General features: G+C 66.6%; 111 protein-coding genes, 4 tRNA genes and 1 pseudogene (1 of these 116 cut by a window edge). 59 read left to right on the top strand and 57 right to left on the bottom strand.

All coding sequences use genetic code 11. From position 1 onward, the window contains the following. The 6 genes from ACWPMX_RS00580 to ACWPMX_RS00555 all read right to left on the bottom strand — a co-directional run. Positions 1-225 carry the 5' portion of an NnrU family protein gene (locus ACWPMX_RS00580; RefSeq protein ID WP_455698109.1) on the bottom strand. The gene continues 453 nt to the left of window position 1, outside the view, so only the first 225 of its 678 coding nucleotides appear in the window; the start codon lies at positions 223-225; the stop codon falls past the left edge of the window. A 63-nt stretch (positions 226-288) separates the two neighbouring features. Beyond that, positions 289-1107, bottom strand: coding sequence for an MlaA family lipoprotein (locus ACWPMX_RS00575; protein WP_455698108.1), 819 nt, complete (start codon positions 1105-1107; stop codon positions 289-291). A gap of 193 nt (positions 1108-1300) precedes the next feature. Continuing rightward, positions 1301-1825: an FKBP-type peptidyl-prolyl cis-trans isomerase gene (locus ACWPMX_RS00570; RefSeq protein WP_455698107.1), complete on the bottom strand. Its 525-nt coding sequence runs from the start codon at positions 1823-1825 to the stop codon at positions 1301-1303. After that, on the bottom strand, positions 1822-3207 hold the full coding sequence (locus ACWPMX_RS00565; protein WP_455698106.1) for an amidohydrolase family protein: 1386 nt from the start codon (positions 3205-3207) through the stop codon (positions 1822-1824). The genes ACWPMX_RS00570 and ACWPMX_RS00565 overlap by 4 nt, the downstream gene beginning before the upstream one ends. Further along, on the bottom strand, positions 3204-4568 hold the full coding sequence (locus ACWPMX_RS00560) for an amidohydrolase (RefSeq protein WP_455698105.1): 1365 nt from the start codon (positions 4566-4568) through the stop codon (positions 3204-3206). Before ACWPMX_RS00560 ends, ACWPMX_RS00565 begins: the two co-directional genes overlap by 4 nt. Positions 4569-4629: 61 nt before the next feature. Then, on the bottom strand, positions 4630-6246 hold the full coding sequence (locus ACWPMX_RS00555; RefSeq protein ID WP_455698104.1) for a peptide MFS transporter: 1617 nt from the start codon (positions 6244-6246) through the stop codon (positions 4630-4632). Between the two features lie 206 nt (positions 6247-6452). Between ACWPMX_RS00555 and ACWPMX_RS00550 the strand changes: the two genes are divergently transcribed. The 11 genes from ACWPMX_RS00550 to ACWPMX_RS00500 all read left to right on the top strand — a co-directional run bounded on the left by ACWPMX_RS00550 (position 6453) and on the right by ACWPMX_RS00500 (position 18855). Next, complete coding sequence (locus ACWPMX_RS00550; RefSeq protein WP_455698103.1) at positions 6453-6794, top strand: GntR family transcriptional regulator; 342 nt, start codon at positions 6453-6455, stop codon at positions 6792-6794. 116 nt (positions 6795-6910) lie between these two features. Further along, entirely contained in the window at positions 6911-7192 is a 282-nt protein-coding gene (locus ACWPMX_RS00545) for an integration host factor subunit beta (protein WP_455698102.1), read from the top strand. Between the two features lie 112 nt (positions 7193-7304). Beyond that, positions 7305-7389, top strand: a tRNA-Leu gene (locus tag ACWPMX_RS00540). Positions 7390-7543: 154 nt separating this feature from the next. Further along, positions 7544-8194 carry a PilZ domain-containing protein gene (locus ACWPMX_RS00535; protein ID WP_455698101.1) on the top strand — a complete coding sequence of 217 codons (651 nt, stop codon included), beginning with the start codon at positions 7544-7546 and terminating at the stop codon, positions 8192-8194. A gap of 92 nt (positions 8195-8286) precedes the next feature. Then, the gene (locus ACWPMX_RS00530) at positions 8287-9864 is read left to right on the top strand and encodes an NAD(P)/FAD-dependent oxidoreductase (RefSeq protein WP_455698100.1); all 1578 of its coding nucleotides are present in this window, start codon (positions 8287-8289) and stop codon (positions 9862-9864) included. Between the two features lie 94 nt (positions 9865-9958). Next, on the top strand, positions 9959-10384 hold the full coding sequence (locus ACWPMX_RS00525) for a GtrA family protein (RefSeq protein ID WP_455698099.1): 426 nt from the start codon (positions 9959-9961) through the stop codon (positions 10382-10384). Next, positions 10381-12162: a hypothetical protein gene (locus ACWPMX_RS00520; RefSeq protein WP_455698098.1), complete on the top strand. Its 1782-nt coding sequence runs from the start codon at positions 10381-10383 to the stop codon at positions 12160-12162. Before ACWPMX_RS00525 ends, ACWPMX_RS00520 begins: the two co-directional genes overlap by 4 nt. A 194-nt stretch (positions 12163-12356) precedes the next feature. Then, complete coding sequence (locus ACWPMX_RS00515) at positions 12357-13559, top strand: efflux RND transporter periplasmic adaptor subunit (protein ID WP_455698097.1); 1203 nt, start codon at positions 12357-12359, stop codon at positions 13557-13559. A gap of 15 nt (positions 13560-13574) precedes the next feature. After that, entirely contained in the window at positions 13575-17033 is a 3459-nt protein-coding gene (locus ACWPMX_RS00510) for an efflux RND transporter permease subunit (protein WP_455698096.1), read from the top strand. Positions 17034-17110: 77 nt separating this feature from the next. Continuing rightward, positions 17111-18322 (top strand): DUF445 domain-containing protein, encoded by a 1212-nt coding sequence (locus ACWPMX_RS00505; protein WP_455700706.1) that lies wholly within the window; start codon positions 17111-17113, stop codon positions 18320-18322. Then, positions 18319-18855, top strand: a complete 537-nt coding sequence (locus tag ACWPMX_RS00500; RefSeq protein WP_455698095.1) for a GNAT family N-acetyltransferase — start codon at positions 18319-18321, stop codon at positions 18853-18855. Before ACWPMX_RS00505 ends, ACWPMX_RS00500 begins: the two co-directional genes overlap by 4 nt. A 78-nt stretch (positions 18856-18933) precedes the next feature. On the opposite strand, the gene ACWPMX_RS00495 is transcribed toward ACWPMX_RS00500, so the two are convergent. The 3 genes from ACWPMX_RS00495 to sucC all read right to left on the bottom strand — a co-directional run bounded on the left by ACWPMX_RS00495 (position 18934) and on the right by sucC (position 21903). Next, the gene (locus tag ACWPMX_RS00495; RefSeq protein WP_455698094.1) at positions 18934-19863 is read right to left on the bottom strand and encodes an electron transfer flavoprotein subunit alpha/FixB family protein; all 930 of its coding nucleotides are present in this window, start codon (positions 19861-19863) and stop codon (positions 18934-18936) included. Positions 19864-19887: 24 nt separating this feature from the next. Continuing rightward, on the bottom strand, positions 19888-20640 hold the full coding sequence (locus tag ACWPMX_RS00490; RefSeq protein ID WP_455698093.1) for an electron transfer flavoprotein subunit beta/FixA family protein: 753 nt from the start codon (positions 20638-20640) through the stop codon (positions 19888-19890). A gap of 66 nt (positions 20641-20706) precedes the next feature. Continuing rightward, on the bottom strand, positions 20707-21903 hold the full coding sequence (gene sucC, locus ACWPMX_RS00485; protein WP_455698092.1) for an ADP-forming succinate--CoA ligase subunit beta: 1197 nt from the start codon (positions 21901-21903) through the stop codon (positions 20707-20709). Positions 21904-22014: 111 nt separating this feature from the next. Between sucC and ACWPMX_RS00480 the strand changes: the two genes are divergently transcribed. Next, positions 22015-22794, top strand: coding sequence for a 3'(2'),5'-bisphosphate nucleotidase CysQ (locus tag ACWPMX_RS00480; protein ID WP_455698091.1), 780 nt, complete (start codon positions 22015-22017; stop codon positions 22792-22794). Here the strand turns inward: ACWPMX_RS00480 and ACWPMX_RS00475 are convergent. From ACWPMX_RS00475 to ACWPMX_RS00465, 3 genes are all read right to left on the bottom strand, one after another. Beyond that, positions 22791-23165, bottom strand: coding sequence for an ammonium transporter (locus ACWPMX_RS00475; RefSeq protein WP_455698090.1), 375 nt, complete (start codon positions 23163-23165; stop codon positions 22791-22793). The genes ACWPMX_RS00480 and ACWPMX_RS00475 overlap by 4 nt on opposite strands. Then, positions 23162-23470 (bottom strand): autorepressor SdpR family transcription factor, encoded by a 309-nt coding sequence (locus ACWPMX_RS00470; protein ID WP_455698089.1) that lies wholly within the window; start codon positions 23468-23470, stop codon positions 23162-23164. The genes ACWPMX_RS00475 and ACWPMX_RS00470 overlap by 4 nt, the downstream gene beginning before the upstream one ends. 124 nt (positions 23471-23594) lie before the next feature. Continuing rightward, positions 23595-24281, bottom strand: coding sequence for an OmpA family protein (locus ACWPMX_RS00465; protein ID WP_455698088.1), 687 nt, complete (start codon positions 24279-24281; stop codon positions 23595-23597). Between the two features lie 178 nt (positions 24282-24459). Here ACWPMX_RS00465 and ACWPMX_RS00460 point away from each other — a divergent pair, with 178 nt between their 5' ends. Continuing rightward, positions 24460-25752, top strand: coding sequence for a hemolysin family protein (locus ACWPMX_RS00460; RefSeq protein WP_455698087.1), 1293 nt, complete (start codon positions 24460-24462; stop codon positions 25750-25752). 299 nt (positions 25753-26051) lie between these two features. Here the strand turns inward: ACWPMX_RS00460 and ACWPMX_RS00455 are convergent, their stop codons facing one another. From ACWPMX_RS00455 to ACWPMX_RS00415, 9 genes are read right to left on the bottom strand one after another with little or no spacing between them, the layout of a single operon-like run. Beyond that, positions 26052-26453, bottom strand: coding sequence for a DUF3035 domain-containing protein (locus ACWPMX_RS00455; protein WP_455698086.1), 402 nt, complete (start codon positions 26451-26453; stop codon positions 26052-26054). Between the two features lie 5 nt (positions 26454-26458). Beyond that, entirely contained in the window at positions 26459-26995 is a 537-nt protein-coding gene (lspA, locus tag ACWPMX_RS00450) for a signal peptidase II (RefSeq protein WP_455698085.1), read from the bottom strand. Next, on the bottom strand, positions 26992-30048 hold the full coding sequence (ileS, locus tag ACWPMX_RS00445; RefSeq protein WP_455698084.1) for an isoleucine--tRNA ligase: 3057 nt from the start codon (positions 30046-30048) through the stop codon (positions 26992-26994). Before ileS ends, lspA begins: the two co-directional genes overlap by 4 nt. Before the next feature lie 48 nt (positions 30049-30096). Continuing rightward, positions 30097-31023 (bottom strand): bifunctional riboflavin kinase/FAD synthetase, encoded by a 927-nt coding sequence (locus tag ACWPMX_RS00440; protein ID WP_455698083.1) that lies wholly within the window; start codon positions 31021-31023, stop codon positions 30097-30099. After that, on the bottom strand, positions 31020-31505 hold the full coding sequence (locus tag ACWPMX_RS00435; RefSeq protein WP_455698082.1) for a dihydrofolate reductase: 486 nt from the start codon (positions 31503-31505) through the stop codon (positions 31020-31022). The genes ACWPMX_RS00440 and ACWPMX_RS00435 overlap by 4 nt, the downstream gene beginning before the upstream one ends. Beyond that, positions 31490-32545: a 5-(carboxyamino)imidazole ribonucleotide synthase gene (locus ACWPMX_RS00430; protein ID WP_455698081.1), complete on the bottom strand. Its 1056-nt coding sequence runs from the start codon at positions 32543-32545 to the stop codon at positions 31490-31492. The genes ACWPMX_RS00435 and ACWPMX_RS00430 overlap by 16 nt, the downstream gene beginning before the upstream one ends. Next, positions 32545-33024, bottom strand: coding sequence for a 5-(carboxyamino)imidazole ribonucleotide mutase (gene purE / locus ACWPMX_RS00425; RefSeq protein ID WP_455698080.1), 480 nt, complete (start codon positions 33022-33024; stop codon positions 32545-32547). The genes ACWPMX_RS00430 and purE overlap by 1 nt, the downstream gene beginning before the upstream one ends. A 4-nt stretch (positions 33025-33028) precedes the next feature. Next, a complete protein-coding gene (gpmA, locus tag ACWPMX_RS00420; RefSeq protein ID WP_455698079.1) occupies positions 33029-33715 on the bottom strand; it encodes a 2,3-diphosphoglycerate-dependent phosphoglycerate mutase in 687 nt (228 codons plus the stop codon). 35 nt (positions 33716-33750) lie between these two features. Then, positions 33751-33921, bottom strand: coding sequence for a hypothetical protein (locus tag ACWPMX_RS00415; protein WP_455698078.1), 171 nt, complete (start codon positions 33919-33921; stop codon positions 33751-33753). 118 nt (positions 33922-34039) lie between these two features. Between ACWPMX_RS00415 and ACWPMX_RS00410 the strand changes: the two genes are divergently transcribed. The 3 genes from ACWPMX_RS00410 (at position 34040) to ACWPMX_RS00400 (ending at position 36236) form a co-directional block, all read left to right on the top strand. Further along, positions 34040-34114, top strand: a tRNA-Thr gene (locus tag ACWPMX_RS00410). Positions 34115-34239: 125 nt separating this feature from the next. After that, on the top strand, positions 34240-34725 hold the full coding sequence (locus ACWPMX_RS00405; protein WP_455698077.1) for a PH domain-containing protein: 486 nt from the start codon (positions 34240-34242) through the stop codon (positions 34723-34725). Next, the gene (locus tag ACWPMX_RS00400) at positions 34722-36236 is read left to right on the top strand and encodes a PH domain-containing protein (protein WP_455698076.1); all 1515 of its coding nucleotides are present in this window, start codon (positions 34722-34724) and stop codon (positions 36234-36236) included. Before ACWPMX_RS00405 ends, ACWPMX_RS00400 begins: the two co-directional genes overlap by 4 nt. Here ACWPMX_RS00400 and ACWPMX_RS00395 read toward each other — a convergent pair. After that, positions 36223-36531 carry a GNAT family N-acetyltransferase gene (locus ACWPMX_RS00395; protein WP_455698075.1) on the bottom strand — a complete coding sequence of 103 codons (309 nt, stop codon included), beginning with the start codon at positions 36529-36531 and terminating at the stop codon, positions 36223-36225. The two genes, ACWPMX_RS00400 and ACWPMX_RS00395, sit on opposite strands and share 14 nt — an antisense overlap. 54 nt (positions 36532-36585) lie before the next feature. Here ACWPMX_RS00395 and ACWPMX_RS00390 point away from each other — a divergent pair, with 54 nt between their 5' ends. Both ACWPMX_RS00390 and ACWPMX_RS00385 read left to right on the top strand, forming a co-directional pair. Then, positions 36586-37593, top strand: coding sequence for a threonine aldolase family protein (locus ACWPMX_RS00390; protein ID WP_455698074.1), 1008 nt, complete (start codon positions 36586-36588; stop codon positions 37591-37593). Next, positions 37590-38567 carry a DMT family transporter gene (locus ACWPMX_RS00385; RefSeq protein ID WP_455698073.1) on the top strand — a complete coding sequence of 326 codons (978 nt, stop codon included), beginning with the start codon at positions 37590-37592 and terminating at the stop codon, positions 38565-38567. The genes ACWPMX_RS00390 and ACWPMX_RS00385 overlap by 4 nt, the downstream gene beginning before the upstream one ends. Here the strand turns inward: ACWPMX_RS00385 and ACWPMX_RS00380 are convergent. Both ACWPMX_RS00380 and ACWPMX_RS00375 read right to left on the bottom strand, forming a co-directional pair. Continuing rightward, positions 38525-39304 (bottom strand): SDR family NAD(P)-dependent oxidoreductase, encoded by a 780-nt coding sequence (locus ACWPMX_RS00380; protein ID WP_455698072.1) that lies wholly within the window; start codon positions 39302-39304, stop codon positions 38525-38527. The genes ACWPMX_RS00385 and ACWPMX_RS00380 overlap by 43 nt on opposite strands. Beyond that, the gene (locus tag ACWPMX_RS00375) at positions 39301-40557 is read right to left on the bottom strand and encodes a M48 family metallopeptidase (protein WP_455698071.1); all 1257 of its coding nucleotides are present in this window, start codon (positions 40555-40557) and stop codon (positions 39301-39303) included. Before ACWPMX_RS00375 ends, ACWPMX_RS00380 begins: the two co-directional genes overlap by 4 nt. Before the next feature lie 147 nt (positions 40558-40704). On the opposite strand from ACWPMX_RS00375, the gene pepN reads away from it, so the two are divergent. The 6 genes from pepN (at position 40705) to ACWPMX_RS00345 (ending at position 47721) form a co-directional block, all read left to right on the top strand. Then, positions 40705-43371 carry an aminopeptidase N gene (pepN, locus tag ACWPMX_RS00370; RefSeq protein WP_455698070.1) on the top strand — a complete coding sequence of 889 codons (2667 nt, stop codon included), beginning with the start codon at positions 40705-40707 and terminating at the stop codon, positions 43369-43371. A 43-nt stretch (positions 43372-43414) separates the two neighbouring features. Then, a complete protein-coding gene (gene pgeF, locus ACWPMX_RS00365) occupies positions 43415-44128 on the top strand; it encodes a peptidoglycan editing factor PgeF (protein ID WP_455700705.1) in 714 nt (237 codons plus the stop codon). Positions 44129-44346: 218 nt separating this feature from the next. Then, positions 44347-44919 carry a ubiquinol-cytochrome c reductase iron-sulfur subunit gene (gene petA, locus ACWPMX_RS00360; RefSeq protein ID WP_455698069.1) on the top strand — a complete coding sequence of 191 codons (573 nt, stop codon included), beginning with the start codon at positions 44347-44349 and terminating at the stop codon, positions 44917-44919. Between the two features lie 17 nt (positions 44920-44936). Next, the gene (locus tag ACWPMX_RS00355) at positions 44937-46256 is read left to right on the top strand and encodes a cytochrome b (RefSeq protein ID WP_455698068.1); all 1320 of its coding nucleotides are present in this window, start codon (positions 44937-44939) and stop codon (positions 46254-46256) included. 30 nt (positions 46257-46286) lie between these two features. Continuing rightward, on the top strand, positions 46287-47168 hold the full coding sequence (locus ACWPMX_RS00350; RefSeq protein WP_455698067.1) for a cytochrome c1: 882 nt from the start codon (positions 46287-46289) through the stop codon (positions 47166-47168). A gap of 16 nt (positions 47169-47184) precedes the next feature. After that, positions 47185-47721: an adenine phosphoribosyltransferase gene (locus ACWPMX_RS00345; RefSeq protein ID WP_455698066.1), complete on the top strand. Its 537-nt coding sequence runs from the start codon at positions 47185-47187 to the stop codon at positions 47719-47721. A 35-nt stretch (positions 47722-47756) separates the two neighbouring features. On the opposite strand, the gene ACWPMX_RS00340 is transcribed toward ACWPMX_RS00345, so the two are convergent. Together ACWPMX_RS00340 and ACWPMX_RS00335 are read right to left on the bottom strand one after the other, a co-directional pair. Then, positions 47757-47830, bottom strand: a tRNA-Gly gene (locus ACWPMX_RS00340). A gap of 69 nt (positions 47831-47899) precedes the next feature. Beyond that, a complete protein-coding gene (locus ACWPMX_RS00335) occupies positions 47900-48340 on the bottom strand; it encodes a nuclear transport factor 2 family protein (protein WP_455698065.1) in 441 nt (146 codons plus the stop codon). Between the two features lie 51 nt (positions 48341-48391). Between ACWPMX_RS00335 and ACWPMX_RS00330 the strand changes: the two genes are divergently transcribed. Then, on the top strand, positions 48392-48829 hold the full coding sequence (locus ACWPMX_RS00330; RefSeq protein WP_455698064.1) for an RrF2 family transcriptional regulator: 438 nt from the start codon (positions 48392-48394) through the stop codon (positions 48827-48829). A gap of 115 nt (positions 48830-48944) precedes the next feature. After that, positions 48945-51419 carry a TonB-dependent receptor gene (locus ACWPMX_RS00325; protein ID WP_455698063.1) on the top strand — a complete coding sequence of 825 codons (2475 nt, stop codon included), beginning with the start codon at positions 48945-48947 and terminating at the stop codon, positions 51417-51419. On the opposite strand, the gene panC is transcribed toward ACWPMX_RS00325, so the two are convergent. Beyond that, positions 51416-52270 (bottom strand): pantoate--beta-alanine ligase, encoded by an 855-nt coding sequence (gene panC, locus ACWPMX_RS00320; RefSeq protein ID WP_455698062.1) that lies wholly within the window; start codon positions 52268-52270, stop codon positions 51416-51418. The two genes, ACWPMX_RS00325 and panC, sit on opposite strands and share 4 nt — an antisense overlap. Before the next feature lie 70 nt (positions 52271-52340). Here panC and ACWPMX_RS00315 point away from each other — a divergent pair, with 70 nt between their 5' ends. Genes ACWPMX_RS00315 through pgmG form a run of 3 tightly spaced genes read left to right on the top strand, consistent with a single transcriptional unit; the run spans position 52341 to position 54878 of the window. Continuing rightward, the gene (locus ACWPMX_RS00315) at positions 52341-53150 is read left to right on the top strand and encodes a division plane positioning ATPase MipZ (RefSeq protein ID WP_455698061.1); all 810 of its coding nucleotides are present in this window, start codon (positions 52341-52343) and stop codon (positions 53148-53150) included. A 22-nt stretch (positions 53151-53172) separates the two neighbouring features. After that, positions 53173-53463 carry a DnaJ domain-containing protein gene (locus tag ACWPMX_RS00310; protein WP_455698060.1) on the top strand — a complete coding sequence of 97 codons (291 nt, stop codon included), beginning with the start codon at positions 53173-53175 and terminating at the stop codon, positions 53461-53463. An 11-nt stretch (positions 53464-53474) separates the two neighbouring features. Further along, positions 53475-54878 carry a phosphoglucomutase/phosphomannomutase PgmG gene (gene pgmG / locus ACWPMX_RS00305; RefSeq protein WP_455698059.1) on the top strand — a complete coding sequence of 468 codons (1404 nt, stop codon included), beginning with the start codon at positions 53475-53477 and terminating at the stop codon, positions 54876-54878. A 48-nt stretch (positions 54879-54926) separates the two neighbouring features. On the opposite strand, the gene ACWPMX_RS00300 is transcribed toward pgmG, so the two are convergent. Continuing rightward, positions 54927-55754, bottom strand: coding sequence for a BON domain-containing protein (locus tag ACWPMX_RS00300; RefSeq protein ID WP_455698058.1), 828 nt, complete (start codon positions 55752-55754; stop codon positions 54927-54929). Positions 55755-56005: 251 nt separating this feature from the next. Between ACWPMX_RS00300 and ACWPMX_RS00295 the strand changes: the two genes are divergently transcribed. Then, entirely contained in the window at positions 56006-58486 is a 2481-nt protein-coding gene (locus ACWPMX_RS00295; protein WP_455698057.1) for a ligase-associated DNA damage response DEXH box helicase, read from the top strand. Here the strand turns inward: ACWPMX_RS00295 and ACWPMX_RS00290 are convergent. From ACWPMX_RS00290 to ACWPMX_RS00265, 6 genes are all read right to left on the bottom strand, one after another. Then, positions 58483-58923, bottom strand: a complete 441-nt coding sequence (locus ACWPMX_RS00290) for an ExbD/TolR family protein (protein ID WP_455700704.1) — start codon at positions 58921-58923, stop codon at positions 58483-58485. The genes ACWPMX_RS00295 and ACWPMX_RS00290 overlap by 4 nt on opposite strands. A 64-nt stretch (positions 58924-58987) precedes the next feature. Continuing rightward, positions 58988-59383, bottom strand: a complete 396-nt coding sequence (locus tag ACWPMX_RS00285) for a GNAT family N-acetyltransferase (RefSeq protein ID WP_455698056.1) — start codon at positions 59381-59383, stop codon at positions 58988-58990. A gap of 153 nt (positions 59384-59536) precedes the next feature. Beyond that, positions 59537-59977 (bottom strand): ExbD/TolR family protein, encoded by a 441-nt coding sequence (locus ACWPMX_RS00280; protein WP_455698055.1) that lies wholly within the window; start codon positions 59975-59977, stop codon positions 59537-59539. 45 nt (positions 59978-60022) lie between these two features. Next, positions 60023-60556, bottom strand: a complete 534-nt coding sequence (locus ACWPMX_RS00275; RefSeq protein ID WP_455698054.1) for an ExbD/TolR family protein — start codon at positions 60554-60556, stop codon at positions 60023-60025. Positions 60557-60630: 74 nt separating this feature from the next. Continuing rightward, positions 60631-61425: a MotA/TolQ/ExbB proton channel family protein gene (locus ACWPMX_RS00270; RefSeq protein WP_455698053.1), complete on the bottom strand. Its 795-nt coding sequence runs from the start codon at positions 61423-61425 to the stop codon at positions 60631-60633. Between the two features lie 49 nt (positions 61426-61474). Further along, positions 61475-62140: an energy transducer TonB gene (locus tag ACWPMX_RS00265; protein WP_455698052.1), complete on the bottom strand. Its 666-nt coding sequence runs from the start codon at positions 62138-62140 to the stop codon at positions 61475-61477. 343 nt (positions 62141-62483) lie between these two features. On the opposite strand from ACWPMX_RS00265, the gene ACWPMX_RS00260 reads away from it, so the two are divergent. Both ACWPMX_RS00260 and ACWPMX_RS00255 read left to right on the top strand, forming a co-directional pair. Then, on the top strand, positions 62484-63341 hold the full coding sequence (locus ACWPMX_RS00260) for a hypothetical protein (protein WP_455698051.1): 858 nt from the start codon (positions 62484-62486) through the stop codon (positions 63339-63341). 69 nt (positions 63342-63410) lie between these two features. Then, complete coding sequence (locus tag ACWPMX_RS00255) at positions 63411-64724, top strand: homoserine dehydrogenase (protein ID WP_455698050.1); 1314 nt, start codon at positions 63411-63413, stop codon at positions 64722-64724. On the opposite strand, the gene ACWPMX_RS00250 is transcribed toward ACWPMX_RS00255, so the two are convergent. After that, a complete protein-coding gene (locus tag ACWPMX_RS00250; RefSeq protein WP_455698049.1) occupies positions 64708-65229 on the bottom strand; it encodes a hypothetical protein in 522 nt (173 codons plus the stop codon). The two genes, ACWPMX_RS00255 and ACWPMX_RS00250, sit on opposite strands and share 17 nt — an antisense overlap. Positions 65230-65285: 56 nt before the next feature. Here ACWPMX_RS00250 and glpX point away from each other — a divergent pair, with 56 nt between their 5' ends. The 4 genes from glpX to ACWPMX_RS00230 all read left to right on the top strand — a co-directional run bounded on the left by glpX (position 65286) and on the right by ACWPMX_RS00230 (position 68912). Next, positions 65286-66269, top strand: a complete 984-nt coding sequence (gene glpX / locus ACWPMX_RS00245; protein ID WP_455698048.1) for a class II fructose-bisphosphatase — start codon at positions 65286-65288, stop codon at positions 66267-66269. A gap of 283 nt (positions 66270-66552) precedes the next feature. Further along, the gene (locus tag ACWPMX_RS00240) at positions 66553-67458 is read left to right on the top strand and encodes a hypothetical protein (RefSeq protein WP_455698047.1); all 906 of its coding nucleotides are present in this window, start codon (positions 66553-66555) and stop codon (positions 67456-67458) included. Between the two features lie 99 nt (positions 67459-67557). After that, complete coding sequence (locus tag ACWPMX_RS00235; RefSeq protein ID WP_455698046.1) at positions 67558-68493, top strand: ribose-phosphate pyrophosphokinase; 936 nt, start codon at positions 67558-67560, stop codon at positions 68491-68493. Then, positions 68493-68912: a cupin domain-containing protein gene (locus tag ACWPMX_RS00230; RefSeq protein ID WP_455698045.1), complete on the top strand. Its 420-nt coding sequence runs from the start codon at positions 68493-68495 to the stop codon at positions 68910-68912. Before ACWPMX_RS00235 ends, ACWPMX_RS00230 begins: the two co-directional genes overlap by 1 nt. 1 nt (position 68913) lies before the next feature. On the opposite strand, the gene ACWPMX_RS00225 is transcribed toward ACWPMX_RS00230, so the two are convergent. After that, positions 68914-69855 carry a helix-turn-helix domain-containing protein gene (locus ACWPMX_RS00225; protein WP_455698044.1) on the bottom strand — a complete coding sequence of 314 codons (942 nt, stop codon included), beginning with the start codon at positions 69853-69855 and terminating at the stop codon, positions 68914-68916. Positions 69856-69969: 114 nt separating this feature from the next. Between ACWPMX_RS00225 and ACWPMX_RS00220 the strand changes: the two genes are divergently transcribed. The 13 genes from ACWPMX_RS00220 to ACWPMX_RS00160 all read left to right on the top strand — a co-directional run bounded on the left by ACWPMX_RS00220 (position 69970) and on the right by ACWPMX_RS00160 (position 83763). Further along, positions 69970-70752: an inositol monophosphatase family protein gene (locus ACWPMX_RS00220; protein WP_455698043.1), complete on the top strand. Its 783-nt coding sequence runs from the start codon at positions 69970-69972 to the stop codon at positions 70750-70752. Between the two features lie 48 nt (positions 70753-70800). Then, entirely contained in the window at positions 70801-72795 is a 1995-nt protein-coding gene (locus ACWPMX_RS00215; protein ID WP_455698042.1) for a sulfatase-like hydrolase/transferase, read from the top strand. 31 nt (positions 72796-72826) lie between these two features. After that, entirely contained in the window at positions 72827-73222 is a 396-nt protein-coding gene (locus tag ACWPMX_RS00210) for a gamma-glutamylcyclotransferase family protein (RefSeq protein ID WP_455698041.1), read from the top strand. Positions 73223-73371: 149 nt separating this feature from the next. Then, the gene (gene rpmI / locus ACWPMX_RS00205; protein WP_455698040.1) at positions 73372-73575 is read left to right on the top strand and encodes a 50S ribosomal protein L35; all 204 of its coding nucleotides are present in this window, start codon (positions 73372-73374) and stop codon (positions 73573-73575) included. A gap of 14 nt (positions 73576-73589) precedes the next feature. Further along, positions 73590-73949: a 50S ribosomal protein L20 gene (gene rplT, locus ACWPMX_RS00200; protein ID WP_455698039.1), complete on the top strand. Its 360-nt coding sequence runs from the start codon at positions 73590-73592 to the stop codon at positions 73947-73949. Positions 73950-74121: 172 nt separating this feature from the next. Beyond that, complete coding sequence (locus ACWPMX_RS00195; RefSeq protein ID WP_455698038.1) at positions 74122-75006, top strand: helix-turn-helix domain-containing protein; 885 nt, start codon at positions 74122-74124, stop codon at positions 75004-75006. 118 nt (positions 75007-75124) lie between these two features. Beyond that, entirely contained in the window at positions 75125-76021 is an 897-nt protein-coding gene (locus tag ACWPMX_RS00190; RefSeq protein ID WP_455698037.1) for a helix-turn-helix domain-containing protein, read from the top strand. Positions 76022-76094: 73 nt separating this feature from the next. Continuing rightward, positions 76095-76991 carry a helix-turn-helix domain-containing protein gene (locus ACWPMX_RS00185; protein ID WP_455698036.1) on the top strand — a complete coding sequence of 299 codons (897 nt, stop codon included), beginning with the start codon at positions 76095-76097 and terminating at the stop codon, positions 76989-76991. A 62-nt stretch (positions 76992-77053) separates the two neighbouring features. Beyond that, positions 77054-78169 (top strand): phenylalanine--tRNA ligase subunit alpha, encoded by a 1116-nt coding sequence (pheS, locus tag ACWPMX_RS00180; RefSeq protein ID WP_455698035.1) that lies wholly within the window; start codon positions 77054-77056, stop codon positions 78167-78169. Then, positions 78166-80556 (top strand): phenylalanine--tRNA ligase subunit beta, encoded by a 2391-nt coding sequence (pheT, locus tag ACWPMX_RS00175; RefSeq protein ID WP_455698034.1) that lies wholly within the window; start codon positions 78166-78168, stop codon positions 80554-80556. The genes pheS and pheT overlap by 4 nt, the downstream gene beginning before the upstream one ends. After that, positions 80553-81446, top strand: coding sequence for an aldose 1-epimerase family protein (locus ACWPMX_RS00170; RefSeq protein ID WP_455698033.1), 894 nt, complete (start codon positions 80553-80555; stop codon positions 81444-81446). Before pheT ends, ACWPMX_RS00170 begins: the two co-directional genes overlap by 4 nt. Continuing rightward, positions 81443-82186: an SDR family NAD(P)-dependent oxidoreductase gene (locus ACWPMX_RS00165; protein WP_455698032.1), complete on the top strand. Its 744-nt coding sequence runs from the start codon at positions 81443-81445 to the stop codon at positions 82184-82186. The genes ACWPMX_RS00170 and ACWPMX_RS00165 overlap by 4 nt, the downstream gene beginning before the upstream one ends. Before the next feature lie 41 nt (positions 82187-82227). Beyond that, complete coding sequence (locus ACWPMX_RS00160; RefSeq protein WP_455698031.1) at positions 82228-83763, top strand: peptide chain release factor 3; 1536 nt, start codon at positions 82228-82230, stop codon at positions 83761-83763. Here the strand turns inward: ACWPMX_RS00160 and ACWPMX_RS00155 are convergent. The 6 genes from ACWPMX_RS00155 to ACWPMX_RS00130 all read right to left on the bottom strand — a co-directional run bounded on the left by ACWPMX_RS00155 (position 83760) and on the right by ACWPMX_RS00130 (position 89409). Next, a complete protein-coding gene (locus ACWPMX_RS00155) occupies positions 83760-85133 on the bottom strand; it encodes a sensor histidine kinase (RefSeq protein WP_455698030.1) in 1374 nt (457 codons plus the stop codon). The genes ACWPMX_RS00160 and ACWPMX_RS00155 overlap by 4 nt on opposite strands. Next, a complete protein-coding gene (locus tag ACWPMX_RS00150; RefSeq protein ID WP_455698029.1) occupies positions 85130-85864 on the bottom strand; it encodes a response regulator in 735 nt (244 codons plus the stop codon). The genes ACWPMX_RS00155 and ACWPMX_RS00150 overlap by 4 nt, the downstream gene beginning before the upstream one ends. An 82-nt stretch (positions 85865-85946) precedes the next feature. Then, positions 85947-86576, bottom strand: a complete 630-nt coding sequence (locus ACWPMX_RS00145) for a hypothetical protein (protein WP_455698028.1) — start codon at positions 86574-86576, stop codon at positions 85947-85949. A 198-nt stretch (positions 86577-86774) separates the two neighbouring features. After that, entirely contained in the window at positions 86775-87170 is a 396-nt protein-coding gene (locus ACWPMX_RS00140; protein ID WP_455698027.1) for a cupin domain-containing protein, read from the bottom strand. After that, entirely contained in the window at positions 87167-87544 is a 378-nt protein-coding gene (locus ACWPMX_RS00135; protein ID WP_455698026.1) for a VOC family protein, read from the bottom strand. Before ACWPMX_RS00135 ends, ACWPMX_RS00140 begins: the two co-directional genes overlap by 4 nt. Positions 87545-87603: 59 nt before the next feature. Continuing rightward, positions 87604-89409, bottom strand: a complete 1806-nt coding sequence (locus ACWPMX_RS00130) for an aminopeptidase P family protein (RefSeq protein ID WP_455698025.1) — start codon at positions 89407-89409, stop codon at positions 87604-87606. Positions 89410-89446: 37 nt separating this feature from the next. On the opposite strand from ACWPMX_RS00130, the gene ACWPMX_RS00125 reads away from it, so the two are divergent. From ACWPMX_RS00125 to ACWPMX_RS00115, 3 genes are all read left to right on the top strand, one after another. After that, positions 89447-91513 (top strand): S9 family peptidase, encoded by a 2067-nt coding sequence (locus ACWPMX_RS00125; RefSeq protein ID WP_455698024.1) that lies wholly within the window; start codon positions 89447-89449, stop codon positions 91511-91513. Then, the gene (locus ACWPMX_RS00120) at positions 91510-91902 is read left to right on the top strand and encodes an acyl-CoA thioesterase (protein ID WP_455698023.1); all 393 of its coding nucleotides are present in this window, start codon (positions 91510-91512) and stop codon (positions 91900-91902) included. The genes ACWPMX_RS00125 and ACWPMX_RS00120 overlap by 4 nt, the downstream gene beginning before the upstream one ends. 97 nt (positions 91903-91999) lie before the next feature. Continuing rightward, a tRNA-Leu gene (locus tag ACWPMX_RS00115) sits at positions 92000-92086 on the top strand. Positions 92087-92274: 188 nt separating this feature from the next. On the opposite strand, the gene ACWPMX_RS00110 is transcribed toward ACWPMX_RS00115, so the two are convergent. Genes ACWPMX_RS00110 through ACWPMX_RS00100 form a run of 3 tightly spaced genes read right to left on the bottom strand, consistent with a single transcriptional unit; the run spans position 92275 to position 94721 of the window. Then, positions 92275-93954: a recombinase family protein gene (locus ACWPMX_RS00110; protein WP_455698022.1), complete on the bottom strand. Its 1680-nt coding sequence runs from the start codon at positions 93952-93954 to the stop codon at positions 92275-92277. Continuing rightward, positions 93947-94399, bottom strand: a complete 453-nt coding sequence (locus tag ACWPMX_RS00105; protein WP_455700703.1) for a DUF2924 domain-containing protein — start codon at positions 94397-94399, stop codon at positions 93947-93949. Before ACWPMX_RS00105 ends, ACWPMX_RS00110 begins: the two co-directional genes overlap by 8 nt. Position 94400: 1 nt before the next feature. After that, positions 94401-94721 carry a DUF3489 domain-containing protein gene (locus tag ACWPMX_RS00100; RefSeq protein WP_455698021.1) on the bottom strand — a complete coding sequence of 107 codons (321 nt, stop codon included), beginning with the start codon at positions 94719-94721 and terminating at the stop codon, positions 94401-94403. 344 nt (positions 94722-95065) lie between these two features. On the opposite strand from ACWPMX_RS00100, the gene ACWPMX_RS00095 reads away from it, so the two are divergent. The 4 genes from ACWPMX_RS00095 (at position 95066) to ACWPMX_RS00080 (ending at position 99817) form a co-directional block, all read left to right on the top strand. Then, entirely contained in the window at positions 95066-95848 is a 783-nt protein-coding gene (locus ACWPMX_RS00095; RefSeq protein ID WP_455698020.1) for a hypothetical protein, read from the top strand. Between the two features lie 58 nt (positions 95849-95906). Next, positions 95907-96434 carry a hypothetical protein gene (locus ACWPMX_RS00090; RefSeq protein WP_455698019.1) on the top strand — a complete coding sequence of 176 codons (528 nt, stop codon included), beginning with the start codon at positions 95907-95909 and terminating at the stop codon, positions 96432-96434. A 72-nt stretch (positions 96435-96506) separates the two neighbouring features. Then, positions 96507-97643 carry a hypothetical protein gene (locus ACWPMX_RS00085; RefSeq protein WP_455698018.1) on the top strand — a complete coding sequence of 379 codons (1137 nt, stop codon included), beginning with the start codon at positions 96507-96509 and terminating at the stop codon, positions 97641-97643. Between the two features lie 5 nt (positions 97644-97648). After that, entirely contained in the window at positions 97649-99817 is a 2169-nt protein-coding gene (locus ACWPMX_RS00080; protein WP_455698017.1) for a hypothetical protein, read from the top strand. Between the two features lie 184 nt (positions 99818-100001). Here ACWPMX_RS00080 and ACWPMX_RS00075 read toward each other — a convergent pair whose 3' ends face one another. Beyond that, positions 100002-100715 (bottom strand): thermonuclease family protein, encoded by a 714-nt coding sequence (locus tag ACWPMX_RS00075; RefSeq protein WP_455698016.1) that lies wholly within the window; start codon positions 100713-100715, stop codon positions 100002-100004. Between the two features lie 151 nt (positions 100716-100866). On the opposite strand from ACWPMX_RS00075, the gene ACWPMX_RS00070 reads away from it, so the two are divergent. Next, positions 100867-101310, top strand: coding sequence for a hypothetical protein (locus tag ACWPMX_RS00070; RefSeq protein WP_455698015.1), 444 nt, complete (start codon positions 100867-100869; stop codon positions 101308-101310). Positions 101311-101348: 38 nt separating this feature from the next. Here the strand turns inward: ACWPMX_RS00070 and ACWPMX_RS00065 are convergent, their stop codons facing one another. Further along, positions 101349-102002: a hypothetical protein gene (locus tag ACWPMX_RS00065; protein ID WP_455698014.1), complete on the bottom strand. Its 654-nt coding sequence runs from the start codon at positions 102000-102002 to the stop codon at positions 101349-101351. Between the two features lie 516 nt (positions 102003-102518). On the opposite strand from ACWPMX_RS00065, the gene ACWPMX_RS00060 reads away from it, so the two are divergent. Next, positions 102519-103184, top strand: coding sequence for an outer membrane protein (locus ACWPMX_RS00060; RefSeq protein WP_455698013.1), 666 nt, complete (start codon positions 102519-102521; stop codon positions 103182-103184). A 43-nt stretch (positions 103185-103227) separates the two neighbouring features. On the opposite strand, the gene ACWPMX_RS00055 is transcribed toward ACWPMX_RS00060, so the two are convergent. Further along, a complete protein-coding gene (locus ACWPMX_RS00055) occupies positions 103228-103422 on the bottom strand; it encodes a hypothetical protein (protein WP_455698012.1) in 195 nt (64 codons plus the stop codon). A gap of 238 nt (positions 103423-103660) precedes the next feature. Further along, entirely contained in the window at positions 103661-105283 is a 1623-nt protein-coding gene (locus ACWPMX_RS00050) for a putative bifunctional diguanylate cyclase/phosphodiesterase (protein WP_455698011.1), read from the bottom strand. 398 nt (positions 105284-105681) lie between these two features. Here ACWPMX_RS00050 and ACWPMX_RS00045 point away from each other — a divergent pair, with 398 nt between their 5' ends. Next, positions 105682-106128 carry a hypothetical protein gene (locus ACWPMX_RS00045; protein ID WP_455698010.1) on the top strand — a complete coding sequence of 149 codons (447 nt, stop codon included), beginning with the start codon at positions 105682-105684 and terminating at the stop codon, positions 106126-106128. Here ACWPMX_RS00045 and ACWPMX_RS00040 read toward each other — a convergent pair. From ACWPMX_RS00040 to ACWPMX_RS00005, 8 genes and pseudogenes are all read right to left on the bottom strand, one after another. Beyond that, positions 106121-106756, bottom strand: a complete 636-nt coding sequence (locus ACWPMX_RS00040; protein ID WP_455698009.1) for a response regulator transcription factor — start codon at positions 106754-106756, stop codon at positions 106121-106123. The two genes, ACWPMX_RS00045 and ACWPMX_RS00040, sit on opposite strands and share 8 nt — an antisense overlap. A 58-nt stretch (positions 106757-106814) precedes the next feature. Beyond that, positions 106815-107012, bottom strand: a complete 198-nt coding sequence (locus ACWPMX_RS00035) for a hypothetical protein (RefSeq protein WP_455698008.1) — start codon at positions 107010-107012, stop codon at positions 106815-106817. Further along, positions 107012-107431, bottom strand: coding sequence for a MarR family winged helix-turn-helix transcriptional regulator (locus tag ACWPMX_RS00030; protein WP_455698007.1), 420 nt, complete (start codon positions 107429-107431; stop codon positions 107012-107014). Before ACWPMX_RS00030 ends, ACWPMX_RS00035 begins: the two co-directional genes overlap by 1 nt. Then, the gene (locus ACWPMX_RS00025) at positions 107428-107712 is read right to left on the bottom strand and encodes a JAB domain-containing protein (RefSeq protein WP_455700702.1); all 285 of its coding nucleotides are present in this window, start codon (positions 107710-107712) and stop codon (positions 107428-107430) included. The genes ACWPMX_RS00030 and ACWPMX_RS00025 overlap by 4 nt, the downstream gene beginning before the upstream one ends. 32 nt (positions 107713-107744) lie before the next feature. Beyond that, positions 107745-108263, bottom strand: a complete 519-nt coding sequence (locus ACWPMX_RS00020; RefSeq protein WP_455700802.1) for a hypothetical protein — start codon at positions 108261-108263, stop codon at positions 107745-107747. A 13-nt stretch (positions 108264-108276) separates the two neighbouring features. Further along, positions 108277-108600, bottom strand: coding sequence for a hypothetical protein (locus ACWPMX_RS00015; protein ID WP_455698006.1), 324 nt, complete (start codon positions 108598-108600; stop codon positions 108277-108279). 56 nt (positions 108601-108656) lie between these two features. After that, complete coding sequence (locus ACWPMX_RS00010; protein ID WP_455698005.1) at positions 108657-109166, bottom strand: response regulator transcription factor; 510 nt, start codon at positions 109164-109166, stop codon at positions 108657-108659. An 837-nt stretch (positions 109167-110003) separates the two neighbouring features. Continuing rightward, positions 110004-112318 (bottom strand): annotated as a pseudogene (locus ACWPMX_RS00005) (hypothetical protein); the annotation flags it as partial.

Here is a 112318-nt window from a genome sequence, read left to right as displayed (position 1 = left end):
GATCCAGCCCGCCTCGCCCGAACCCGTCATGTCGACCTGCGGCGCGGCGCGGAAAGCGAGGATCATCCAGCCAAGTGTCGCGAACGCGACGATCGAATAGAGGATCAAGAAGCCGCCCTCGCCCAAACGCGCCACGACTGTCGCGCGGAGCGGGTGCGACAAGGCAAAATGCGTGCCGACGAAGGCGAGACTGGCGGCGAGTAGCGATGCGAGCGCAGGGTCCATGATCTTCCTCCCTCAAGCGGACGATCAATTAAGTATCATATTGCAACTAAATGCAACCCGGTCTTACCTTCGGGCGGGATCGGGTACCTCGACCGGCTCCGGAATGCCGTTGCCGGGCGCCTTGAGCGCGGCGATCTCGGCTTCGCGGCGCCGCATGTACACGTCGCGCATCGCCGCATAAGGATCGTTCGAGGCCCGGATGCGCTGGATTTCCTCGTCCAGTGCGAGCCGCTGGTCGAGCGACGTGACGACATACGAACTCGCCGCATATTCGAAGCGGTTGAACGGCTTGCCGACGACGTTTGGCAGCACCATCGTATCGGCCGCACCGCCCAGCATATCGCGCAAGGTCGTCGCCCCAAGCAGGGGAACGACCAGGAAGGGTCCTGGGCCGACGCCGTAATAGGCAAGCGTATTGGCGAAGCCATTGTTGCGCCGGGGCAGGTGGAACGGCTTCTTCTTGGCGACGTCGACGAGGCCTGCGACGCCCACGGTCGAGTTGATCACGAATCGGCCGAGCGTTCGCGCGGCGCGCTTGGGGCGAAGCTGCAGCACGTCGTTGAGAAAGACCACTGGCTCGCGCAGGTTGGCGAAGAAGTTGCTCAAGCCCTTGCGAACCGGCTTGGGCAGGCCTTTGGAGTACACGTTCGCAACGGGGGCAACGAGAGCCTCGTCGACCGCAGTTACCGCCTCGTAGCTCTGGGCGTTGATTTCGGCCAGCGGATCGGCCTTGATCGCCTGCCGCCCGGTGACGATGATCTCGCCTTCGACCGGAACATCGACCGTCGGATCGGCTGGCGACGCAGCCACCGGATCGGTAAGGGTACACGGCGTGCCGAGCGGCGCTTCGCCGGGCAAAACGACCTCGCGCGGATCGCACAATGCCGCCGCATCCTGCGCGGACGCCGGCAGCGCGGGCGCAGCCAGTGTGAGTATGACAGCAATCAGGGAAGCGAGGCGCAGGTTACGGGCTCCGGGCAGGACGAAGCGCCGAAAAGACGCTGCGTGCCTCCGGTTGTCAATCGCAACTTCCGCAACATTCAGCGACTTGGCCGAGCCTGCGCCGTGCTCCGTCTCAATTACCGCTCGATTCGCCGATGCCGATCAGGCGCACGGTGAACAGCAGGGTCGCTCCGCCCGGGATCGGCCCCTTGCCCTTCATCCCGTATGCAAGCGGCGCCGGGGTGGCGATCTCGATCGTGTCGCCCACGCCCATTTGCGGGATCGCGAGCTGCCATGCCGGAATGAGGCGACCGAGCGGGAAGGTGGCGGGCTCGCCCCCTTCCGAACTGTCGAACACGCCGCCATCGACGAAGCTGCCTGTGTAATGCACCGTCACGACATCGTCGCGCCTCGGATGGGCGCCGGTTCCGTTACCCGCGGTGCGGCGCCACAGCAGCCCGCCCTCGAGCGACTGCCAACCCGGCTCCGCCGCGCGGGACGAGAGCGCCGATTGCTGCGCGCTGACCCACGCCATGTCCTGGCTGCGGTCGGGCGGTCCTTCGACCGGCCCCTGCGCCAGCGCCGCCGCCCCCACGATCATCGCCGTGCCAAGGGCAAGTGTCGCAGCGCTTTCGCTGCCGAGCCGGAGGTGCCTCACCAGTCGTAGCCCTTTGGCTGGTCGCTTTCGTCAAGGTCGCGATACCGATCGCGCAGGCGCGTCTGGTGATCGGCGCGGGGCTGTTCGATCCCGTCGATGAACACGCGTTCGGCCGCGCTCGACACTTCGAGCGGATCGCCGTCCCAGACCACAAGGTCGCCTGCAGCACCCGCCGCGAGCACGCCAGCCCGGCCGCCCATGCCGGCGATGTCCGCCGGTATCGACGATATCGCGGCGAACGCTTGCCCCCAGGTCAGCCCGCTCGCGCGCGGCACCTTGGTCAGCGCGACGAGGTTGCCCGCGAACTGGGTCAGGTTGCGCGGCTGGTCGCCTGTTGTCCCGGCCAGCCCGCCGAGCGCGACCTTTACCCCGGCGGCGACCATGCGGCCGACATTGCTCTGGGTCGCGGCGAGCTGCTCGAACTTGGACGGCAGGTCGTCGATCGGATCGGCGATCACAGGCACGCCCGCCGCCGCGATGTCGCTCGCGGCGAGCCATCCCTCGCTCACCCCGACGAGCACCAGCTTGAGTCGGGGAAACTCGCTGCGCAGCGCGAGGACCGCGCGGATATCAGACGCCCGCTCGACACCGACGTAGAGAGGCTGTGTGCCGTTCACCACCGGCACCAGCGCGGCGGCATCGAACCGGGTGAGGAGCACGTCCTCGCGCGCCGTGCCGTTGTCGACGAGGCGCGGATCTACCGGAATGTCGTCGCCGGTCCGCACCGGAGCGGCCGAGCCACCACCGGTCAACCGCGCGTCGCTGCCGTACTGGCGCGCTTCGCGCAGCGCGTTGCGCAGGAGGGCGTGGGCGCTCACCCGGCTGCCGCCGGCAACTCGCGCGCCGAATTCGCCGAGGACGACGAACTGGAACGCGCGCGGACGCACCACCATGCGAGGATCGGCGCCGAGGTCCACCACCGCGCCCTGCCCGCCGAAGATCGAGTTCGCCGGCGTGCCGAACACGCTCGCCCGGGTAATCCCCCCGTTGCGCGCGACCGAAACATGCTGCGAGGACGGGTTGAGCGCCGGGGTCACGTCGAGCGCGGCGCCGAACGGCGAGTTGCGCGCTGCGGTATCGTTCGATTCCTGCACCCCGCCCGCGTCGAACAGGCCGAGGGAAGTCATCGCCGCGAACACCCCGGGGGTGACCCACTTGCCGGTCCCGTCGACTGCCTCGACGCCAGCAGGCACGGCGACGTCGCGGCCCGCCGCGACCACTTTGCCGCCGCGCACCACGACGGTGGCGCCGGGCACCGGGTCGCTGCCGTCGCCGGTCGCGACCGTGGCGTTGGTGATCGCGAAGTCCTGTGCCGCAACGGGCGCGGCGAGCGCGAGCAGGGCCGCGCCGATCAGGAAGCGATTGAAGGAGGAGCCGCTCATTTCACGTCTCCTTCGCCGGGCTGGCCAAGCTCGAAGTCGGTTACCGGTCGGCGCTTGGGATCGTTGGCGTCGTACATCAGCGCTCCGTCGATCCAGACCTTCTCAGGCCGCGAATAGACCGAGAGCGGGTTGCCGTTCCACAGCACCACATCGGCCATCTTGCCCGTCTCGAGGCTCCCGGTCTGGTCGGCGATGCCCATCGCGGTCGCGGCGTTGAGGGTGAGCCAGCGGATCACGGTCGCGTCGGGAATCGCGATGCCCGCCCGCCGTCCGGCGGCCTGCGCCTTCGCGGCTTCCTGGTTCAGGCGCTGGATGCCGTTCTCGTCGTCCGAATGGATGACCACGCAGGCGCCCGCGTTGTGGATGAAGGCGGCGTTCTCGGGAATGCCGTCGTAGCTTTCCATCTTGAAGCCGTACCAGTCGGCCCAGACCGCCGAGCAGACGTTATTCTCGCGCAGCAGGTCGGCGATCTTGTAGCTTTCGACCGCGTGGTGGAATGCGGCGACCTTGTAGCCCATCTCTTTGGCCATATCGAGGACGAGAGCCATCTCGTCGGCACGGTAGCAGTGGTTCTGGATCAGGATCTCGCCCGCCATCACGCCCTTGAGCGTTTCGGTCGCAAGGTTCCGCTTCTTGCCGTCATCGGCCTTGGCAGTGAGCCAGGTCTGGCGATTGACCGCAAGGTTGCCCATCCGGGTCGACGGCATCCGGCCCTTGGCGCCGTAGACCCGCTTGGGGTTCTCGCCGCAGGCCATCTTCATGCTGTAGGGCGCGCCGGGAAACTTCATCCCCTGCATCGTGCGCGCAGGCACGTTCTTGAGCGTGACCGAGCGGCCGCCCATCAGGTTTGCCGAGCCCGGCAGTATCTGCAACGCGGTGACCCCGCCATTCGCCAGCGCGCGGCTGAAGCCGGGGTCCTGCGGCCAGACCGAATGCTCGGCCCAGACCTCGGGCGTCGTCGGCGCGGTCGCCTCGTTGCCGTCCGAATGCGCATCGACCGACGGCGTGGGGTAGTCGCCGAGGTGCGAGTGGATGTCGATGATCCCGGGGGTGACGTACTTGCCCGCTCCGTCGATCCGCACATAGCCCGCCGGGATCGCAAGATCCGCCCCGCCCACGCCGACGACCTTGCCGCCGTCGAACAGCACGGTGCCGCCTTCGATCATCCCGCCCTTGCCGTCATAGACGGTCGCTCCGACCAGAGCGGTCGGGGTGCCCGGGTATGCCTTGTAGGTCGACGGATACGGGTTCTTGTCGAAATCCGCAGCGCTGGCACTCTTGGCGTCGGCATCTCCGGTCGTCGCGCAAGCAGAAAGCGCCATCGCGGCAGCCGCCACGACGAGTGTGGTCCTGAAATTCATGAGGTCCCCCAAAGCAAAAAGGGGCGCCTGCCGTATCGGCGGGCGCCCCTTTGTCAGTTGGTCAGTTGCGCGTCGCCGGATGAACCCCGGCGGCCTGCGGCTCGCCCAGTTCCTCGTCGCCGGCGACAGCGTGGTCCTCGAGAGTATCGAGGTGCATCCACTTCTTCACCAGCGGGGCGATGACGAGCACCACGACTGCCGCACCGATGGAGATCCAGCCGAACAGCTCGTAGATGTCGAGCAGGCCCTGCTTCGACATTTCGCCGCCGTGGCCGCCGGTCGCTTCGCCGATCTTACCCGCGACGAAGTTACCGACCGCGGTCATGTAGAACCACGCGCCCATAATGAGCGAGGCGAGGAACGACGGAGCGAGCCGGTTCATCGCCGACAGGCCCACTGGGCTGAGGCACAGCTCGCCGGTGGTGGCGAGGAGGTAGTAGAGGAAGACGAAGATCACCGGCGTCATCGCCGCGACCCCGAACGCTTCCGAGCCCCACACGAGGATCAGGTTCGCCAGGCCCATCTGCGCCAGCGCGAGACCGAACTTGGCCGGAGCCGACGGCTCCTTGCCCTTGCGGCCGAGCCATTGCCACACGCCCGCGAACAGCGGGGCGAGGATGATGATGTAGATCGGATTGATCGACTGGAAGATCGATGCCGGCACGCCGCCGCGATCGACGAACTTGTCGGTGAACAGGCTCATCGAGCCGCCCGCCTGCTCGAACAGGCCCCAGAACAGCGGGTTGAGGCTGATCAGGAACAGGATCGCAAACATGCGCTCGCGCGGTTCCTTGGGCAGCTTGAAGCTTTCGTAGAGCACGTAGCCGAGCAGCGCGACGCCCGAGATGATCAGCAGCGTCTGGATCACGTCCTGATACTGGACAAGCGCCCAGATCACCGCGACCGCGGCAAAGCCGAGGCCATAGAGAGTGAATTCGAAGCCCTTCGAGATCGCCTTGGGCGCTTCGCCCGCGCCGTTGAGCGCGCTCTTGCCGAGCACGAAGACGACGAGGCCGACGAGCATGCCAATGCCGGCGAGGCCGAAGCCGTAGCCCCAGCCGATCGTTTCGCCGAGGTAGCCGACGAGGATCGTGCCGACCGCGGCGCCGAGGTTAATACCCATGTAGAAGATGGTGTAGGCACCGTCGCGGCGGATGTCGGTAAGCTTGTATAGCTGCCCGACCATCACCGAGATGTTCGCCTTGAGGAAGCCCGAGCCGACGATGATGAAAGCGAGCGCGGCCCAGAACACGTTGATCGTGGGATCGCTCTGCCCGCCGACACCCTCAACAGCCATCAGGCTGTGGCCTGCGGCGAGCAGCAGCCCGCCGAACAGCACCGCCTTGCGCTGTCCGAGATAACGGTCGGCGAGGTAGCCACCGAGGAGCGGGGTGATGTAGACGAGGCTGGTGTACGCCCCGTAGATCAGCGTCGACTTGCCGTCGCTGAACAGCCAGTGCTTGGTCAGGTAGAAGATCAGCAGCGCGCGCATGCCGTAGTAGGAGAACCGCTCCCACATCTCGGCGAAGAACAACATGTAGAGGCCCTTGGGATGGCCGGCGAATTCGGGTTCCTTCTGGATCGCGATCTTGGCGCCCACCATCAGGAACACGGCGAGCACGACCACGGCGATCGCCGCGATCCAGTCCGCCTCCTGCCACAAACCCATATCCTTCATGCTGCTTCCCTCATCTCTCGTTGCGTTTTGCGGCCGTCCCCCGGCCGAAGTGCGCGCACCCTAGCGGGCGAAACGCGCATGTGAAGGGCTAGTTTCAGCCGCAACCGCCTGAACCCCGCATGACAACGCCGTCGAAGGCGCTCGGGAACGGACCTTGACGCGACACGCTGTATTATGGCACTGATGCACCTGCAGAGGACAGTTTGATGAACCAGCAGAGCCAGCCCGTCTATCTCCGCCTGCGCGACCTGATCGCGGCGGCGATCATCGAAGGGCGCTATCCGGAAGGGGCGATGCTGCCGTCGGTCCGCGCCTTCGCTGCCGAGCAGGGCGCGAACCCGCTTACCGTCGCCAAGGCCTACCAGTTGTTCCAGAGCGAAGGTCTGGTCGAGGTCCAGCGCGGGGTCGGAATGTACGTCGCCGCGGGTGCTTCCGAACGCCTTCGCAAAACCGAACGCACCCGCTTCGTCGAAGAGGAGTGGCCCGAAATCGCCGCGCGCATGGAGCGGCTGGGGATCGATCCGGTCGACCTGCTCCAACCAGCCTGAACCCCTTGCGCGATAAGGGAGATTGCGCTTTCCCGGTTGCTCTGGCAGATTGCGTTCCGGACGACGGGACTGGTCGCTAACCGGAACACAACAGGGCGCGATCGGAGGGCACAAAAGTGATCAGATCGGAATTGCTGCAGGCAATCGCAAAGGAAAATCCCGACTTGCGCGCCGAAGAGGTCGAGCAGGTCGTCGACATCTTCTTCGACGAGATTGCCAAGCGCCTCGCCGAAGGCGGGCGGGTGGAACTGCGCGGATTTGGTGCGTTCTCCACGCGCGACCGTGCCGAGCGCAAGGGCCGCAACCCGCGCACGGGCGAAGCGGTCGATGTGCCGGCCAAGAAAGTCCCCTACTTCAAGCCCGGCAAGGAAATGCGCCGCACGCTCAACGACGCGTAACGCGCGCCCATCACCGGACCGTCGGGTCTCCCGTGATCGGGAGAATCCCGTGCAATATTTTCACCGCCGACAAATTGCCCGTATCCCGTCGGCACGCTAGACGACCGCCTGCGCGGGTGTGGCGGAATGGTAGACGCCGGGGACTTAAAATCCCCTGACCTTTGGTCGTGTGGGTTCGAGTCCCACCACCCGCACCAGCCCGGGCCAGTCGCTTCGCCAGGCCCCTGTTGCGTTGTTAACCTTCCCCCATAACTCCGCAATCATCCCTACCGCGGCATTTGCAAGGCGGAGACCGTTGCAAGTCATTGACGGGCTCCGCGGCAGGGGTGCCGTGACTTTTGGGGTTCGCGAATGCAGCAGGGTCGTATCGAGCTGCCGGACGAAGCTGTCGCAGGAGCGGGCGAGGATCGCAGCGCGCCGCGTTTCACGCTGTTGATCCGGGTCGCCAAGCTGGTGTCGCCGCGGGGCGAGTTCATCGCCGTCATCCGCGACGTGTCCGACAGCGGTATCAGCCTGCGCATGTTCCACCCCCTGCCCGCCGAAGGGCCTTTCACCCTCGAACTGCAGACCGGCGAGCGCCACGCGATCGAACCGGTATGGAGCCGGGGCAACGAGGCGGGGTTCCGGTTTTCCGGCAATGTCGACATCGTCCGCCTCATTGCCGAGGCAGGCCGCTATCCCAAGCGACAGCTCCGCCTCGAGATCGGGTTCGAAATCGAACTCGCCCTGCTCGGCCGCCGCGTTCCCGCGACCGTCTCCAACATCTCCCAGCAAGGCGCCCGGATCGCCTGCGACGAGCGCCTGGCGATCGCCCAGCCCTTGCGGATCGTGTCCGAATTCCTGCCCGAGGTGCGCGCCAAGGTGCGCTGGCGAAAGGACGCGACGTACGGGCTCGTGTTCGACGACACGTTCTCGCTCAACGAACTCGCCGTCTTCGCTGCCGGCGCGCAGGACCCTGTGCTTCTCGCTGAAACGCATGGTGGCGCGGCCTTGCGTCGATGAAGCATCGCCGCCTTCGGAGTTATTCGCGGATGCTGTTTACCTACCGGTAACCAATTTCCTTCACTCCCCGGTCAATCGCATTGGGGGGCCTTGTGACACCTGTCTCGAATGAACTGACCGTCGACGTTGCCATCATCGGCGCAGGGCCGGCCGGCCTGACCGCCGGGTATCTGCTGACCAAGGCCGGCAAGACCGTCGCAATCATCGAAAAGGACGCGACCTATGTCGGCGGCATCAGCCGCACGGTCGAACACGAAGGCTACCGTTTCGACATCGGCGGGCACCGCTTCTTCTCGAAGAGCCAGCAGGTCGTCGACCTGTGGAACGAGATCCTGCCCGACGATTTCATCCAGCGTCCGCGGATGAGCCGCATCTATTACGAGGGCAAGTTCTACAGCTATCCGCTGCGCGCCTTCGAAGCGCTGTGGAACCTCGGCATCCTGCGCTCGACGGCATGCATGGTCAGCTACGGCTGGTCCAAGCTTTTCCCGATCAGGACCGTCCGCAGCTTCGAGGACTGGACCAGCAACCAGTTCGGCAAGAAGCTCTACGGCATCTTCTTCAAGACCTACACAGAGAAGGTGTGGGGCATGCCCTGCAACGAGATGAGCGCCGACTGGGCCGCCCAGCGCATCAAGGGCCTTTCGCTCTGGGGCGCGGTGACCGACGGGCTCAAGCGTTCGCTCGGCCTCAACAAGCGGCCCAACGACGGGCAGGCGGTCAAGACCCTGCTCGAGACTTTCCGCTATCCGCGTCAGGGCCCCGGCATGATGTGGGACGCCGCGCGCGACAAGATCGTGGCGACCGGCAAGGGCCGTGTCCTGATGGGCCACTCCATGAAGCAGCTCGCATCGGACGGAAGCGATGGCTGGCGCCTGTCGGCCGAAGGACCCGATGGCGAAGTCGTGATCAGGGCGGCCCATGCGATCAGCAGCGCGCCGATGCGCGAACTGGCCGCGCGCATGCACCCGCTGCCCGACACCACGCTCAATGCCGCCCAGCTCAAGTACCGCGACTTCCTGACCGTCGCGCTCAAGGTCGAGGGCGAGGACCTGTTCCCCGACAACTGGATCTACATTCACGACAGCAAGGTGAAGGTCGGCCGCGTGCAGAACTTCCGCAGCTGGTCGCCCGAGATGGTGCCCGATCCGGACATGGCCTGCGTCGGTCTCGAATACTTCTGCTTCGAGGGCGACGGGCTGTGGTCGATGGCGGACGACGACCTCGTCAAGCTCGCCACCGACGAAATGCGCATCCTCGGCCTCGTCGACCCGGCGAAGGTCAGGGGCGGTGCGGTGGTGCGGCAGGAAAAGGCCTACCCGGTCTACGACGAAACCTACGCTGCCAATGTCGCCGCGATGCGCTTCGAACTCGAGGACAAGCACACGACGCTTCACCTCGTGGGCCGCAACGGCATGCACCGCTATAACAACCAGGATCACGCGATGATGACCGCGATGCTGACGGTCGAGAACATCCTCGCCGGGGCCCGCGTCTACGACACCTGGTGCGTCAACGAGGACGCCGAATATCACGAGGCGGGCGATGAGGGCGCCGAACGCGCGCTTCCGGCCCGCGAGACGGTTCCGGTCAGCGAAGACCAGGCGGCTGCGCTTGCCTCGGTCCGCGAAGTGCCGGAACGCATCAAGTCGGAGCGCAAGGTCGCCTGAGGGGGCACAGGAACGGCGTTGGTCAATCCTTAACCAGAATGGCCGAGACTATGGCCGCTCTAATGCCGCACGATACGGGAATTGGGGGCAAACCGTGGTTGCAACACTCTTGAAGTTCGCCGACATCCGGCTGGTGCGGTATGGCCTCGCCAGCGTCGGTGCGCTTGCGATCGACGTAGGTAGCTTCCTCGCCGCGCTCGCAGCGGGGGTGGCCCCGGTTGCGGCATCCGCACTCGGCTATTCGATCGGGATCATGACCCACTGGCTTCTTTCGAGCCGTGCGGTGTTCGCCGACAGCGTCGCCGAACGCGGACCGGATCGCACCCGCCAGAAGGCACTTTTCGTAGGTTCGGCGCTGATCGGTCTTGCACTGACCACAGCCATCGTCGGCGTCGCCGACGCCGGGGGACTCGACCCCCGCCTCGCCAAACTGGCCGCGATCGTCGTCAGCTTCGCCGCGACGTGGATGCTGCGCAACCGCGTGGTGTTCCGCCGTGCGCCGACCGGAGCGGCGGCGTGAGCATCTTCGTGGAGCGGCGACGGCCGGCATTCACGCCGGACATGCTGGCGCGCGTCGGCCTCGCGTGGGCGATGATCGCGGCGCTTCTGCTCGTCACCAGCCTCCCCGCGATTCTCGCCTACCAGTTTCCCGACCCCGACGACACGCTGCGGCTGATCCAGGTGCGCGATTTCCTGGCCGGTCAGGGCTGGTTCGACGTGACGCAATACCGGATCGATGCCGCCAACGGCGGCGTGGCAATGCACTGGTCGCGCCTGGTCGACCTGCCGATTGCCGCGATCATCCTCGGCTTGCGCGGCCTGATCGGCCAGCCGGCTGCCGAATACGTCACCCTCATCGCGGTTCCGCTCCTGACGTTCGGCGTCGCCCTGCTGCTGGCAGGCCGCATTGCCTGGCGCCTGCTCGGCGATGAGGCGGCCGGGTTCGCCTGCCTTGTGATGGCGATGTCGGTTCCGGTGATCGAGCAATTGCGGCCGATGCGGATCGACCACCATGGCTGGCAGATCGTCTGCGCCCTTGCGGTGATGAATGCGCTGATGTCGCGCAGTGCCTGGCTCGGCGGGTGGGTCGCCGGGCTCGTCATGGCGATCTGGCTGTCGATCTCACTCGAGGGACTGCCGCTCGCCGCCGCCATCTGCGGAGTGACCGCGCTGCGCTGGCTGCGCGACCGGCACGACTGCGGCTGGTTCGTCGGCACGATGCAGGGTCTCGCGGTCGGCTCGGCTGCGCTGTTCGCCGCCACCCGCGGGTTTGGCGACCTCGCCCAGCATTGCGATGCCGTCAGCCCGGTCCACATCGCCACCTTCGCGGTCGGCGCGGTCGCGGCCACCGGCCTCGCCCGGCTCGAGCCCTTGCCCCGCTTCGCCCAGATCGCCGGCTTCGCGCTGATCGCGGCGCTCGGTGCGTTGACGCTCCAGTCCTTCGCACCGGCGTGCAGCGGTAGCCCGTTCGCCAACCTCGATCCGCTCGTCCGAACCTACTGGTATTCGGGCGTGGCCGAGGGACTGCCGGTGTGGCGCCAGAGCTGGACCACCGCGATGCAGATGGTGATTCCGCCGCTAGTTGCGCTGGTCGCGTGTCTCCAGCTCGCCGGACGCAGCGCCGACTGGTTGCGCCGCTGGTGGCAGGATTACGCGATGATCCTCGCGGCAGGATTCGTGATCTCGCTGTTCGTCGCCCGCGCGGGTGCGGTGGTCGGCGCGCTGTCCGCCGTCCCGCTCGGCTGGCTGGTCCGCGAATGGTTGCGTAAAGCGCGCAACGTGCGCCGACCCTCCAAGCGCGTCATGATCCTCGGTGCCATTGTCCTGCTGCTGATGCCGAGCGCACCGATCACGATCGGCGGCAAGCTCGCTCCCTCGGCCGCGATGGCTGCGGTTGGTCCGGGCGTGTCCAGTGCGCGCTGCGATGTCCAGGACCAAGCGGCGCGGCTTAACGCCCTCCCGAGGGGGACGATCTTCGCTCCGCTCGACATCGGCCCGTCGATCCTTCTCGAATCGCACCATTCGGTCGTCGCCACCAGCCATCACCGGGCCGAAGACGCGATGCACGACGTCATTGCCGCGTTTCTCGCGGCCCCCGCCGATGCCAGGCCGACGATCGCTCGCCACGATGCGGATTACATCGTGATGTGCACCGACCTCGTCGAGTCGGAACTCTACGCGAACGCCGCGCCCTCGGGCTTGGCGCGGCAGTTGCTGGACGGTTCTGCCCCGGACTGGCTCGAGCCCGTAGACCTCGGCGGTTCGGACCAGTTCCGGGTCTGGCGCGTGCGGCGATAAGCCGAACGCCTCAGGCGGCCGATGCGATCGGCCCCGTCAGTGTGCAACTGCACAACACCGGTCGGGCGATACAAGTCGCCGGTCGAACGCAAGATTGCCCTTCCCCGACCCCCGGTCTATGCCGCCCCAAAGGTCCGCTTGCGCGCGGTGCCTTATGCATATAACACAGCCGCAAGGTCGGCAGGGCTATACGAATGAATTACGAAACCACCGTCGAGGCCGATGCGACTGGCGCGCGTCCCGCCGACATGTTGATGTCGGACGAGACCGTCATCGTCGAAGATGAAACGCCGCGCCGGCGGCGCTGGGCGCTGTGGGCGATCGCGGTTGCCATCGTGCTGGCGGTGGGCTTCTTCCTACTCGGCGGCGGCGGCGAAAAGGCCGATCCGTTCGCCCCGCCACCCGACGGGCAAGTGCCGCTCGTCAGCGTCGTCACACCTGGGCGTGCGACAATAGCGGGGACGATCGAGGCGACGGGTACGCTGTTCGCGCGCCGCGAATTGCCGGTGGGTTCGGTCGGCGAAGGCGGCCGGGTCGTCTCGGTGCCGGTCGACGAAGGCGACTGGGTCCGTCAGGGCCAGGTCCTCGTGTCGATCGACCGCTCGGTGCAGAATCAGCAGATCGAGGGCGCACGTGCGCAGATCGGCGTGGCGACGGCAGACCTCAACCTGGCGCAGGCGAACCTCGACCGCGCGCTCAAGCTGGTCGACCGCGGGTTCATCTCCAAGGCCGACGTCGATCGGCTCACTGCGACCCGCGATGCCGCGCGCGCGCGCGTCGGCGTGTCCCGCGCAACGCTCGGTGAACTGCAGGCACGGACCGCACGCCTCAATATTTACGCCCCCGCCTCGGGCCTCGTCCTGACCCGGGCTGTCGAGCCCGGCCAGACCGTCGGTGCCGGCGGCACGCCGCTGTTCACGATCGCCCAGGGTGGCGAGATGGAACTGCGCGCGCTGCTGAGCGAAGAGAACCTCGCGAAGACGAACGTCGGCGCGCCAGCCACGGTGACGCCGGTTTCCAGCGAGAAGAGCTTCACCGGCCAGGTGTGGCAGATCAGCCCGACGATCGACCAGCAGAACCGGCAGGGCGAAGCCCGCGTGGCGCTTGCCTATGCGCCCGAGCTGCGGCCCGGCGGGTTCGCTTCGGTCACGCTCAACAGCGGGACGATAGTGGCGCCGCAACTGCCCGAATCGGCGATCCAGAACGGCGAGGCGGGCCGCTTCGTTTACGTCGTCGGCAAGGACAATCGCGTTCGCCGCCAGCCGGTCCGCACGGGCCTCGTCACCTCGAGTGGGATCGCCATCGTCGAGGGTCTCTCGGGCAACGAACGCGTGGTCCTTCGCGCCGGTGGCTTCCTTGCCGACGGTGACAAGGTCAGACCGCAGCAAGCCAAGTAGGCGGCGGGCAGAGACATGGACCTTCGCAACATCTCGGCCTGGTCGATCCGCAACCCGGTCATTCCGATCGTGTTGTTCCTCGGCCTGTGCATCGCCGGCATCGTCTCGTTCGCGCGCATGGACGTGAACCAGATGCCCGACGTGGAATTTCCAGGCGTCATCGTCGCCATTTCGCAGCCCGGTGCCGCGCCGAGCGAGATCGAGACGCAGATCACGCAGAAGGTGGAAGCCGCGATCCGCTCGATCAGCGGCGTCGAGGAGATTTCTTCGACGGCTTCGGAAGGCAGTTCCCAGACGGTCGTCTCGTTCGTTCTCGGCACCGACGTCAACGAAGCCGTGAGCGAGGTCAAGAACGCCGTCGACCAGACGCGCAGCGACCTCCCCGAAGGTATCCAGGAACCGCGGATCGCCAAGATCACCTCGGTCGGCCCGACAGGCGGCGCGCTCGCCTTTTTCGCCGTTACCGCCGACGACATGACGATCGAGCAGCTAAGCTGGTTCATCGACGACACCGTGGCGAAGCGCCTCCTTTCGATCGAGGGCATGGCTTCGGTCAGCCGCAACGGCGGCGTCGACCGCGAGATCAGCGTCATCCTCGACCCGGCGCGCATGCAGTCGCTCGGCGTGACCGCGCGCGACATCAATAACGTGCTGCGCCAGACGAACACCGACGCGGCGGGCGGCCAGGCCGAAATCGCCGGCTCGCGCCAGTCGGTGCGCGTGCTTGGCAATGCCGAAACCGCATTCGATCTGGGCAACAGCCAGATCAACCTGGGCGGTGGGCGAACGGTCAAGCTGTCCGACGTCGCCACCGTGCGCGATGGCTATTCGGAAAAGACGCGAACGGCGAAGCTGAAGGGGCGCGAAGTCGTCAACTTCGGTTTTCAGCGCGCGCGCGGTGCCTCCGACGTGACCGTTTACGACGAGGCGCTGAAAGAGCTGGAGGAGATCAAGGCCGAAAACCCCGGCATCCACTTCACCCGCCTCTACACCGAAGTGCCGTACATCAAGTCGCAATACACTTCGTCGATGGAAGCGCTGATCGAAGGCGCGGTGCTGGCGATCGTGGTCGTGTTCCTGTTCCTGCGCGACTGGCGCGCGACGTTGATTTCGGCGATCGCGATCCCGCTGTCGGCGATTCCCACCTTCTGGTTCATGGACATGCTTGGCTTCACGCTGAACATGCTGTCGCTGCTGGCGCTCAGTCTCGTGGCCGGCGTGCTGGTCGACGATGCGATCGTGGAGATCGAGAATATCGTCCGGCACATGCGGATGGGCAAGAGCGCCTATCAGGCATCGATCGACGCCGCGGACGAGATCGGTCTGGCAGTGGTCGCCACGACGTTCTCGATCGTCGCGGTGTTCCTGCCGGTCGGCCTCATGCCGGGCATTTCGGGGCAGTTCTTCAAAGCGTTCGGCCTCACGGTGGTGGCTGCCGTCCTCATGAGCCTCGCGGTGGCGCGCATGATCACGCCGATGATCGCGGCCTATTTCCTGAAGGCTCACGGCGAGGCGGAGCACGGCGAGGGCCGGGCGATGGACGTCTATATGAAGGTCCTGACCTGGACGCTGGACACCCGGCGTAGCCAGGAACTGCGCGCCCGGATCGAACGGCAGCCCCGCCAGTGGTGGTATCCGGCAGTCGCGATCCTTCCGATACTGCTCGTGCTGGGCGCGGGGATCGGCGTCGGTGTCGTGGCAGGGCAGCTTATGGCGACGATCGTGCCGACCATCGTGGCCGTGCTGATCGCCCCCTTCATCGCCTTCGGTGCCGCATGGCTCGCTGGAAACCTGCTGCGCGCGCTCGTCGGATCGATCGGCCATTTCGGCGCCTGGTATCGCACGCTGGCCGACCGCTTCGGTGCGCGCATGCGCGACCACCGTTTCTTTGCCTTCCTGCTAGGCGTTTATGCGCTGATCGTGACGTTCGGCCTCCTCGCCACCTTGCCGCAGCAATTCCAGCCCGACGAGAACCGCGATACGAGCCGGGTCTCGATCGAGATGGTCCCAGGCACGACTCTGCGCCAGACCGAAGCGAAGGCGGCGGAAGTCGCGGCGCTGCTCGAACGGCAACCCGAAGTCGTTCGCGTCATGCAGAACATCCGCGAAGGCGGTGCCACCCTGTTCGCGGCGTTGAAGCCTGCCGACGAACGCGAGCTGACCAACACCGAATTCGAGCGCCGCCTGACGGCCGACCTCCAGAAGTTCCCCGATGCGCGAGTGAATTTCCAGGCCGGCGGCGGCGGGGGCGGCGGCGGATCCGGTCGTGCCATCTCGGTCATGCTGTCGGGCAGCAATTCGGAACTGCTCAACCAGACGGCCCAGACACTCGTCGAGCAGATGAGCGGAGTTCCGGGTGTTCTGGCGCCGCGCATTGCCGCCGATCTGCAGCGACCCGAACTCGTCATCGTGCCGCGCCTCGACCTCGCCGCCCAGCTCGGCGTGACCACCGCCGCGCTCAGCTCGGCGATCCGCGTGGCCACCCTCGGCGAAATCAACCAGAACGCGGCCAAGTTCTCGCTGTCCGACCGTCAGGTCCCCATCCGGGTGCGATTGTCCCAGGACTCCCGCCGCGACCTGTCGACGATCGAAAACTTGCCCGTGCCCACCACCACCGGCGGTGCGGTTCCGCTCAGCCGGGTAGCCGAGATCACCTTCGGTGCAGGACCGACGCAAATCCAGCGCTTCAACCAGTCGCGCCGTGTCTTCGTCGGTGCCGATCTTGGCCCGGGGGTCGTGAAGGGCCCAGCGATGCAGGCGATCCAGCAGCTGCCGATCATGCAGAACTTGCCGCAGGGTGTGTCCAACGCCCCGGTCGGCGAAGACAAGTTCCAGGCCGAGATGATCGACAGTTTCGGAACGGCCGTTTTTAGCGGTATCCTGCTCGTGTTCGCGGTGCTGGTCCTGCTCTACAAGCGCTTCGTCTCGCCGCTGGTCAACATGACCTCGCTTTTGCTGGCGCCGCTGGGCGGATTGCTCGCGCTCATCATCGCCGGTCTCGTCAGCAAGGGCGCGCCGACGCCGATCTCGATGCCGGTCTATATCGGCCTGCTGATGCTGCTCGGCATCGTGGCCAAGAACTCGATCCTGTTGATCGACTTCGCGATCGACGAGATGGACAAGGGCGTGGCCAAGTATGAAGCCATCATGGATGCCGGGCACAAGCGTGCCCAGCCGATCGTCATGACCACGGTCGCGATGACTGCCGGCATGGTGCCGACCGCACTGTCCCTGTCGGGCGACGGCGCGTGGCGCGCGCCGATGGGCGTGACCGTGATCGGCGGGCTGATTCTTTCGACCTTGCTCACCCTCGTGCTTATCCCCGCCGGGTTCAGCCTCGCCGACGGGTTCGAGAAGCGTGTCGGCCCGTGGCTGCGCACCCGCTTCCTGACGTACAAGCCGGGTGACGAGGACTTGGTCCACATTCCCGAACATGGCCCCCGCGGCCGCGCCGAAGGCCTGCCCGCCGAGTGACGGGAGAAACCCCCACGCTTCCGGCGCGTTCGGGACGCATGGGGGCCATCCGCACACAACCCGACCGCGCGCGCACCATGCGCCGCACCGCCACCGGACTGCTGGTGGCGATGGCCGGGTTGTATGTGCTGACCGGGCAGTACCTCGGCCTGCATCCATCGGTGGGCTATGTCCGCGCCTTTGCCGAGGCAGCGATGGTCGGCGGACTTGCCGACTGGTTCGCGGTCACCGCGCTGTTCCGCCGCCCGCTCGGCCTGCCGATCCCGCACACCGCGATCATCCCCGAGAACAAGGATCGCATCGCCGATACCATGGCGGCGTTCCTGCAGGATAACTTCCTCACCCCCGCGGTCGTCGCGCGGCGGATGCAGGACATGAACCTCGCCAAAGCGGTGGGAGACTACCTCGCGGCGCCGTCGGGCGGCGAGACCGGAGCGCGGCTGCGCGCGGGCGCGGGCGAACTCATCGCCGAATTCCTTGAATCGCTCGATCCCGAACGGCTCGGTACGCAGGTTCGCGGCGGCCTCAAGAACCTCGCCGCGCGGGTCGAGGTCGCCCCCCTGCTCGGCCAGTTGCTCACCGCCGCGATCGCCGATCGCCGCCACCTGCCGCTGATCGATTCGGCGATCCGTTGGGCCGGCCTGACGATCGAGGCGAACGAAAACATGATCCGGTCGATGATCCACGACAAGGCCAACGGTCTCGTTAGGTGGACCGGCCTCGACGAGAAGCTCGCGAATTCCGTGCTCGACGGTCTCTACAAGCTGTTGGCCGAGGTGCTGGTCGATCCCGATCATCCCTTGCGCGGCAAGCTCGACGAAGGACTGGCCCAGTTCGCGCATGACCTGCTTCACGACGAGGAGACCCGCGCCAGGATCGAGCGGGTGAAGAACGAACTGCTCGACAACCCGGTCGTCGGCAAGTGGTGGCTCGGCGTGTGGGAGCGCATCCGTACCGCCCTGATCAAGACCGCGCGCGAGCCCGGCGGCGGCATTGGCGGGCAACTCTCCGAGAGCCTCGCCGAGATGGGCAAGGTCCTGCAGCAGGACGCGCGGATGCAGCTCCAGGTCAATCGCCTCGCCCGGCGCACCGCCGTGGGCGTGGCGACGCGTTACGGCGGGCAGATCGTGCGCCTCGTGTCCGAAACCGTCCGCCGCTGGGACGCGCGCACGGTGACCGACCGGATCGAGAGCGCGGTCGGCCGCGACCTCCAGTTCATCCGCATGAACGGCACCCTCGTCGGCGGCCTCGTCGGCGTTACGATCCACGCCGTCGACGCCCTGCTGTGAGCGATTCAGACCCGTTTCTCGTGACCGAGCGACTCGAGCTGTGGCGGCCCGCCATCGCCGACGAGCCGCAGATGTTCGCGATCATCCAGGAGCCGGAAACCCATCGCTTCCTGGGGCCGATGTCCAGCCGCGCCGATCACTTCATTCGCTTCCAGCGCGGCGCGGGGAGCTGGTTCCTGCACGGTTACGGCAGCTTCATGGTGCGCTGGAAGGGGCAGTCCGCGGTGATCGGCAACTGCGGCGTATTCCACTCCTATCGCGGCCTCGGTGAGGATTTCGATGACCGTCCGGAGGCGGGGTGGATCCTGGGGTCGGCGACGGTCGGCATGGGCGTGGCGCGCGAAGCGATGGAGGCCGCGCTTGCATGGTTCGATCGCGAACATGGCCCGCGCGAGGTCGTCTGCATGATCGAACCGCGCAATGCGCCGTCGATCGCGCTCGCGGGCAAGCTGGGGTTCGCCCCCACGCGCCTGACGGAAATGCCCGACGGGGCGGAGGTACGGCTCTTCAGCCGGCCTTCAGCCCACGCCTGACAGCAGGAGTCCAGTCATTCCGTCGCAGCGTTGCCGCCCGCCCATGGACCTTGCGCTCGTCCACCGGGGCGGCGGCGCTCAGAGCTTCTCGGTGAGCTCTGGTACCAGCTTGAACAGGTCGCCCACCAGGCCGATGTCGGCGACCTGGAAGATCGGGGCGTCCTCGTCCTTGTTGATGGCGATGATGGTCTTGGAATCCTTCATGCCCGCAAGGTGCTGGATCGCGCCCGAGATGCCGACCGCGATGTAGACTTCGGGAGCCACGATCTTGCCGGTCTGGCCGACCTGGAAGTCGTTGGGGACGTAGCCCGCATCGACCGCCGCACGGCTCGCGCCGACGCCTGCGCCCAGCTTGTCGGCCAGCGGGAAGATCACGTCCTTGAACGTGTCCGCGTCCTTGAGCGCGCGGCCGCCCGACACGATCACCTTGGCGCTGGTCAGCTCGGGCCGTTCGCTCTTGGCGAGTTCGCTGCCGACGAAGCTGCTGGTGCCCGCGTCGCCCTTGCCGGAAACCGCCTCGACGGTGCCCGAGCCGCCTTCGCTCGCCGCCTTGTCGAACGCGGTGCCACGCACGGTAATGACGAGCTTGGGGTCGGAGCTCTCGACCGTGGCGATCGCATTGCCGGCGTAGATCGGACGCGTGAACGTCTTGTCGCCCTCGATCCCGATGATCTCGGAGATCTGCATCACGTCGAGCAGCGCCGCGACGCGCGGGGCGATGTTCTTGCCGGTGGTGGTGGCGGGTGCGAGGAACGCATCGTGCGTCTCCATCAGGCCCGCGACGAGCGGCGCGACGTTCTCGGGCAGCTGGTGCTCGTAGGCGGCATCGTCGGCGAGGTGGACCTTGCCCACGCCCGCGATCTTCGCGGCGGCATCTGCCACGCCCGCGCAGCCCTTGCCGGCGACGAGCAGGTGCACTTCGCCGAGCTTCGCGGCGGCGGTGACGACCGCCAGTGTGGCGTCCTTCACCGAAGCGTTGTCGTGTTCGACCAGAACGAGAGTCTTCATTGCGTCTATTCCTTCCGTTCCGGCTCAGGCGATGCCAAGCGCTTTGAGCTTGGCGACCAGTTCGTCGACGTCGGCGACCTTCACGCCCGCGCTGCGCACCGGCGGTTCGGATACCTTCACGGTCTTGAGCCGCGGGGTCACGTCGACGCCGTAATCGGCGGGGGTCTTCGCATCGAGCGGCTTCGACTTCGCCTTCATGATATTGGGCAGCGAGGCGTAGCGCGGCTCGTTGAGGCGCAGGTCGGTGGTGACGATCGCGGGCATCGCAAGCGACACCGTCTCGAGACCGCCGTCGATCTCGCGCTTCACGACGACCTTGTCGCCTTCGACCGAGACGGTGTTGGCGAAGGTGCCCTGCGGACGGTCCATCAGCGCGGCGAGCATCTGGCCAGTCTGGTTCGAATCGTCGTCGATCGCCTGCTTACCGAGGATCACGAGGCCAGGGGCCTCGGCATCGGCGATGCCCTTGAGAATCTTGGCGACCGCCAGCGGCTCGACCTCGACGCCGTCGTCGACCGCGACGTGGATCGCGCGGTCCGCGCCCATCGCCAGCGCGGTGCGCAGCGTCTCGGTGGCCTTGGCCGGTCCGACCGACACCGCGACGACCTCGGTCGCGGCGCCCTTCTCCTTCAGGCGGAGCGCTTCCTCGACCGCGATCTCGTCGAACGGGTTCATGCTCATCTTGACGTTGGAGAGATCGACCCCGCTGCCGTCGGCCTTCACCCGCGGCTTCACGTTGTAGTCGATCACCCGCTTCACGGGGACGAGGATCTTCATGGCATCCATTCCTTCGTTGCCGACGCTTACGCGGCGCCGCTTATCGAGACTTTACGTTAACGTCAATCACGCCGCCTTCTTGACCTCGGCGACGATCTTGCGCGCCGCGTCGCCCAGGTCGTCGGCGGCAACGATCGGCAGGCCGCTGTTGGCCAGGATGTCCTTGCCCTGCTGCACGTTGGTGCCTTCGAGGCGCACGACCAGCGGAACCGACAGGTTCACATCCTTCGCCGCGGCGACGATGCCGTCGGCGATGATGTCGCACTTCATGATCCCGCCGAAGATATTGACGAGGATGCCCTCGACCGCCGGGTCCTTGAGGATTATCTTGAACGCCGCGGTGACCTTTTCCTTCGAGGCGCCGCCACCGACGTCGAGGAAGTTGGCCGGGAACGCGCCATTGAGCTTGATGATGTCCATCGTCGCCATGGCGAGGCCCGCACCGTTGACCATGCAGCCGATGTTGCCGTCGAGCTTGATGTAGGCGAGGTCGTACTTCGACGCCTCGATCTCGGCCGGGTCTTCCTCGGTCTCGTCGCGCAACGCCATCACGTCGGGGTGGCGGTAGAGCGCGTTAGAATCGAAGCTCATCTTCGCGTCGAGGATCACCAGCTTGCCGTCCGATTCGGCGAGCGGGTTGATCTCGAGCATCTCGCAATCGAGCGCCATGAACGCGGCGTAAAGCTGGCCGCCGAGCTTCTGGGCCTGCTTGTTGAGGTCACCCGTCAGCTTGAGGCCGAAGGCGAGCGCGCGGCCGTGGTGGGGCATAAAGCCTTCGGCGGGGTCGATTACGATCGTGGTGATCTTCTCGGGCGTCTCGTGCGCGACGTCCTCGATGCTCATCCCGCCTTCGGTCGAGGCGATCATCGCGACGCGGCCGGTGGCGCGATCGACGACCAGCGAGAGGTAGTATTCCTTGCCGATATCGACACCGTCGGTGACGTAGAGGCGGTTGACCTGCTTGCCCGCATCGCCCGTCTGGATCGTCACCAGCGTGTTGCCGAGCATGTCCTTGGCGTTCGCCTCGACATCCTCGATCGACTTGGCAAGGCGCACGCCGCCCTTGGCATCGGCGCCCAGTTCCTTGAACTTGCCCTTGCCGCGACCGCCCGCGTGGATCTGCGCCTTGACCACCCACAGTGGCCCGGGAAGCTGCTTCGCGGCCGAGACCGCTTCTTCGACGCTCAGCGCCGGGATGCCGGCGGGGATCGGAAGACCGTACTTGGCGAGGAGGTCCTTGGCTTGGTATTCGTGGATGTTCATCGCGGGGTGCAGCTTTCCTGATACGGGGGAGTTGGAGCGGGCCTAAGCATGGTTCGCTGCGCTTGAAAAGACCGTGCGCGCCCGGCAATGCCGCAAGATGTTCTGTGCCGCATGATAGACGCCGCTCGCCTCGAGGAACTGGTTCGCGAAGCGGGCCGCATCGCCCACGGCATGTGGCCCGGCGCGGGGCACACGCTCGAGGCGTGGGAAAAGAGTCCCAACAACCCGGTCTGCGCGGCGGATATCGCGGTCGACGCCTTCCTCAAGCGCGAACTGGGGATGCTGCTCCCGGCCGCCGGCTGGCTGAGCGAGGAGACCGCGGACGATTTCACCCGGCTCGGCCGGCACCTCATATGGCTGGTCGATCCGGTCGACGGCACCCGCGATTTCATCCGCGGGCGCACCGGCTGGGCGGTATCGGTCGCGCTCATCAGCGGCGGACGACCGCTCATGGGCTTCCTCGCGGCTCCGGCTCGGGGTGAATTTTGGAGCGCGATCGCGGGACAGGGCGCATGGCGCAACGGCGAGCGGCTGGTCGCATCGCAGCGGAGGGAGTTCCCCGGTGCCCGCGTGCCGACCGACGCCTTGCCCAAGGAGGACCGCGACCTCGCCATCGTCGACAAGCCCAACTCGATCGCCCTGCGCGCGGCGATGGTCGCGGCGAACAAGGCGGATCTCCTCGCCACGCTGCGCTGGGGTTGGGAATGGGACATCGGCGCCGCCGCGTTGATCGCCCGCGAGGCCGGGGCCGAAACGACCGACGCCTTCGGCCGCCCCCTCGTATACAACAAGCGCGACCCGCGCGCGTTCGGCCTGCTCATCAGCGCGCCCGGCATCCACGTTGCGGCGGTCGAGCGCCTGGCCGACCGGGCGCAGGAAATCGCAGGCTAGGTCGAAGGCAAGCCGCGCCGCGTGGCCAGGCAATAGCCTATCATTATTGCCATTCCCGCTGCGATCGCGGCAGTGCCGCCAACGATCGCGACATCGAGATCGGCGAAGGCGTAGAACGCAGCGTTTACAAGACCGCTGATCGCCATGGCCCAGCCACCCACACGCGCTATCCGGCGCGCAGCGGTGTCGGGCAGGAATGCCTTGGGCATCCGGTTACCATACCACGCCACCATCAGTCCGATCGCAGCGAGCACTATACGGGTCGACGTCTCTGTTGCGATCGCTCCGGCACTCTGCGCACCACTGGCGATCAGTGCCAAGCCGATAATGCCAGCACCCCAGACAAGGCTGCTTCGAATTTCGGTGTTCATTCGCTTTTCTCCGCAAGTGTCGCAGCGTCCTGCGGGGAACCGCCGGGTTCACCGCCGAAAGTCTGGACGAAGCCCAGCAAGGCATCCTCCAGAACCGACAGTTTGAGATGATAGATCATCGACTTGCCGTCCCGCTCGACATGCACCAGGTCGGCATCGCGCAGGACTGCAAAATGCGCCGACATCGTCGGCTTCGACACGTCGAAATGCGCGCTGATTTCACCTGCGGATAGAGGACCTCGCCGCAGCAATTGCAAAACCTGACGCCGGTTCGGATCGGACAGGGCCTTGAAGACAGTCGACATAATTAGACATTTAGCTAATTATCGAATTGAGTCAAGTCCTGTTGGTATTTGCCCGATTGCGAACGAAAAGGCCGGCCCCATCGCTGGAGCCGGCCTTCCGTGTGCGACCACAAGGGATAACGGATCAGTTGCCTGCGGCGTTGGCTTCCTGCTGGCTCACCGGGATGATCTTGATCTCGACGCGGCGGTTCATCGGTTCGTTGACGTTGTCGCCGGTCGCAACCTTGAGCTGCGTTTCGCCGAAGCCCATCCAGCGGATGCGCGCCGAGCTTACGCCGCGGCCGATCAGGTAGTTCGAGACCGACTGGGCGCGCTGTTCCGACAGGCGCTGGTTCGACGCAGCCGAGCCGACGGTGTCGGTGTGGCCGTATACGTCGATCAGGCTGTTCGGGTACTGCTGCAGGCTACCGGCCACGCGGTCGAGCAGGGTGCGGAAGCCCGGGCTGATCGTCGAACTGCCGGTGGCGAAGGTCACGCCGTCGGGCAGGTTGACGAGGATCGCCTGACCACCGTCGGTCTCGGAGACGTCGACGCCCGAACCCGCGGTCTGCTCTTTCAGCTCCTTGATCTGCTGGTCCATCCGGTAGCCGACGTAGCCGCCGAGGGCACCGCCCGCGACCGCTCCCGCGATGCGCGCCGTACGTCCGCCGATGAGGCCGCCGAGCAGAGTGCCTGCCAGCGCGCCGCCGACGCCGCCGATCGCGGTGCGCGAAATCTTGCGCTCGCCGGTGTTGGGATCGGTCACACAGGCCGAAACCGTGACGAGCGACAGGCAGGCGAGGCCTGCGGTGACTTTGCGCGAAAACTGCATGGGTGTTCCCCTTTTCCTTGTTTCATCATTGGCCTGCCGCCAGGCGGCACGCGTGTGAGGACGGACGCGCCCAACCCGCGCCTCGCTGCCCTCAACGGCTTGCCGCCGCCCCCGTTCCCGCTCGATTGGCAGAGGATGGCGCTGGCACCGGCGGGCAAATGTGCTAGCGCTATCCGTCGTGACCCCCTTTCCCTGGACCGACCTCCTCATCATCGCCGGCTTGCTGCTGCTCAATGGTGCCTTCGCCATGAGCGAGCTGGCGATCGTTTCGGCCAAGCCCGCGCGCCTCAAGGCAGCCGCCGATCGCGGCAGCGGCGCGGCGAAGACCGCGATCGCGCTGGCGCACGATCCCGGCAAGTTCCTGTCGACCGTGCAGATCGGCATCACCCTCGTCGGCATCATCGCGGGTGCGTATTCGGGCTCGAGCCTCGGCGGCCCGGTCGGCGAGCGGCTACAGGCGCTCGGCGTTCCCGCGGAATACGCGCCCGAGGTGGGCTTCGCGGTTGTGATCGCGGTGACGACCTACTTCAGCGTCGTGGTGGGCGAACTGGTGCCCAAGCAGGTCGCCTTGCGCGCGGCGGTCCCGATCGCGCTCGTCGCGGCGCGGCCGATGGCGATGCTCGCCAGGATCGCGGCGCCGGTCGTGTGGCTGCTCGACACGTCGTCGGGCCTGCTGATCCGCCTGCTCGGCGTGGGCAAGGGCAACCAGTCGCACGTGACGGCCGAAGAGCTGCAGATGATCTTCACCGAGGCGACGCATTCGGGGATCATCGAGCACGGGCAGAGCGAGATTCTCGCCGGTGTGGTGCGCCTCGCCGATCGCCCGGTGCGCGAACTGATGACCCCGCGGACCGAGCTCGACTGGCTCGACCTCGGCGCGCCCGAAGTCGACCTGCGTGCGCGAATCGACGCGAGCCCGCACTCGCTGCTGCCGGTCGCCGAAGGCTCGCCCGACAAGGTGCTCGGCGTGGTCAAGGTGCGCGAAGTGCTCGGCGTGCTGCTCGCCGGGCAGCCGGTCGACCTCGCCGCGCTGATGAAGAAGCCCGAGGTGATCCCCGACCAGCTCGACGCGATGGATGCGCTGCGCACCCTGCAGCAGGCCGAAGTCGCGATGGCGATGGTCCACGACGAATACGGCCACCTCGAAGGGATCGTCACGCCGGTCGACCTGCTCACCGCGATCGTCGGCAACTTCGCGTCCGACAGCGACCTTGGCGAAGCGCCCACGATCATCGAGCGCGACGACGGATCGCTGCTCATCTCGGGCGCGCTTCCGGTCGACCAGATGGCCGAGCGCCTGTGCATCGACCTGCCCGAAGACCGCGAATTCGCGACCGTCGCGGGCTATGTCCTGTGGAGCCTCAAGAAACTGCCCGACGAAGGGGAACACTTCGCCGACCAGGGCTGGCGGATCGAGGTCGTCGACATGGACGGGCGCAAGATCGACAAGGTTCTGGCTTTACGGCTTTAGTTTTTCGAAGGCGCCTCCGCGCCTTCGTCCTCGGTGCTATTCGCTGCCCCCGGGTCAAGCCCGGGGTTCGCGGCACCTGCGGGCGGCCGGTCGGCCTTGCGGCTCGCTGGTCGCGAGCCGTGCTCTAGCGCCACCAATGTCGGGTCAGGCTTCGCGAGAGCACGGGCTACGACCAGTAGCCCGCAAGCGCGAACGCGCGCCCGCAGGTGCCCTGTAGCGAAGCGAAAGGATCAGCGCCGAGGACCGGACGCGCGGAGGCGCGTTCGGAAAACAAAAAAGCGAGGCTGCGAGACCCGGCTTCAGCCGGGGATCACGGCCGAAGCACCCTGCCCGTCGCCTTCGGGCGCGGCGATGATGTCGCGGGTGACGCGGCCCTTGGCGACCGTGTTGGTCTGCGGATCGCCCACTGCGGTGCGGATGCCGGGTTCGGCGACGCCGGCGCGGTCGAGCGCGCTGGTTTCCACTGCGCTACGGGCGGCGGGGCCACCGAACAGCACGTCGAGCGCCTGTTCCGACGCGGTGCCCTCGGACGGGCGCGGCGCGCCGGGCGCGGGCGGGGTCAGGCTGAAGTCGGGCGGCACGACCAGCGGCGCCTGGCGCTGTACGGCGAACTCGTCCGGCCGCTCGCGGTTGAGGATTCCACCGCCGCCGCACGCGGCGAGCATCGAGCAGGAAAAGGCGACGAGAACGATCTTGCGCATGGGTATCAAAACTCTGTTGCGGTGTCCGGGGCCGGATCGGCCGGTTCACTGGCGGGGGCCTTTTCGCGCACGAAGAGCGATCGGGCAAGGATGATCAGCACGCCGATGGTGATAGCGGCATCGGCGATGTTGAAGATGAGGAACGGGCGGAACGCGCCGATGTGGAGGTCGAGGAAGTCGACCACATAGCCGAACTCCCAGCGGTCCTTGATATTGCCGAGCGCGCCGCCGAGGATCATCGCCAGCGGCACGATGTCTGCAAGCTTCCGCTCGCGCACCATCCACACCGTCACCACCACCGCGATCAGCGAGGTCAGGCCCACCAGCGCCCAGCGCATTTCCTGGCTGGTCGCGGTGAACATGCCGAGCGACACTCCGTAGTTGTGGGTCAGCGTGAACTGGAAGAACGGCAGCAGGTAGTGCGACTGGCCGAGATCGAGCCGCAGCACGTTCAGAACATAGCTCTTGGTCGCCTGGTCGGCGACGAACAGCAGCACCGCGAAGGCGAGGCCGATCAGCCGGTTTCGGGTCAGCGAGCTCACGCGAGTACCTCCTCACAGCGACCGCACAGGTCGCCGTCCTCGTCCACCTCGGGCAGCAGCCGCCAACAGCGGCCGCACTTGTGGTCTTCGGTGCGGGAGGCTTTTGTCACGACGACTCCAGGCTTAGGCCCTACGCCTGTCATAGCCATGAACGTCCCGCTCTCGACAAGGTTATCGAGATCACCAAACTCGTAATCCCGGTTTATTGTAGTTACTTCGGAAACGAGGAAAATTTCCTTTAGATCAATAGATTGCAAAGCAATCGCAAAATCGTGGCCGAATACCGTTAGCTCGACCTTCGCCTCCATGAATGATCGAATGATCTTTTCTGATTTGAGGCGTTCACAGACCGAATTCACGATATCGCGCGTCTGGCGGATGAGACGCCAATCCGTGTATATCCCTTTCACCGTCGCCAACTCAGGCCACTCGAGCAGGTGCACACTTCCGCCGTCGGGGAAACGCGTCGCCCAAACTTCCTCGGCGGTGAACACCAGCACCGGGGCCGCCCAGCGGACCAGCGCGTGGAACAGCGTGTCGAACACCGTGCGCACCGCGCGGCGCTTGATGCTGCCGGGGGCGTCGCAATAGAGCGAATCCTTGCGGATATCGAAGTAGAACGCCGACAGGTCCTCGTTGCAGAAGTCGATCAGCGTGCGGACGTAGGTGTTGAAGTCGTAGGTCTCGACCGCCGTGCGCAGCGTCGCATCGACATCGCCCAGAAGCGCGAGCACGTACTGCTCGAGCTCGGGCATGTCGGCCACCGGCAGCCGCTCGGCCTCGTCCCACCCGTCGAGCGCGCCGAGCAGGTAGCGGAAGGTGTTGCGCAGCTTGCGGTACTGGTCGGCGACGCCATTGAGGATCTCGTCGCCGATGCGGTGATCCTCGGTGAAATCGACCGAGAGCGCCCACAGCCGGATGATGTCCGCGCCGTAGGCTTCCATCACCTTCACGGGATCGACCGTGTTGCCGAGCGACTTCGACATCTTCATGCCCTTGGCGTCCATCGTGAAGCCGTGGGTGAGGATGCGGTCGTAGGGCGCGCGGCCGCGGGTGGCGCACGATTCGAGCAGCGAGGACTGGAACCAGCCGCGGTGCTGGTCCGACCCTTCGACGTAAATGTCCGCCGGCCACTTGAGGTCGGGCCAGCGCGCATCGTCTTCCAGCACATAGGCGTGGCTGCAGCCCGAATCGAACCACACGTCGAGAATGTCGGAGACCGGCTCCCAGTCGGCGGCATCGTACTTGCCCTCGAGGAAGCGGTGCGCGGTGTCGGGGGTCCAGGCGTCCATCCCCTCGGCGCGCACGGCGGCCACGATCGCGGCGTTGACCTCCGGGTCGTTCAGGTAGTCGCCGGACTGGCGATTGACGAACAGCGTGATCGGCACGCCCCACGCGCGCTGGCGGCTGAGAACCCAGTCGGGGCGGCCGGAAACCATCGCACCGATGCGGTTGCGGCCCTTTTCGGGGGTGAACTGCACGCGCTCGATCTCGGCGAGGGCGATCTCTCGCAACGTCTCGCCGTCGCCCTGCGCAGCGCGGATGCTCGCTTCCTCTGCGCAGCGCGGCACATCGCGGTCGATCCTTTTGTCCATCGGCACGAACCACTGCGGGGTGCAGCGAAAGATCACCTTGGCTTTCGAGCGCCACGAGTGCGGGTAGCTGTGCTTGTAATCCGCGCTCGCCGCGAGCAGCGCGCCCGCCTCGCGCAGGTCCGAGCAGATCGGCCCATCGGGCGCGTTGAACTTGGGGTTGATGACGCTGCCCTGCCCGCCGAGCCAGCCCCAGTCCTCGCGGTACTTGCCGTCGCCCTCGACTGCGAACTTCGGATTGATCCCGTGCGTCTTGCACAGCTCGAAATCGTCCTCGCCGTGATCGGGCGCCATGTGGACGAGCCCGGTGCCGGTGTCGGTGGTGACGAAGTCGCCCGGCAGGAACGGCCGCGGCTCGGCGAAGAACCCGCCGAGGTGGTGCATCGGGTGCCGCGCGACGGTGCCGGCGAGGTCGGAGCCCGGAATTGAAGCGTCCAAGTCAGAGTATGGATCGATATATTCTTGAACACCGATTTCGATACCGCCGAAATCAAGCGCTTTCGCAGCCTTTCTGACTCGATCAGCGAACGATGTTTGCAATTCCTTCGCGACGAGAAATTTAGCGATCCGGTTGACGTTAAAAGGATAGCCTGCCGACGTGAGGACCTCGTTGACGCGCCGATCTCCGCCCTCATCAAGGCCTACAGTGTCAGCCGTGACGGAAAGCAGCACATACTCAACCTCAGGCCCATAAGCCAAAGCCTGGTTCACCGGGATCGTCCACGGCGTGGTGGTCCAGATCACCGCATGGGCGCCGACCAGTTCGGGGATCGGGCTCTGGACGATCTCGAAGGCCACGTCGATCTGGGTCGAGGTGATGTCCTCGTATTCGACCTCGGCTTCGGCCAGCGCGGTCTTTTCGACAGGCGACCACATCACCGGCTTGGCGCCGCGATAGAGTTGGCCGCTTTCCGCGAACTTGAGCAGTTCGGCGACGATCGTCGCCTCGCTCTCGGGCTGCATGGTGAGGTAGGGATTGTCCCAGTCGGCCATCACGCCGAGGCGCTTCAGCTGCCCGCGCTGCACGTCGACCCAGTGCTGCGCATAGGCGCGGCACTCGGCGCGGAATTCGAGCAGCGGAACCTCGTCCTTGTCGCGCTTCGCCTTGCGGTACTGTTCCTCGACCTTCCACTCGATCGGCAGCCCGTGGCAGTCCCACCCGGGCACATAGGGCGCGTCCTTGCCGAGCAGGTTCTGCGTGCGGCAGACCATGTCCTTGATCGTGTGGTTCAGCGCGTGGCCCACGTGCATGTCGCCGTTCGCGTAGGGCGGGCCATCGTGGAAGATGAATTTCTCGCGGCCCCGCCGCGCATCGCGCAGGCGATCGTAGAGCCTTTCGGCCTCCCAGCGCGCGGCAATGCCCGGCTCCTTCTGCGGCAGGCCGGCCTTCATGGGAAAGTCGGTCTTCGGCAGAAAGACGGTGTCGCGGTAGTCGCGCTTGCTATCGGCAGTGTCGCTCATGGCGAGAGGGCCGCTAGCGGAAGGCGAGCGTGTAGGAAAGTTTTTGGTTCACGCCAGCAACTCCCGCGCCAGGTCGCAGTCCTTCGCCATCTGCGCCTGCAGCGCGTCGAGGCTGTCGAACTTCGCCTCGGGCCGCAGGAAGTGGTGGAACGCGACCTCGATCTCCTGCCCGTAGAGGTTGCCATCGAAGTCGAAGAAATAGGGCTCGAGCAGCTCCTTGGGAGGATCGAACGTCGGCCGCACACCCAGGTTTGCCGCGCCCTTGAGCTGCTGACCGGTCGCCAGCACCGTGCCGGTCACCGCATAGATGCCGTAGCGCGGGCGCAGGTAGTTCTCGAGCGGCAGGTTGGCGGTCGGATAGCCGATCGTGCGGCCGACCTTGTCGCCATGCTGGACGATACCGCGAATCGCGAAGGGGCGCGTCATCAGCCGCGTCGCGGTGTCGCAATCGCCCGCCTGCAGTGCCTCGCGGATGCGGCTGGACGAGACCGGCGCGCCGCCCTCCAGCACCGGGGCTATCGCGCGGGCAGCGATCCCCACCTCGGCGCCGAGAGCGTCGAGAACCGTGCGGTTGCCGCCGCGACCCTTGCCGAAGGTGAAATCCTCGCCCGTCACCACCCCTGCAGCACCGATCCGCTCGCCCACCAGGCCGCGCACGAACTCCTCCGCAGTGGTGTCGGCCAGCGCGCGGTCGAAGTGCAGCACCAGCATCGCCGTCGCCCCGGCGGCTACGAGGAGTTCGTGCCGCTGCTCCAGCGTGGTCAGCCGGAACGGCGGCACATCGGGCTTGAACAGCCGCACCGGATGCGGGTCGAACGTCGCGACGATGGCAGGCCGGCCGTCTTCGCGCGCCCAGCGGATCGCCTCGCCGACCACCGCCTGGTGGCCGAGATGGAACCCGTCGAAATTGCCGAGCGCGACGATCGCCCCGCGCAGCGAATCGGGCACCCGCTCGCGGTGGTCGAGCCACCTCACGCCGCGCGCTCCAGCGTGACGAAGGAATAGGCGGGGGTATTGCCGTCGGCAGGGTGATCCTCGCGGGCAATCTCGCGCCATTCGGGGCCGAAGGGCGGCATGTGGGTATCGCCGTCGACATCGGCGTGGACCTCGGTCAGCTCGATCCGCGTCGTGTGGGGGAGCATCAGGCGGTAGACCTCCGCCCCGCCGACGATCGAAACCTCGCCCGCTGCAGCCAGATCGAGCGCTTCATTCGCATCGTGCGCGACCTCGGCGCCCTGCGCCGACCAGTCGGTGCGGCGGGTCAGCACGATGTGGCGGCGGTCCGGCAGCAGTCCCGGCAAGCTCTCGAACGTCCTGCGCCCCATGATCATCGGCTTGCCGAGGGTCAGCGCCTTGAACCGGCGCAGGTCTGCCGGAAGCCGCCAGGGCAAGCCCCCGTCGTGGCCGATCGTGCCGTTCGCCGCGCGGGCGAGCACCGCCGTTACGATGCGTGCCATGTGCGCGTCACGTGGCCCATCTTGCGCCCTTCGCGCGCCTCCGCCTTGCCGTAGAGGTGGAGGTGCGCGGCGGGATCGGCGAGCCGGTCGCAGGCCTGCGAGACGTCGCTGATGAGGTTGTCCATCTCGACCCGCGCGGCAATCGTCGCGGTGTCGCCCAGCGGCAGCCCGGCGATCGCGCGGACGTGGTTTTCGAACTGGCTCGTCGCCGCGCCCTCGATCGTCCAGTGGCCCGAGTTGTGGACCCGCGGGGCCATTTCGTTGAACACCGGACCGGTCGCGGTGGCGAAGAACTCGAGCGTCAGCACCCCGACATAGCCGAGCGCGTCGGCGACCTTGCGGGCCAGCGCGCGGGCCGGTTCGACCTGCTCTGCCACCGCCCCGCACGGCGGCCACACCGTATGCGACAGGATACCGCCGACGTGGCGGTTCTCGGTCGAATCCCAGAACCGCACATCGCCCGCCGCCGAGCGAACGAGGATGACCGAGAACTCGGCGGCGAAGGTGACGAACCCCTCGTAGACGCACGGCGCCTGCGGCAGCCGGATCGCTTCGGCGTCGCGCACGCTGTCGAGCCGCCACTGGCCCTTGCCGTCGTACCCGTCGCGCGCGGTCTTGAGGATCCCCGGCGCCCCGATGCGATCGACTGCACGGGTGAATTCATCGGCCGAGGTCACCGGCGCGAACGGGGCGGGCGTGCCGCCCAGGTCCTCGACGAAGCGTTTCTCGCGCAGCCGGTCCTGCGCGATCTCGAGCGCGCGCAGGTTCGGGGCGATACGGTCGCCGAGGAACTGCAGCGGTGCGGTGGGTACGTTCTCCCACTCGAAGGTGATCGCGTTGCAGGCGTCGGCAAAGCGGGCGAGCGCCGCTCCGTCGGTGAACGGCGCGACCGTCGTTTCGGCTGAAACCTCGCTCGCCACGCTGTCGCGTTCGGGAGTGTAGATGTGGCAGCGCAGGCCAAGCTGCGCGGCGGACATCGCAAGCATCCGGCCGAGCTGGCCGCCGCCCAGGATGCCGATCGTCCCCCCCGGCTTGAGCATCAGCCCTGCGGCACCTCGTTCACCGCGGCGGTGCGGGCCGCGCGCCAGTCCTGCAGGCGGCGCGACAGGTCTTCATCGCCCACCGCGAGGATTGCCGCCGCGAGCAGGCCCGCGTTGGTCGCCCCCGCCTCGCCGATCGCGAGCGTGCCAACCGGCACCCCGGCGGGCATCTGGACGATCGAGAGCAGGCTATCCATGCCTTTCAGCGCCTTCGACTTCACCGGCACGCCGAGCACGGGCAAGTGGGTGAGCGCGGCAATCATGCCGGGGAGGTGCGCCGCTCCCCCTGCGCCCGCGACGATTACCTTGAAACCTTCGCCCGCCGCACCCTTGCCGAAGTCGTGCAGCCGGTCGGGCGTGCGGTGCGCCGAGACGATCCGCGCCTCGTGGCTGACGCCCAGTTCGCCGAGCACCTCGGCGGCGCACTTCATCGTGTCCCAGTCGGACTGGCTGCCCATCACGATCGCGACGTCTGCCATGATCCTAGATGTCCTTGAGGTAACGCCGTTCGCCGGCGGTCATCGACGCATCGAATTCGTAGACGATCGGCTGACCGGTGGGAATCTCGAGGTTCGTGATTTCGTCGTCCGAGATGCCCGACAGGTGCTTCACCAGCGCGCGCAAGGAATTGCCATGCGCGGCGACGATCACCGTCTCGCCCGCCGCCAACTGCGGCACGATCGCGCTTTCCCAATAGGGCAGGACGCGCTCGATGGTGAGCTTGAGGCTCTCGGTGTTCGGGATCGCGATCCCAGCGTAGCGCGGGTCCTGCGAGAGGTCGAACTCGCTGCCCGCGTCCATGTCCGGCGGCGGTACATCGAAGCTGCGGCGCCAGACCTTTACCTGATCGTCGCCGTGGCGCGCCGCGGTCTCCGCCTTGTCGAGCCCGGTCAGCCCGCCGTAGTGCCGCTCGTTGAGCCGCCAGTCCTTCGTCTCCGGAATCCACAGCCGCCCGCACGCCTCGAGTGCAAGGTGCAGGGTCTTGATCGCGCGGGTCTGGAGCGAGGTGAACGCGACCGTGGGCAGTACGCCCCTTGCGGCGAGCAACTCGCCGGCTGCAGACGCTTCGGCCACGCCCTTTTCGGTCAGGTCGACGTCCCACCAGCCGGTGAAGCGGTTTTCCAGGTTCCACTGGCTCTGGCCGTGGCGGATGAGGATCAGGGTCGACACTTGGCGGCTCCGGTTCGCATCGGGAGCACCCGCCCCTAGCCGCGCTCTCCTTCGTTTGAAAGGCCGTCTTCGCGCAACTCTTCCTTCGCACCGCCCAAGGTGCCCGCGCCCATCGCCCGCGACTGCGCCTTGCGGCGATGCAGGTTGGCACGCAGTTGTGCGGCGAGGCGTTCCTCGCGGGTCGGCTTGTCGGCACTTCCGGTCATGACCGATCGCTTGCTACGGTCCGCAATGCTTGACAAGGGAGTGCCGCACTGTAAGGCGCGCCCGCTCCCCCGATCACCGGCCCGTTCCGGCCGCATCTGGGCAGCTTTCGATGGTAACGCTGCTGTAGCTCAGTGGTAGAGCACACCCTTGGTAAGGGTGAGGCCGAGAGTTCAATCCTCTCCAGCAGCACCATCGGTTTCTTGTCGCCCTACCGCTTCGCTACTTGAGGGCTGGGGCTCCATCCAGTCACCGCGAATCGCACTTGCCAGCGCGCACCGTGTTAGCCATCTAAGGCACCGGGCGATGGGGGCGTGTCGATGAACGAAATCCAGAACGAAGTCGAAGACGCGGGATTGACCCCGCTCGATCCGAATCACGTGAAGCTGCTGCGGACGCAGGCGGCGATCATCGCGCTGCCCTGCATCGTCGGCTCGTTCGTGCTCGAGGTGGCAGACCTGCTGCCGACCGGCCTGTTCGTTGCGCCCGTATTGGCGCTCGCCGCGTGGTTCGTGATCCGCACGCCTCTGCGCCGTCACGCAGCGCGCGGGTACGACCTGGGCGCCGACCGGTTGCGCGTGGTCCGCGGACTGTGGTTCCGGTCCGACACCGTGGTGCCGTTCGGCCGGGTGCAGCACATCGACGTGACGCAAGGTCCGCTCGAACGCGCGTTCGGACTCGCAACGCTCATCATCCACACTGCCGGATCGCACAATGCGAGCGTATCGCTGCCGGGTCTCGCTCCCGCCAATGCCGACGCCATGCGCGAGGCGATTCGCGCGCACATCAAGCGCGAAACCCCGTGACCGAAACCGGCAAAAGCGCCGCGGGGACGCCCCAGCGGACCGCGCCACTCGGCATGGCCGTGAGCGCGGTGACCGACATCCGCAAGGCCGTGCTGCCCGCGATCGCCGGCGGATACGGGCTGCGCGAGCAGTTTTCGAGCGTTGGATTCGTCGCAGGCATAGCGACCCTCGCGATCGCGATCAGCGCGATCGGCGGGATCGTCCGCTGGCTACGACTGACCTACACCGTAGGGCCGGACGACATCCGGCTCGACACGGGCTTCGTCAGCCGTTCGGCCCGCTCGGTCCCCTACGACCGTATCCATGACGTGAGCATGGAGCAGCCGCCGGTCGCACGCCTGCTCGGCCTTGCGCGGGTTACCTTCGAAACGGGCGCGGGCGGCAAAGACGAGCTGTCGCTCGCGTGGCTCCCGCTGTCCGAAGGCGAGCGCTTGCGCGAACTCGTGCGCGAGCGCCGTGAAGAAGCGCTTCCCGTCAGTGGCGAGAGTGCGGCAACCACGGTCGAACCGGCCGGCGAAATCCTGTTCGCGATGGGCCCGCGCCGCCTGTTCACATTCGGCCTGTTCGAATTCTCGCTCGCCGCCTTCGCCGTTGCGCTCGGCGCGGCGCAGCAGTTCGACCAGTTCTTGCCCTTCGACCTGTGGGACTGGGACGGATGGCAGGACCGGCTCAACGCGCCGGGGCACTGGCTCGCCGCGCTAGGTCCGCTGGCCCAGGCGGTCGCGGTCTGCATCGCGCTTGCGATCCTTGCGGTGGTCGGATTCGTAACCGGCTTCGCGCGGACCTTCGCTCGCGAATGGGGCTTCACGCTTACCCGCACCGCCAAGGGCTTTCGCCGCCAGCGGGGCCTGTTCACCCGCACCGACGTCGTCATGCCCGCGCACCGGGTGCAGGCAGTCGAGTTGCGCACTCGCTGGTTTCGCCGCCGGTTCGGCTGGCACGCACTCAAGTTCGTCAGCCTGGCACAGGACGCCGGATCGGGCAGCCACGTCGTCGCTCCGTTCGCGCAGCTTGGCGAGATCGCGCCGATCGCCGGGGCCTCTGGGTTCGCGCTGCCTGGCCCGCAGACCGATTGGCGACTGCCGGCCAAACGCGCCTTCATCGATACGGCCGTGGCCCGGGGCCTGTTCCCGCTGGCCGCATCGATCGGGCTGCTGTTCTCGCCCGAGCCTCTCGCTGCGCTCATCCCGCTCGCCTTCGTGCCCTTCATCGCGCTGCGGCAAGCTTTCCTGTGGCGCCGCGCGCGCCATGCGATCGACGAACGGCAAATATACTCTCGCCACGGCTGGCTGGCCCCGCGCGTCGACGTAGCGAACCGGGTCAAACTGCAGTCGGTCGAAATCACGCAGGGCCCGCTCGCCCGGCGCGGCGGCTATGCGACGCTGCACCTCGGGCTTGCGGGAGGGACGATGGCGTTCGGCGCGGTGCCGATCGCGGAGGCAAAACGAATTCGCGCCGCGATCCTCGACAGCATCGCGGGCGTCGATTTCTCAGCGCTCAACTCGGCGTAGCGGCGAGCAGGTCGGCCCATTCGGGGTGGCGGCGGAACTGTGCATCGACGTAGGAGCACTGCGGCACGATGGTAAAGCCCTGCTCGCGCGCATCGCGGACCAGTGCATCGACCAGCGCGGCAGCGACGCCCTGACCGCCGATCTCGGGCGGAACGAGCGTATGATCGGCAACGCGGGCGTCGCCTCGGGCACGCCAGGTCAGTCGCCCCACTTCGTTGCTGCCGGGCACGATCGCGCGGTACTCCCCGTGTGCCTCGTTGCCTTCGTGGGTGATTTCGATGCCGTGGATCGCCATGGGGCCAGTCTCCTTCTTCCCGCCGAACGCGCGCGCCGCTAGGGGCGTTCCGCAATGAGCACCACGCGCCAATTCCTGTCCGACAACGCCGCCCCCGTCCACCCGCGAGTGTGGGCGGCGATGCAGGCCGCTGACGAGGCCGACGCGCCCTACGACAACGACACGCTCTCGCGCCGCCTCGATGCGGAATTCTCCGCGCTGTTCGGGTGCGAGGTCGGGGTGGTCTGGGTCGCCACCGGGACTGCCGCCAATTGCCTCGCGCTCGCGACGATGTGCGAACCGCACGGCGGGGTCGTCTGCCACCGCGAGGCGCACATCGAGATGGACGAAGGCGGGGCGCCCGGCTTCTTCCTCCACGGCGCCAAGCTGCTGCTGGCCGATGGCGACGGCGCGAAGGTGACGCCCGACGCGGTGCGCGCGGTGATCGACCCGATCCGGCCCGATGTGCACTGGGTCCAGCCGCACGCTCTGTCGGTGACACAGGCCAGCGAATACGGTCGGGTCTATCGGCCCGAAGAGCTGGCGGCGCTGGGCGACCTGGCGAAAGAGCGCGGGCTCGGATTCCACGTCGACGGTGCGCGCTTCGCCAACGCGGTCGCGTTCCTCGGCTGCACGCCCGCCGAGGCCGCCGGGCCGTGCGACGCGCTGTCGTTCGGCTGCATCAAGAACGGCGCAATGAGCGCCGAAGCGATCGTGTTCTTCGATCCCGAGCGCGCGGCGCTCGCCCGGTGGCGGCGCAAGCGCGGCGGCCACCTGCAATCGAAGGGCCGCTACCTCGCAGCGCAGCTTCTCGCGATGCTCGACGGCGACCTGTGGCTCGCCAATGCCCGCGCCGCGAACGCCGCCGCGGCCGAGATCGCGGGTGCCTGCGGCGACCGCCTGCAGCACGTGGTCGAGGCGAACGAGCTGTTCGTCACCGTCTCCCCCGCCGAGCGCGAAACGCTGCGCGCGCAAGGCTTCGGGTTCTACGACTGGGGTGCGGACGGCGCCAGGTTCGTGACCGCGTGGAACACCCGCGAGGACGCGGCGAGCGCGCTGGCGCAGGCGATCGCCGCGCTGTGAACGAGAGTCCCTCCCCGCACCCACCACCGCACGCACTACTGCGCCCGCGGATCGTCATTCCCTTCGTACTCGTTGCGCTGATCTGGGGATCGACGTGGTACGTCATCCGCGGCCAGATCGACGGCGTCCCGGCGCAGTGGTCGATCGCCTACCGCTTCGCGCTGGCGGCGCCCGCGATGTTCGCGCTGGCGCTGATCATGCGGATGCCGCTGGCGATGCCGCGCGCCGCGCATGGTCTGGCGCTGGCGATGGGGCTGTTCCAGTTCTGCGGCAACTACTCGTTCGTCTATGCGAGCGAGGCGCACCTGACCTCGGGGATCGTCGCGCTGCTGATCGGCATGATGTTCGTGCCCAACGCCCTCCTCGCCCGCGCGCTTCTCGGACAGCAGGTCACGCGCCGATTCCTGGTCGGCAGCGCGGTTGCGCTGGCGGGTATCGGATTGCTGCTGGTCAACGAGGCGCGGATCGCGCCGCTCGAGGGTAAGGTCGGCTGGGGCGCGGCACTGGCGCTGTGCGGGATGATGGCGGCATCGATCGCCAACGTGATCCAGGCTGGACCGGCGGGGAAGTCGGTCTCGCTGGTGACACTGCTTTCGTGGTCGATCCTCTACGGTGCGGCGATCGACGTGGGCATCGCCGCAGCGTTCGCGGGTCCGCCGCCGGTGCCATCTGATCCGGCATACTGGCTGGGAACCGCCTGGCTTGCGATCGTAGGCACCGTCGTGACGTTCCCGTTCTACTACCAGCTCGTGCGCGAGCTCGGCGCAGGCCGCGCGGCCTACAACGGGGTGCTCGTGGTCGTGATCGCGATGATCATCTCGACCCTGCTCGAGGGCTATCGCTGGTCGGCGCTCGCGGTCGGCGGCGCGCTACTGGCGACACTCGGAATGATCATTGCGCTCCGCGCCCGGCAGGTCGCGGCAGGCGGGATTCAGGCCTCGAGCGACAGCAGCGAGCGCAGTCCTTCGCGATAACTCGGGTAGCGCGGCGTCCAGCCCAGCACCCGCTTCGCCTTGCCGTTCGCCACCCGGCGATTCTCGGCGTAAAACCCGCGTGCCATCGGCGACAGGCCCGCTTCGTCGATCGATTGCAGCGGCGGGGGCGCGACGCCGAGCAGGCGGCAGGCCTCCTCGGTCACCGCGTTGGCGCTCGCGGGCTGATCGTCGGCGAGATTGTAGGCACCTGGCGGCGCATCCAGCGCGGCAACCACGCCGACCGCGATATCCTCCACATGAACCCGGCTGAAGACCTGACCGGGCAGATCGATGCGGTGCGCCTTGCCCTCGCGGATGCGATCGAACGGCGAGCGCCCCGGGCCGTAGATGCCCGGCAAGCGGAACACCCGCGCGCCAAGCGCCAGCCAGCGGGCATCCGCATAGGATCGCGCCGTCCGGCGCCCGGTTCCGGTGGGCGCGCTCTCGTCGACCCAGGCGCCGCCGGTGTCGCCATAGACACCGGTGGACGAGAGGTAGCCGAGCCAGCCTCCCCTCAGCCCGTCACCGTATCGCGACAGCACCGGATCGCCGTCGGCTCCGGGCGGGACGGACGACAGCACGTGGCTCGCTCGCGACAATGCCGCGCGGACGGCTTGGTCATCTTCAAACCCGATTCCGCCATCGCTGCCCGTTGCCTCCACGGTCCAGCCGTCGGGCAGTGCGGCCGCTATCGCCTTGGCCGTGTAGCCCAGCCCGAAAACGAATAGTCGGCTCACTTGTCGTCGAGATACCCGGCCGGCGGCGTCACAACCTGCGCGTCCGGCAAGTGGTCCTTCTTCCACTGCATCGCCATCCGCACGCGGGTCGCGCCCGATGGGTGGTCGTAGAACAGGAACTCCTCGAGCGACGACGGCTCGATCTTGCGATATTCGCTGAGCCGCATGGCGGTCATCGCGAAGCCGTCGGGTTGTTGCGCGGCGTCGAGCCCGAAGGCATCGGCCTCGCTCTCGGCGGTGCGGATCATCGTCTTGATCGCGGGAGTGGCGACCAGCATGTAGAGCGACAGGCAGATCGCGAGCACCGGCAGCGAGGCCGGATCGGCAAGCTCGCGCACGCCCCAGCGCTCGCCGTAGCGGGCGATAAGGCGCGGCGCGATCCGGCTCGTCAGGAAGAACCCCAGCCCGAATATCACGAGCATCCACAGCACGTTCCGCCACACGTGATTGAGGACGTAGTGTCCCATCTCGTGACCCATCACAGCGAGGATCTCTGGCTCGCTGGTGCGGTTGAGGAGATTGTCGTTCAGGCTGATGCGGATCGTCGGTCCGAGGCCCGAGACGTTGGCCGAGATGCGCTTGGTCTGCTTGGAGGCGTCGAACACGTAGATGTGCTCTGCGGGGATCGCGTACTTTGCCGCGACCGCTTCGATTTTCGTGCGCAGGGGTCCTCGCTCGAGCTCGGCATAGGTGTTGAACAGCGGCGCGATGTAGACCGGCGCGATCGCAGCGCCGAACAGCGCGAACAGCCCGACGAGGCCCGTTCCCCACAGCCACCACATGCGCGGCGCGCGGCGGATCACGGCATAGATCGCGATCATCGCGAGCGGCGCGATCACCAGCGATATGCCCAGAGCGATGGCTTGCTCGCTCGCCCATTCGCCGAAGGTCTGGCTCATCAACCCGTACTGCTTCTCGCGGAAGAAGGCGGTGTAGATCGTCCACGGCAGAGTGATGATCGTGCCGACCAGCGTATAAAGCAGCGCGGTCAGCCCGACGACGAGAAAGCGGCGCTTGAACCGCCGCTCCCCGAAATCGCGAAAGGCCGCGACGACGCGGAACTTCAGCAAGAGCCCATCGACCAGCACCGCGATCAGCGTGCTCCACAGCGTCAGCCAGTAGCCACCCTCGAAATAGGCGTCCGATTGCGCGCGGGCGGGTCCCTGCAGCGTGTCGAGATAGGCCCGCGTCGCGGTCTCGACGTCGAACCCCGGATTGGCGACCGTTGCCGCCAGAATGTCCAACACGCTCATGAATGTCCCCCTCTGCCGCGGGGTGTGCGTTGTGGACCGGCACGGTGTCAATTGCGCGCGTCCGCCTATCGACCGGCACCCCGAACGCGGCGACCAGCGTTGTCGCGATGGGTGGACGCGCCGCCCGCAGGTTATAAAGGACCGGGAATGGACATCGCCCGCACCCCATCGACCCCCGACGGCAACCCCGAGATGGCCGATGCGCCGCCGCCGCCGAAGGAGCCGCCGGTGATCCGGCGCGAGGACTACCAGCCCTTCCCCTGGCGCGTGCCGCAGACGCGGCTCGAATTCGCGCTGGGGATCGAACGGACCCGCGTCACCTGCACGCTCGCGATCGCCCCCAACCCCGACGCGGAGGCGAGCGACACGCTGCGCCTGGCGGGCGACGGCATAGGGCCGCAACTAGTCGAAGTGGACGGTACCAGCGCGAACGATTGGCACCTCGACGATGGCGACCTCGTCATCGGCCTGTCCCCCGGAGCGCACGAAGTGCGCATCGTCACCGAGATATCGCCCTCCGCCAATTCGCAGCTCATGGGGCTCTATGCCTCGAGCGGGATGCTTTGCACCCAGTGCGAGGCGGAAGGTTTTCGCCGCATCGCGTTCTTCCCCGACCGACCCGACGTACTCAGCACCTACACAGTGCGAATGGAGGGTCCGAAAGACCAGTTCCCGGTCCTGCTGTCGAACGGCAACCGCGTCGACGGCGGTCAAGGTGACGACGGGAACCATTGGGCCGAATGGCACGATCCCTGGCCCAAGCCGAGCTACCTCTTCGCGCTGGTCGCGGGCGACCTCGTGGCGCGCAAGGACAGCTTCACCACCATGAGCGGCCGCGAGGTCGAGTTGGCGATCTTCGTCCGCAGCGAGGACCTCGCGCGCACGGAACACGCGATGGAATCGCTCAAGAAGTCGATGAAGTGGGACGAGGTGGTGTTCGGCCGCGAATACGACCTCGACGTGTTCAACATCGTCGCCGTGGGCGATTTCAACATGGGGGCGATGGAGAACAAGGGTCTCAACGTCTTCAACACCAAGTACGTGCTGGCCGATCCCGAGACCGCCACCGACGGCGACTACGACGGGATCGAGGGCGTCATCGCCCACGAATACTTCCACAACTGGTCGGGCAACCGAGTGACCTGCCGCGACTGGTTCCAGCTTTCGCTCAAGGAGGGTTTCACCGTGCTGCGCGACCAGCTGTTCAGCCAGGACATGCAGGGTGAGGCGGTCAAGCGGATCGAGGACGTGCGCCTGCTTCGCAGCGTGCAGTTTCCCGAGGATTCGGGTCCGCTGGCGCACCCGATCCGGCCCGACAGCTTCCGCGAGATCTCGAACTTCTACACCTCGACGATCTACAACAAGGGCGCCGAAGTCATCCGCATGATGCGCACGATGGCGAATTGGGGAGCGGGCGAGGACCGGTTCCGCAAAGGCACCGACCTCTACTTCGATCGCCACGACGGAGAGGCGGCGACCTGCGAGGACTTCGTCACCGCGATCGAGGACGGCGCCGGGCTCGATCTCAAGCAGTTTCGCCGGTGGTATTCGCAGGCGGGCACCCCGAAGGTCGAGGTGGTGCTGGCGCACGAGGGCGATACCGCCACGCTGACCCTGCACCAGACCGTTCCAGCGACCCCGGGGCAGGACACCAAGGAGCCGATGCCGATCCCGCTGCGCCTCGCGCTGTTCGACCGCGAGACGGGCACGCATCGGGGCGAGGAGCTGTTCGTGCTCGAAGGTACGGAAAGCGAGATGTCGTTCTCCGGCTTCGCCCAGCCGCCGGTGCTCTCGATCAATCGCGGCTTCTCCGCGCCGGTTTCGATCGAGCGCGAGATGTCGGCAGAGGACCTCGTCTTTCTCGCCGCGCATGACGACGATCCCTTCGCCCGCTACGAAGCGATGCAGGAACTGATCGTCGGCCACCTCGTCGCGGCGGTCGGCGGCGGGCTGGCGGATGGCGAGCGGGATACCGCGCGCGATGCGATCGGTGGCGCGATGCTGGCGATCGTGGCCGATGCCGCGCTCGACGATGCCATGCGCGGCGAGCTGATGATGCTGCCGAGCCAGACCTACATCTCCGAACAGCTCCTGATCGCCGATCCGAGCCGCATCCATGCCGAGCGCGAGGCGCTGAAGGGCTGGCTCGGCAAGACGCTGGAAGGCGAGCTCGTCGCCCTGCATGGCCGTGCGAGCGGCGCGTCCGACGGGGTGGGCCAGGCCGCCCGGGGTGCGCGCAAGGTCAAGACCCAGGCGCTCGTCTATCTTGCTGCGGGCAACCCCGAGCGCGCCGCCACGATGGCCGCCGCGCAGTACGATGCCGCCACGACGATGACCGATCGGCAAGGCGCGCTGATGGTGCTATGCGGTCTCTCTGGGGTTGAGCGCACGAACAAGCTGATCGACTTCTATAATCGCTACCAGGGCAATGCGCTGGTGATCGACAAGTGGTTCAGCCTGCAGGCGAGTTCGCTCCACCCCCTGGCGATCGAGCACGTCAAGGCGCTCAGCCAGCACCCCGACTTCACGCTCAAGAACCCCAACCGCGTGCGCAGTCTGTACATGGCGTTCGCGGGCAATCCGCACGCGTTCCATGCGACGAACGGAGAGGGGTACCGGATCATCGCCGACCTGATCATCGCGCTCGACCCGATCAACGCACAGACGGCGGCGCGGTTCGTGCCCCCGCTCGGGCGCTGGCGGCGGGTCGAGGCTGGGCGTGCAGCGCTGATGCGTGCCGAGCTCGAACGGATCGCGGCGACGCCGGGGCTGTCGCGAGATACCTTCGAACAGGTCTTTCGCTCGCTTGGCTGAGTCCCTCACCGCCGAGGCACTGGCAGGCGTGCCGCACGGGTTCATGACCCGGCGCGGCGGGGTCTCGACGGGCGCCGTCGCCAGCCTCAACTGCGGTTTCGGTGCCGACGACGACCGCGTGGCGGTGATCGAGAACCGCCGCATCGCCGCCGAAGCGGTGCTGCCGGGCGCCACTCTCGTCGGGGTGCACCAGGTGCATTCGCCCGATGTCGTCACGGTGGAGGGGCCGTGGCCCGACGATGCGCGGCCCAAGGCGGACGCGCTCGTGACCGACCGGCCGGGCCTGCTCCTCGGCATCCTCACCGCGGACTGCGCTCCGGTGCTGCTGACCGACCGCGAGGCGAGCGTGATCGGCGCGGCTCACGCGGGCTGGCGCGGCGCGCACGGCGGAGTGATCGCCAATACCGTCGCCGCAATGGTCGCGCTGGGTGCCGAGCCCGCGCGCATTTCCGCCGCCGTCGGCCCCTGTATCGCACAGGCGAGCTACGAGGTGAGTGACGATTTCCGCAGCGCTTTCACTCCCGCCGACGATCGCTTTTTCGCCCAAGGCGCGCCCGAACACTGGCAGTTCGACCTACCCGGTTACGTCGCCAAGGCGCTCGCCGATTCGGGCGTAGGCAGGGTCGAGGTCCTCGGCCGCGACACCTATGCCGAGCCGGAGGTGTTCTATTCTTTCCGCCGCGCCACGCACCGGGGCGAGCCGACCTATGGCCGCCTGCTTTCGCTGATCGGCATGGAGCGCGCCCCGCGGCTCTGAATCGGGCGTCCGAAATCCGCCACAATGGCGGTTGGCAACATGGCAATTGGAGTCTATGCGCGCCGCAAACCGGCACCGCCGGGCGCCTTCGGGCACCCTGCGGCGAACCGCGGTAAACAGGGGCCGACGCTTCGTTTTTCGCATCCGCCGGTGGGCTTCAGAATAGGCTCCGCCCCGTCCGGGACGGCGCCAGAACAAGCGAAGGCAAGGTACGGCTGATGGCTGATACGACTGGCGACGCGATCCCGGGAACCGTTACGGCTCTCGATGACGGGGTCCGGCGGCGCGATTTCATCAATATCGCAGCGATCGGCGCGGCGGGTGTCGGCGGCGTGAGCGTGCTGCTTCCGCTGATCAGCCAGATGGCCCCCTCGGCCGACGTGCTTGCCGAAAGCAGCACCGAGGTCGACGTGTCGGCGATCCAGCCTGGCCAGGCGATCAAGGCGGTCTTCCGCAAGCAGCCGCTGTTCGTCCGCCGCCTGACCCCGGCCGAGATCGCGGCCGCGAACGCCACCCCGATCGGCGACCTGCGCGATCCGGCAACGCTGGAAGAGCGGACCAAGGAAGGCCACTCCGACATGCTCATCACGATGGGCGTGTGCACGCACCTCGGCTGCGTGCCGCTCGGTGCGGGCGAAGGCGAGGTCAAGGGCGAGTTCGGCGGGTACTTCTGCCCCTGCCACGGCTCGCACTACGACACCGCAGCGCGCATCCGCAAAGGCCCGGCCCCGAAGAACCTCGAGGTGCCGGAGTACGAATTCACCAGCGACACTGTCGTCAAGGTCGGCTGAGGCGAGAGAGAGCAACCATGAGCTTCCCCTGGGCCCAACAGTATCAACCGGTTAACCCGTTCATGCGGTGGATGGACGAGAAGCTGCCGCTTCCCCGTCTCGTCTACAACGCGATCGGTGGCGGCTATCCGGTTCCCCGCAACCTCAACTACATGTGGAATTTCGGGGTCCTCGCCGGGTTCTGCCTGGTGTTGCAGATCGTCACCGGCATCGTGCTCGCCATGCACTACGCCGCCAATGCGACGGTCGCCTTCGGCACGACCGAGCACATCATGCGCGATGTCAACTGGGGTTGGCTGATGCGCTATGCCCACGCCAACGGCGCGAGCATGTTCTTCGCGGTGATCTACCTGCACATTTTCCGCGGGTTCTTCTATTCGAGCTACAAGGCCCCGCGCGAGATGGTCTGGCTGCTCGGCGTGGTCATCTTCCTGCTGATGATGGCGACCGGCTTCATGGGCTACGTCCTGCCCTGGGGTCAGATGAGCTTCTGGGGTGCCAAGGTCATCACCGGGCTCTTCGGTGCGATCCCCGTCGTCGGCGAGCCGATCCAGATCTGGCTCCTCGGCGGCTACGCGCCCGACAACGCCGCGCTCAACCGCTTCTTCTCGCTCCACTACCTTCTGCCGTTCGTGATCGCGGGCGCGGTGATCCTGCACATCTGGGCGCTGCACCTGACGGGTTCGTCGAACCCCACGGGCGTCGAGGTCAAGAGCGAGAGCGACACGATTCCCTTCCACCCGTATTACACGGCGAAGGACGGCTTCGGACTTGGCGTGTTCCTGCTGATCTACTGCGCGCTGCTGTTCTTCGGCCCCAACCTGCTCGGCCACCCGGACAACTACATCGAGGCGAACCCGCTCTCGACCCCGGCGCACATCGTTCCCGAATGGTATTTCTGGCCGTTCTACGCGATCCTGCGCGCCTTCACGGTCGACCTGCACATCCCGTTCACCAGCATCGTCATCATCGAGGCGAAGCTGCTGGGCGTGCTGGCGATGTTCAGCGCGATCCTGATGTGGTTCTTCCTGCCCTGGCTCGACAAGGGCCCGGTTCGCAGCGGCCACTACCGCCCGCTGTTCCGCAAGTTCTTCTGGTTCGGCCTGATCCCGACGATGCTGGTGCTGTTCTACTGCGGCGGCGCGCCGGCTGAAGAGCCGTACGTGATGCTCAGCCAGATCGCGACCGCATACTACTTCCTCCATTTCCTCGTGGTGCTGCCGATCGTCTCGATGATCGAGCGCCCCGAACCGCTGCCGTTCTCGATTACCGAGGCGGTGCTGGGCGAGGACAAGGACGCGGTGCTGGGCGAAAACGCCACGCCGGTTGGCGTCTGAACGACAGGCTTTAGGGAAAGCGACACGACAATGATCCGTCTCATCGGTATCCTCACCGGCCTGTTCTTCGCGCTGATGGCGGTCTGGGGCTTCGGCACCGGCCTCGCCACCGTCATTTCCGACGGCCAGCTCAAGGAAGACACCGCCGAGCACGAATTCCACCTGCATCCCCGCAAGGCGGGCCTGCAGTCGGACGGCGCGTTCGGCACCTGGGACCTCGCGCAGCTCCAGCGCGGTTTCCAGGTCTACAAGGAAGTCTGCGCCGCCTGCCACGGCATGAAGTTCGTGGCGTTCCGCGATCTCGCCGCGCTCGGCTATTCCGAAGCCGAGGTGAAAGCGATCGCCGCTGGCTTCACCGTTCCCGGCATCGACGCCGCGACGGGTGAGCCGGGCACACGCCCGGGCCTGCCGACCGACTATTTCCCCTCACCCTACCCCAATGCGGTGGCGGCGGCGGCGGCGAACAACAACGCCATTCCGCCCGACCTGTCGCTGATCACCAAGGCGCGTCACGACGGATCGAACTACGTCTATTCGCTGCTGACCGGCTATCGCAACGTCGATACCTTCAGCATCGACGGCAAGAAGGTGAAGGAGGAATTTCCCGAATTCGCCACTCCGCCGAACACGCACTTCAATCCCTACTTCGCCAACCTCAACATCGCGATGGCTGCGCCGCTCGCCGCGGAGGGTCAGGTGACCTACGCCGCGGGACAGCCCAAGCCGACCGTCGACCAGATGGCCAAGGACGTCGCCGCGTTCCTGACCTGGACCGCCGAGCCCAAGAAGGTGAAGCGCACCCAGGTCGGTTGGCCGGTACTCGGGTTCCTCCTCTTCGCGACGATCCTGGCATGGTTCGCCAAGAACCAGGTCTGGGCCGCGATCAAGCCGAAGAAGACCAAGGCTTCCTGACGACAGGACCGGGGTCATGAGCCCCGACAACCTCAGGAATCTCGTACGCTCGGTGCCGGACTTCCCGGCACCGGGCGTTCTTTTTCGCGACATCACGACGCTGATCGCGCACGGCGAAGGCCTGCGCGCCGCGGTCGGTCATCTCGCCGAACGCGCGGCTGCCGGCGGCGCCCAGGCAATCGCCGGCATGGAAGCGCGCGGCTTCATCTTCGGCGCGGCGGTGGCGATCGAGCTCGGCGTCGGTTTCCTGCCGGTCCGCAAGCCGGGAAAGCTGCCCGTTCCCACGATCGGCGTCGATTATGCGCTCGAATACGGGACCGACCGGCTCGAGATCGATCCGACCGCGGTCTCTCCGGGCCTGAAGGTCGCGATCGTCGACGACCTCATCGCGACCGGCGGCACCGCTCTCGCCGCGGCGCAATTGCTGCGCACCGCGGGCGCGGCGGTGGACCAGGCGTTGTTCGTGATCGACCTGCCCGACCTCGGCGGCGCCGACCGCCTGCGCGGCGCGGGACTGTCGGTCGATGCGTTGATGCGTTTTCCCGGGCATTGAACGCCGGACTTCGGGCGATGGTCCGGGGAAATCTCTGGAGCGGGTAAGGGGAATCGAACCCCTCTAGCTAGCTTGGAAGGCTAGAGCATTACCACTATGCTATACCCGCTCGCGAGAGGGTGGCGCTTGCCACGGCGCGGCGCCCCCCGTCAATCCTGCGCGCGCGGCCTAGGCCAAATCATGCGAGTTCCAGCGCCCTGAGCACGGCGGCGCTGTCGTAATAGGGCCCCTCCGCGACGATTTTGTCGCTACCGCGCGCGAATTCGAAGCTCGCCGCCATGCGGATCCGGAACGCGCGCCCGGTCGCTTCGTGCACCGTAACGCCGACTTGCAGCGGGCCCGAGTGCGTGCCGGTGAGCCAGAATTCGACCAGCACGCTGTCGCTGTCAGGATCGGCGGCGATAGCGATGACCTCGTTCCCCTGATCGGGAAAGGGCGTGCGCGAAAGCTCGAAATAGCGGCGCACCGCGGCTTCGCCGTCGAACACCATGTCAGGACCGTACAGCTCATAACGCGGGTGCTCGAAGGTCGCGATCACGCCGTCCCAGTCGTGCACGATTTCGAGCGCCATATGCTCGCGGACGACGGCGACCCTGCGTTCGTGAAGGCTTCCGGTCATTTTCTCTCCTCTCCCGTTGATATTGCGGCGTATCGGGACGACAGTCGAGCCGTGCTCTCGCAAAAGGCCCGCTATTCCATCCGTGCGCTCCAGCACCTCGCCGACCGGTACGGTCAGGGGTTCGTGCCGCTGGGCGAGATCACCGCGGCGCAGAACATCCCGGCGAAGTTCCTGACCGTGATCCTGTCCGAATTCTCGCGAGAGGGGATCGTGATCACCCAGCGCGGCAAGGACGGCGGCTATGCTTTGGCGCTCGCGCCGGTCGATATCCGATATGGCGACATCGTGCGGCTGACGCGCGGCTCGCTGGCACTGGTGCCGTGCGCCAGTCGCTACGCGCACGAGAAGTGCAAGAACTGCCTCGCCGAAGACGAATGCCGCCTGCGTGCATTGATGCTGCAGGTGCGCGACGAGACCGCCGACGTGCTCGACCGGATCACCCTCGCGGACGCCATCGTGCCCGCGCCCGCGTACTCTCCCGACGCCTGAAAGTTCCCCTCCCGATTAAAGAATCGCTTTGCCGCGCAGGCGAATGACTTGGTCGCAAATCGATTGTCTACTTGATTAGTAGACATATCACGACGCGCGATTCTCAGGAGACCCCATGCGCACCACATTCCGATTCGCTTCAATCCTGCTTGCCTCTTCGGCCCTCTTCCCGGTGGCTGCGGCAGCCAATGATGGGGAAGCCGACGAACAGGCCCAGCCGCAGCCGGTCGAGGCGCAAGACGAGGCCGAGCCTTCGCGCGGCGATGTGATCATTGTCACCGCGCGGCGCCGGCAGGAAACCGCGCAAGAGGTGCCGCTGGCCATCTCGGTCATCCGCGGCGACAGCATCGAGGCGACCGGCAACTTCAACGTCGTGAAGCTCCAGCAGCTCGCCCCGACGCTGCAGGTCTACACCTCCAACCCGCGCAACACCTCGGTCAACATCCGCGGCCTCGGCGTACCGTTCGGCCTGACCAGCGACGGGTTCGAGCAGGGGGTGGGTATCTATGTCGACGACGTCTACAACAGCCGCGTTGCGGCGGCGACGTTCGACTTCCTCGACGTGGAGCAGGTCGAAGTGCTGCGCGGCCCGCAGGGGACGCTGTACGGCAAGAACACCACTGCCGGCGCGATCAACGTGACGACCAACCAACCGACCTTCGACTTCGAGGGTCGCGCCGAGCTGACCGTCGGCAACCTTGGCCTCAAGCAGGGCAAGGCGGCGGTCTCGGGCCCGATTTCGGATACCCTTGCAGCGCGCATCGCGGTCGCGGCGACCAGCCGCCGGGGCGTGTACTACAACGTCACCAGCGACCGTTACATCAACGAACAGGACAACCTGGGGCTGCGCGGCCAGTTGCTGTGGCAACCAAGCAGCGACCTCAGCGTGACCCTGTCGGGCGACTACAGCGAACAGGACCCCGAAGGCGTCGGCACCGTGTTCGTGCGCACCGGACTGACCCAGCGCGCACTCAATCGCCAGTACGACGCGCTCGTCGCGGCAGTGAACGCGGCCAACCCGGGGCGCAATTACGCGGTGCCGAGCCGCAATCCGTACGACCGATTGGCCGACGTCGATGCCAGCCTCAACGCAGGGAACAAGATCGGCGGCGCCTCCCTCCGCGCGAAGTGGAACGTCGGTCCCGGCACCCTCACTTCGATCAGTGCCTGGCGCTTCTGGGACTGGAAGCCAGAGAACGACCGCGACTTCACCGGCCTGTCGATCGTGGCGAGGTCGCAGAATCCGTCGCAGCAGGACCAGTACAGCCAGGAATTCCGCTACAACTACGAAGGCAACCGGTTCGATGCCGTGCTCGGCCTGTTCGGCTTCAAGCAGCGGATCGATACGCAAGGCACCGAGCAGCAGGGTGCGGACGCCAGCCGCTGGAGCCTGACCGGCGCGCAGGCGAACGACCCCAGCATCCTCAACGGGCTGACCGCGACCAACACCCAGTACCTGAAATCGACCAGTGCCGCGCTGTTCGGGCAGGTCAGCTGGAAGGTCACCGACGCGCTGACGATCCAGCCGGGCGCGCGGATCAACTACGACAAGAAGGACGGGTTCTATAACCGCGTGGTGACCAACGGCGCGGGACAGACAATCTCGTGCTCTCCCACCCCGCCCGCAGGATCGACTCTCGCGGCGCAGTGCGGCGTCTACCAGCCGCAGACGACCTCGCCCTCGGTCAGCGATTGGAACTTCAGTTACGACCTCAACATCAACTACAAGGTTGCACCCGACGTGCTGGCCTATGCGACCTATGCCAAGAGCTTCAAGACGGTCGGCATCAACCAGAACGGCCTACCGCTCGATACAAACAACCAGCCGGTGCTCAGCGCCAGCACGGTGCTGCCCGAATCGGTCAACCATTACGAGATCGGCCTGAAGACGCAGTTCCTGAACCGCCTCGCGACCTTCAACGTGACGGCGTACCGGACCGACATCGATAACTTCCAGGCGACCGTGAACGGCGGCCAGTTCGGCACCGTGCGCGGCTATCTCGCCAATGCCGAGAAAGTCCGCTCGCAGGGCATCGAGGCGGACTTGAAGATCCGCACCAGCGACCGCTTCACCGCCTACGCCAACGCCGCCTACACCGATGCGAAGTACGAAAAATTCACCAGCGCGCCCTGCCCGCCCGAGCTCTCGGGTGGCACCTTCGTGCCCGTCGGCGGCACCCCCGGTCCCGCCGGGGTGCCCGGATCGTTGAGCCCGCGTTCGTGCGACATCTCGGGCCAGGGCCTGCCCGGTGTATCGAAGTGGGCGTTCTCCTACGGCGCGGAGGCCAACGCCCCGGTCACGCTGCTCGCGAAAGACGGCCAGCTCTATTTCGGGGTCGACGGCAACTACCGCTCGAAGTGGCAGTCGAACGCCTCGCCCTCGATCTATACCGTGGTCGACGGTTACGCGCTGACCAACCTGCGCGCGGGCTTCCGGACCGACGGGCTCGACCTGTTCGCCTGGGTCCGCAACGCGTTCGACGTCGATTACATCGAACTGCTGCAGGTGGCACCGGGCAACGTCGGCCTGATCGCCGGACAGCCGGGCGACGTGCGCACCTGGGGCTTTACCGTGAAGGGGTCATTCTAGGCGACCGCCATGTTGTCGATCAGCCGCGTCCCGCCGATCCGCGCTGCGACCAGCAGCCGGGCCGGTGCCTCGCCCAGCGCAGTGAGCGGGGCGAGCGACGCGGCGTCGGCCAGCGAAACGTAGTCGATCGAATCGAACCCTGCCTGCAGCAGGTGTGCCTCGACCGCCGCTAGCGTCGGGGCCACCGCGCTGCCCGCGAGGAGCGCCGCGATCGCCTCGCGCATCGCCTGTGGGATCGCCGCGGCTTGCGCGCGCGCTTCGGGTGAGAGGTACTGGTTGCGGCTCGACAGCGCGAGCCCGTCGCCCTCGCGCACGGTCGGCACGCCCACTATCGCGTCGACGTACGGCGCGGTGAGGTCGAAGTCGCGCGCCATCCGGCGGATCACGGCGAGCTGCTGCCAGTCCTTTTCGCCGAACAGCGCCACATCGGGCGTGACCTGGTTGAACAGCTTGCACACGACCGTCGCCACCCCGTCGAAATGACCCGGCCGCGCCGCGCCGCACAGCCCCTCGCTGACGCCGGTGACCGAGATGTTGCTGGCGAAGCCCGCCGGATACATCGCCTCGACCGTCGGCGCCCACAGCAGCTCGACGCCTTCGGCTTCGAGCAGCGCGCTGTCGGCTGCCAAGCGGCGCGGATATGCGTCCAGATCCTCGTTCGGCCCGAACTGCTTGGGATTCACGAAAATCGACACCGCTACCACATCGGCGTGCTTCCGCGCCTCGCGCACCAGCGTCAGGTGCCCTTCGTGGAGCGCGCCCATCGTCGGTACCAGCGCCAGCCGCTTGCCGCCCGCCTTCAGGCCCGCGACGGCGCTTCTCAACACTTCCAGCGTCGTCACGGTTTGCATGGGGGCAAGTCACTCCGCTATTCCTGGGTTCGTTCAACGCCCCTAGCGGGCAGATTTCGGGAATGCACGCGTGTCCAAGCCGGCTCACAGGATCGTCTTCGCCAACGAGAAGGGCGGCACCGGCAAGTCGACCACCGCGGTCCACGTCGCGGTCGCGCTGGCCTATCGCGGAGCGAAGGTCGCGGCGATCGACCTCGATCACCGCCAGCGCACGCTCTATCGCTACCTCGAGAACCGCGCCGAAACCGCCGCGCGCCGCGACATCGACCTGCCGACCGCGCGGTTCGAGGTGTTCGAGGGCGGAAGCCCCGATGAACTCGAGGCGATGGCCACCTCGCTGTCCGAAGGATGCGACTTCATCGTGTTCGACACGCCCGGCCGCGACGACCCTCTCGCCCGCCACGCCGCGACAGAGGCGGACACGCTGGTCACCCCGCTCAACGACAGCTTCGTCGATTTCGACCTCATCGGGCAGGTCGATGCCGAGACCTTCAAGGTCCGCAAGCTTTCGTTCTATGCCGAGTTGATCTGGGAGGCGCGGATCAAGCGCAGCCGCAGCCAGCTCGAACAGAATCGCCGCGAAATGGACTGGGTCGTCGTGCGCAACCGCACCGGTCACGTCGAGGCGCGCAACATGGTCCGCATCGAGCAGGCGCTGAAGGAACTGTCGAAGCGCGTGGGTTTCCGCGTCGCGAGCGGCCTCAGCGAACGCGTGATCTACCGCGAGCTGTTCCCCAGCGGGCTGACCCTGCTCGACAAGGGTCACCTGGGCGAACTGGGCACGAGCCATCTCGTCGCGCGACAGGAATTGCGCGCGCTCGTCGCCGCGCTCAACCTGCCCAATCCGGCCACACGTGCGGCGGAACTGGCGCTCGCCTGATATAGCCGCTAGCGACCAGGCGATGGTCAAGGTCCTCATCGTCGCTGCACTCGTCTCGCTGCTGGTGCGCGTCACGGTCGGAAAATGGCCGTGGGAGTATCTTTCGGCGAAACCGACCCGCGGACAGGCCGTTCTCAAGGCACGCAAGCTGCTCGGCGTGCGTCACGAGGCGACGCAAGGCGAAATCCTCGAGGCGCACCGGCGGCTGATCGCCATGGTCCATCCCGATCGGGGCGGTTCGAATGAGCAGGTGCACGAGGCGAATGCCGCGCGCGATCTCCTCCTCGCCGAACTGCCCGACCACACACGTTGAGGAGCTACCCCTTGAGCCATACCTTCCACCCGACGACCCTGCGCGAATACGACATCCGCGGAATCATCGGCGAAACGCTGGGTGCCGAAGATGCGCGCGCGATCGGCCGCGGCTTCGCGACGATGCTGCGCGAAGCGGGCGGCAAGACGGTGGCGGTGGGTTACGACGGCCGGGTCAGCTCGCCGATGCTCGAGCACGCGCTGATCGAGGGGCTCAATTCCAGCGGCTGCGACGTGGTGCGGGTCGGCATGGGGCCGACGCCGATGCTCTATTACGCCGAAGCCTCAGCCGAAGATGTGGACGGCGGCATTCAGATAACTGGCAGCCACAATCCCTCCAATTACAATGGCTTCAAGATGGTATTTCTTGGCCGGCCGTTCTTCGGGGAAGACATCCTCGAGATCGGTCGCCGCGCCGAAGCCGGGGAATGGGCCGACGGGCAGGGCGATGTCGTGACGCGCGAGGTCCTCGATGATTACATCGAGCGGCTGCTCGGCGGGCTCGACGGGATCGACCACGATACGCTGGCCGGTCTTCGAATCGGTTGGGACGCGGGCAACGGCGCCGCCGGCCCTGCGCTCGAGGCGCTGGCCGCCCGGCTCCCCGGGGAGCACCATCTTCTCTACACCGAAGTCGACGGGAATTTTCCCAACCATCATCCTGATCCTACTGTCCCCGAAAACCTCGAAGACTTGCAGCGACTTGTCGCGGACAAGAACCTCGACTTCGGAGTGGCTTTCGACGGCGACGGCGACCGGATCGGCGCGATCGACGGCGAAGGCCGGGTCATCTGGGGGGATCAGTTACTCATGATCTACGCCGAGGACCTATTGGGGAGACTACCTAACGCGACAGTCATCGCCGACGTGAAGGCCAGCCGCGCGCTGTTCGAACGGGTCGCGGAGCTCGGCGGCAAGCCGCTCATGTGGAAGACCGGCCACAGCCTGATTAAGTCCAAAATGAAGGAGATTAACTCTCCGCTGGCGGGCGAGATGAGCGGCCACGTGTTCTTCGCCGACACCTACTATGGCTACGACGACGCGCTCTACGCCGCGATCCGCCTGATCGCCGCCTCCGCGCGGCTGGGCAAGACAGTGACTGAACTGCGCGCCGCGATGCCGAACATGATCAACACACCCGAATTGCGCTTCCAGGTCGACGAGAGCCGCAAGTTCGCCGCGATCGAGGAGGTCAAGGCGCGGCTCGCGAACAGCGATTTGCAGGTGGACGGGACCGACGGCGTCCGGGTCACGACGCCCGACGGCTGGTGGCTGCTGCGCGCCTCGAACACGCAGGACGTGCTCGTCGCCCGCGCCGAAAGCGAAAGCCAGGAGGGCCTCGACCGCCTCGTCGCCCAGATCGACGGACAGCTCGAAGCCTCGGGCCTCGAGCGCGGGGCGCAAGCCGGGCACTGATACGAGAAGGGCCCGCCGAGGCGGGCCCTTCAATGGTGTGCAGACCGGTCAGAGATCGGTTGGCGTGGTCCGGTCAGAGATGCGGTCGCTTTTGGCTACACGCAGGTTGTTCTGCACGTGGCCGACGCCGGATACATCATCGACGATGTCCTCGGCCCGCCGCTTCGCGCCGCGATTGTCGACCGTTCCGTCGAGGGTGACCTCGCCGCCGTTGACGGTGACCTGCACGTTGCGGGCATCGACCTGCCAGTCCTGAGTCAAGCGGTCGCAGACGTCCTCGAGGATGCGTTCGTCGGAACGTGTGTAACCCGACGGGCCGGACCCGCGGTGATCCTGCTGGCGGCGGCGTGCCGCATCCTCGTCCCCGAACCAACTGGCGATCTCGTCGCCCGCCCGGTCGAAGAAACCGCGCTCGCGATCATGGTCGCTTCCCGCTCGGCTGCGATCGTAGTCGGCGCGCTGGAAGCTCTGGCGATCATAGGATCTGGCGGTGTCCCGCGACAGGTCGGTTCGACCGCGGTCTTGGGTATCGTAGTATCCCAGTCCGCTGTCATATCGCTCGTCGAAAGTGCGGCTGCCGTACGACGGTGTCGCGCCGCTGCGCGACCGCGCCGCGCCGCGATCGCGGCTATCGTAGCCGTCGCGAGCGGGTGCCTGCCACGTCACTTCCTCATAGTAGAACCCGGCGGGGCGACGGCGGCTGTCGCCCATCTGCGCGCCGCTGCGACCGTCGCTCGACCACTGGTCGTGCTCGTAGCTGCTGCCGTCGTCGAACTGTTCTGCTTGCCGGGGGACATACGAATCGGCTCCCTGATTGCGCGATGCAAACTCCGATTGCGAACGATTGGCGTCGTAGCGCCGGTTCCGGTCGGCCATGTCTGGTCTCCTGCTGACTGCCTTGGGCTTTGGCGGATCGCGAGCGGGGCAGCGCCGGTGGTGCGGTTCGCCATGTCTACGCGAGGGAAACGGGCCATCCGCGCAATGCGTTTCCCGTCCCGTCGCAAGCGGGTGGTGTTTCGGCGAATTCAGACCGCTGGAAATCAACGATAATCAGTTTCCCTAACAAGGCTGGGCGCGCAGCCCGCGAAACGCTGGAGCTTTGTCGCTCCCCGTGCTTTGGATGAGGTATGGCGGATGCGCCCCCTTCAATCGTGGATAGCGGGGTGCCGCCGGAGATCGCGAACTGGTTTGCTGGGCGCGGCTGGCGGGTGCGACGGCATCAGGTCGAGATGTTGGCCGCGAGCGATGCCGGGCGGCACGCGCTGCTCGTCGCGGACACCGGCGCGGGCAAGACGCTCGCAGGGTTTCTGCCCACGTTGGCCGAATTCACCCCGTCCCGACTTGCGGGGCGTGAGGCGCCCGAGGGTCTGCACACGCTTTACGTCAGTCCGCTGAAGGCGCTGGCGCACGATGTTCAGCGCAACCTCGTCACTCCGATCGAGGAGATGGGCCTGCCGATCCGGGTCGAGACCCGCAGCGGAGACACGCCGAGCGACCGCAAGAAACGCCAGCGGACGAAGCCGCCGCACGTCCTGCTGACCACCCCCGAATCGCTGTCTCTGCTCCTTAGCTACCCCGACAGTTTCGCGCTGTTTGCCGGTCTCAAGCGCGTCGTCATCGACGAGGTACACGCCTTCGCCACCGGCAAGCGCGGGGACCTCCTCGCGCTGGCATTGAGCCGCCTCCAGGCGATGGCGCCCGAAATGGAGCGGGCCGCCCTGTCGGCGACGCTAGCCAATCCCGAGGGTTTTCGCGAGTGGCTCGCACCGTGGGGTGAGATCGACCAGGTCGAGCTGGTCGAGGGCGAACCCGGTGCGCCGGCCGAGGTCGAAATCCTGCTGCCGGTCGAGGAACGCGTGCCGTGGGGCGGCCACGCCGCGACATGGGCGATCCCGCAGCTCTACGAAGAGATAAAGCGCAATCGCACCACGCTGATCTTCACCAACACGCGGTTTCTTGCCGAGTACGTTTTCCAGAACCTGTGGAACGTGAATGACGATACCCTGCCGATCGGGGTGCATCACGGCTCGCTGTCGAAGGAAGCGCGGCGCAAGGTCGAAGGCGCGATGGCGCGCGGCGAGCTGCGCGCGCTCGTCGCCACCGCCAGCCTCGACCTCGGCATCGACTGGGGCGATATCGACCTCGTGGTGCAGATGGGTGCACCCAAGGGTTCCTCGCGCCTGCTCCAGCGGATCGGCCGCGCCAATCACCGGCTCGACTGCCCGAGCCGCGCAATCCTCGTGCCGGGCAACCGGTTCGAATTCCTCGAGGCGACGGCCGCGAAGGACGCGGTCGACCAGGGCCAGCGCGACGGCGAGGACTTCCGCCCCGGCGGACTGGACGTGCTCGCCCAGCACGTCATGGCCTGCGCCTGTGCGGCACCGTTCGACGAGGCTGCGCTGCTCGCGGAAGTGCGCTCCTCGCTTGCCTATGCGTGGTTGACCCCGGCCGATTGGGACCGGGTGCTGACCTTCGTCGCGACCGGCGGATATGCGCTGAAGGCGTACGACAAGTTCCGGCGGATCGTGAAGGATGCTGGCGGCACCTGGCGCCTGACCCACCCCGAGCACGCCGCGCGGCATCGCCTGAATGCCGGGATCATCGTCGATTCCGAAATGCTTGACGTGCGGTTCAGGAACGGCCGGTCGCTCGGCAAGGTCGAGGAGCGGTTTGCCGCGTCGCTCAGCCCCGGCGACACGTTCCAGTTTGCCGGCATCAACCTCGAGGTCGAACGGATCAAGGACATGGAACTGACCGTCCGCGCGTCGAGCAAGGCGGCGATGATCCCGAGCTATGGTGGGCAGCGTCTGCCGCTCACCACCCACCTCGCCACCCGCGTGCGCGAGATGCTGGTGGACCGGGCGAGCTGGGCGCGCTTTCCCGACGATGTGCGCGAATGGCTGGAGGTGCAGGACTGGCGCTCGGCGATGCCGGGGCCGGACACGCTGCTGGTCGAGAGCTTCCCGCACGCGCAGAAGCAATACACCGTCTACTACACCTTCATCGGCTGGAACGCGAACCAGTCGCTCGGGATGCTGATCACCAAACGTATGGAGGAGCGCGGCCTTTCGCCGCTCGGTTTCAATGCCAACGATTACTGCCTCGCGGTGTGGAGCCTCAAGCCGGTGGCCGATCCTGCGCCGCTGTTGTCGCCAGACATCCTGCAGGACGAATTCATCGAGTGGGTCCAGAACTCCCACCTTTTGCGGCGCGCCTTCCGCGAAGTGGCGGTGATCGGTGGCCTTGTCGAACGACAGCACCCTGGCAAGCGCAAGACCGGCAAACAGGTCACGTTCTCGACCGACCTCATCTACGATGTACTGCGCAAATACGAGCCCGATCACGTGCTGCTCGAGGCTGCGTGGGCCGATGCGCGCACGCGGATGACCGACATCGGCAGGCTCGGCGACCTGCTCGACCGGGCCGCTGGGGAGCTTGTGCACGTGGAGCTTGACCGGGTCAGCCCGCTCGCGGTTCCGGTGATGACGCTGATCGGCCGCGAGGCGATGCCGCAGGGCTCGGTCGACGATGAGCTGCTGCTCGAGGCGGAAACACTCGCCAGCGCCGCGATGCGGATCGACGAATCCGTCAAGGTCGAGGGAGACTAGTCGCTCAAGGTCCGAAAGCGCTCGTTGCCGACAAAGCCGAACTTGGTGACCCCGCTCGCCTTGATCGTGCGCAGCGTGCGCGCGGCTGCATCGTAGCTTGCCGCGGGCTCGGGCGCGAACTGGAGCTCGGGTTCGACGGGAAGCTCCCGGGTCGCGGCGAGGGCCGCAATGAGCTGGTCTTCGCTGACCAGGTGTCCGTTCCACAGCGTCCGATCCATCTGATCGAGCACGAGGCGATTGCGCAGCGGCTCGAGCGGCGGAACCACGCATTCGTCACCGCAGGTGGCCACTTCGATCTCAAGCGAATGGGTCGCAGCCGGGATCGTGATGACCAGCATCACCAGAAGGACCAGCATTACGTCGATGAGGGGGTGGTGTTGATGTCGCCAAAGGGGCGCTGGACCTGCGACTGGGTTGCGGCAAAGGCCATGGCAGATACCTCGATCATTCGTGGATGAGGCATTGTTATATAGAGGGACCGAGCCGACTAGGCCTGCTGGTTCAGGCGGTGTCTTCCGCAGACGGGTAAGGCGCAGGTTGCAGAATTCGCGCCATGCCCTGCGATTTGCGCGCCACCGGCTCGAACCCGAACTGGGCGTAGAGGCGACTGGCCTCGCCGTCGGCGATCAGGCTGACATAGGCGGGGGCCGCGATCCGGTGAGACAAGGCGTCAAGCAAGGCTTCGACGATGGCCTTGCCGATACCCTTGGCCTGGTACGCAGGATCGACGGCGATATCGGTAACCTGGAAGAACAGACCGCCATCGCCGATCACCCGGCCCATGCCGATCGCCGCACCTTCGAACCGTACGACGGCGGCGGTAAAAGTGCCGGGCAAGCCAGCGCGCGCGGCCGCCTCGGTGAAAGGGGTCAGGCCGGAAACCGCCCGGAGCCGCATATAATCGGCAATCGATGGCGTTTCGCGGCGCAACTCGAAAAGAGGAGGCACGAATGTCACGAAAGCTCCATTCCTGGCTCCGCTATACAGCCACAACGAAAAAGGGGCGGATCGCTCCGCCCCTTGTCCGTGTTGCCTATTGCAAGAACCGGATCAGCCGGCCTTGCCGAACTGGCGGTACTTCTCGTTGCCGACGAAACCGAACTTGGTCACGCCCGACCCCTTGATCACGTTGAGCACCCGGATCGAGAGATCGTAGCTGGCCTGCTGGTCAGGCTCGAACTGCAGTTCCGGCTCCGGGTTGATCGCCTTCGTCGCCTCGAGATTGCGAACGAGTTCGCCATCGTTGATCGGCGTGCCGTTCCACAGGATCAGGTTATCCGCGCTCAGAACGATCTTGTTCTTGATCGGATCGATCATGTCCGGCGGGGGCGGCGTGTTGTTCGGGACCGGCAGGTCGATGTCGACCGAGTGCGTGGCCACCGGGATGGTGATGATGAACATGATCAGGAGCACGAGCATGACGTCGATCAACGGCGTCGTGTTCATCTCCATCATCGGCGAGCCATCGTCCTTGCCGCCTGACATTGCCATGGTGGGTTACTCCTGGATTCGTTTCTGTCTCGAACCGGCGGCCAATCAGCCGTTCGGGTCGACCGGGTTCGAGATGAAGCCGACGGTCGGGTAGCCCGCCGCCTGCACGTTGTAGATGGTGCCCGCAATGCAGCGCCACGGGGCATTCACGTCACCGCGGATGTGGACCTGCGGAATGTCTTCCGGGTTTTCCATCAGGGCTTCGGGACCGCCGGCGGCCTGGACGATCGCGTCGAGACGTTCGAACGCCTGGTCGTACAGTTCCTGCGAATCGACCGGCGTGGTGTTGTTGAAGTACACCCGGCACTCGCCGTTGCGCGATGCTCCGGCAAAGCCCGGATCGCCCGCGCTCAGTCCGGCATCGTCGCTTGTGCTGACCGTCAGGAGCAGGTTTTCGACCTTATCCTTCGATTCGATCGACGGCATTACGGGGAGCTTGAGCTTCTCGATCGTCTGGATCGCAACCGGCACCGCGATGAGGAAGATGATCAGAAGCACCAGCATAACGTCGACGAGCGGCGTTGTGTTGATGTCCGACATCGGCCTTTCGGTGCCGCCTCCGCCTGATGAAATCGCCATGTGGCTTCCTGTCCTATCTCAATTCTTTGTCGCGAAATGGGCGAAGGGACTGGGTGCCCCTTCGCCCGTAACGCTTACGGACGCGGGGCGGTCGTGGTCGCCGGCTTGGCCGGAGCCGTTGCCGCAGCCTTGGCAGCCTGCTGCGTCGAGGTGGCGGTCAGCACGGCGGGCTTGATCGCACCCTTCGAGTTGATGTTCGCCAGCACGTCGGTCGAGAAGCCCGAGAGCAGCTCGGCGATGCGCTTGTTGCGGCTCTGGAGCCAGTTGTAGGCAAGCACCGCGGGCACCGCGACGAGCAGACCGATCGCGGTCATGATCAGCGCTTCACCGACCGGACCCGCGACCTTGTCAATCGAGGCCGAACCGGCGAGACCGATGTTGATCAGCGCGCGGTAGATACCGATAACCGTACCGAGCAGACCGACGAACGGCGCGGTCGCACCGACGGTCGCGAGGAACGGAAGGCCGCCCGCGAGCTTCGCGTTGATCGAGGCTTCCGAGCGAGCGAGCGAGCCGTGCAGCCAGTCGTGCGCTTCGAGGCTGTCGGTCATCTTGGCGTGGGCTTCCTCTGCGGTCAGGCCGTCGTCGACGAGCTGGCGCCAGGCGCTGTTCTTGTCGAGCTTGCCGGCGCCTTCGCGCAGGGTCGAAGCGCGCCAGAAGTTCGAGCGCACCGCCTTGTACTGGTTGAAGATTTTCTGCTGCTCGAGCCACTTGGTGATCAGGATGTAGAACGACCCGACCGACATGATGACGAGAGTGCCGAAAATCGACCAGGCGATCACGCCGCCCTGGTTCATGGCTTCCCAGAAGCCGAACTGGTTCTTCACCGGAGCGTCGGCTGCCGCAGCTGCCAGGAGTTCGATGTACATGGGTGGAAGTCCTCTCAGAAAATACGGATGAAACGGATAAAAAGCGGGATTACTTCGGAATTTCCCAACGCACCGAGCTTGACCAGCTGCCCGACGTCGGCTGTCCTTCGCCGTTGGTCGCTGGGTTGAAGCGAGCCCGTCGCTGAATCAGCGAGCAGGTGGTGCTGTCGAGGTCCGGATGTCCGCTCGAGCCGGTGATGTTGCAGCTCGTCACGCGGCCATCGGCGCCCACTTGCACCGAGAAACGGGTGACGCCTTCGCGCTCTTCGCGCAGCGCCCGGCTGGGATAATCGTTCGCGTTCGCCCAGCTACCCGGGTTGCCGCGCGGAGTCGGCGACTTGGGTTGCACCCGCGGCGGAGGGGGCGGCGGCGGGGCGACCGGGGCCGGCGGCGGCACGCGCAGCGCGGGCGGCGCGGGCGGCGGGATCGTCGGCTGGGTCTGGATCGGGGGCGGAGCCGGCGCGATGTTGATCGGCGGCGGCGGCGCGACCGGCGGCGGGGGAGCCACGTCCGGCACTTCTTCCGGTGGCGGCGGCTCTTCCTCGGGCGGCGGCGGTTCCTCGATATCGACCGTCGTCACGCGCTCGACCGCCTTCTTGATCGCCGAATAGGCGAGGCCGGTAACGAGGGCATAGCCGACGACGACGTGAACCAGCGCAACGATGATGATCGCAACAATGCGATTACCGCTCATCTGTTGGTCAGCGTAAGCCATTCAGTCGCATCACTCCATCGTCCATGCCGGGCGGTTGAGCCCGGCCAAAACAAACATCGGACGCACGCGGATTACCCGTCGCGCCCCGACGCATACAGTGCTGTCCACCCTGTCGGCCCATCGAACTACGACGGCCGTGAGGCCCGCCGGATCCCCGATGACCCGGCTGGGGGCCTGTCCGGAGTTTATCGTTCTTAACTCCCCGAACCGGCGGACGCTTAACCGCGAAGCAAACCCGGTGCAAACGCTTTTGGCGTTAAGGCCGGATTCACGCCTTGGGCGCTGAACGAGGGAGATGCGAAACGGTTTCCAAGCATCGTCAACGGGACTAGGCGTCCGGCCCATGTCCGACACCCACCGTTTCCCCCGCATCGTATTCGCCGCAGCCTGCGCTCTCGGTGTGGCGGCTGCCCCTCCGCCCGCGCCGTCCGCACCGCCTCCGACATACGCGGATCTCGCCGGCCTCGCCGACTCCGCAAACCTGGTCGTGCACGCGAAGGTAAAGAACGCGATCATTGTGCCGCCCGAGCGGGCGACGTCCGTCGCTGCGGGATATGCACGCCTGTACGTCGAGGCGCAGACCGTTGCTCTGATCGCAGGCAACGTACCGGTCGGCGAATCGCTCAAGTATCTCGTCGACGTGCCGCTCGACGCGAAGGGCAAGCCGCCCAAGCTGAAGAAGCGGGAAGTCCTGCTGTTCGCCAGGCCCGTTCCCGGCCGACCGACAGAGTTGCAACTGGTCGGTACCGATGCCCAATTGGCGTGGGACGCGGCTCTCGAGGCTCGCTTGCGCCCGATTCTCGGCGAACTCGCCGCGCGCGACGCCGCGCCCGTGATCACCGGGGTGCGCGATGCGCTGTCGGTGCCCGGCTCCCTTGCCGGCGAATCGGAGACCCAGGTGTTCCTCGCCACGCGTTCGGGCGATCCGGTCTCGCTGACCGTGGTGCGGCGTCCTGGCATGGCGCCCACATGGGGGGTCTCGTACTCCGAGATCGTCGACCAGGCAGCCCGGCCGCCTGCGGCCGAAACGCTTGCCTGGTATCGCCTTGCCTGCTTCCTGCCGCCGCAGCTTCCGGCTTCGGCCAACCTGGCGCAGGACGGTGCCTCGCGCGCCCGCGCTGCCGAGGACTATCGCCTGGTGATCCAGCAGCTCGGCCCGTGCCCGCGCACGCTAGGCACCCGGACGCTCGCGCAGCGATAGTTTCTCTTTGTTGGCCGCCCCGCGCCGCAGTCGTTAGGGACCGGCGAGCGACAGGGAGTATCTAACGTCATGGCCGAACCGCTGCGCATCGCGCTCGCCGGGGTGGGCACCGTAGGCGCGGGCGTGATCCGTCTGCTTTCAGAGAATGCCGCGCTCGTGCGCGCCCGCGCGGGCCGCGAGATTCGCGTCGTCGCGGTGAGCGCGCGCGACCGGGCCAAGAACCGGGGCGTCGATCTCGCTCCGTTCGCATGGTGCGACGACATGACCGAGATGGCTGCGCGCGACGATGTCGACGCGGTGGTCGAACTGGTAGGGGGCGCGGACGGTCCCGCTCTCACGCTCGCGCGCAACACGATCCGCAGCGGCAAGGGGCTGGTCACCGCCAACAAGGCCATGATCGCGCATCACGGGCTTGCGCTCGCCGAAGCGGCCGAAGCGGCCAGGGTCCCGCTCAAGTTCGAAGCCGCGGTCGCCGGCGGCATCCCGGTGATCAAGGCGCTGCGCGAAGGCGCGGCGGCCAACGCGATCGACCGGGTGCAGGGCATCCTCAACGGCACCTGCAACTTCATTCTCTCGACCATGGAAGACACCGGCGCCGATTTCGCCGACGTGCTCGGGCAGGCACAAGCCAAGGGCTATGCCGAGGCCGACCCGACGCTCGACGTCGAGGGGATCGACGCGGGCCACAAGCTCGCCATCCTCGCCGCGCTGGCGTTCGGCGCGCGGCTCGACCTCGATCACGTGAGCTGCGAAGGCATCACTCGGGTGCGCGCTGCAGACATCGCGCGGGCGCGCGACCTCGGCTTCGTCATCCGCCTGATCGGCGAGGCCGACGTCGAGCATGGAGCGGACGGGTCGGTGCCACGCCTGCTCCAGCGCGTCCGCCCGTGCCTCGTGCCGCAGGATCATCCGCTGGCGCACGTCGACGGGCCGACCAATGCAGTCGTCGCGGAAGGCAATTATTCGGGCCGCCTGCTGTTCCAGGGCGCCGGCGCGGGCGACGGACCGACCGCGAGCGCCGTGGTCGCCGACCTCATCGACATTGCCCGGGGCGAGAACGGCTGCCCGTTCTCGGTGCCCGTCGGCGAGCTCGCCCCGATGATCCCGGCCGAAGCCGGCGAGCGGCGCGGGCGCACCTACATCCGCTTCACGGTGGCCGACCGCCCCGGCGTGCTGGCCGAGATCACCGCCGCGATGCGCGACGCCGACGTCTCGATCGAGAGCCTGATCCAGCAGGGCAAGCCCGAGGAGGGCGGCGAGGTAATGGTCGCGATGGTCGCCCATGAAGGCGCGGAAAAATGCGTGACCGAAGCGCTGCGCCTGCTCGAGGGCTCGGCCAGCCTCACCGCGCCGCCGCTCGTCATGCCTATCCTGGCGACGTAGGCGGCGTTTCCTCTTCCTTGACCGCGGGCAGATCCGGCGGGCTCGGGATACGGTCGTCGCGACCGGTCGGCGCAAGACCGTTCGCCACCCGGTCGGCGTCCGATCCGGGCGGCGCCTCGGGGATCGCCTTCAGGTCGATAATCGGCGGCATCGGCGGCGGGCACGGCGGGATGAAGCAGCCGCGCGCAACAACCGGTCCGGGATATTTCTTTTCGAGGTCGGGCGCGCGCGGAATGCCGTCGCGCGTTCCGGCGCCGGTCGGATCAAGATCGCCCGACGATTTGACGCGGAACTGGCTCTGCTCCTCCAGCTCGGCGCAGACGACGATCTCGGCACCGGGTTTCTGCTCGGGGCACTGGTTCGCAATGCGCGTGTCGGGCGGCCCGTACGCCGCCGCTGCATCGCGCGCGATAACGTCCTGCGCGCGTCCGGGGCCAGCGGATTGGGCCAACACCGGCGACGACGCCGCCACCGCGAGAGTTACCCACCAACCCCGTCTCGACAATCGCGGTCTCCCTCGTCTAAGCGCGCCGCAACCTCCGCTACAGGACTGAATTGCTCATGAACACCGCGTCCCCCAAGCCGTCGAGCGTGCTCGACCGCGTGCTCGTGCTCGAGTTGGTCCGCGTGACCGAAGCGGCCGCTATCGCCGCGTCGAAGCTGATCGGCCGGGGCGACGAAAAGGCGGCGGACGCGGCCGCGGTCGAGGCGATGCGCAAGGCGTTCGACACGCTCGACATCGACGGGACCGTGGTAATCGGAGAAGGCGAGCGCGACGAAGCGCCGATGCTGTACATCGGCGAGAAAGTCGGCGGCGCGATCGGCAAGGGACCCAGGATCGACATCGCGCTCGATCCGCTCGAAGGCACCACGATCACCGCCAAGGCCGGGCCCAACGCGCTCGCGGTACTGGCAGCGGCGGAAGCCGGTTGCCTGCTCAACGCGCCCGACACCTACATGGACAAGCTGGCGGTCGGCCCCGGCTATCCCCAAGGCGTGATCGACCTTGCGAAGTCGCCGACCGAAAACGTCAAGGCGGTCGCCGCAGCGAAGGGCGTGGAACCCGCCGACATCATCGTCTGCGTGCTCGACCGCCCGCGGCATGCGGACCTGATCGCCGAGCTGCGCGGTCTCGGGTGCGGTGTCGTGCTGATCGGCGACGGCGACGTGGCGGGCGTGATCGCGACGACCAACCCCGACACCACGATCGACATGTACATGGGTTCGGGCGGCGCCCCCGAGGGCGTCCTTGCGGCTGCGGCACTGCGCTGCGTCGGCGGCCAGTTCAACGGCCGCCTGATCTTCCGCAACGAGGACGAGAAGGCCCGCGCCCGCAAGTGGGGCATCACCGAGTTCGACCGCATCTACAAGCTGGAAGACCTCGCCAAGGGCGACTGCATTTTCGCCGCCACCGGCGTCACCAGCGGGTCGCTGCTCGATGGCGTGAAGCGGCTTCGTGGAGGCAAGATGACCACCGACAGCGTGGTCATGCGCGCCTCCAGCGGGACGGTGCGCTGGATCAAGGGTGAACACCGGATCGACTGATCGAGGACAGGCGTCGAGCGCGCCGCTCTCACCACCGGTCCTGCGCACCCGAAACAAGCACTCGCGCTGGATCAAGGGCGAGCACCGGATCGACTAGGCGACGGCGCAAGCCAGACGCGCATGGGAAAAGGTGGTCTCGCCGAAGATTGATCGATCGGCCAAAAAGCGGTCATCATCGGAAAACCTTGAGCTAACCATCGGCGGCAGTTCATGGACGCCGCGGCGGTGCCGCCAGACACTCCTGCCTGCTCGCACGACCTTGCGAGCGAGACAGGAGGAAGCCATGCACTACCGCATACCCCTTGCCGCCGCCTGCGCGACGATTTGCGCCGGCACCGCGCTGGCCCTGCCGGCCTACGGCGATTTCGCCGCGCCGGTTAACGCAGAGAAGGTCCCCGGCGCCGCAAGTTCGCTCAACACTACGTCGGTGGACGGTTGCGTCAGCCTGTCGCGGAACGGGACCGAGCTCTATTTCAATTCGAACCGCGCCGGATCGCAGGACATCTATGTCGCCACCCGGACCGACACGAGTGAGCCGTTCGGTCCGCCCCAGGCACTGCCCGCGACGATCAACACTCCCGCCACCGAGTTCTGCCCGACGAGCATCCAGGGCAACTTCCTGTATTTCTCGCGCAGCCGTTCCGACGACGCCGGCGATATCTTCGTCAGCCGTAAAGGACCGCGCGGCTGGAGCGAGCCCGAATCGCTCGGCCCTTCGGTAAACTCGTCGCTCATGGACGAGGCAGTCGACTTCTTCGCAGACCATACGGGCCGAACCGTCATGGTCTGGTCCAGGCGTCAGGCGAACGGCGCGGGCGGGCAGGTCCTGCAGATGGTCGAAGGCGGCACCGCGACGTTGGTGCCGGGTGGTCCCAACCAGGGCGGATCGAACAACCGTCCGACGGTGACTCACGACGGGCTGACGATGTTCTTCGATTCGACCCGGCCCGGAGGGCTCGGCGGGCCCGACCTCTACGTCGCCAGCCGCGCTTCGACCATGCAGGCGTTCGGTCCGGCCGTTGCACTCGCGGAACTGAACGCCCCCGGCTTTGACGCCAGGCCGAGCATGAGCTGGAACGGCGAGGAACTGTATTTCTCCTCCGACCGTACCGGAAGCGAGTCGCCTGCGCCGGATATCTGGATGACCCGGCGCGCCAAGACGCGAGGACCGAAAACAGTCACCTTCTGATCATCCCCGGTCGGGTTCCCGCTAACGCTTGCAATCGGGCCGCTCGCAGCTAGAGCCTGCGCGCTCTCACGGCAGCAGCATAACGGGAACCCGACCGTCATGAAGATTCTCTCAGGCAACGCGAACCTGCCGCTCGCCCGTGCGATCGCCGGTTACCTCGAGCTGCCGCTCACCGATGCCAGCGTGCGGCGCTTCGCGGACGAGGAAATCTTCGTCGAGATTCACGAGAACGTCCGCGGCGAGGACGTGTTCGTGATCCAGTCGACCGGCTTCCCGGCCAACGACAACCTCATGGAACTGCTGATCTGCATCGATGCGCTCAAGCGCGCTTCGGCCAAGCGGATCACCGCCGTGATCCCCTATTTCGGTTATGCCCGGCAGGACCGGAAGCCCGGCCCGCGCACGCCGATCTCGGCCAAGCTGGTCGCCAACCTGATCACCACGGCGGGCGCCGACCGCGTGCTCGCGGTCGATCTCCACGCAGGGCAGATCCAGGGTTTCTTCGACATCCCGACCGACAACCTGTTCGCCGCGCCGGTGATGGCGGCCGATATCCAGGCCCGTTACGGCACGCGCGACCTGATGGTCGTCTCTCCAGACGTCGGCGGCGTCGTGCGCGCCCGCGCGCTCGCCAAACGGCTCGACAACGTGCCGCTGGCGATCGTCGACAAGCGCCGCGACAAGCCTGGCTCGTCCGAGGTCATGAACATCATCGGCGACGTATCGGGCCGCCACTGCATCCTGATCGACGACATCATCGATTCGGGCGGCACCCTGTGCAACGCCGCGCAGGCGCTGCTCGACGGCGGTGCCAGCTCTGTGACCGCCTACATCACGCACGGCGTGCTGTCCGGCGGGGCCGTCGCGCGGGTCAACGATTCGGCGCTCGAGGAACTGGTCATTACCGATTCGATCCTCGCCACCGATGCCGCGAACGACAGCAAGCGCATCCGCTATCTCACCATCGCGCCGCTGATCGGCGAGGCGGTGCGCCGGATCGCCGACGAAAGCAGCGTGTCGAGCCTGTTCGACTGATGCGCCGGGCGTCGCTCGCCCTGCTCCTCGTTCTCGCCGGGTGCGCCGCTGCCTCTGCGCCGCCCGCCTCGATCTCTGCACCGACGGTTCTTACCCCGCCGGCCGGCATCAACCAGGTGATCGAAGGGCCGATCGCCGCCGCGCCCGGTCACAGCCTCGTGCTGGGCGACCTCAATCTCGCACCGGGCGCCGCCATTCCTCGCCACCGGCATCGGGGCGAGGAGTTCGTCTACGTCCTCGGCGGATCGAGCGTGTTGTCGCGCGCGGGCGAGCCGGAGGTCACGCTGGTGGCGGGACAATCGCTTCGCATCGCGCCCGATACCGTCCACTGGGGGCGCGCCGGGCCGGACGGAATGCGCGCGATTTCGGCGTGGGTGAAAGTTGACGGACAACCGCTGCGCGAGGCGGTCCCGGAATAGTCTAGCGCCAGGGGGCGCTTTCGCCGTGCCCAAGCCGGCCCAGCACCTCGAGCCGCCGCGCCTGGCGCGTTTCAAGTCCCAGTGTCAGGATCGGGCGCGGCCGGGCGGCAAGTTCGCGCGGAGTCATCCCCATGAGCGCTCGGAAATCGCGGATCTGGTGGCTCTGGTCGTAGAACCGCAGCGCGTGTTCCTCGGCCTCGGCGCTGTCGGCAAAGCCCAGCAACTGGCTTGCCAGGTCGAGCACGCGCGCGCGGCGCATGACCGCTTTCGGCGTGAGGCCGAAATCGCGTGCCGCCATGCGCGCAACGCGCCGGGGCGTGGTGCCAAAACGGGCGGCGAATGCACCGATCGGCTCGCCGGGATCGGCAAAGGCAGCCTCATCAAGCGCCGCCGCGAGCGGATCGGGCGGAGCCGCGCCGCGACGAGCGACGAGCGCGCGCAAGTCGTCTTCGAGGCGGAGCAGAGCGGCTTCGTGAGAGATGGCGGCGAAGGTATGCCCCTCGCTCCACGTGCGCCAAGGGCCGCTACCGTCGATGTCGATGACATAGTCGGTCGCAATTCGGCCCCACGGATGACCGAGCGCCGCCAGCGCGCCCGGGCGCAGCGCGAAGCCGATCGTGGCGAACGGGCCGGTGACCGAAATCGGCATCTGCTGAGAGTGTGGCCCGAACAGCAGCGCGCCCCGGCTCCGCTCGACCCGCGCGTTGGCGGCCTCTCCCACCCAATCGCCACCCAGCATCAGCCGCACGAACGGCGTATCGCTGAGCAGCCCACACTGGATTGTGTTGCCCGGCGGCTGCCACACGCGGGTCACGAACATGCGCGCGATCCATGGCGCGAGGTCGTCGGCGGGTGCGCGGTGATAGGCGAGCGGCTGGCCGTCCCGGCTTTCGCCGCTGATGCCCGCAAGCTCGGGCAGCCTCTCCTGCGTTTGCGTTGCCATGTGCGACCTGCGACCCCCGAACGCCGGGTGAAGCAAAAGGGTCCGGAAATCCAGCCCCCCTACTCACGCATGGCACGGTTGCGGGCGCCCGAGCCGCGTGTCAGGGGAGCCGCGATGAGCATGACCGACGACATCGCCCTCGCCCACCGCCTCGCCGACGCGGCAGGCGCGGCGATCCGCCCCTACTTTCGCGGGGAGATCGGGCTGGAGGTGAAAGGCGATGCCTCGCCCGTCACCCTTGCCGACCGCGCCGCCGAGGAGGCGATGCGCCGCATCCTCACCGCCGAAGCCGCGCGCGACGGGATCATCGGGGAGGAATTCGGCAGTGAGCGCGAAGGCGCGAGCCGCACCTGGGTGCTCGATCCGATCGACGGCACGGTGAGCTTCGCCGCGGGCCGCCCGATCTTCGGGACGCTCATCGCCCTCATGCGCGACGGGTTCCCGGTGCTCGGCGTGATCGACCAGCCGATCGCGGGCGAACGCTGGGTCGGCGCGATGGGCCGGGCCACTACCTTCAACGGCGCCGAAGTCCGCACCCGCCCCTGCCGCGACCTTGCCGATGCCGCCCTCGCCAGCACCGGGCCGCAGTATTTCGACGACCATGCCGCCGAACATTTCATGGCGCTCGCGGGAAAGACCGCGCACAAGCGGATGATCTGGGGCGGCGACTGCTACAATTACGGCCTTCTCGCGAGCGGGCAGGTCGACCTCGTCTGCGAGAGTGGGCTGAAGCTGCACGATTTCGCCGCACTGGTCCCGGTGGTCGAGGGCGCTGGCGGGACAATGGCCGACTGGAACGGCGAGCCGCTTCATGCAGGCAGCGAAGGCCACGTGATCGCCCTGGGCGATCCCGCGCGGCTCGAGGACGTGGTGGAAGCGCTCGCCTGCGGGCATTGACGCCGCCGCGTTAGTCTTATCCTAAAACACGCTCGCTAGAGCGGGCCCATGGCGACCAGCGCTCTCGAGCCGCCGCGGGCGACTGCGCCGCGCATCGCATGGACACGCGTGCTCGCGCTTGCGCCGGTGATGGTCACGCTCGGGACTGCGCTGGTGGAGCTTCTGCTCGCGGATCGCAAGTTCGGCCTTTTCACCGGCGGCTTCGGGATGAGCCGCGCGGTCGATACCATCGGAGAGCGCGCGCTGTTTGCACTCGGTTACGCGAGCGCCATTGGCCTTGTTGCATTGGCCGGCTGGGCGCTCGCGCTGCGGCTCACGCGCGGGCTAGCGAGGTGGACGCCGGTGTTTGTCTTTCTGCTGACGAATGGCGCACTGTTCCTCGGCGTACTTGCGGCGAAATACCACCTCGCGGCCTATTTCAGCGACGCGGTCGGCTTCGCGCTGCTCGCCCAGCTCGGCGGGGGCAGTCTCGTCGACGCAATCCTGTTCGGGATAAGCGAGATCGGCATCGCCCTGCTCGCGCTCGGCGGCTTGGCGGCGGGCGCGTGGCTCGGCTGGCGCCTGCTCGCACGGCTGCTCCCTGCGGATTTGCCGCGACCTGTTGCTCCCGCAGGCCGACTGTGGCTGGCAGCATTATCGGTTCTCATTCTGAGCGCTGTCGCTATCCCGCGCACAGGAAGCGATGCCGCCTACGCCCTCGGTCGCACCATCGCATGGGAGGCGCTGACCGGGGTGCTCGACAGTGCCAGCGACGTCGATCGCGATGGCTACGGACTGTTCGGCATCCAGCACGACACCGCACCATTCGATCCTGCGCGCCATCCGCTGGCGCTCGATATTCCGGGCAACGGAATCGACGAGGACGGTTACGGCGGCGACCTTACGCTGGTGCCCTTGGCCACTCCGCTCGGTCCGCACGTTTTCGCGGGCTCGCGCCCGCACCTCGTGGTCGTGGTTTTCGAATCGACCCGCGGTGATGTGCTCGGAAAACGGGTGAACGGGATGCCCGTTGCCCCCAATCTCGAAGCGCTGGCGGCATCCGGCAGCGTCGCGGCGCCCGCCTACAGCCACGTCGGCTTCACCACCGAAAGCCTCAAGTCGCTCTTTTCGGGCGCGCTCGCCCCGCGCAAGGGAGACCCTTCGCTGTTCACGGACCTCGCGGCAAGCGGCTACCGCATCGGCGTGTTCTCGGGCCAGCCGGAAAACTTCGGCGGCATTTCCGATACCGTCGCGATGCGTGTCAATGCCGACGTCTTCGTCGATGCCGAGACCCTGCGCGAAAAGCGCGCGTTCGACTTTGCCGCACAGGGGAGCCTGCTGGTCGACGAGGGGCACTTGCTCGAGGCTTTCGACCGGACGCTGGGCCGCGAGGACTGGTCCGCCACGCCGCACTTCGCCTACTTCAACTTCCAGTCGGCGCATTTCCCTTACGATCACCCTGGCGTCGCGCGCCGCCTGACGAAGGCGCCGTTGCCGCGCGGCGACATCTCCGCCGCCAATGCAACCCGCGTGCGCGAGACGTACTGGAACGCGGTGAGCAACGCTGACCGGCGGCTGGGCGAACTGATCGCGCGGCTGAGAGCCAAAGGCGTGTGGGACGACACGATCCTGGTAGTCACCGGCGACCACGGCGAGGAGCTGTTCGAAGGCGGCTTCCTGGGCCATGGCCACGTGATCGACAACGAGCAATTCGAGACCCTGCTGGTTGCCAATCGTCCCGGCATACTGCCCTCTGCCCCTATCGCGCTTTCGGACTATCGGGCGATCCTGTCCGCCGCGATCCGCGAAGCATCGCCGCCGCGCGTTACCGTGCCGCCGTTTATGCACATCGGGCCGCTCGACCGACCGACCGCGATCGGCCTCTCCGGTCCGGGCGGCCAGCTCACCAGCCTGCGGCTCGACACTGGCGAGACCTGTTTCCGCGATAGCGGTCGGTGCGCCACCTATGCCTCGCTCAACGGGGTCGATCGCGTGCGCGCCGATGCCGTGGTCGCACGCTGGGGCTCGGAACGCTGGCGAGACCATCGACGCGATGTCCGCTGACCGCGTGTTCCGTCCGCGCTAGGACCGTGCGGTGGCCACCCTGTTCTTTTATGGCGTTCTGATCGCCGAGATCGCCCCGCCGCCGGTGCAGAAGCTGCTCGTCGGATTGGGCCCCGGTCGCCCCGCCACCGCGCGCGGGGATCTCTTCGGTGTCGACGATCCGGCGGGCGCGCACCCTGCGATGGTGCCCGGCGAGGGCATCGTGACGGGCGTGCTGCACGAGGCGGGCAATGTCGATCTCATCGGTCTCGACGCGTTCGAAGGCGCCGATTACGCGCGCCGACCCATAGTCGTGACCTGCGAGGGTCAGGACATCGTGGCCGAAGCCTACATATGGGTCGCGCCGACCGACGGGCTCGAGCCCATTCCCGACGGCGATTTCGCGCGCTGGCTCACGCAGACCGGCCGCCCGCCCATCGGGCACTGAGGCGCCGAGGCCGGACAGCCGGGAAACGGGTTGCCTTTCGCGCCCGATACGCTTAGGGGCGCCGCCTTCACCGACACGTGATTCACCGTCGGCCTGGCCAACTAGGGCTGCCAGGGCTGACACGAGCGTGTCCCCGAAAGGAGACGAAAATGCCCAAGTTGAAGACCAAGAGCGGCGTGAAGAAGCGCTTCAAGCTCACTGCCACCGGCAAGGTCAAGCACGGGGTCGCCGGCAAGCGCCACCGCCTGATCAGCCACAACGCGAAGTACATCCGCCAGAACCGCGGGACCACCGTGATCGCCGACGCCGACGCGCGCACGATCAAGAAGTGGGCGCCCTACGGGCTCGATTGAGGAGGTACTGAACCATGGCACGCATCAAACGGGGTGTAACCACCCGCGCCAAGCACAAGCGGATCCTCGACCAGGCCAAGGGCTATCGCGGTCGCCGCAAGAACACCATCCGCGTCGCCCGCCAGGCGGTCGAGAAGGCCGGGCAATACGCTTACCGCGACCGCAAGGTGAAGAAGCGCAGCTTCCGCGCCCTGTGGATCCAGCGCATCAACGCCGCAGTTCGCGCCGAAGGCCTCACCTACTCGCAGTTCATGCACGGCGTTAAGCTCGCCGGCATCGAGCTCGACCGTAAGGTCATGGCCGACGTCGCGATGAACGAGGGCGCTGCCTTCAGCGCCATCATCGCCCAGGCCAAGGCCGCGCTGCCCGCGTAAGCGACCCGCAGCTTCGGCAACGCAATCAGCGCGCTCCCTACGAAGGGGGCGCGCTTTTTGCATCGATCTACGGCCTTGACTTACGCCGTGATCGCCGCATAACTGTCGAAAATATACAACAATTCATCCTTCGGGTCGCTACGACCACCCCGACAGGATCAGCTTAACGGCCATGACGGATTCTCCGCGAATCTCGGTGCGCTTCTTTCGCTTGTCTGAGGCGCTCCAGCCCTATTTCACCGCGCTCTACCTCACCGTGATCGAGGCGGGCGACGGAATGGTCGAGGATTATCTCCATCCCGAATGGGCGGCGATGCGGTTCACGCAAGGACCGCCGCCGATTGCGAGTATCGGTCCCGGACCGCTGGTGAGGCAATGGCCGTTCGTCGCGGGCGGACCGACGAGCGTGGCGACCCACTTCACGGTGGCGACATCGCGGGTCTGGGGCCTCGGCATGCAGCCGGTCGGCTGGGCCAAGTTTGTCGATACGTCGGCAGCGGACCTCGCCAACAAGACCGTCGATGGCAGCACCCACCCCGCTTTCGCAGTGTTCGCCGGCCTGCATCCGATACTCACTTCGGACGATCTCGACGACGAGGCCAAGGCAACTGCGGTCGACGCCCACCTGATGCAGCACATCGGCCGCCCAGTCCCGCGGGAAGACGAGCTGTTCGCCTGCCAGGATGCCCTGCGCGACCCGGCGATCGGCGACGTCGGCTCGTTGCGCGAGGAACTCGGGATGTCGGTCAAATCGCTGGAACGGTTCTGCCGTCGCTATTTCGGATTCACTCCCAAGGTCCTGCTCCGCCGCCAACGCTTCGTCCGCAGCCTGGCGCACTACATGCTGGACCCGTCCCTGAGCTGGATCAGCGCCCTCGACAGCCAGTACCATGACCAGGCGCAATTCGTCCGCGAATTCCGCGACTTCATGGGCCTGAGCCCGACCGAATACGCGCGCATGCCGCATCCGATCGTGCATCCGATCATGCAGCAGCGAATGGCCGACCAAGGCGCCGCCGAGCAGCTCGACCTGCCCACGGTCGCGCGCTTTCGTTGACCTTTCGCTGGCGCGACTTGCCCGCACCCCTCGCGAGGGGTAGCGTCGGTTTCCTACAACAGAACCCATTCACCCTCGTGTCGCCCAGTTACCTGCCCGCGGAGCCAGTGCCGGACCCATGCCCGACTTGCCCGTCTCGGATATTCCCGGCGTCTGTCACGTCGATGCCCGGTTCTTCGCGCCCCCGCCCGACCTGGAAGGATGTCTGACCAGCATCTATCGGCTCGACCTTACCGTGGAAGGCGATGCCCGGGTCACCGACTGGCTCCAGCCCGAATGGTCCAACCTGCGGGTCTTCTCTGGCGCATTGCCGTGGGCGCAGGTCGTGGGCGGCGCACCCGTCGACGATGCGCATTTCACCGTCACCGGGCCCAGTTCGCGCGGGGTCCGCTTCTCGCTCGGCAGCACGCGGATGTGGGGGATCGGTTTGTTGCCGCTGGGCTGGGCGCGTTTCGTCGACCGCCCGGCCGCGAATTTCGCGAACATGCTCGCCAATGCCGAGCACAAACCGGAGTTCTCGCGTTTCGCCGCGCTGCCGACGATTTTCGGCGAAACACCCGACGACGAGGCCGAGCACGATCGTATTGTCGAGGTACTGCGCTCAGCAGCGCGCTCGGGGCCGGACGATGCGCGTATCGGCGCAGTACACAAGGCGATGGTGTCGCTTGGACTCGCCAAGGTTGCCGACTTCGCCGAACTGTCGGGCCTCTCCCCTCGCGCGCTGGAGCGGGTGTGCCGCCGCCACTTCGGTTTCCCGCCCAAGCTGCTGCTGCGCCGCCAGCGTTTCATGCGCAGCCTGGCCGCCTGGATGCTCGGCGGAATGGGCAAGTGGAGTACCGCGATCGACGAACTCTACACCGACCAGGCGCACTTCAATCACGAGTTTCACGAGTTCATGGGCATGGCGCCCAGCGAGTACGCGGCGCTGCCGCACCCGATCCTTTCGGCATTCATGGCCCAACGTGCGCGCACTTGGGGATCGCCGGCGCAGACGCTCGATCGCCCCAAGGCCTGATCGATCCTATTGCCCTGCGGTTAGAGCGTGTTAGTCCTTGCCGATTGGGCGGGAGAACGGGTCGCAAGCGATGGTGGAATACCGGTCAGTCACGAGTAGCCTTGGCGTAACGGTTCATTTCGCGGTGCCGTCAGAGCCGCTGCGACCGTACCTCACCGCCTATTACCTGGTCGAAATGGGCGGCACCGACGAGCCGGTGGAGGATTACCTCCACCCCGAATGGGGCAACGTGCGGCTGAGCGATGGGCCACCTATCGAGGGCGCGCATTTCGGCGAAGCGCTGCGCCCGATTGGCCGCATGGTCGCGACCGGCGCGACCAGCATCGCCCCGCACTTCAGGGTCCATCCTGGTCGCTATTGGGGCGTCGGCATGATGCCGCTTGGCTGGGCGCGCTTCGTGAAGACGCCCGCCAAGGCGATGGCCGACCGGTATTGCGACGCGCTCGCCGACCCGGCATTCGCAAATTTCCACGCACTTGCCGACTTCGTCTTCGACGGCACACCCGACCGGGCGGCCGAATCGGCGCGGATCGACGCGCACATGCGCGCGCTCCTTGCGATGCCGGCAAGGGACGATCCCAAGATCACCGCGATCAACACCGCGCTGGTCGATCCGGCGGTCGATACGGTCGTGGAGCTGGCGGCACGCGTCGGGCTCTCGACCCGTGGGCTCGAACGCGTGGCCCACGCCGCATTCGGCTTCACGCCCAAGCTGCTGCTTCGCCGCCAGCGGTTCCTGCGCACGCTGGCGCAGTACATGATGGACCCGACCATGCGGTGGATGGAGACCCTCGACTCAGGCTATTACGACCAGGCGCAGTTCATCCGCGACTTCCGCAGGTTCATGGGCATGACCCCGGGGGCCTACGCCCGCTTGCCGCACCCTGTGCTGGCCGCCGCGACCCATGCGCGCATGGCGGCGGCAGGCGAAGCGCTGCAGGTCCTGAACCCGGCCAAGCCCGCTCCCTGATTCGCACGCGTCGATAGGGGGCATTGCGATAGCGCGCGCGGCAACCTAGTGGCGCAGTCGCAATGACCGACACGACCGATCCCCGCCTTTCCGAAGCGCTTGCCGCCATCGCCGCGGCAGACAGCGCCGATGCGCTCGAAACGCAGCGCGTCGCCGCCCTCGGCAAGGCCGGATGGGTCAGCGCGCTGCTCAAGACGCTCGGCCTGCTCTCGCCCGAAGAACGCCAGGTCGAGGGGCCGCGCATCCAGGGCATTCGCGCCGAAGTGGCTGCCGCGATCGACGCGAAGAAGGCCGCCATCGACGCCGCCGCGCTCGAGGCGCAGCTCGCCAGCGAAGTGCTCGACCTCACCCTGCCCTCCCCCGCCTCACCGAAAGGCTCGATCCACCCCGTCAGCCAGGTGATGGACGAACTGGCCGAGATCTTCGCCGACATGGGCTTCTCGGTGGCCAGCGGACCCGAGATCGAGGACGACTGGCACAACTTCACCGCGCTCAACATGCCGGAAAGCCACCCGGCGCGCGCGATGCACGACACGTTCTATTTCCCCGACGCCGGGCCCGACCAGGGCGGCGCGCCGACGCGCATGGTCCTGAGGACACACACGTCGCCGGTGCAGATCCGGAGCATGGTCGCAAAAGGCGCGCCGTTGCGGATCATCGCGCCGGGCCGCGTCTATCGCTCGGACAGCGATGCCACGCACACCCCGATGTTCCACCAGGTGGAGGGGCTGGTGATCGACGAGGGCATCCACCTCGGACACCTCAAGTGGACGCTGGAGACCTTCCTCAAGGCGTTCTTCGAGCGCGACGATATCGTCCTGCGCCTGCGCCCGAGCTACTTCCCGTTCACCGAGCCTTCGGTCGAAGTCGATGTGGGCTGGCAGAATGTGGGCGGCCGCCGAGTGCTGGGCGGCGACGGTGACGCGCCGGGTCACGGCTGGATGGAGTTGCTGGGCAGCGGTATGGTCAACCGCCGCGTGCTCGAATTCGCGGGCCTCGATCCCGACAGGTGGCAGGGTTTCGCGTTCGGCGTCGGCGTCGACCGCCTCGCCATGCTCAAGTACGGAATGGACGACCTGCGCGCCTTCTTCGATGGCGACGGCCGGTGGCTGGCGCACTACGGGTTCGACCCGCTCGACGTGCCGACCCTCTCCGCCGGCGTAGGAGCGAAAGCATGAAGTTCTCGCTCGAATGGCTGAAGGCGTTCCTCGACACCGAGGCCAGTGCCGCCGAGATTTCCGCGAAGCTCAACGCGATCGGGATCGAGGTCGAAGGGCTCGAGGACCCGGTCGAGAAACTCGCCGGTTTCCGCGTCGCCGAAGTGCTCACCGCCACGCCGCACCCGCAGGCCGACAAGCTGCAGGTCCTCACCGTCGACACCGGTGAGGGCGAACCGCTACAGGTCGTCTGCGGCGCGCCCAATGCCCGCGCGGGCATGAAGGGCGTGCTCGGCCTGCCCGGCGCGATCGTCCCGGCGAACGGAATGGAGCTACGCAAGAGCGCGATCCGCGGCGTCGAATCGAACGGCATGATGTGCTCGGTGCGCGAACTCGAGCTCGGCGATGAACATAACGGAATCATCGAACTGCCCGCCGACGCGCCGGTCGGCACGGCGTTCGCCGACTATCACGGCGCCTCGCCGGTGTTCGACGTCGCCATCACCCCCAACCGGCCCGACTGCATGGGCGTCGAAGGCATCGCCCGCGATCTCGCGGCGGCGGGCCTCGGGACGTTCAAGCCGTGGCGCGCGGCCCATGTCGAAGGCAGTTTCCCCTGTCCGATCCAGATCCGGACCGACGACCCCGAAGGCTGCCCGGCGTTCTACGGCCGGGTCATTCGCGGCGTGACCAACGGCGCGAGCCCTGCGTGGATGCAGGCGCGCCTGATCGCCGCAGGCCAGCGCCCGATCAGCGCGCTGGTCGATTTCACGAACTACCTTTCATTGGGCTTCGGGCGTCCGGCGCACGTCTACGACCTCGCCAAGCTCAGCGGGCCGATCGTCGCGCGGCGCGCGGTCGATGGCGAGCAGGTTCTGGCACTGAACGAGAAGACCTACACGCTCGACCCCACAATGACCGTGATCGCCGACGACAGCGGCGTCCACGACATCGGCGGGATCATGGGCGGCGAGCATTCGGGCGTGACGGCGGAGACCACCGACGTCCTGATCGAGGTCGCCTATTTCGACCCCGAGCGGATCGGCGCCACGGGCCGCAAGCTCGGCATCGCGAGCGACGCGCGCACGCGGTTCGAACGCGGGGTCGACCCGGCGTTTCTCGACGACGGCATCGACATCCTCACCGACCTGATCGTGCGCACCTGCGGCGGCGAGCCGAGCGCGGTGGTGCGCGCGGGCACCCCGCCGACCGCTGCCAAGGTTGTGACCTACGATCCCGCGCTCGCCGAAAAGATCGGCGGGGTGGCCATCCCCGAAGCGGAGCAGCGCGCCACGCTCGAGGCGCTTGAGTTCCATGTCTCGCCCGAGTGGCAGGTCAGCGTCCCGCTGCGCCGCCACGACGTCGAGGGGCCGGCGGACATCGTCGAGGAAGTGGTCCGCATCCACGGCCTCGACCACGTGCCCTCCACCCCTCTGCCTCGCACCGACGGCGTCGCCCGCCCGACCGCCACGCCAGAGCAGGCCCGCGAACGCCGCGTCCGCCGCGCCGCCGCCGCGCGCGGCCTCAACGAGGCGGTAACCTGGTCCTTCCTGCCGCCCGCCGAGGCGGATCACTTCGCGGACGGGAACGGGGGCCTGTGGGTGCTCGACAACCCGATCAGCGAGGACATGAAGGCGATGCGCCCCTCGCTCATCCCCGGCCTCCTCACCGCCGCCAAGCGCAACGCCGATCGCGGTGCCGACACGATCCGCCTGTTCGAAGTGGGTCGCCGCTACCTTCGCGGCGATGCCGGTGCGAGCGACGAGCGGGCGACCGTCGGCGTCCTGCTGGCCGGCGACAAGGCCCCGCGCGGCTGGGCCAGCGGGAAGGCAACCGCGTTCGACGCCTACGATGCCAAGGCAGAGGCGATGGCGCTGCTCGAGGCGGTCGGCGCACCCGTCGACAACCTGCAGGTCATGGGCGAGGCCGGCGCGCAGTTCCACCCCGGCCAGTCGGCCACGCTGCGGCTCGGCCCCAAGACCGTGCTCGCCCGCTTCGGCGCGCTGCACCCGGCCACGCTCAAGGCGTTCGACGTCGACGGCCCGGTCATGGCGGTCGAAGTCTTCCTCGATGCGATACCGGCGAAGAAGAACGCCGCCTTCGCTCGCCCCGCCTATGCCCCGCCCGCCCTGCAACCGGTGAGCCGCGATTTCGCATTCCTCGTCGATGCCGCGCTCCCCGCAGGCGACCTGCTGCGCACCGTCAGGGGCGCAGACAAGGCCAACATCGTCGCGGCGCGGGTGTTCGACGATTTCCGCGGGACTGGCGTGCCCGAGGGCAAGAAATCGCTCGCCATCGAGGTCACGCTCCAGCCGGGCGAGAAGACCTACACCGACGCCGATCTCAAGGGCATCGCCGACCGGATCGTCGCGAGCGCGGCCAAGCTGGGCGCGACCTTGCGCGGGTGAGCGCCACCTTCACGATCACTTCGGGCGAGATCACCGCCCGGATCGATCCGCTCGGCGCGGAGCTTGTCTCGCTGACCGACAGCGCGGATCGCGAATACATCTGGCAGGGCGATCCGGCATGGTGGAGCGGACAGGCGCCGCTGCTGTTTCCGATAGTCGGCGCGCTCAACGGCGGGCGCTATCGCGTGGACGGCGGCGAATTCGCGATGGAGAAGCACGGCTTCGCGCGGCGCAGCGCATTCGAGACGGTCGACGCCGGTCCAGAAGCGGGCACGCTTCGCCTGCGCGACAGCGATGCCACACGTGCCGTCTACCCCTTCACCTTTTTGCTCGCACTCGATTTTCGTGTCGAAGGGCACACGCTCCACATAATCGCCGAAGTCGCCAACCCCGGGCCCCGGTCGCTGCCGTTCAGCTTCGGCTATCACCCGGCGTTCGCCTGGCCGTTGCCCGGCGGGGCGGCGAAGGAAGCACACCGCGTAACGTTCGAGCACGCCGAGCCAACTCCCATCCGCCGTATCGATCCGCCGAGCGGCCTTCTTCTGCCCGATCCGCAGCCCACGCCGGTTGTCGGCGACACGCTCACCCCCGAGGCCGCGCTGTTCGAAACCGATGCGTTGATCTGGGACCGGCTCGCCAGCCGCGCCTGCCGCTTCGGCGCGCCGGGCGGAGCTTCGCTCGGCCTGGCGTTCCCCGATACCTCGATGCTGGGCGTGTGGCAGAAGCCCGGCGCGCCCTTCCTGTGCATCGAGCCGTGGCAGGGCATCGCCGACCCGGTCGGCTTCCACGGCGACTTCCGCGCCAAGCCCGGCGTCGTCGAACTCGCACCCGGCGCGTCACGTACATTCCGCCTCTCGATCACCGTCAATCCACCGGAGAACCGCCCATGAAGACCGCACTCGTCACCGGCGCCACCTCGGGCATCGGCGAGGCCACCGTGCGGCTTCTCGTCGCCTCGGGCTGGCGCTGCATCGCCACCGGGCGGCGGGCGGAGCGGCTCGACGCGCTCGTCGCCGACCTCGGCGCGGACAAGGTGCACCCGGCAGTCTTCGACGTGCGCGACACGTCTGCACTCGACGCTGCGCTCGCCGCGCTGCCCGATGGGTTTAGCGAGATCGACCTGCTGGTGAACAACGCCGGCCTCGCGCAGGGGCTGTCTCCGGCACAGGAAGCCGACCTCGACGATTGGCAGACGATGATCGATACCAACGTCTCAGCGATGGTCACGATCACCCGCAAGCTGCTGCCCGGCCTGATCGAGCGCAAGGGCGCGATCATCGCGATCGGATCGGTCGCGGGCAGCTACATCTACCCCGGCGGCAACGTCTATGCGGGCAGCAAAGCCTTCGCCAACCACTTCACGCTGGCGCTCAGGGCAGACCTCCACGGAACCGGCGTGCGCGTGACCAGCATCGAGCCGGGCATGGTCGAGACCGAATTCACCCTCGTGCGCACGGGCAGCCAGCAGGCCTCGGACGCGCTCTACACCGGGGTGAACCCGATGACCGCCGAGGACATCGCCGACACGATCCGCTGGATCGCCGAGCTTCCGCCGCACCTCAACGTCAACCGGATCGAGCTGATGCCCGTCAACCAGGACTTCGCCGGCTTCCGGGTCGCGCGCGACTGAACTGGACCGCCGGGCGTAGCGCGGGTAAGCGCCCGCGCGCCATGACTTCCAATCGACGTACCTTCGCGATCATCTCGCACCCCGACGCGGGCAAGACCACGCTGACCGAGAAACTGCTGCTGCAGGGCGGCGCGATCCACCTTGCCGGCGAGGTGAAGGCGCGTGGCCAGGCCCGGCGCGCGCGATCGGACTGGATGAAGATCGAGCAGCAGCGCGGCATCTCGGTCACCTCGTCGGTGATGACGTTCGAGAAGGACGGCACCGTCTTCAACCTGCTCGATACCCCGGGCCACGAGGACTTCTCGGAGGACACCTATCGCACGCTCACTGCGGTCGACAGCGCGGTCATGGTGATCGACGCCGCCAAGGGCATCGAACCGCAGACGCGCAAGCTGTTCGAAGTCTGCCGGATGCGCAGCGTGCCGATCATCACCTTCGTCAACAAGGTCGACCGCGAGGGGCGCCCGCTGACCGAGATCCTCGACGAAGTGGCCGACGCGCTGGCGCTCGACGTCAGCCCTCAATCGGCGCCGCTCGGCATGGGCGGGCTGTTCACCGGCGTGCTCGATTTCGCGAGCGACACCGTCGCTCGGCCCGAAGGCGCGAGCCGCGAATACCTCGGCACCCGCGATGCGCCGGGCGACATCTCCGCCGTGCTCGGCAATGACCTTGCCGAGGAGATCGAGCTCGTCCGCGAGGGCTATCCCGAATTCGATATCGAGGCGTTCCGCCACGGTGACCTGACCCCGGTCTATTTCGGCAGCGCGCTCAAGAACTTCGGGGTCGAGGAACTGATCGGCGCGATCGACCGCTGGGCTCCGCCGCCCCGTCCGCAGCCGTCCGAAGAGGGGCCGATCAGCCCGGAGCGCGACGAGGTGACCGGCTTCATCTTCAAGGTCCAGGCCAACATGGACCCCAACCACCGCGACCGCATCGCGTTCATGCGGCAGGTCTCGGGCACCTTCAAACGCGGCATGAAGCTGACCCCGAGCGGCCTCGGCAAGCCGATCGCGGTGCATTCGCCGATCCTGTTCTTCGCGCAGGACCGCGAGATCGCCGACACTGCCGAAGCGGGAGACATCATCGGCATCCCCAACCACGGCACCCTGCGCGTCGGCGACACCTTGTCCGAAACCAACAAGGTCCGCTTCACCGGGCTGCCCAACTTCGCGCCCGAAATCCTGCGCCGCGTGGTGCTGGCCGACCCGACGAAGACAAAGCAGCTCAGGAAGGCGCTCGACGATCTCAGCGAAGAGGGGGTGATCCAGGTGTTCTACCCGGAGTTCGGGTCGCAGTGGATCGTGGGCGTGGTCGGCCAGCTCCAGCTCGACGTGCTCGTCAGCCGCCTCGAAGCCGAATACAAGGTCGGCGCGCACCTCGAACCCGCCCCCTTCGCGACCGCGCGCTGGGTCAAGGGCAGCGATGCGGCATTGAAGACCTTCACGGATTTCAACCGGGCGAACCTTGCCAAGGACCGCGACGGTGATCCGGTGTTCATGGCGAAATCGTCGTGGGACGTCGGCTACCAGGTCGAGAAGAACCCCGACCTCGTGTTCTCGGCGACGAAGGAGCGTTAGGCCGGAAGCCGAAGCTCTGCGAGCAAGCCGCCTTCGGGACGATTGGCGAGGACCAGTCGCCCGCCGTGCGCTTCGGCGATGGCGCGCGCGAGGGTAAGGCCGAGGCCCGCCCCGCCGGTCTCGCGGTTGCGGCTGACTTCGCCGCGCACGAACGGTTCGGTGATCGTCGCGAGGCGTTCGGGCGCAATTCCGGGGCCGGTGTCGGTCACCCGCAGCACCACCTCGCTGCCCGCACGCTCGACCGCGACGGTGGCCCCGCCGCCGTAGCGGACGGCGTTGGAAACGAGGTTGCGCAGCGCCCGCTTGGCCCAGGTGACATGGACCGGCGCGACGACGCGCGGGCCTTCGGCAAGCTCGACCGCCTCGCCCATGTCCTCGAACTCCTCGACCACCGAGGCCGCGAGCGCGCCGAGCTCGGTGCGCTCGGGCGGCTCGGTCGCACGGCCGACGCGGGCGAGGCTGAGAATATCGTCGAGCGTGCGCACGATGTCCTCGATCCCGGCGGCCATCTTCGCGCGCTCCGCATCGTCCTCGACGCTCTCGATCCGTACCCGCAGCGCGGCGAGCGGGGTCTTGAGGTCGTGACCGATGGCTCCGAGCATCACGTCCTTTTCATCGAGCATGGCGGCGATGCGCTGCTCCATCGCATTATGCGCGGCGATCAGCCGGCGCACATCGTCGGGTCCTTCGACGGGAAGCTGCCCGTCGGTTTTCTGCGTCCGGGCGAAATCCTCCAGCCGCCGTCTCAGCGCCGCAAGCGGCCCGGTGATCCGGCGCAGGATCAGCCACAAAGCGATCATCATCACGCCGAACAGCACCAGCGTCTGGGTCACGATACCGCGTACGAGGCCGGGCTGGCGGACCGGTGCCACCGTTCGCGCAGTGGCCCAGATCCCGTCGGCCAGGCGGATGCTGGCGACGTACATGCGCCCGTCGCGACCGGCAGCCCACCGTGTCGGTAGGCGCCCTTCGCGCTGGCGTGCGATCAGCCGCGGATCGATCTCGGCGGGATGACTGACGACGCGTACTGCGCCCGCCTGTCCTATGACATCGGCAACCTCGGCCGCAATCTCGGGTTCGGCGACGTCCGTCGCCATGGCCGGCGGGGAGCTGGAAAATTCGACGCGCGGACGGTGCATGTTGCGCATCTGTCGCGCTCGCCGCCGCGGCTCGGCCACATCGGCGCCGCGATCGCGCACCGCTTGCGCATTGGACAATTGCAGGGCGAGCACACCGACGACCGCGTGGGTCCGCCGCTCCTCTGCCGCGCGATAGATCAGCGCCGCGGAGATGGCCTGCGCCACCAGCAGCGCCCCCGCCACCGCCAGCAGCACCTGTCCCAGCAGGCTGCGCGGCATGATGCGGTTCATGCGCCGGTCGCGGCCACGCGAGTGACGTCGGCCCCGAAGCGGTAGCCTCCGCCGCGCACGGTCTGGATGAATTGCGGATTGCGGCTGTCGGCCTCGATCTTGCGGCGCAGGCGGCTGACCTGGTTGTCGACCGCGCGGTCGAACAGGTGCGCCTCGCGACCCTGCACGAGGTCGAGCAGGCGGTCGCGGTCGATCACCTGCTTGGGCCGGTCGAGGAACGCGGTGAGGAGGCGAAATTCGGCGGTCGAGATGGGCACCGTCGCGCCTTCGGGGTCGATCAGGCGGCGCTTGAGCGGATCGAGCTGCCACCCTTCGAACACGTAGAGCGCATCGTCTTCGGGTGCGACCGGAGGGCGCGCGGAACGGCGGAGCACGCTGCGGATGCGCGCGACCAGTTCGCGCGGCTCGAACGGCTTCACGACGTAGTCGTCGGCGCCGATCTCGAGCCCGACGATGCGGTCGGTCGGCTCGCCCTTGGCGGTGAGGAGTATCGTCGGGATCGCCTTGGCCTCGACGAGGTGGCGACAGAGCGAGAGGCCATCCTCTCCCGGCATCATCACGTCGAGCAGGACGAGGTCGGGCGTTTCACCCACCATCGCGGTGCGCGCGGCGGCGGCGCTGTCGGCCTCGCGCACGACGAACCCCTGGCGCGTAAGGTACGCGGCCAGGGGTTCGCGGAGCGTCGGCTCGTCGTCGACGAGAAGGAGAGTTACGGGCGCGGTGTCGGTCATCGGTTGCCTTGGCGACCTCGTGCCCACAGCGGAGCGCGCCGGTCAAGCGCGCTCCGCCGCTCGGGGGTCGTCTGTCCCTGGCTCAGCTGGCGGGCTGGGCGGCCTTGCGGGCCTGCCACTCGGTCTTCATCGCCTCGCGCGCGGCCTGCCGTTCGGCCTGGGTCACGGTGCCGTTGCCATCGGCGTCGGCCTTGGCGAACCGGGCGAGCGCGCCGGCGGTGAATTCGGCGCGGGTGATCGTGCCGTCGTTGTTGGCGTCGGCCATCTTGCCCATGCCGCCACCGCGATGGCCGCGCATGCCCTTGCCGCCATGGCCCATCTTGGAGTGGTCCATCTTGGAGTGGTCCATCTTGGAGTGGTCCATCTTGGAGTGGTCCATGCCGGCGTGGGCACCGTCGGCAGGCTTTGCACCGGCGGGACGGCCGGGGCGGTTGGCCCGCGCCGCGGCGCGTTCCTCGGCACTGACGGTTCCGTTCTTGTCGGTGTCGAGCTTCGCCACCATCGCGGCGCGGCGCGCTTCGCGGTCGGCCTGGTTGATCACGCCGTCACCGTTGGCGTCCATCTTGGCAAAGTGTTCGCCGGCCTTGGCTTCCGCCTGGGCGCGGGTCATGTCGCCCATCGGCATCCGGCCCTGAGCGATCGCGGGGGCGGCGATGGCGACGCCGGCGGTGGCGAGCACGGCGGCCGCCATCGAGAAATGCAGTTTACGCATGGTCGAACTCCAGAACAAATTCGCTGTGAAAAGGGTCGAACCGCGGCGTGCGGGGTCAAGGGGGAGGGGGAGAGTACCCCGCAGCACCGCGGCTCATGACCACTGTTCTACAATCGCCTTGTCGCAGGCGTATGCCGGAACGCCGTCAAATTGTCGCGGATTGTCGCGCCGCACGAAAGTCGTTCATGCGTCCGACAGTCAGCGCGGGCGGTGTTCGGTCCCAAGCCCGGCAGTGATGAAAACCGCGGTCGCCGATCCGGTCACGTCGGCGGTATGCCATGTGCCCGGCGGATTGATCGCATACTCACCCGCCGCGATCGCGACCGTGTCGGTCGTCCCGTCGGCGTGTTCCTGGTGGAGCGTCATCTCGCCTGCGGTGCAGATCACGACTTCGGCGCCCGCAGGATGCATTTCCCACGAATCCCACGGGGCATCGAACGTGTACATGCTCACGATGCGGCCTTCGGCCCCGTCGCCATCGTGACGGTTGCCGTAGGCGGCATACCACTCCATCCCGGTGAACGGTGGTTGCGGCACCGCCGCCGCGCCGAGGCCGAGGTGGATGAACCGCTCGTCGAGGCGCAATCCGCTCACTCCGGTTCGGCCATCACGAACGCATTGAGCTTGTTGCCGTCGAGATCGCGGAAATAGGCTGCGTAGAAGCCGCCCCCGCGATCGCCCGGCGCGCCTTCGTCGGTCCCGCCATTGGCCAGCGCGATGTCATAGAGCCTGCCGACCTGCGCCGCGTCCTTCGCGGCCAGCGCAACCATCACGCCGTTGCCGATGCAGGCGGGCTGCTTGTCGAACGGCTGGGTCACGCCGATGCCGGGTGCTCCGCCGGGCTCACCCCAGGCGATGAACGTGTCGAATTCCATCATCCTACCGACGCCGAGTTCCGCTGCCAGCGCATCGTAGAACGGCGCAGCCCGCGCGAGGTCGTTGGTCCCGAGGGTAACGTAACCGATCATCGTGAATGCTCCTTGCCGCGACTCGACCCAGCCGGAACATTACGCGAACATTTCTCGCTTCACAAGGGCGCGCAGGCCTCCTCCAGCCACGCCAGCACATCTCCTGAGAGCTGCGGGGCGAGGATGCGCCGGACCTCGGCGTGGTAGTCGTCGAGCCACGCGCGTTCCTCGTCGGTCAGCAGGGCCGCTTCGATCAACGCCTTGTCGATCGGTGCGAAAGTGAGTGTCTCGAAGCCGAGATAGTCGCCCTCCTGTCCCTCGATCGTGCGCGCCTCGACCAGCACGAGATTCTCGATGCGGATGCCGAAGGCGCCTTCCTTGTAATAGCCCGGCTCGTTCGAGAGGATCATGCCCGCGAGCAGTTCCTGGTCGCTGCCGGCCTGCGCGCCGGTGATCTTGGCGATGCGCTGCGGGCCTTCGTGGACCGACAGGAAGCTGCCCACCCCGTGCCCGGTGCCGTGCGCGTAGTCGACGCCCGCCGACCACAGGAACTGGCGCGCGAAACCGTCGAGCTGGCCGCCTACCGTGCCTTGCGGGAAGACCGCGCGGGCGATGGCGATGTGGCCCTTGAGGACGCGGGTATTGCGGTCCCTGTGCTCGGCCGTGGGCTCGCCCGGACCGATCCAGACCGTGCGGGTGATGTCGGTCGTGCCGTCGAGATACTGGCCGCCCGAATCGCACAGGTAGACGCTCGACGGGTCGATCGGGATGTTGGATTCCTCGTCCACCCGGTAATGCGGCAGCGCCGCGTGGGGGCCGGCGGCGCTGATCGTGTCGAACGACAGGTCGCGCAAGATGTCGCTCTCGTCGCGGAATTCGCGGAGCTTCGCTGCCGCGGACAGTTCGTCGAGCCCGCCCTTGGGTCCCTCGACGCTCAGCCAGTGGAGGTATTTCGCGATCGCCGCCCCGTCGCGTGCCTGCGCATCGCGGTGGCCCTGCTGCTCGACCGGGTTCTTGACCGCGCGGGGCAGGATCGTGGGATCGCGCACCGCGACCGGCTTCGCGCCCGCGCCTTCGAGCGCATGGAAGATCGCCGCCACGCCGTAGTTCGGATCGACCGCGACCGTCTTGCCCTTGAGCTCGCCCAGCGCACCCTCGAACGCTTCGCGCGGGCGGATCGTCACCGCGTTGCCGAGGTGCTGCGACAGCTCGGGCGTGACCTTGTCCTCGCCGATGAACAGTTCGGCGGTCCCGTCGGCGTGCGCGATGACGTACGCGAGCGCGACCGGGGTCCGCTCGACGTCGGTGCCGCGCAGGTTGAGCAGCCAGGCCACCGAATCGAGCGCGCTGACCACCGCTGCGTCATGCCCTTCGGCCTTGAGCCAGTCGGCGACTTCGGCGCGCTTGTCCGCGCTCGAGCGGCCCGAGTGCGTGTCCGAATGGACCAGCGCGGGCGCGTTCGAAGGCTCGGGCCGGTCGGCCCAGACCGCATCGATCGGGTTGCCGTCCACCGGCACAAGCTCGCCATGCTTCTTCGCCAGCGCCTTGGCGACGCCCTCGGCCCAGCCCTTGGAATGGAGCCATGCGTCGTAACCGATCTTCGCGCCCTCGCCCGCGTTCTCGCCGAGCCATCTCGCGGGGCTGGACGCGGGGACACCGACATATTCGAACAGCTTGCCGTCGACCTGGTCGCGCACCTGCACGGTGTAGCGCCCGTCGGTGAAGATCGCCGCCCTATCCTTGAGGACTACCGCGGTCCCGGCCGACCCGCCGAAGCCGGTCAGCCAGTGCAGCCGCTGCGCGTAGGCGCCGATGTACTCGCTCATGTGCTCGTCCGAGATGGGAACGACGAATCCGTCGAGCCCGCGCCGCTTCAGTTCCTCGCGGAGAGCTGCCAATCGGGCTTCGTGGGTTTGCATGAGCATTGTTGCGGTCCTTTCGAGACCCACATAGGGCCGCGCCATGAACGATGCCACCGTGAAGCCGCCAAAGGCGCCGCCAGTCGCTCCGAAGAAGCCGTCGAGCGTGACTCACCACGGGATCACCGTGACCGACGATTACGCTTGGCTGCGCGATCCCGGATACCCCGCGGTCGAAGACCCCGAGATCCTCGACCACCTCAAGGCCGAGAACGCCTGGTTCGAAGCCGCGATGGCGGGCCAGAAGGACCGCATCGACGCGCTGTTCACCGAGATGCGCGCCCGCATCAAGGAGGCCGACAGGTCGGTGCCGCAGAAGGACGGCCAGTGGCTCTACTGGGTCGAATACGAGGACGGCGCCGAGTACAAGAAATGGTGGCGCCGGCCGGTCGCGGGCGGCGATGACGAGCTGATCCTCGACGAGGTGGCGCTCGCCGAAGGGCACGAATACTTCCGCCTCGGCGCGATCGCGGTCTCGAACGACGGGACCCGCCTCGCCTACTCGATCGACGACAACGGATCGGAGCGGTTCACCGCGCGGGTCAAGGTGATCGCGACCGGCGAACTGCTGCCCGACGAGATTCCCGGCACGCTCTCATCGCTGATCTGGGCTGCGAACGACACCGCGCTCGTCTACAGCCTCGCCAACGAGCAATGGCGCACCGACAACGCGCGGCTGCACCGCCTCGGCACGCCGCTGTCCGAGGATGTCGAGCTTTACCACGAGGACGACGAGGGATTCCGCGTCGGTTCCTCGCTGTCGGCCAACGAGAAGTGGCTGATCGTTTCGTCTTCCGATCACGAGACGAGCGAGGTGCGGCTGATCCCCGCTGCCGATCCGCTTGCCGATCCGATCCTGGTCAAACCGCGCGAGAAGGGCGTCGAGTACGAAGTCGATGAACGCGACGGCGTGCTCTACGTCCTGGCCAACGACACCCATGAAAACTTTCGCCTGGCGACCGCGCCGCTCGCAGCCCCAAGCGAATGGACGAGCCTGATCGAGGGCTCCGACGCCTTCTACCTCACCGGGGTCGACCTGTTCCGCGACTTTTACGTGGTCGAGGGGCGACAGGGCGGGCTCGATACGATCGAGGTCCGCTATTACGACGATCCCGACCGGATCGAGCCGATCGCGTTTCCCGAAGAGAGCTATACCGCCGGGCTGGGCGACAATCCCGAATGGGCGATGGACCGCTTGCGGGTCGGCTACGAATCGATGGTCAGTCCGGCGACAACCTACGACTACCACGTGGCCGAACAGCGGCTCGAAGTGCTCAAGGTTCAGGAAGTGCCTTCGGGTTACGACGCCGATCTCTACACCACCGAGCGCCTGCACATCGCCGCGCGCGACGGGACCGATATCCCGGTGTCGATCATGTACCGCAAGGATCGCGCAAAACCCGGCCCGCTGCACCTCTACGGCTATGGCGCCTACGGCATCGCCATCCCGCCCGGCTTTTCGACCACCCGCCTCAGCCTTGTCGATCGCGGCTTCGCCTATGCCATCGCGCACATCCGCGGCGGGGACGACCTGGGCCGGGCGTGGTACAAGGCGGGCAAGCTCACCCAGCGAACCAACGCCTTCACCGACTTCGTCGATGTCGCGAGGGGTCTAGTCGCGCTCGGCTATACCCAGGAGGGCCGGATCAGCATCTCGGGCGGCTCGGCCGGCGGCGAACTGATGGGTGCGGTGGTCAATTCCGACCCGCAGTTGTGGGGCGCGGTGGTGGCGCACGTGCCGTTCGTCGACGTGCTCGCCACGATGCTCGACGCCTCGCTGCCGCTCACCCCGGGCGAATGGCCCGAGTGGGGCAACCCGATCGAGGACAGGGCCGCGTTCGAGCTGATCGCGAGCTATTCGCCCTACGACCAGGTCAAGGCCCAGCCTTATCCGCCGATGCTGGTGACCGCGGGCCTCAACGACCCGCGCGTGACCTATTGGGAACCTGCCAAGTGGGTCGCCCGCCTGCGCGAGCTGAAAACCGACGACAACGTGCTGCTGCTCAAGACCAACATGGGCGCCGGCCACGGCGGCAAGTCGGGCCGGTTCGAATCCTTGCACGAAACGGCTGAGGAATACGGTTTCATACTGTGGCAGATGGGCCAATGAAGCGGTTCATTCGCACCTTTACTGCACTCCCTTCGCACATCGACGAACTCGGCCACGTCAACAATGCGGTCTGGGTCACCTGGATTCAGGACGTCGCGACCTCCCACTGGGCGGCGGTCGCCGCGCCCGACCATGTCGAGAAATATATCTGGGTCGTGACCCGGCACGAAATCGACTATCGCGGCAACATCTCCGAAGGCGAAAGCGTGACCGGCGAAACCTTCATTCCCGAAGGCCCGCGCGGCGCACAGTTCGACCGCTGCGTCGAGTTCCGCAACGCCGCCGGCAAGCGGATCGTGGCGGCGCGCAGCACCTGGGCGATGCTCGACAAGGCCACAGGCCGCCTCGTGCGCGTACCCGCCGAAGTGGCCGCACCGTTCCTGCCCTGATCGTAGGAACGGATTCACCGCTTGCGGGGCGGCAAACCCGTTGCTAGAGGCGCCCGCCTACCCGGGAGGCACCTCGCTTCCCAATCCCATTCGATGTGCGGTCGTGGCGGAATTGGTAGACGCGCAACGTTGAGGTCGTTGTGGGCGAAAGCCCGTGGAAGTTCGAGTCTTCTCGACCGCACCACCCAGTCCTGAATCGGAGCCGGTTTTCGCCTTAGAGCGAAGCTGCCGCGGAAAACGGCGCAGTTCTGCGCGCTTTCAGCGATGGCGATCGACGCCATGCAGTCAGAGACGAGCGAACCCAGTGCTAATTCCAGCGCGAACAACGCCCGCGTCTCTGGTCCGGAAAACCTGACTGCAGTCGGGAGTGGCTCAGAAGAACCCGAGCACGGCGCGCTGCTCGGCCCAGGCAAGCGGCAACTCGCATTCGAGCAGCGACTTCGCGGTGAGCGAGGGCGGCTGGCGACCTTCAACGATCGCGGTGATGATGTCGGGTGCGAGGCACGAGAGCGCGATGAGCCGAGAAAGCCGCGTGCGGCATCGACCCGCCTCCTTGGCTATCGTCGCAATCGATTGGCCCGGCATCTCGTGCATTAGTTGTGCCGCGGCGTGCGCCTCGGCGACCAGCGAGACCAGCTTTTCGTCGCGTGTTGGAGCAGGCGCTGTGGCCGGCGCTGGAATGACGAGGCGCAACCGGTGCCCGCGCCGCACTTGGATCGCAGGGCAGGTCAGGTCGAGCGCTGCTACCGGTCCGGTACCTTTGTCCGCAAAGCCCAACGCCTCGCGCACGCCCTGCAGGTCCAGGGCAATATCCACCCGGTCCTCGCGAAGGATTACTCCGTCAACGATTCGCGCGATCAGTTCGGCCTTCGTCGATTGCGAACCACTGCGAAGCTGGGCAGTCATGAGATCACCGGCTGCGATGGCCTGCTGGACAAGCAAGGCATCGTCCTGCGCATCACCCAGCAGTTCGCTGACTGAATGTGGGTCTGCCGCGAACTCAGCGATGCGGTTGCAGACCATTTGCTCGAGGTCGTGGGCTGACACCCGCCACGCAGGTGTTCCATCGAGTTGGTCGGGCCGGGTGTTGTAATACCGGTAGCGCACGCCGGGCTTGCAGGCGTGGTTGGTGGTCATGGCCCTGCCCTCGCCATCGCTGAGCTTGCCGACCAGCAGTCCCGGATATGCGGCCTTCAGTCGTCGCGAAGTTCCCTGCGCGCGGTTCTTTAGAACGGCCCGGACCTCGTTCCACAGCTCCTCGGCCACGATGGCCTCGTGCTCGCCCTCGAAGACTTCGCCCTTGTGCGTGAGCTTGCCGCGGTAGATGGGGTTGGCGAGGAGGTGGTAAAGCGTGCCGCGTCGGAACGCGCAGCCGCCGCGATGCGGCCCGCTGGCGGTGACCTGCAGCTTGGTGCGGTGTCCTTCGCGATCGAGTTCGTCGACGAGCTCCGCGACCGAACCGAGTTCAATGTACCGCCGCATGATGTGCCGAACGAGCTGCGCCTCGGCCGGGTTGGCGACCAGCTTGCGGTTCCTAACGTCGTAGCCGAGCGGGACCGGTCCGCCCATCCAGATGCCGCGGCGCTTCGACGCTGCGATCTTGTCGCGGATGCGCTCGCCGGTCACCTCTCGCTCGAACTGGGCGAACGAGAGCAGCATGTTGAGCGTCAAGCGTCCCATGCTCGTCGTCGTGTTGAATGACTGGGTAATCGAAACGAAGCTCGCCTCGGCCTTGTCCAATACCTCGACGATCTTGGCGAAATCAGCGAGGCTGCGAGTCAGCCTGTCGATCTTGTAAAGCAGGATGATATCGACCTTGCCCGCCTCGACATCGGTAAGGAGGCGCCTGAGGCCGGGACGCTCCATGCTGCCGCCCGAGAACCCGCCGTCGTCGTAGCGTTCGGGGTTAAGCCGCCACCCTTCGTGCTGCTGGCTCAACGCATAGGCCGAGCAGGCGGCATACTGGGCATCGAGGCTATTGAACCCCTGCTCGAGCCCGTCCTCGGTGGACTTGCGGGTGTAGACCGCGCAGCGAAGCACCTTGTCAGCCACGACCGGTCAGCCCGAAGAAGCGGGGACCCGACCAGTGGGCGCCGGTAACCTCGCGGGCAATCTGCGAGAGCGATCGATAAGACCTCCCTTCCCAATCGAAGCCATCCTGCGTCGTCAGCACGGCAATGGTTCGTCCCTTCCACTCGCGGATGAGCCTTGCGCCCGGCGCAAGCCGGGTCGGCACTCGCGGAACGGTCAGTGGCGCATCCGACGAGGCAATCCGCTCGAGTTCGCGCACTACCATCGCCGGCAAGTTGCCTAGGCGCTTCTCCTGCAAACGCTGGGCAACCAACCGGCGAAGAAGGCCGGTACCAATGCTTGGTGCGTCGAGCCCGGTCAGCGACTTCCACTCTGACCGGAGCCCAGCCGGGGACAGTGTCTCCAGCTGGGCGAGGTCATCGGCGGCGCGCACTTCGGCGCGGGACCGTCTTGCACTTACGGGCATGTCAGGCACGGAAGTAAGTAGTCTTGCCGTCCACCTTGCGGCGCTCGATCGTATGTCCCTTCTTCTTGAGGCCGGTCAGCGCCGCGCGGGTCGTGTGCGGCAGCCAGCCCGTGGCCGCGACCATCTGGTCGAGCGTCGCGCCCTCGGTGCGTGACAGTAAGTTGAGCACGAGGCTCGCCTTGGTCTTCTTCGGTTCCGCGGCAGGATCGCTGGCTGAGCCAGTGCCTACATTAGCAGCCTCCACGTGGCTAGGTTGCGGCTCTCGTGCCATGCGGCGCTGGCGCTTCGCAGCGGGAGCAGGTTTGTCGATCGTATCGGTCATGGGGTGGCTCTCCATCCGGAACGGCTCCGTGCCGCTTCCACCACCCACAGCCCCGCGGAGTGTGCTCCGCCTGGGCTACCCGCGTCGCGTGGTTCGACTCGCACCGGGACCAACGCTTCGTTTGCGAAAGAAGTCGAATGGATTTGCGAGTGCAAAGGGCGCGAATGTCGGATCTCGCGGACAACCGCTTTGAGCCCTAATTCCGGACGTTCCCAGCAGGAAACGTTAGGACAAAAGCGGTCACACGCTCGATCCTTGGCAGTATGACGCCGCGTGCCGCCTTGGATTGAAATGCCACGCTATCCGCGCCAAGTGCCGCGATGATGTGGATACTGAAACTCGACATGCTCGAACCCGGCGACGTCATCCTCGAGCCGGGGTTCGATAGAGTCGCGGAGGGGACTGGAGGCATCTACGGCCACGCGTCGGTGGCGCTCGGCAAGCTCGTCAGGATCGAGGCCGGTAAGGACGACGGTGTCGTCATCGCGCCGTTCGAGCTGGCCGCCTACAACCGCGACGGCGAACGCCTCGTGGGCCAGCCGTTGGAGAGCGCCGATGCGTTGGTTCGCAGGCGTCGGGACCGGCTCGACATCGGCACGCTCGATGGAAATGCTTTGTGGGAGGCGGGCCGCGCATACGATCTGCACAGGGCGATCGACCTGCCCGACCTCGCCCCCCGGGCGCGGGACCAGCTCGTCAGGCTGCTTGCACGGCGAGGCTCCGAGCCTGACCCGGAAGGCCGCATATGTTCCGAGGTGGCGGCGCGCATTCTCGAACTTCCGGCGAAGAACGCCAGCCCGAACGCGCTTGCCGACGCCGAGCAGTTGGAGTTGGTCGAGGGCGCGATCGTTCAAGTGGATGACACTTGGACGCCAGAAAGGGTGAACACCGCCGCTGGCTCGCTCGCGTCGCTGGTCGACGAGGTCGAGCTGGGACTCGCCCACGACATCATGGGCTTGGCTGACGACCTGGCGGCGCAGATCAAGAGGGAGACGATATCGAAGGCGGCCGCAGGCGACCGCCTCACCAGCAACGTCGACGGCAAGCTCCGCGACGCGATCGGGGCGTTGCTGGAGATCCGGGCGCTCGAGAATTCGACCCTCCAAAAGGAGACGCAACGGATATGAGGCGTCGGGTTCGACCCGCGTGGTCGATCTGAACCGGGGGTTTGGGGGGCTATAGGCAATGCAGTACGAGGTGTATGGACCTTTCTGGTCGCCGCGGGCGCAGACTGAGGCCGACGGCGAGGCCCTCCGCGCGTTCTGGGACGAGATACAGGAGATGGTGCCCGGCCTGCCGCGCGCCATCGGAATCTACGTCTTCTCGACGTGTCACGGCGAGACGTTCACGCCGTGGTACGTCGGCAAGACCAACGCCAAGACGGGGTTCCGCGGCGAGATTTTCCAGGACCACAAGCTCAACCACTACGTCAGGGCCAGCGAGCGGAAGCGGGGCTATCCGGCCATCCACCTCATCGCCAAGGTCGAGCCCGTGAGGGGCAACTACTGCAAGGCCTCGAAGCGGTCCGGCCGCGAGATCGACGAGTTGGAGACCGTGATGATCGGCATGGCGCTGCGCGCGAACCCCAACGTCCGCAATTCCAAGAAGACGTGGTTCAACCGCACGTGCCAGGTCCCGGGGATCATCGGCGATTCCCTGACCGGCCGACCGACCGAGGCGGTGGCGACCCTGCGCAATACGTTGAAGCTGTAGGCAGGTTGCGAGCGCCGTTGCGCTATCCGCCCAGGCGGCCCTAGTATCGGTCCCATGCGCGTCCCCGGAACCATGACCATCGTCGCCACCGAGCGGCTGCTCGCCGACCTCACGGGTCAGGCGACGGACATGATCCTCACGGTCCCGACCCACGGCCGGCACCATCTCGCCGGCGGCGAATCCGCGATGGTGCAGTTCCTCGCGACTTGGGCGCAGCGGCAACGCGTGCCGACGGTCTCGACCTTCGCGCGTGGCGCCGCCGACCGGCAGATTGCCGATCTGGCGGGGCAGCTGCACGGCCTCGCCGTAGCGCTGGTGGCCGACGAGGTCCGCGGCCTCGACGGCCAGCCGATCCGCGACCGGCTCTTCGACCTGGCCCTCGACCGCCTGAGAATCGTTCAGGGCGCGCGCCCTTCGAGCGCATCGCGGGGTCCGCAGTTCGAACTGATGTGCGCGGACCATCTGGGGCTGTCCGCGCCAACCTTGCTATACGCCCGGGATCCGGACGGCGTGGCCCGGCTGCGCGACGCCCGGGCGTTCCGCGACCTGGCGATCCAGATCATGGCGTCGACCGTGCCCACGGCGCTGGAGGCGATGCTCCCGCGGGACACCCGGAGCACGCTGGCGTCGGCGCTCTACGAGCTGTTCCGCAACACCGAGGAGCACGCGCGGCTCGACGACCGGGGAAACCAGCTGCGCAGGTCGCTGAGGGGCATACACGCGCGGCGGCACGCGATCGAACCGGGCAGGCTGGCGGAGATCGTCGGGAATTTCGAGCCGCTGGCGAACTGGGCGCGGCGGTTGCCGAGGCCTCGTGCGAATTCGCGCGACGCGCAGATGCTGGAACTATCGGTCTTCGATTCCGGCCCGGGGTTCGCAGCGCGCTGGAGCGGACGTCCGCTCGACCTCATCGAACCGCCGGACGAGATGGCTGCGATCGTGAACTGCTTCTCGAAGCATGGTAGCAGCAAGGCCCGGTCGGCCGCCGGTCTGGGTCTGTGCAACCTGGTCGACCTGTTGCGCGCGAAGGAAGGCTTCCTTCGGTTGCGCACCGGGCGGCGCTCGCTCTACGCCGACCTCTCGCGCGAGCGTGACCGCGCCTATGGCGACCCGCCCGACCTGCGCGCTTGGACGACCGGCGCAGGCGATCCGGCGCGCGTCGCCGGCACGCTCGTCACGCTGCTGCTACCGCTTGCCCCCGAAGCATGAAGCCGATGCTCCTCAACCGCTTCGAGAAGGTCGTCGACGACGTGCCAGTCGACGCCCTGATGGCGTTCGTCGGCGTCGACGGCCTGGACGGGTTCACGATCGGCGAGCCCATCGAGCGCGAGGTCGAGGCCAGGCTAAGCCCGGACGAGCTGATCTTCGTCGCGCGGGCGCCGGAGGCGAAGCGACTCGCCGCCGACATCGCGACGTCGCGCGATTTCCGCCAGATGCGCGAGCGCGTCGGTCCTCGCGCGGCGATCACCGTGCTCGGCTTCGACGTCCGGGGTAGGGAGGCGGTGCGCATCGAGGTCGAGAAGGGTGAATTCCGCAGCAGCATCGCACTCGACGAGATCGTGCGGCGCGGGGTCACGGCGATCTTCAACGAACGGGGCGGCTTCGTCGAGTCGACGGCCAGCTTCCACTTCCTCAACCCGTCAGGCCGCCACACGAGCCGGTTCATCAGGCTGTCGAACCTCCTAGTCTGTAATAGCGAGATCTCGTTCATCGCCTTGGCGATGCTCGGCTCGATCCCGAAGGACGCGCACTACGTCTACGTGGATACGCCGTCGCTCTTCGCCGTCGTCGCCATCATGAACGAGCACCGCATGGCGCTCGACCCCAAGCTGCCGCTGCTCGTCGCCGACAGCTTCCGATCCTACGAAGAGGTCGACACCTACGACTTCACCGGGTTGGCGACGGCGACGGCGATCATCTCGGCATCGTCCAGCGGGACGCTGGCGAAGCGGGTGGAGGCCCGCGGGCTGGACGCATCCAGGATCGTCCACACGCTGTATCTCGGCAAGGTCGTCCCCGGCGTGAACTTCGCGGTCGATCTGCGTAGCGACCCTGACCTCAATCCGGGTGGGCTGAAGACCGAGCGCACCACCTACGACGACGCCGGCGTGTGCGTGCTGTGTCAGAACAACTCGACCCCGATCCCGCTTCGCGGCGACCAGTTCGACATCGCCCCGCCGCAGCCGAAGGCTCTCACCGTCAAGGTGACCCACGCGCCGAAGGGCCTGACCCAGACCATGACGCGACTGGCCGGCGGCGACTGCTTCCAGGTCTTCGCTTCCAACGATCGGCAGCTGTGGGTCGACGCGACCGCCCTGCTCGCCGTCAAGGCCTTCGACGAACGGCTCGAATTCTTCGTCCAGCGCGACATCCCGCCGGTCAGGCACATACTGCTGGCCGACGACGAGGCTCACGCCCTCGCGACCAGGGTCGCGGCGATCGCCGGCGTCACGCCCGCTCTGCACGGGCGCGACGACCTCGACGCACTGGAGACGGCCCTCAAGGCGGGCCCGCCCGGCGCGTTGCTGGTCGTGTCGTCGGTTATCGGCAGCGGTCGCGTGCTGCTCGACGTGAGCCGCGACCTGAGGCCGTTCTGCTCCGATCGGCCAATCATCTACCTGGTCGGATTCGCGCGGACGGAGAGCGAGGCCGCCATCGAGGCGCTGCGGCGCGACCTTGAGATGACGAAGTGCCCGGTGCCGCACCCGCTGGCCATCGTCGAGCGGATCGAGCTGCCCGGATCCGACTTCGCCAATTCGTGGGCGCGCGAATACACATTCCTGAACCTGCAAGGCGGCGGCACGCTCTCGCCGGCGCTGGCGGCGCGCCGGGACCGGTTGGCGGAGTCGTCGCGCCCCCTGCTGGACGAGCTTTTCCTCGCGAACGAGGCCGGCGCGCGGCTCAAGCTCCGACCCGGCTTCGCGTTCTGGCCCGAGACTCTGGCGCTCCGTGACCATGCCCAGAGCGACGTGTTCGTGACCGTCGCCGCCGTCCTCCAGCAGCTCAGGAACGTCGATCGGGGCGAGGGCGATGCGCTGGTGACCAACTGGTTCCAGCAGACCCTGCTCTCGCCGGGCAACTTCGGCCGCTACAACGACGGCATCATCCAGGCGAGTCTACTCCGTGCGGCCCGACCGACCGAGCTCGACTTCGCGAGCGACGCCGCGCTCAGCCGGGACGCCGGGCGGATCATCCGCCGGATCGCCTCGGACCCGACGCGGGCGCAGGGCGAGGCGGCGGCCGAGTTCCTCGTCGCGATCGGCAGCGGCCGGTTGAAGCTGGAGCGCGCCGACCTCGACGTCGTGCTCGCGCCGATCCCGGGCGCGCCCCCGATCGTCGAGGAGTTGCGGCAGCTGACGCTGAAGGCCACCGCCGGCACTTGAACCCCGGCTAGCCGAAGGCGCCGTGGATCCACCAGCTGAGGTCGGCGAGAGGCAGCTGCCCGGCGCTTTGCTTAATAGGCGGCAGACAGTTTACGGCCCAGCTCTTGCCGATGATAGCCTTGAACGCGGTATGTCCGCTTTAGCCGGCTGCGTCCGTGGAACCTGCCAGTCAGATTACGGCCTACTATTTGACTATAGCGCGGCGGTACCCGGCGGCTTGAGCTTGCGCTTCGGAGCAGAAGATTTCCTCGGCGCGGGTTGCTTCGTAATAGGGCATGCCGGGGACGTGGTAAATCCACTGGCCGCGGCGGTTGCGGTTGCCCTTGATCGCGCAGCGGCCGTTGCCAAACGGTTCGGCGAGCGGCACGGCGCGGTTCGAAGCGGTGGATTGCGCGCGGGCGGCCCTGACCGCTTCGGCACGACCTGCCTTGGCGCCCCGGAAATCGCCCGGCAGTTGGAACGCCGAGGTCCACAAGCCAAGCCGGGACGCTTTCGCGCGCACTTCGTCGGAAACGTACTCGCTGCTGTACTCGCGGAACGCGGTCGCCCACCCTTGCGCGACCATCGTTCGGTTGATTTCTAGACCGTTCGCTCCACAGACCGCGAGCGTCCTGCCGTAAACGTCGACTCCTTGTGACACGCAAGAAACCTCGGCGTGCGCAACAAGCGCGGCCAACTGGCGTGTGGCCACCGTTCCGCACGCCCAGGCTTGTCCATCGCGCTGGCAGGTCTGATCGGCTTCGGGAGCATCGATGCCATGCAGCCTGACCGTGGTTGTGCCGATCTGGAGCGTATCTCCATCGCGCGCAGATGCAGCGCCGCGCAGGTCCTGCGCGAGGGCGGGGGAAACGAGCAGGAATGCCGCGAGAGCGAATGACGTAGAAAATGTCGAGCGCATGGCAATCACTTAAAGCGAAAAACGTTACGAAACCATCGCCCGCCACGAAGTGAGTGCCGTACCGCTTGAGCTTGAATGTGCTTGCGGATCGCGCGCAGTCATGAACAGCGGAATTTTCTTTGCAGCGATATTGCTGACAGGATGCGCGACGGTGCCCACCACCGACCGTGCCAACGTCGCTCCGAACGGGGACAGGGCCGTCGTGCCGATCGCGCGCGGGTGTTTGATGGAGCGGACGATCGCGGGCGGACGTGCCTTCACGCCGTCGACCGTGTCGCTGATGAACCCGGACGACGGGACCGTGCGGTTGCTGATGGCCTCCGAGGCCTTTGCGGGTGCGGAAGGTCCGCGCACCGACGTGATGCTGGCCCAAGGCAGGCGGAATTGGGGCGACGGCGAGGCGCTGGCTATGTCGGTAGGTGGTCGACCAGCGCTTTTGTTCAACCTGCCCGCTGACTTCCTCGCCGAAGTTGAGGACGAGAAGCCGCTGGCGGTGACGATGGCTGGAGAGGTGCGCGGCACTTTGCCATCCGACGGCGCGGAGGAGGCGATCCGCCGGTTGACCGCCTGCGTGTTCGGGAATCGGGAGAACTAGGGCGCAGGCGCGACAACCGCACAAGCGCCCCGTTCACGTCAGTTAGCGCTGGCGACCGTCGCTTCGGTCGCCGGGGCGGTCACTTCGATCGGCGCGACCGGCGCTGCCGCCTTGACCGCCAATTCGATATCCTCGTCGAGGAAGGCCGAGACCTGGCCGCCGTTCGGCAGCACCGCGCTGGTGCCGGTCACGAAGAACCCGGCGAGTGGAACCAGCACGATAGAGCTGACTACTCCCGCAGTGCCGGTGACGCCCTTGTCGTCGAAGGTGCCCGCGAGACGGATCTGGCGGCCGCCTACCCTAGCCCAAAGCGCCCGCGCGCCGAGATGGCCGGACTTGCCCCACATGCCCTTGTTGCGGACGCTCGTGATCTCACCCTCGGCGGGTGCGCCGGCGGGAATGACGACAACGCCGTTGTATTCGACCGGCGAGGCCACTTCCATCCGGAAGCGCTGGCCGACGCGGGCCTTCTTTTCCTTCGTCGTGACTTCCTCGAGCATGCGCAGCGATACCGGCGTTCCGGCGCGCAGCACCGCCTGGGTTACGGGTGCCAGCGTGACGGTGGTGGCCGGTGCGGGCGCTACGGCGGTGGTTTCGGCCGAGCGAAGCGTGCCAGTCGTCGAAATCGACTGGGCTGCAACGGGCATGGCAGCGGACAGCGCGGCGAGCGCCGCGAGCGAACGAATATACATGGAATTACCCCCTCTGTGCTGGCCGCGACCCCTGAGGCGGCCATGCCGTGCACTAACAACGCGAGATGGCGGTAGAGTCAATCGAATTGGTTTAGAGACAATTACTTCGTCTCCTGCCCGCACTTGTCGGGTGCATCCACAATCCGCTCTGGCACCCAAGTCTTACTTGGTCCGTCGAAAGGCTGTTCGCGTAAGAGCGCAAACTCTGCGTCGCCTTAGGCGAGATGTTGCGAAGTAGGTTCCACTGGTCCCATATTTCGGCATTCAATTTGCTCGTGGTTTCGCGGTCCTAGCGTCTACAAGCGTACCGTCCAAAATCAGCCCACTTCCAGACAACCGGCCCAGCAGTAGCTGCTCTCAGTGTCTGGCGTTGATTGAGATCCTTGAATAGCGATTGAGGCAATTCCGCAACAGCGGATCGCGCTCGTTAGTTACGAGCGGCTGGCGATATTGTTTCGTTTACTCGGCGTCGCTAGTCGCGCCGCCGATCGCATAAACAATCAGGGATTGATTTCAATGAAGTATGTAATTCTCGCCGCCACGGCCGCTGCCGTCGCTGCCACCCCCGTGTTCGCGCAGGATGCCAACGTCGACACTGGTTTTGGCGGCGCGCACATCTCGGCGACCGTCGGCGTTGACCACACCTCGGCCGACGTGCAGTACGAAGACACCGCATTCCCGGCCGACAACTTCCGCGAATCGGAAAGCACCACCGGCCTCGTCTACGGCATCAACGCCGGGTACGATTTTCAGCTTTCGCCGGGCAGCACCCTCGGCATCGAAGGCGCCTACGAGTGGAGCGATAACGAGCGCTGCGAAGAGTTGTTCGGCAACGACGAGGCGTGCTTCGCGCTGAAGCGCAACTGGTACGTCGGCGTCCGCGGGGGTGCGCAGCTAAGCGAAAGCACCCTGCTGTTCGCCGGTCTCGGCTACACCAACGGCCGTGCCCGCATCAGCTACACCGACCCGGCCTTCCCGGCGGACAACTTCTCGGTGGCCGATGACCGCGATGGCTGGCGCGCGAGCCTCGGCCTCGAGCAGAGCTTCGGCACGAACTTGTTCGGCAAAATCGAGTATCGCTACTCGAACTACAAGAACCTCGAATACGCCGACGGGACCGAGAGCATCGCCCTCGGCTTCCAGCGCCACCAGGTCGTCGCCGGCCTCGGTATGCGGTTCTGACCAAGCAGGGGCCGACGTAACGCGTCGGCCCCATACTTGTCGATTACCATCGAGTGTACCTGTTGAGGAATCCGACCACGGCATCCAGCACCGTCCCGTCCTTGCGCTCGATGCGCATACGGAGGCGGAGGTTCTTGACAGTCGAAGGCAAGGCCTCGCTGCGCACGTTAAGCAGGTGAACGGCCGCGTCCGTGACATGGACGGTGCGCGCAGCATCTTCCTGCACCGTCACTAGCATCGATCCATCGTTGTAACATCGATGCACACCATCCCACGCAAAAGTGCAGCTGACGAACGACCATTTCGGGCCATTCTTTACCCGAAAACTGCCTGTCCGGACGCGGCCCAGGTAAGGCGATCCCGAAAGCTGCCGATGACTTCACTTTTCGAAGACTGGTGCGGAGAATGGTGCAACCGGCTAAGGGTACCCCTGCGTAAGGCTATTTAGCGTGAGAAATCTGCGGGGTCTCGAACCACTATCGCCGTGTCGCGCGGCGGTCGGAGGGGCGCAGAGGGATGACCTCGGCAGGCGCGAGCTCTAGTTCGGTAATGGGGCTCGGCTCGATGTCGATGTCGAGGTATTTGCGCGCCGCGTCTTCGCCGGGGAGCGCCTCGCCGTAGAGCCAGCCCTGGCCGTCGGTCGCGCCGAGCGTGACGAGGAGGTCCTGGATAGTTTCTTCCTCGATCCCCTCGGCCGTGATCGGGAGCGAAAGCGATTTGCCAAGCGTGGCGATGGCCTGGACGAACGCGTCGCTCTGCTTATCGTTGCGTAGCGAGGCAACGAAGTCGCGGTCGATCTTCAGCCGGTCGAACGGCAGTTCGCGAAACCGCGCGAGCCCGGCGTAGCCGCTGCCGAAATCGTCGAGCGCCACCCGCACGCCGGCGTCGCGCAGCTTGTGGATGATCGCCAGCACGCGCTCGTTCGCGGTGAGGAGCGTCTGTTCGCTGACCTCGACCTCGAGCCGGGTCGCCGGAAAGGCGGTCTGGCGCAGGAGCTGGAGCACGCGGTCGGCGAGCAGCGGGTCCTTGAACTGGACCGGCGAGAGGTTGACCGCCAGCGAAAGTTCGGCCGGCCAGTGGACCGCCTGCGCGAGCGCGGCGCGCATCACTGCCAGTGACAATTCGGCAATCAGGCCGCAGCCTTCGGCCACCGCGAGGAAGCTGTCCGGCCCGAGGGTGCCCTGGCGCGGATGGTGCCAGCGGGCGAACACCTCGAATCCGCGGATGCGCAGCGAGGCGAGATCGAGCAGGGGCTGGAAGTGCGGTACGAATTCGCCGCGTTCGAGCCCGGCGCGGATCGCCGCCTCGAGCCGGGTGCGTTCGTTGCGGACGCGCTCCATGTCGGCATCGAACCACACCGCGCGGCCGCGGCCGAGGCGCTTGGCCTCGTACATCGCGACGTCGGCGCGCTGGAGCGAAGCGGTGGCGAGTTCGTGCGGGCCCTCGCGCATCGAGATGCCGATCGAGACGCCAACGCGCGCTTCGGTGTCGCCGATCGGAAACGGCTTGCACAGCGCGGTGACGAGCGCCTGCGAGAGCAGCGTTGCCGTGCCCACTCCGGCGTCGTCACCTGTCAGGCATATGGCGAATTCGTCGCCGCCGAGTCGCACCGCGTCGGCCGACGGAGGGACAAGCTCGCTGATCCGCGCGGCGATGCCTTTCAGGAGCTCGTCGCCCGCCTCGTGGCCGTAGAGATCGTTGACCTGCTTGAAACCGTCGAGATCAAGCAGGAGGAAGATGACCGTCTCGGAGCGCAGGCGTCCTATGACCTCCTTCATGAGGTAGCGGCGGTTGTGGAGGCCGGTCGTCTCGTCGAAGTAGGCGAGGCGCAGCTCGCGCGCGCGGCTCGCCTCGAGCGCGTCGTGGAGGCGGCGGGCGTCGAGCGCGCGGCGCCATGCGAGAAGGATGAGAGCGGACGAGAGCAGCAGCGGCACCGCGAGGCGGCCGCGGGCGTAGACCTCGGCCAAGTCGGCGTAGAACAGGATCGGCACGAGATTGGCTGCGATCGCCGTGAACAGCCCGATCGCGCCGAGCGCGATGCCCGTGCACAGGCGGTGCGACAGCAGCGCCGAGCGGCGCAGGCGGGTGGAGTGCGGCATGGACGGGCGGTCCCGAAAGGCTTGTTGAGCGACGCGGCGGGTATCTCAGGACAGGGTTGCGATCGGTTTAACGGACGGCGGCGCAGCGGGTCACTCCATCCGTAAACTACGTGATGTTACGGAGGCACGCGGCGCCAAGCGGCGGCTACGATGCTGGCGTGATCAGCATATACGAGCTTGCCAAGAAAGATTTGTGACCCAAGTTCAGGAGAGCCCGTGTTCAGCGGAGGGATGGCTGACCGACGACGAACCGGGATTTCTTGCTCCCTGGCCTAGCGGATCGCGCGAGCCAAGCGTCGCGCCGGTTCCTGCGGAGTGCTGACCACAGCGCTCCGATGCACGGGGATCATCCGTTTCGCTCGGTTGACATACCTCGGATTTGGAGCAATCCGCGCTGGGTGAATTCAGTGCATTCTTCGGCCGCGCTGCCGGCCGCCACCGAGCTCGAAGCCTTCCTCCTGCGACTGGCCCAGTTCTCGCTTGAATGCGAGACGGGCGACCTGAGCGGGGTGGACGCAGTGCGCCAACTCAATTCCATGTTTGCCGAAATGGCTCGAAACCTGAGCGAGATCAGCTGGCATCCGATGGGCGCCGAGCTCGAACGCATGCTGGGCGCCGGTGCTGCGGAAAGCGGGGCCATGCTGCTCGCCGGCTCGACCGCCGGCATGATGATTTCCCGTTCGCCCGATGGTGCGGCAGTGGCCTCGGTGTGGATCCCCGGCCACACGAGTGAGCACACCGTCAGCGGCGGCGACTGCGCCGCGGCGTTGTGCGGCGCGCTGGCGAGGGCGTGCGCCCAGGCGCTCGGCAATGGTCCCGCGCCGACCTCGTCGTCGGTTAATTAATCATCCGCGCATCGAGCAGGACCTTGACCGCCTCGGCGGTCGAAGTGACGCGCAGCTTGGACATCATGTTGGCCCGGTGAATCTCGACCGTGCGCGGACTGATGCCGAGAACCTTGGCGATGCCCTTGTTTGAATGGCCCGCGACGAGCTCGCGGCCGACCTCGGTTTCGCGGCGGGACAGATCGGCAACCAGTTCGCGCGCCGCAGCCTGTTGCCTGCGGGCCTCCACTTCGAATTTCACACTCTCGATTGTGTCTTTGAGGCGGGGCAGCGCGGTCCCGGGATCGAGCGGCAGGGCAAAGTAATCGATTACGCCCAACCGGATGGCTCGCACCACTTGTTCGGTCTGCGGTGTTCTCGAATAGGCCATGATGGGCAAGCACTGCGCCGCAGGGATGTCCATCAAGCGCCCTAGCGTGTCGCTTTCATCGTGCACGAAAATGAAGGCGGTGTTCCGCGGCCAGAACGACTGCAATTCGGCCACGTCTTCGAACGGCTCGACATGCCAAAACTTGGTCAGGATCTGAGTCAGTTCGGCCCGCTGGGCGACGTCGGGTTCGATAAGGGTTACGGTTGATTTCACTGGGCGACCTCTCGCTTTTCTTGCGATCGAGAGGCGGACACCCATGCGGTTCTAAGTAGATCCCGCAATACGGGACAACACCTAGCGCGCTCGCATCGCATATTCAGGCGACGCCTAGGAACAACAGCAAGGCGTTCATCGCCGCCGCCCCCACCAAGAGCGCAATTACCCAGACTTCCCACGTCGCGCGCCCGCGTTCCGGCACCTCGAACGACGTAATCGACATGTCGTCTACCTGGAGGAACCCGTCCTCGGCGTTGCGCGCGCGGAGATCGGCCTCGATCTTGCTTTCGATACCCATCAGATGTTTCCTACGAATGTTGCCGGATCGTTGGGCGTTCCCTCGGTCGAGAACACCGTCGCCACCGCGCGCCGCCCAGCCCGCGAGATCGCCACCAGTGTCGAACGGCCATCGGTCGGGCAGGGCGCGCGATGGATCAGCCCTTTGCCTTCGAGCAGCTCGAGGTAGCGCAGAACAGTGGTGGGCGCGACGCCGGCCGCCAGCGTCAGCGACTTGGTCTGGAGTATCGAGCCCCGGCCGTCCGCGACGAAAAGTTCGAGCAGAACCGCCCATTCGATGTCGCTGAGCGAAGCAGCGGGCGGGATCATGCGACGCCGGTGGAGCAGCGCAAGCTCCGCGGCGGCGGCGTCGTGAATCTCGTCGGATGCGGGCGAGAGTTCGCGGACCCGCGTCCAGTCGATTGCGGTGCGCGAGTTCATGCGGGGCTCCCGTAAGAAGCGAATAGTCCCGTCCGCCGCATGCTGACGACGCGGTCCCCGCCCACCACGAGGTGGTCGTGCACGGTGATCTCGAGCGGAGCGCACAGTGCGGCGAGCGCGCGCGTAGAGGCCACGTCCGCCTTGCTCGGCGTCGGGTTGCCGGAGGGGTGATTGTGGATGAGGAGAAGTCCGGCGGCGCCATTCGCAAGCGCGCGACCGATCAGGTCCCGGTAGTTGAGCGCGATGGATCCCGCGTGACCCGACCGGTCGAAGGCGCAGATGTACTTTCCGTGCTCGTCGTGGAGGGTGAAGACTAGCGCTTCGTCGCGCGCGCGCCCGAGGAGTGCGATCGTCTGGCCCAGGATGGTCCCACCGGGGCCGAAGTCGAGGTCGGGGACGAGGCTTGCAACATCGCGCGCGCTTTGCGGCGCTGGTAATTCCGAGTCCCGATCGCGAGCAGGATGAATACGAGCAACGTGGGCACCGCCTTCATCGCGGCGTAAGTCGGGCCGCTGACCGAATCCTCGACCCCTCGCGCGAAGTGCGCGCTGAGGCTCAGGAGTTGCAAGGCTGCCGCTGCTAATGGCCAGTATCTCCGGGCACTGAGGCCGATCCAGACGAACCCGACGAACCCGATGAGGTCCTGTGAGAGTGCGACCGGATCGACCGAATCGAACTGGGGAATGGTCAGAGGCTTGAGGACAGCGCGGAAGAGAAAGAAGGCGATAAGCAGGATGACTGCCGATCGTTCCGTCCTGCCACCCCTGAACCACCCGTAGGCGAGGGATCCTGCCATGACCGCGTAGAAGCTCGTGAGGAGCATCCATGTCATGGCAGGGATCGCATCACGCGACTTCGCGGCGTTCTTTGGGAAGGTCGGCGCCGGCCCACTCCTCAGGGCATTCCATCGGTGTGTCGGCGGTTTCGGCGATCCGGCGCAGGTCCTCGTGAGCACGGATGAAGTCCATGCGCGCTTCGACCAGCTTGGCCTGGGCGGAAGCTATCCGGGCGATCGCACGGTGACCTGTGGCGGCCGGGCTACCGGTTTCAACGCGAGCCGTGGTCATTGTCGACAGCAGGCTGCCGGTCGTGGCGATGAGCTGGTCGATGCCATCTTCGCTGGCATTGAGGTCGCGGCCGATCCGCAGCGCGGCAATCTGAGGGGTCATCATCGTGGTCTCCGGTTGGCCCCGTTTCGGGCCGAGGGGTGGCGACGAAGACTCCCTCAAAGAAGGTCGTTGAGCTCCTTGGCGAATATCAGCGCCCAGATGAGCACCAGACCGAACAGCAGCGCCGACAAAGGTATCAGCGCGACTCGCCAGGACTTTCCGAACCTCTCGTCGAGAGCCTCCAGACCCGGGGGCGCGGGAACCTCGAACTGGCGGTTCTGCCCGCTTGCGAGCACATCCTGCAGGACGAATTCCGACGACCGTGGCAGGTCCGGGGACAGCCCTTGGTCGGTGATCAGGTACTCGTCATGTGACGAAAAATCGGGGTGTGGTTTTTCCCACCCCCCCAGTTGCTGCATGACACGGGCAGTTTCGTACCGGCTTGCGGTACCCCACTTGTCGCGGATCGAGCGCAGGTGTTTGTCGACAGTGGTGATCGCAATGTCGAGTTCGCGCGCGATTTCCTTGTTGGTCATGTGCGCGCCGACAAGGGCGAGCACTTCGCGCTGGCGCGGCGATAGTTGTCCGAGCGATCGCTCGGGGGACAGGCGGCTAATTGCGTTCACGTCGACCTTTCCGGTTCTTTTGTAACCCACCACTAACGGCCGTTCAACGACTCTTGGACCGGATTTGATCCGGCGCGGTGGGTGCGACCCCCTGAATACGCAAACGAGACGCGGACCCCTTACTCGCTTGCGCCGCTGTCGGTTAAGGATTCACACCTCATCTGAAAATTAACAACTGCGGTAACTCGCCGCGTAACGATTTCGTCTCGTCGATCTCTTGCGGACATGCTGCGCTCAACCGAACGCCACGGTCGGGTTCGGTGAATTCAGTAGTGCAAGGGCTGCTGATCAGCGCGAGTGCGTGGTCGATCTGGGGCGCGAAGCCAACCAAGGTCGAAGTCAATCGACGCGACCTCGGAGGGCCGCGATTCCTAGCGCGAGTTCGAGCCGAGTGTGGCTTGGGCTTCGGGATGAGAGAGAAAGCCGCTTTCGACCGGTTCTCGTTAACAGATTCACAAGAGCAGACGGTCAGTTTATCCGGCCGCGGCTCGAGATCGGAAACGACCGGTTACCTTTAAGCGCCAGAGAAGATCCAAGACCGAGACTCGATTCGTCATTGATATTGCTTAGAAAGCGACTGGTACGCGAACTTGGGCCGCGAGTAGACAGGCGTACCGCCGAAGCTATTGCGGTGAACCAATGGAACGGTTGGGCGCACCCTCCATTCGTAACGGTTAGAGGGCGCGACCGTGGATCAAAGAACTGAAAAAGGGCTTCGAGAGGCCAAGGTGACCCAAATTGGCTATGCGTCAGCAACGCGCAGCCCGAGCAATTGGCCGAGCGAACATATCGTTCGCCCAAGCCGCCATCCAAAAGCGCCTGTGCGAGGAATAATCTCTATCCCATCGCCGCCAATTGAGCCGCGGAGTCGTCCGTCAGCTCGTTTATTGCAAAGGCGATGATGGGATCGTGATTCCCCCCGATCGAAAGATCGAGAATGTCCGACCGAAAGACATTGGGCTCCGTTGCCGCGACCTGCTCAAGGCCATCGTGGGGACCGATGAGACCGGCGAGCAACGTGTCGATCAAGGAGCCATCGATCGCATCTGCAAGGATCGCGGCGATTGGCGGCGAGTCGGGGGTGGCGACCGAACCCTGGTCGGATGCGTAACCGCCACCAACCGTCAGCAGGGCATCCATCGTTTGAAGACCGGAAAGATTCCCGACCATAGCTCCGACGAATGAGTTCGCAGAACTTAAGTCGTTGTCCAAGCCTGCCCCGGAATGCCAGGTCGCATCCGCATGGTCGGCTTCGGCGAGGTTCATGGTCTCGCTTGCAACAGGCTCGGACTGGAAATGCGCAGTGGATTGGCTCGCGCCAGCGTAAATGTGATCGACCTCGTCCGTCGTCGGGCCAAATCCATTGCTCCTGCCTGCCATGACGTCATTCGGGACCAAATGCGCCTGCGTCGGCATGATCCATAGTCCCCCTTGCCGCCCCTCGGAGGCCCCTTCTGCAGTGGGCAAAGTATCGAAGAAAAAGGCTGATGCGACAGAAGCGACGGCCAGCGAGGCGTAGGTCGATTGTGTCGCGCCAAGCCTGAGCTGCTCGGATGTGGCACGTTCCTGGGTCGCAAAAACCGCGTCCGCCAGTACACCGCTCGAGCCGTCGAAACGGGTGTAGCTGCCGGTGCCGACAACCGTAACGTCACCGTCCGCCGAGGAATAGGCCTGACCGTCCGAGCTCAGCGAAATGCTAGCAATTCCCTCGTCGGCTAGTGTCCGGAATTCGCCAAGATCGAGGATCCCATCGCTGTCTGCATCCTGCCAGATGCCGAATTCGCCGAAATGCGTGTCACCCTCGGACAGCTGGCCGTCGTGGTTGCTGTCGTAGACCGCAAGTCCCTCGAGATCGCTACCGGTCGTCGCGAAGACAATCTCTTCGGCCGTGATGCTGCCGTCGTGATTGGCATCGCGCACAAGCAGCCCGTCATTGCCCGCGACCCAAGCCGTGGCGACCCTGCCGTACCCATAGTCGAAACTGGCGCCGGCTTCCAAAGAGAGGAAACTGACTTGGCCATCTCCGTCAAGATCGAGGGCGACCGGGGGCCCGGACGGGGTGACGTTCACGGTCGTCAGGGATCCGCCGGAGTAATACTGAACCTTGTAGGCGGCGGCTCCCATGTTGACGGTGGCAATGGTTATCCACGTCCCGCCGCCGTCCGCATCGATTTGCACTGAACCAGTCGTCGTGATCCGGATATATTGACCGCCGATGACGTCTGTGCCCGCAGCGACACTAACATATCTCGAGACATCGATCGTGTCGGAGTTGCCGACGACGTTGCTGTAATCGGTGATGATGTCGACGCCAGTTGGACCGAGGACGAAGGTGTCATCGCCAGCTCCGCCGGTCATCGTATCATTGCCGTCATCGCCTTTGAGGATGTCGTTCCCACCGAGACCGCTAATCGTGTCGTTGCCGAGGCCCCCACGAATCTCGTTGTCGCTCGTATTACCGGTAAGACTATCGTTACCTAGGCCGCCGATGACACCTTCCATGTTGGTATAGGTGTCCGTCCCGAGCCCCACCGCTCCTCCATTGTAGGTACCGTTTCCGCCAGCAGCGAGTGTGAAGGCGCTCGCTCCAGCCAAGGCGCCAGTTGCGTCAGACAGATCGATGAGATCGAGTTGTCCGGCGTTACCCTGCCCATCAAGTGTATCGTTGCCCGCCCCACCGCGGAGTATGTCTGCTCCGGCACCTCCAATAAGGGAGTCGATCCCGTCTCCGCCAACCAAGACATCGGGGGCAATTGATCCAGTGAGCGTATCCGGCCCGCCGCCTGCATCGAGATAGGAACCTTGATAAGTTCCTGATGCGTAGTTGAGGGCAACGTTATAGCCTCCCCCGTTTGCATTTACGACATCGAAGGTGACTTGACCAACAGATCCGTTGGCTAAGGTGTAGGAGAAAGAGAGTGCTCCAGCACCAACTCCGTTTGTGGAATCGTAGGTGAAGGTTTGTGTCGCCGCGTTGAAGGTTAGGGCCCCGGAGGTGACAGCTGCGCCTGAGACGGAGACGACACGTAGATCCGTTTGATCATTAGCGGTGAGCACGGACGTGCTGAAGGTTGCCACCGTTCCGGTGGAGACTACGAGCTTGTCGGCAAACGTAGTATTGGCAGGGTTGACCGTCACCGTCACCGTCGCCG

The sequence above is a fragment of the Tsuneonella sp. HG094 genome (assembly GCF_053819285.1).
This window is presented reverse-complemented; position numbering and strand designations above follow the sequence as displayed.

Bases quoted from the DNA above. Each gene is read 5' to 3' on its own strand.
- ACWPMX_RS00325 (WP_455698063.1), top strand. From the start codon at position 48,945: ATGCGCACCACATTCCGATTCGCTTCAATCCTGCTTGCCTCTTCGGCC.
- ACWPMX_RS00030 (WP_455698007.1), bottom strand. From the start codon at position 107,431: ATGAACTCGCGCACCGCAATCGACTGGACGCGGGTCCGCGAACTCTCG.
- ileS (WP_455698084.1), bottom strand. From the start codon at position 30,048: ATGAGCGACACTGCCGATAGCAAGCGCGACTACCGCGACACCGTCTTT.
- ACWPMX_RS00395 (WP_455698075.1), bottom strand. From the start codon at position 36,531: ATGGCGATCCACGGCATCGAAATCACCCACGAAGGCAACGAGGCACAC.
- ACWPMX_RS00285 (WP_455698056.1), bottom strand. From the start codon at position 59,383: ATGCGGCTCCGGGCGGTTTCCGGCCTGACCCCTTTCACCGAGGCGGCC.
- rplT (WP_455698039.1), top strand. From the start codon at position 73,590: ATGGCACGCATCAAACGGGGTGTAACCACCCGCGCCAAGCACAAGCGG.
- ACWPMX_RS00240 (WP_455698047.1), top strand. From the start codon at position 66,553: ATGCACTACCGCATACCCCTTGCCGCCGCCTGCGCGACGATTTGCGCC.
- petA (WP_455698069.1), top strand. From the start codon at position 44,347: ATGGCTGATACGACTGGCGACGCGATCCCGGGAACCGTTACGGCTCTC.
- ACWPMX_RS00510 (WP_455698096.1), top strand. From the start codon at position 13,575: ATGGACCTTCGCAACATCTCGGCCTGGTCGATCCGCAACCCGGTCATT.
- ACWPMX_RS00165 (WP_455698032.1), top strand. From the start codon at position 81,443: ATGAAGACCGCACTCGTCACCGGCGCCACCTCGGGCATCGGCGAGGCC.
- ACWPMX_RS00295 (WP_455698057.1), top strand. From the start codon at position 56,006: ATGGCGGATGCGCCCCCTTCAATCGTGGATAGCGGGGTGCCGCCGGAG.
- ACWPMX_RS00155 (WP_455698030.1), bottom strand. From the start codon at position 85,133: ATGAACCGCATCATGCCGCGCAGCCTGCTGGGACAGGTGCTGCTGGCG.
- ACWPMX_RS00335 (WP_455698065.1), bottom strand. From the start codon at position 48,340: ATGACCGGAAGCCTTCACGAACGCAGGGTCGCCGTCGTCCGCGAGCAT.
- ACWPMX_RS00085 (WP_455698018.1), top strand. From the start codon at position 96,507: ATGACCATCGTCGCCACCGAGCGGCTGCTCGCCGACCTCACGGGTCAG.
- ACWPMX_RS00075 (WP_455698016.1), bottom strand. From the start codon at position 100,715: ATGCGCTCGACATTTTCTACGTCATTCGCTCTCGCGGCATTCCTGCTC.
- ACWPMX_RS00190 (WP_455698037.1), top strand. From the start codon at position 75,125: ATGCCCGACTTGCCCGTCTCGGATATTCCCGGCGTCTGTCACGTCGAT.
- ACWPMX_RS00100 (WP_455698021.1), bottom strand. From the start codon at position 94,721: ATGACCGATACGATCGACAAACCTGCTCCCGCTGCGAAGCGCCAGCGC.
- ACWPMX_RS00465 (WP_455698088.1), bottom strand. From the start codon at position 24,281: ATGCAGTTTTCGCGCAAAGTCACCGCAGGCCTCGCCTGCCTGTCGCTC.
- rpmI (WP_455698040.1), top strand. From the start codon at position 73,372: ATGCCCAAGTTGAAGACCAAGAGCGGCGTGAAGAAGCGCTTCAAGCTC.
- ACWPMX_RS00350 (WP_455698067.1), top strand. From the start codon at position 46,287: ATGATCCGTCTCATCGGTATCCTCACCGGCCTGTTCTTCGCGCTGATG.
- ACWPMX_RS00280 (WP_455698055.1), bottom strand. From the start codon at position 59,977: ATGGCAATGTCAGGCGGCAAGGACGATGGCTCGCCGATGATGGAGATG.
- ACWPMX_RS00495 (WP_455698094.1), bottom strand. From the start codon at position 19,863: ATGAAGACTCTCGTTCTGGTCGAACACGACAACGCTTCGGTGAAGGAC.
- ACWPMX_RS00300 (WP_455698058.1), bottom strand. From the start codon at position 55,754: ATGGCCGACCGGAACCGGCGCTACGACGCCAATCGTTCGCAATCGGAG.
- sucC (WP_455698092.1), bottom strand. From the start codon at position 21,903: ATGAACATCCACGAATACCAAGCCAAGGACCTCCTCGCCAAGTACGGT.
- ACWPMX_RS00555 (WP_455698104.1), bottom strand. From the start codon at position 6,246: ATGAAGGATATGGGTTTGTGGCAGGAGGCGGACTGGATCGCGGCGATC.
- ACWPMX_RS00090 (WP_455698019.1), top strand. From the start codon at position 95,907: ATGCAGTACGAGGTGTATGGACCTTTCTGGTCGCCGCGGGCGCAGACT.
- purE (WP_455698080.1), bottom strand. From the start codon at position 33,024: ATGGCAGACGTCGCGATCGTGATGGGCAGCCAGTCCGACTGGGACACG.
- ACWPMX_RS00255 (WP_455698050.1), top strand. From the start codon at position 63,411: ATGGCCGAACCGCTGCGCATCGCGCTCGCCGGGGTGGGCACCGTAGGC.
- ACWPMX_RS00490 (WP_455698093.1), bottom strand. From the start codon at position 20,640: ATGAAGATCCTCGTCCCCGTGAAGCGGGTGATCGACTACAACGTGAAG.
- ACWPMX_RS00035 (WP_455698008.1), bottom strand. From the start codon at position 107,012: ATGGGTATCGAAAGCAAGATCGAGGCCGATCTCCGCGCGCGCAACGCC.
- pheS (WP_455698035.1), top strand. From the start codon at position 77,054: ATGACCGACACGACCGATCCCCGCCTTTCCGAAGCGCTTGCCGCCATC.
- ACWPMX_RS00260 (WP_455698051.1), top strand. From the start codon at position 62,484: ATGTCCGACACCCACCGTTTCCCCCGCATCGTATTCGCCGCAGCCTGC.
- ACWPMX_RS00095 (WP_455698020.1), top strand. From the start codon at position 95,066: ATGCTCGAACCCGGCGACGTCATCCTCGAGCCGGGGTTCGATAGAGTC.
- glpX (WP_455698048.1), top strand. From the start codon at position 65,286: ATGAACACCGCGTCCCCCAAGCCGTCGAGCGTGCTCGACCGCGTGCTC.
- pheT (WP_455698034.1), top strand. From the start codon at position 78,166: ATGAAGTTCTCGCTCGAATGGCTGAAGGCGTTCCTCGACACCGAGGCC.
- ACWPMX_RS00065 (WP_455698014.1), bottom strand. From the start codon at position 102,002: ATGTATATTCGTTCGCTCGCGGCGCTCGCCGCGCTGTCCGCTGCCATG.
- ACWPMX_RS00550 (WP_455698103.1), top strand. From the start codon at position 6,453: ATGAACCAGCAGAGCCAGCCCGTCTATCTCCGCCTGCGCGACCTGATC.
- ACWPMX_RS00160 (WP_455698031.1), top strand. From the start codon at position 82,228: ATGACTTCCAATCGACGTACCTTCGCGATCATCTCGCACCCCGACGCG.
- pepN (WP_455698070.1), top strand. From the start codon at position 40,705: ATGGACATCGCCCGCACCCCATCGACCCCCGACGGCAACCCCGAGATG.
- pgeF (WP_455700705.1), top strand. From the start codon at position 43,415: ATGACCCGGCGCGGCGGGGTCTCGACGGGCGCCGTCGCCAGCCTCAAC.
- ACWPMX_RS00480 (WP_455698091.1), top strand. From the start codon at position 22,015: ATGATAGACGCCGCTCGCCTCGAGGAACTGGTTCGCGAAGCGGGCCGC.
- ACWPMX_RS00275 (WP_455698054.1), bottom strand. From the start codon at position 60,556: ATGGCGATTTCATCAGGCGGAGGCGGCACCGAAAGGCCGATGTCGGAC.
- ACWPMX_RS00430 (WP_455698081.1), bottom strand. From the start codon at position 32,545: ATGCTCAAGCCGGGGGGGACGATCGGCATCCTGGGCGGCGGCCAGCTC.
- ACWPMX_RS00040 (WP_455698009.1), bottom strand. From the start codon at position 106,756: ATGGGTGTCCGCCTCTCGATCGCAAGAAAAGCGAGAGGTCGCCCAGTG.
- ACWPMX_RS00515 (WP_455698097.1), top strand. From the start codon at position 12,357: ATGAATTACGAAACCACCGTCGAGGCCGATGCGACTGGCGCGCGTCCC.
- ACWPMX_RS00310 (WP_455698060.1), top strand. From the start codon at position 53,173: ATGGTCAAGGTCCTCATCGTCGCTGCACTCGTCTCGCTGCTGGTGCGC.
- ACWPMX_RS00390 (WP_455698074.1), top strand. From the start codon at position 36,586: ATGAGCACCACGCGCCAATTCCTGTCCGACAACGCCGCCCCCGTCCAC.
- ACWPMX_RS00475 (WP_455698090.1), bottom strand. From the start codon at position 23,165: ATGAACACCGAAATTCGAAGCAGCCTTGTCTGGGGTGCTGGCATTATC.
- ACWPMX_RS00215 (WP_455698042.1), top strand. From the start codon at position 70,801: ATGGCGACCAGCGCTCTCGAGCCGCCGCGGGCGACTGCGCCGCGCATC.
- ACWPMX_RS00565 (WP_455698106.1), bottom strand. From the start codon at position 3,207: ATGAGCGGCTCCTCCTTCAATCGCTTCCTGATCGGCGCGGCCCTGCTC.
- ACWPMX_RS00470 (WP_455698089.1), bottom strand. From the start codon at position 23,470: ATGTCGACTGTCTTCAAGGCCCTGTCCGATCCGAACCGGCGTCAGGTT.
- ACWPMX_RS00055 (WP_455698012.1), bottom strand. From the start codon at position 103,422: ATGCTAGTGACGGTGCAGGAAGATGCTGCGCGCACCGTCCATGTCACG.
- ACWPMX_RS00265 (WP_455698052.1), bottom strand. From the start codon at position 62,140: ATGGCTTACGCTGACCAACAGATGAGCGGTAATCGCATTGTTGCGATC.
- ACWPMX_RS00230 (WP_455698045.1), top strand. From the start codon at position 68,493: ATGCGCCGGGCGTCGCTCGCCCTGCTCCTCGTTCTCGCCGGGTGCGCC.
- ACWPMX_RS00150 (WP_455698029.1), bottom strand. From the start codon at position 85,864: ATGACCGACACCGCGCCCGTAACTCTCCTTCTCGTCGACGACGAGCCG.
- ACWPMX_RS00270 (WP_455698053.1), bottom strand. From the start codon at position 61,425: ATGTACATCGAACTCCTGGCAGCTGCGGCAGCCGACGCTCCGGTGAAG.
- ACWPMX_RS00345 (WP_455698066.1), top strand. From the start codon at position 47,185: ATGAGCCCCGACAACCTCAGGAATCTCGTACGCTCGGTGCCGGACTTC.
- ACWPMX_RS00020 (WP_455700802.1), bottom strand. From the start codon at position 108,263: ATGACATGGATGCTCCTCACGAGCTTCTACGCGGTCATGGCAGGATCC.
- ACWPMX_RS00535 (WP_455698101.1), top strand. From the start codon at position 7,544: ATGCAGCAGGGTCGTATCGAGCTGCCGGACGAAGCTGTCGCAGGAGCG.
- ACWPMX_RS00125 (WP_455698024.1), top strand. From the start codon at position 89,447: ATGAACGATGCCACCGTGAAGCCGCCAAAGGCGCCGCCAGTCGCTCCG.
- panC (WP_455698062.1), bottom strand. From the start codon at position 52,270: ATGCAAACCGTGACGACGCTGGAAGTGTTGAGAAGCGCCGTCGCGGGC.
- ACWPMX_RS00355 (WP_455698068.1), top strand. From the start codon at position 44,937: ATGAGCTTCCCCTGGGCCCAACAGTATCAACCGGTTAACCCGTTCATG.
- ACWPMX_RS00195 (WP_455698038.1), top strand. From the start codon at position 74,122: ATGACGGATTCTCCGCGAATCTCGGTGCGCTTCTTTCGCTTGTCTGAG.
- ACWPMX_RS00225 (WP_455698044.1), bottom strand. From the start codon at position 69,855: ATGGCAACGCAAACGCAGGAGAGGCTGCCCGAGCTTGCGGGCATCAGC.
- ACWPMX_RS00080 (WP_455698017.1), top strand. From the start codon at position 97,649: ATGCTCCTCAACCGCTTCGAGAAGGTCGTCGACGACGTGCCAGTCGAC.
- ACWPMX_RS00050 (WP_455698011.1), bottom strand. From the start codon at position 105,283: ATGCCGCACTCCACCCGCCTGCGCCGCTCGGCGCTGCTGTCGCACCGC.
- ACWPMX_RS00235 (WP_455698046.1), top strand. From the start codon at position 67,558: ATGAAGATTCTCTCAGGCAACGCGAACCTGCCGCTCGCCCGTGCGATC.
- ACWPMX_RS00120 (WP_455698023.1), top strand. From the start codon at position 91,510: ATGAAGCGGTTCATTCGCACCTTTACTGCACTCCCTTCGCACATCGAC.
- ACWPMX_RS00060 (WP_455698013.1), top strand. From the start codon at position 102,519: ATGAAGTATGTAATTCTCGCCGCCACGGCCGCTGCCGTCGCTGCCACC.
- ACWPMX_RS00455 (WP_455698086.1), bottom strand. From the start codon at position 26,453: ATGCGCAAGATCGTTCTCGTCGCCTTTTCCTGCTCGATGCTCGCCGCG.
- ACWPMX_RS00375 (WP_455698071.1), bottom strand. From the start codon at position 40,557: ATGAGCGTGTTGGACATTCTGGCGGCAACGGTCGCCAATCCGGGGTTC.
- ACWPMX_RS00435 (WP_455698082.1), bottom strand. From the start codon at position 31,505: ATGGCACGCATCGTAACGGCGGTGCTCGCCCGCGCGGCGAACGGCACG.
- ACWPMX_RS00505 (WP_455700706.1), top strand. From the start codon at position 17,111: ATGCGCCGCACCGCCACCGGACTGCTGGTGGCGATGGCCGGGTTGTAT.
- ACWPMX_RS00220 (WP_455698043.1), top strand. From the start codon at position 69,970: ATGAGCATGACCGACGACATCGCCCTCGCCCACCGCCTCGCCGACGCG.
- ACWPMX_RS00145 (WP_455698028.1), bottom strand. From the start codon at position 86,576: ATGCGTAAACTGCATTTCTCGATGGCGGCCGCCGTGCTCGCCACCGCC.
- ACWPMX_RS00015 (WP_455698006.1), bottom strand. From the start codon at position 108,600: ATGACCCCTCAGATTGCCGCGCTGCGGATCGGCCGCGACCTCAATGCC.
- ACWPMX_RS00135 (WP_455698026.1), bottom strand. From the start codon at position 87,544: ATGATCGGTTACGTTACCCTCGGGACCAACGACCTCGCGCGGGCTGCG.
- ACWPMX_RS00415 (WP_455698078.1), bottom strand. From the start codon at position 33,921: ATGACCGGAAGTGCCGACAAGCCGACCCGCGAGGAACGCCTCGCCGCA.
- ACWPMX_RS00105 (WP_455700703.1), bottom strand. From the start codon at position 94,399: ATGCCCGTAAGTGCAAGACGGTCCCGCGCCGAAGTGCGCGCCGCCGAT.
- ACWPMX_RS00130 (WP_455698025.1), bottom strand. From the start codon at position 89,409: ATGCTCATGCAAACCCACGAAGCCCGATTGGCAGCTCTCCGCGAGGAA.
- ACWPMX_RS00405 (WP_455698077.1), top strand. From the start codon at position 34,240: ATGAACGAAATCCAGAACGAAGTCGAAGACGCGGGATTGACCCCGCTC.
- ACWPMX_RS00560 (WP_455698105.1), bottom strand. From the start codon at position 4,568: ATGAATTTCAGGACCACACTCGTCGTGGCGGCTGCCGCGATGGCGCTT.